The sequence below is a fragment of the Lysobacter koreensis genome (assembly GCF_042677045.1).
Lineage (GTDB): Bacteria > Pseudomonadota > Gammaproteobacteria > Xanthomonadales > Xanthomonadaceae > Lysobacter_K > Lysobacter_K koreensis.
This window is the reverse complement of the sequence record NZ_JBHTIH010000006.1, coordinates 1-113,122: the sequence shown is the minus strand read 5'-3', so window position 1 is coordinate 113,122 and position 113,122 is coordinate 1. Positions and strand designations below refer to the sequence as shown.

At 69.3% G+C, this 113,122-nt stretch carries 103 protein-coding genes, 4 tRNA genes and 2 pseudogenes (1 of these 109 cut by a window edge); 64 read left to right on the top strand and 45 right to left on the bottom strand.

Annotated features, from left to right (window positions below; all coding sequences use genetic code 11):
- The 3 genes from ACFQZQ_RS11950 to ACFQZQ_RS11940 all read left to right on the top strand — a co-directional run.
- On the top strand, positions 1–945 hold the 3' portion of the coding sequence (locus ACFQZQ_RS11950) for a response regulator (protein WP_386813057.1). The gene continues 1,479 nt to the left of window position 1, outside the view; the window shows 945 of its 2,424 coding nt (coding positions 1,480–2,424); its start codon lies off the left edge, out of view; its stop codon occupies positions 943–945.
- 6 nt (positions 946–951) lie between these two features.
- A complete protein-coding gene (locus tag ACFQZQ_RS11945; RefSeq protein ID WP_386813022.1) occupies positions 952–2,334 on the top strand; it encodes a chemotaxis protein CheB in 1,383 nt (460 codons plus the stop codon).
- A gap of 121 nt (positions 2,335–2,455) precedes the next feature.
- Positions 2,456–2,938, top strand: coding sequence for a chemotaxis protein CheW (locus ACFQZQ_RS11940; protein WP_386813056.1), 483 nt, complete (start codon positions 2,456–2,458; stop codon positions 2,936–2,938).
- 83 nt (positions 2,939–3,021) lie between these two features.
- Here the strand turns inward: ACFQZQ_RS11940 and ACFQZQ_RS11935 are convergent, their stop codons facing one another.
- Both ACFQZQ_RS11935 and bioA read right to left on the bottom strand, forming a co-directional pair.
- Positions 3,022–3,759: a 16S rRNA (uracil(1498)-N(3))-methyltransferase gene (locus tag ACFQZQ_RS11935; RefSeq protein WP_386813021.1), complete on the bottom strand. Its 738-nt coding sequence runs from the start codon at positions 3,757–3,759 to the stop codon at positions 3,022–3,024.
- Positions 3,750–5,165, bottom strand: coding sequence for an adenosylmethionine--8-amino-7-oxononanoate transaminase (gene bioA / locus ACFQZQ_RS11930; RefSeq protein WP_386813055.1), 1,416 nt, complete (start codon positions 5,163–5,165; stop codon positions 3,750–3,752). The genes ACFQZQ_RS11935 and bioA overlap by 10 nt, the downstream gene beginning before the upstream one ends.
- A 140-nt stretch (positions 5,166–5,305) precedes the next feature.
- Between bioA and nudE the strand changes: the two genes are divergently transcribed.
- The 4 genes from nudE (at position 5,306) to ACFQZQ_RS11910 (ending at position 7,976) form a co-directional block, all read left to right on the top strand.
- Complete coding sequence (nudE, locus tag ACFQZQ_RS11925; RefSeq protein ID WP_386813020.1) at positions 5,306–5,857, top strand: ADP compounds hydrolase NudE; 552 nt, start codon at positions 5,306–5,308, stop codon at positions 5,855–5,857.
- On the top strand, positions 5,854–6,699 hold the full coding sequence (gene cysQ / locus ACFQZQ_RS11920) for a 3'(2'),5'-bisphosphate nucleotidase CysQ (protein WP_386813019.1): 846 nt from the start codon (positions 5,854–5,856) through the stop codon (positions 6,697–6,699). The genes nudE and cysQ overlap by 4 nt, the downstream gene beginning before the upstream one ends.
- Before the next feature lie 159 nt (positions 6,700–6,858).
- Positions 6,859–7,677, top strand: a complete 819-nt coding sequence (mazG, locus tag ACFQZQ_RS11915; RefSeq protein ID WP_386813018.1) for a nucleoside triphosphate pyrophosphohydrolase — start codon at positions 6,859–6,861, stop codon at positions 7,675–7,677.
- Positions 7,674–7,976 carry an Mpo1-like protein gene (locus ACFQZQ_RS11910; RefSeq protein ID WP_386813017.1) on the top strand — a complete coding sequence of 101 codons (303 nt, stop codon included), beginning with the start codon at positions 7,674–7,676 and terminating at the stop codon, positions 7,974–7,976. Before mazG ends, ACFQZQ_RS11910 begins: the two co-directional genes overlap by 4 nt.
- Before the next feature lie 72 nt (positions 7,977–8,048).
- On the opposite strand, the gene ACFQZQ_RS11905 is transcribed toward ACFQZQ_RS11910, so the two are convergent.
- On the bottom strand, positions 8,049–8,387 hold the full coding sequence (locus ACFQZQ_RS11905) for a DMT family protein (RefSeq protein WP_386813016.1): 339 nt from the start codon (positions 8,385–8,387) through the stop codon (positions 8,049–8,051).
- 108 nt (positions 8,388–8,495) lie between these two features.
- Between ACFQZQ_RS11905 and ACFQZQ_RS11900 the strand changes: the two genes are divergently transcribed.
- The 7 genes from ACFQZQ_RS11900 (at position 8,496) to ACFQZQ_RS11870 (ending at position 18,818) form a co-directional block, all read left to right on the top strand.
- Complete coding sequence (locus ACFQZQ_RS11900; protein WP_386813015.1) at positions 8,496–9,209, top strand: response regulator transcription factor; 714 nt, start codon at positions 8,496–8,498, stop codon at positions 9,207–9,209.
- 15 nt (positions 9,210–9,224) lie between these two features.
- Positions 9,225–10,499 carry a sensor histidine kinase gene (locus ACFQZQ_RS11895; protein ID WP_386813014.1) on the top strand — a complete coding sequence of 425 codons (1,275 nt, stop codon included), beginning with the start codon at positions 9,225–9,227 and terminating at the stop codon, positions 10,497–10,499.
- A gap of 71 nt (positions 10,500–10,570) precedes the next feature.
- Entirely contained in the window at positions 10,571–10,720 is a 150-nt protein-coding gene (locus ACFQZQ_RS11890; RefSeq protein ID WP_386813013.1) for a hypothetical protein, read from the top strand.
- A gap of 157 nt (positions 10,721–10,877) precedes the next feature.
- The gene (locus ACFQZQ_RS11885; RefSeq protein WP_386813012.1) at positions 10,878–13,697 is read left to right on the top strand and encodes an RHS repeat protein; all 2,820 of its coding nucleotides are present in this window, start codon (positions 10,878–10,880) and stop codon (positions 13,695–13,697) included.
- Positions 13,698–13,782: 85 nt separating this feature from the next.
- Complete coding sequence (locus ACFQZQ_RS11880; RefSeq protein ID WP_386813011.1) at positions 13,783–16,797, top strand: RHS repeat-associated core domain-containing protein; 3,015 nt, start codon at positions 13,783–13,785, stop codon at positions 16,795–16,797.
- A complete protein-coding gene (locus tag ACFQZQ_RS11875) occupies positions 16,794–17,219 on the top strand; it encodes a hypothetical protein (RefSeq protein WP_386813010.1) in 426 nt (141 codons plus the stop codon). Before ACFQZQ_RS11880 ends, ACFQZQ_RS11875 begins: the two co-directional genes overlap by 4 nt.
- Before the next feature lie 558 nt (positions 17,220–17,777).
- Complete coding sequence (locus tag ACFQZQ_RS11870; protein WP_386813009.1) at positions 17,778–18,818, top strand: isoaspartyl peptidase/L-asparaginase family protein; 1,041 nt, start codon at positions 17,778–17,780, stop codon at positions 18,816–18,818.
- A gap of 80 nt (positions 18,819–18,898) precedes the next feature.
- Here ACFQZQ_RS11870 and ACFQZQ_RS11865 read toward each other — a convergent pair whose 3' ends face one another.
- Both ACFQZQ_RS11865 and ACFQZQ_RS11860 read right to left on the bottom strand, forming a co-directional pair.
- The gene (locus ACFQZQ_RS11865; protein ID WP_386813008.1) at positions 18,899–19,381 is read right to left on the bottom strand and encodes a VOC family protein; all 483 of its coding nucleotides are present in this window, start codon (positions 19,379–19,381) and stop codon (positions 18,899–18,901) included.
- 67 nt (positions 19,382–19,448) lie between these two features.
- Positions 19,449–19,751, bottom strand: coding sequence for a putative quinol monooxygenase (locus tag ACFQZQ_RS11860; protein ID WP_386813007.1), 303 nt, complete (start codon positions 19,749–19,751; stop codon positions 19,449–19,451).
- A 322-nt stretch (positions 19,752–20,073) separates the two neighbouring features.
- Here ACFQZQ_RS11860 and ACFQZQ_RS11855 point away from each other — a divergent pair, with 322 nt between their 5' ends.
- The 8 genes from ACFQZQ_RS11855 (at position 20,074) to ACFQZQ_RS11820 (ending at position 26,114) form a co-directional block, all read left to right on the top strand.
- A complete protein-coding gene (locus ACFQZQ_RS11855) occupies positions 20,074–20,454 on the top strand; it encodes a diacylglycerol kinase (RefSeq protein WP_386813006.1) in 381 nt (126 codons plus the stop codon).
- 40 nt (positions 20,455–20,494) lie between these two features.
- Positions 20,495–21,226 carry a TerC family protein gene (locus tag ACFQZQ_RS11850; protein WP_386813005.1) on the top strand — a complete coding sequence of 244 codons (732 nt, stop codon included), beginning with the start codon at positions 20,495–20,497 and terminating at the stop codon, positions 21,224–21,226.
- Positions 21,227–21,391: 165 nt separating this feature from the next.
- A complete protein-coding gene (locus ACFQZQ_RS11845; RefSeq protein ID WP_386813004.1) occupies positions 21,392–22,051 on the top strand; it encodes a LemA family protein in 660 nt (219 codons plus the stop codon).
- A gap of 66 nt (positions 22,052–22,117) precedes the next feature.
- Entirely contained in the window at positions 22,118–23,014 is an 897-nt protein-coding gene (locus ACFQZQ_RS11840; RefSeq protein WP_386813053.1) for a TPM domain-containing protein, read from the top strand.
- Entirely contained in the window at positions 23,014–23,502 is a 489-nt protein-coding gene (locus tag ACFQZQ_RS11835) for a TPM domain-containing protein (protein WP_386813003.1), read from the top strand. The genes ACFQZQ_RS11840 and ACFQZQ_RS11835 overlap by 1 nt, the downstream gene beginning before the upstream one ends.
- 88 nt (positions 23,503–23,590) lie before the next feature.
- Entirely contained in the window at positions 23,591–24,508 is a 918-nt protein-coding gene (gene lgt, locus ACFQZQ_RS11830; RefSeq protein ID WP_386813002.1) for a prolipoprotein diacylglyceryl transferase, read from the top strand.
- A 24-nt stretch (positions 24,509–24,532) separates the two neighbouring features.
- Positions 24,533–25,327 (top strand): thymidylate synthase, encoded by a 795-nt coding sequence (locus ACFQZQ_RS11825; protein WP_386813001.1) that lies wholly within the window; start codon positions 24,533–24,535, stop codon positions 25,325–25,327.
- A gap of 265 nt (positions 25,328–25,592) precedes the next feature.
- Positions 25,593–26,114, top strand: coding sequence for a dihydrofolate reductase (locus ACFQZQ_RS11820; protein WP_386813000.1), 522 nt, complete (start codon positions 25,593–25,595; stop codon positions 26,112–26,114).
- 42 nt (positions 26,115–26,156) lie between these two features.
- Here the strand turns inward: ACFQZQ_RS11820 and ACFQZQ_RS11815 are convergent, their stop codons facing one another.
- From ACFQZQ_RS11815 to ACFQZQ_RS11775, 9 genes are all read right to left on the bottom strand, one after another.
- Complete coding sequence (locus ACFQZQ_RS11815) at positions 26,157–27,059, bottom strand: symmetrical bis(5'-nucleosyl)-tetraphosphatase (RefSeq protein WP_386812999.1); 903 nt, start codon at positions 27,057–27,059, stop codon at positions 26,157–26,159.
- Positions 27,060–27,069: 10 nt separating this feature from the next.
- Entirely contained in the window at positions 27,070–27,453 is a 384-nt protein-coding gene (apaG, locus tag ACFQZQ_RS11810; RefSeq protein WP_386812998.1) for a Co2+/Mg2+ efflux protein ApaG, read from the bottom strand.
- 86 nt (positions 27,454–27,539) lie between these two features.
- The gene (rsmA, locus tag ACFQZQ_RS11805; RefSeq protein WP_386812997.1) at positions 27,540–28,349 is read right to left on the bottom strand and encodes a 16S rRNA (adenine(1518)-N(6)/adenine(1519)-N(6))-dimethyltransferase RsmA; all 810 of its coding nucleotides are present in this window, start codon (positions 28,347–28,349) and stop codon (positions 27,540–27,542) included.
- A complete protein-coding gene (pdxA, locus tag ACFQZQ_RS11800) occupies positions 28,346–29,329 on the bottom strand; it encodes a 4-hydroxythreonine-4-phosphate dehydrogenase PdxA (protein WP_386812996.1) in 984 nt (327 codons plus the stop codon). The genes rsmA and pdxA overlap by 4 nt, the downstream gene beginning before the upstream one ends.
- A 1-nt stretch (position 29,330) precedes the next feature.
- Positions 29,331–30,701 (bottom strand): peptidylprolyl isomerase, encoded by a 1,371-nt coding sequence (locus tag ACFQZQ_RS11795; protein WP_386812995.1) that lies wholly within the window; start codon positions 30,699–30,701, stop codon positions 29,331–29,333.
- A gap of 14 nt (positions 30,702–30,715) precedes the next feature.
- A complete protein-coding gene (lptD, locus tag ACFQZQ_RS11790; protein WP_386812994.1) occupies positions 30,716–33,178 on the bottom strand; it encodes an LPS assembly protein LptD in 2,463 nt (820 codons plus the stop codon).
- A 101-nt stretch (positions 33,179–33,279) separates the two neighbouring features.
- Positions 33,280–34,212, bottom strand: a complete 933-nt coding sequence (locus tag ACFQZQ_RS11785) for a histone deacetylase family protein (protein WP_386812993.1) — start codon at positions 34,210–34,212, stop codon at positions 33,280–33,282.
- A gap of 1 nt (position 34,213) precedes the next feature.
- Positions 34,214–34,768 carry a cob(I)yrinic acid a,c-diamide adenosyltransferase gene (locus tag ACFQZQ_RS11780; protein WP_386812992.1) on the bottom strand — a complete coding sequence of 185 codons (555 nt, stop codon included), beginning with the start codon at positions 34,766–34,768 and terminating at the stop codon, positions 34,214–34,216.
- A 21-nt stretch (positions 34,769–34,789) separates the two neighbouring features.
- Positions 34,790–35,410 carry a DUF6580 family putative transport protein gene (locus ACFQZQ_RS11775; protein ID WP_386812991.1) on the bottom strand — a complete coding sequence of 207 codons (621 nt, stop codon included), beginning with the start codon at positions 35,408–35,410 and terminating at the stop codon, positions 34,790–34,792.
- 43 nt (positions 35,411–35,453) lie between these two features.
- Between ACFQZQ_RS11775 and ubiH the strand changes: the two genes are divergently transcribed.
- Positions 35,454–36,758, top strand: a complete 1,305-nt coding sequence (gene ubiH / locus ACFQZQ_RS11770) for a 2-octaprenyl-6-methoxyphenyl hydroxylase (protein WP_386812990.1) — start codon at positions 35,454–35,456, stop codon at positions 36,756–36,758.
- The gene (locus tag ACFQZQ_RS11765) at positions 36,755–38,002 is read left to right on the top strand and encodes an FAD-dependent oxidoreductase (protein WP_386812989.1); all 1,248 of its coding nucleotides are present in this window, start codon (positions 36,755–36,757) and stop codon (positions 38,000–38,002) included. Before ubiH ends, ACFQZQ_RS11765 begins: the two co-directional genes overlap by 4 nt.
- 345 nt (positions 38,003–38,347) lie before the next feature.
- Here the strand turns inward: ACFQZQ_RS11765 and ACFQZQ_RS11760 are convergent, their stop codons facing one another.
- The 5 genes from ACFQZQ_RS11760 to ACFQZQ_RS11740 all read right to left on the bottom strand — a co-directional run bounded on the left by ACFQZQ_RS11760 (position 38,348) and on the right by ACFQZQ_RS11740 (position 43,271).
- Positions 38,348–39,103, bottom strand: coding sequence for an EF-hand domain-containing protein (locus ACFQZQ_RS11760; protein WP_386812988.1), 756 nt, complete (start codon positions 39,101–39,103; stop codon positions 38,348–38,350).
- A 97-nt stretch (positions 39,104–39,200) separates the two neighbouring features.
- On the bottom strand, positions 39,201–40,277 hold the full coding sequence (gene rlmM / locus ACFQZQ_RS11755; RefSeq protein ID WP_386812987.1) for a 23S rRNA (cytidine(2498)-2'-O)-methyltransferase RlmM: 1,077 nt from the start codon (positions 40,275–40,277) through the stop codon (positions 39,201–39,203).
- 116 nt (positions 40,278–40,393) lie between these two features.
- Positions 40,394–40,966 (bottom strand): nucleoside deaminase, encoded by a 573-nt coding sequence (locus ACFQZQ_RS11750; RefSeq protein ID WP_386812986.1) that lies wholly within the window; start codon positions 40,964–40,966, stop codon positions 40,394–40,396.
- Entirely contained in the window at positions 40,966–41,250 is a 285-nt protein-coding gene (locus ACFQZQ_RS11745) for a hypothetical protein (protein ID WP_386813051.1), read from the bottom strand. Before ACFQZQ_RS11745 ends, ACFQZQ_RS11750 begins: the two co-directional genes overlap by 1 nt.
- A 251-nt stretch (positions 41,251–41,501) precedes the next feature.
- Entirely contained in the window at positions 41,502–43,271 is a 1,770-nt protein-coding gene (locus ACFQZQ_RS11740) for a glutamine--tRNA ligase/YqeY domain fusion protein (protein ID WP_386812984.1), read from the bottom strand.
- A 251-nt stretch (positions 43,272–43,522) separates the two neighbouring features.
- Between ACFQZQ_RS11740 and ACFQZQ_RS11735 the strand changes: the two genes are divergently transcribed.
- The 3 genes from ACFQZQ_RS11735 (at position 43,523) to msrA (ending at position 45,321) form a co-directional block, all read left to right on the top strand.
- The gene (locus ACFQZQ_RS11735) at positions 43,523–43,789 is read left to right on the top strand and encodes a putative signal transducing protein (RefSeq protein WP_386812983.1); all 267 of its coding nucleotides are present in this window, start codon (positions 43,523–43,525) and stop codon (positions 43,787–43,789) included.
- Between the two features lie 91 nt (positions 43,790–43,880).
- Positions 43,881–44,540 carry a glutathione S-transferase family protein gene (locus ACFQZQ_RS11730; protein WP_386812982.1) on the top strand — a complete coding sequence of 220 codons (660 nt, stop codon included), beginning with the start codon at positions 43,881–43,883 and terminating at the stop codon, positions 44,538–44,540.
- A 127-nt stretch (positions 44,541–44,667) separates the two neighbouring features.
- Entirely contained in the window at positions 44,668–45,321 is a 654-nt protein-coding gene (gene msrA / locus ACFQZQ_RS11725) for a peptide-methionine (S)-S-oxide reductase MsrA (RefSeq protein WP_386812981.1), read from the top strand.
- 42 nt (positions 45,322–45,363) lie between these two features.
- Here msrA and ACFQZQ_RS11720 read toward each other — a convergent pair whose 3' ends face one another.
- From ACFQZQ_RS11720 to ACFQZQ_RS11710, 3 genes are all read right to left on the bottom strand, one after another.
- Complete coding sequence (locus tag ACFQZQ_RS11720) at positions 45,364–46,653, bottom strand: XAC2610-related protein (protein WP_386812980.1); 1,290 nt, start codon at positions 46,651–46,653, stop codon at positions 45,364–45,366.
- A 100-nt stretch (positions 46,654–46,753) separates the two neighbouring features.
- On the bottom strand, positions 46,754–47,422 hold the full coding sequence (locus ACFQZQ_RS11715) for a hypothetical protein (RefSeq protein WP_386812979.1): 669 nt from the start codon (positions 47,420–47,422) through the stop codon (positions 46,754–46,756).
- Positions 47,419–48,366 carry a LysR substrate-binding domain-containing protein gene (locus tag ACFQZQ_RS11710; RefSeq protein WP_386812978.1) on the bottom strand — a complete coding sequence of 316 codons (948 nt, stop codon included), beginning with the start codon at positions 48,364–48,366 and terminating at the stop codon, positions 47,419–47,421. Before ACFQZQ_RS11710 ends, ACFQZQ_RS11715 begins: the two co-directional genes overlap by 4 nt.
- 188 nt (positions 48,367–48,554) lie before the next feature.
- On the opposite strand from ACFQZQ_RS11710, the gene ACFQZQ_RS11705 reads away from it, so the two are divergent.
- Positions 48,555–49,094 (top strand): peroxiredoxin, encoded by a 540-nt coding sequence (locus tag ACFQZQ_RS11705; protein WP_386812977.1) that lies wholly within the window; start codon positions 48,555–48,557, stop codon positions 49,092–49,094.
- Positions 49,095–49,346: 252 nt separating this feature from the next.
- Positions 49,347–49,880: a carboxymuconolactone decarboxylase family protein gene (locus tag ACFQZQ_RS11700; RefSeq protein ID WP_386812976.1), complete on the top strand. Its 534-nt coding sequence runs from the start codon at positions 49,347–49,349 to the stop codon at positions 49,878–49,880.
- Positions 49,881–49,969: 89 nt separating this feature from the next.
- Here ACFQZQ_RS11700 and ACFQZQ_RS11695 read toward each other — a convergent pair whose 3' ends face one another.
- Positions 49,970–50,842 carry an alpha/beta hydrolase gene (locus tag ACFQZQ_RS11695; protein ID WP_386812975.1) on the bottom strand — a complete coding sequence of 291 codons (873 nt, stop codon included), beginning with the start codon at positions 50,840–50,842 and terminating at the stop codon, positions 49,970–49,972.
- Between the two features lie 102 nt (positions 50,843–50,944).
- On the opposite strand from ACFQZQ_RS11695, the gene prmC reads away from it, so the two are divergent.
- The gene (gene prmC, locus ACFQZQ_RS11690; RefSeq protein ID WP_386812974.1) at positions 50,945–51,781 is read left to right on the top strand and encodes a peptide chain release factor N(5)-glutamine methyltransferase; all 837 of its coding nucleotides are present in this window, start codon (positions 50,945–50,947) and stop codon (positions 51,779–51,781) included.
- 24 nt (positions 51,782–51,805) lie between these two features.
- Here the strand turns inward: prmC and ACFQZQ_RS11685 are convergent, their stop codons facing one another.
- Positions 51,806–52,906, bottom strand: a complete 1,101-nt coding sequence (locus ACFQZQ_RS11685) for a GGDEF domain-containing protein (protein ID WP_386812973.1) — start codon at positions 52,904–52,906, stop codon at positions 51,806–51,808.
- 127 nt (positions 52,907–53,033) lie between these two features.
- On the opposite strand from ACFQZQ_RS11685, the gene pip reads away from it, so the two are divergent.
- Positions 53,034–53,975, top strand: coding sequence for a prolyl aminopeptidase (gene pip / locus ACFQZQ_RS11680; protein ID WP_386812972.1), 942 nt, complete (start codon positions 53,034–53,036; stop codon positions 53,973–53,975).
- Between the two features lie 148 nt (positions 53,976–54,123).
- Here the strand turns inward: pip and ACFQZQ_RS11675 are convergent, their stop codons facing one another.
- From ACFQZQ_RS11675 to ACFQZQ_RS11665, 3 genes are all read right to left on the bottom strand, one after another.
- Entirely contained in the window at positions 54,124–54,672 is a 549-nt protein-coding gene (locus ACFQZQ_RS11675; protein ID WP_386812971.1) for an NUDIX hydrolase, read from the bottom strand.
- Positions 54,673–54,841: 169 nt separating this feature from the next.
- The gene (locus ACFQZQ_RS11670) at positions 54,842–55,774 is read right to left on the bottom strand and encodes a 5'-3' exonuclease (RefSeq protein WP_386812970.1); all 933 of its coding nucleotides are present in this window, start codon (positions 55,772–55,774) and stop codon (positions 54,842–54,844) included.
- Positions 55,762–56,286: a nitroreductase family protein gene (locus tag ACFQZQ_RS11665; RefSeq protein ID WP_386813049.1), complete on the bottom strand. Its 525-nt coding sequence runs from the start codon at positions 56,284–56,286 to the stop codon at positions 55,762–55,764. Before ACFQZQ_RS11665 ends, ACFQZQ_RS11670 begins: the two co-directional genes overlap by 13 nt.
- A 162-nt stretch (positions 56,287–56,448) precedes the next feature.
- Here ACFQZQ_RS11665 and ACFQZQ_RS11660 point away from each other — a divergent pair, with 162 nt between their 5' ends.
- From ACFQZQ_RS11660 to ACFQZQ_RS11645, 4 genes are all read left to right on the top strand, one after another.
- Positions 56,449–58,782 (top strand): DUF1631 family protein, encoded by a 2,334-nt coding sequence (locus tag ACFQZQ_RS11660; RefSeq protein WP_386812969.1) that lies wholly within the window; start codon positions 56,449–56,451, stop codon positions 58,780–58,782.
- Positions 58,783–58,882: 100 nt separating this feature from the next.
- Positions 58,883–60,043 carry an NAD(P) transhydrogenase subunit alpha gene (locus ACFQZQ_RS11655; RefSeq protein ID WP_386812968.1) on the top strand — a complete coding sequence of 387 codons (1,161 nt, stop codon included), beginning with the start codon at positions 58,883–58,885 and terminating at the stop codon, positions 60,041–60,043.
- A gap of 528 nt (positions 60,044–60,571) precedes the next feature.
- Complete coding sequence (locus ACFQZQ_RS11650; protein WP_386812967.1) at positions 60,572–61,096, top strand: hypothetical protein; 525 nt, start codon at positions 60,572–60,574, stop codon at positions 61,094–61,096.
- A 44-nt stretch (positions 61,097–61,140) separates the two neighbouring features.
- The gene (locus ACFQZQ_RS11645) at positions 61,141–61,602 is read left to right on the top strand and encodes a GNAT family N-acetyltransferase (RefSeq protein ID WP_386812966.1); all 462 of its coding nucleotides are present in this window, start codon (positions 61,141–61,143) and stop codon (positions 61,600–61,602) included.
- A gap of 58 nt (positions 61,603–61,660) precedes the next feature.
- Here ACFQZQ_RS11645 and ACFQZQ_RS11640 read toward each other — a convergent pair whose 3' ends face one another.
- The 4 genes from ACFQZQ_RS11640 to ACFQZQ_RS11625 are packed head-to-tail and all read right to left on the bottom strand — an operon-like array spanning position 61,661 to position 63,467.
- The gene (locus ACFQZQ_RS11640) at positions 61,661–62,110 is read right to left on the bottom strand and encodes a DUF3106 domain-containing protein (RefSeq protein ID WP_386812965.1); all 450 of its coding nucleotides are present in this window, start codon (positions 62,108–62,110) and stop codon (positions 61,661–61,663) included.
- 5 nt (positions 62,111–62,115) lie between these two features.
- Positions 62,116–62,499 carry a hypothetical protein gene (locus ACFQZQ_RS11635; protein ID WP_386812964.1) on the bottom strand — a complete coding sequence of 128 codons (384 nt, stop codon included), beginning with the start codon at positions 62,497–62,499 and terminating at the stop codon, positions 62,116–62,118.
- Positions 62,496–63,116, bottom strand: coding sequence for an RNA polymerase sigma factor (locus tag ACFQZQ_RS11630; RefSeq protein WP_386812962.1), 621 nt, complete (start codon positions 63,114–63,116; stop codon positions 62,496–62,498). Before ACFQZQ_RS11630 ends, ACFQZQ_RS11635 begins: the two co-directional genes overlap by 4 nt.
- A gap of 12 nt (positions 63,117–63,128) precedes the next feature.
- A complete protein-coding gene (locus ACFQZQ_RS11625) occupies positions 63,129–63,467 on the bottom strand; it encodes a hypothetical protein (RefSeq protein ID WP_386812961.1) in 339 nt (112 codons plus the stop codon).
- A 151-nt stretch (positions 63,468–63,618) separates the two neighbouring features.
- Between ACFQZQ_RS11625 and ACFQZQ_RS11620 the strand changes: the two genes are divergently transcribed.
- From ACFQZQ_RS11620 to ACFQZQ_RS11605, 4 genes are all read left to right on the top strand, one after another.
- Entirely contained in the window at positions 63,619–63,933 is a 315-nt protein-coding gene (locus ACFQZQ_RS11620) for an NAD(P) transhydrogenase subunit alpha (RefSeq protein WP_386812960.1), read from the top strand.
- Positions 63,930–65,342, top strand: a complete 1,413-nt coding sequence (locus ACFQZQ_RS11615) for an NAD(P)(+) transhydrogenase (Re/Si-specific) subunit beta (protein ID WP_386812959.1) — start codon at positions 63,930–63,932, stop codon at positions 65,340–65,342. The genes ACFQZQ_RS11620 and ACFQZQ_RS11615 overlap by 4 nt, the downstream gene beginning before the upstream one ends.
- 67 nt (positions 65,343–65,409) lie before the next feature.
- Positions 65,410–65,766, top strand: coding sequence for a hypothetical protein (locus ACFQZQ_RS11610; RefSeq protein WP_386812958.1), 357 nt, complete (start codon positions 65,410–65,412; stop codon positions 65,764–65,766).
- Positions 65,767–66,089: 323 nt separating this feature from the next.
- A complete protein-coding gene (locus ACFQZQ_RS11605) occupies positions 66,090–66,614 on the top strand; it encodes a hypothetical protein (protein WP_386812957.1) in 525 nt (174 codons plus the stop codon).
- Positions 66,615–66,698: 84 nt separating this feature from the next.
- Here ACFQZQ_RS11605 and ACFQZQ_RS11600 read toward each other — a convergent pair whose 3' ends face one another.
- The gene (locus ACFQZQ_RS11600; RefSeq protein WP_386812956.1) at positions 66,699–66,893 is read right to left on the bottom strand and encodes a helix-turn-helix domain-containing protein; all 195 of its coding nucleotides are present in this window, start codon (positions 66,891–66,893) and stop codon (positions 66,699–66,701) included.
- A gap of 808 nt (positions 66,894–67,701) precedes the next feature.
- Positions 67,702–68,121 (bottom strand): hypothetical protein, encoded by a 420-nt coding sequence (locus ACFQZQ_RS11595; protein WP_386812955.1) that lies wholly within the window; start codon positions 68,119–68,121, stop codon positions 67,702–67,704.
- A 118-nt stretch (positions 68,122–68,239) separates the two neighbouring features.
- Between ACFQZQ_RS11595 and sufT the strand changes: the two genes are divergently transcribed.
- The 10 genes and pseudogenes from sufT to ACFQZQ_RS11545 all read left to right on the top strand — a co-directional run bounded on the left by sufT (position 68,240) and on the right by ACFQZQ_RS11545 (position 83,668).
- A complete protein-coding gene (gene sufT, locus ACFQZQ_RS11590) occupies positions 68,240–68,797 on the top strand; it encodes a putative Fe-S cluster assembly protein SufT (protein ID WP_386812954.1) in 558 nt (185 codons plus the stop codon).
- A 288-nt stretch (positions 68,798–69,085) separates the two neighbouring features.
- On the top strand, positions 69,086–70,843 hold the full coding sequence (locus ACFQZQ_RS11585) for a S8 family serine peptidase (protein ID WP_386812953.1): 1,758 nt from the start codon (positions 69,086–69,088) through the stop codon (positions 70,841–70,843).
- 180 nt (positions 70,844–71,023) lie between these two features.
- Positions 71,024–71,473: a hypothetical protein gene (locus ACFQZQ_RS11580; RefSeq protein WP_386812952.1), complete on the top strand. Its 450-nt coding sequence runs from the start codon at positions 71,024–71,026 to the stop codon at positions 71,471–71,473.
- Positions 71,474–71,852: 379 nt separating this feature from the next.
- Positions 71,853–73,583 (top strand): annotated as a pseudogene (locus tag ACFQZQ_RS11575) (S8 family peptidase); the annotation flags it as partial.
- Between the two features lie 129 nt (positions 73,584–73,712).
- Positions 73,713–73,946 carry a proprotein convertase P-domain-containing protein gene (locus ACFQZQ_RS11570; RefSeq protein ID WP_386813047.1) on the top strand — a complete coding sequence of 78 codons (234 nt, stop codon included), beginning with the start codon at positions 73,713–73,715 and terminating at the stop codon, positions 73,944–73,946.
- A 130-nt stretch (positions 73,947–74,076) separates the two neighbouring features.
- A pseudogene (locus ACFQZQ_RS11565) lies at positions 74,077–75,339 on the top strand (M12 family metallo-peptidase); the annotation flags it as partial.
- On the top strand, positions 75,325–75,951 hold the full coding sequence (locus ACFQZQ_RS11560) for a proprotein convertase P-domain-containing protein (RefSeq protein ID WP_386813046.1): 627 nt from the start codon (positions 75,325–75,327) through the stop codon (positions 75,949–75,951). The pseudogene ACFQZQ_RS11565 and the gene ACFQZQ_RS11560, both read left to right, overlap by 15 nt.
- A gap of 535 nt (positions 75,952–76,486) precedes the next feature.
- Positions 76,487–78,979 carry a M4 family metallopeptidase gene (locus tag ACFQZQ_RS11555; RefSeq protein ID WP_386812951.1) on the top strand — a complete coding sequence of 831 codons (2,493 nt, stop codon included), beginning with the start codon at positions 76,487–76,489 and terminating at the stop codon, positions 78,977–78,979.
- Positions 78,980–79,160: 181 nt separating this feature from the next.
- Positions 79,161–81,374: a M20/M25/M40 family metallo-hydrolase gene (locus ACFQZQ_RS11550; RefSeq protein WP_386812950.1), complete on the top strand. Its 2,214-nt coding sequence runs from the start codon at positions 79,161–79,163 to the stop codon at positions 81,372–81,374.
- Between the two features lie 227 nt (positions 81,375–81,601).
- The gene (locus ACFQZQ_RS11545; RefSeq protein ID WP_386812949.1) at positions 81,602–83,668 is read left to right on the top strand and encodes a proprotein convertase P-domain-containing protein; all 2,067 of its coding nucleotides are present in this window, start codon (positions 81,602–81,604) and stop codon (positions 83,666–83,668) included.
- A 123-nt stretch (positions 83,669–83,791) separates the two neighbouring features.
- Here ACFQZQ_RS11545 and ACFQZQ_RS11540 read toward each other — a convergent pair whose 3' ends face one another.
- From ACFQZQ_RS11540 to wrbA, 3 genes are all read right to left on the bottom strand, one after another.
- Positions 83,792–84,280: an asparaginase domain-containing protein gene (locus ACFQZQ_RS11540; RefSeq protein WP_386812948.1), complete on the bottom strand. Its 489-nt coding sequence runs from the start codon at positions 84,278–84,280 to the stop codon at positions 83,792–83,794.
- A 342-nt stretch (positions 84,281–84,622) separates the two neighbouring features.
- Positions 84,623–85,009 carry a DUF2069 domain-containing protein gene (locus ACFQZQ_RS11535; protein WP_386812947.1) on the bottom strand — a complete coding sequence of 129 codons (387 nt, stop codon included), beginning with the start codon at positions 85,007–85,009 and terminating at the stop codon, positions 84,623–84,625.
- On the bottom strand, positions 85,006–85,599 hold the full coding sequence (gene wrbA / locus ACFQZQ_RS11530) for an NAD(P)H:quinone oxidoreductase (RefSeq protein WP_386812946.1): 594 nt from the start codon (positions 85,597–85,599) through the stop codon (positions 85,006–85,008). The genes ACFQZQ_RS11535 and wrbA overlap by 4 nt, the downstream gene beginning before the upstream one ends.
- 279 nt (positions 85,600–85,878) lie before the next feature.
- Between wrbA and ACFQZQ_RS11525 the strand changes: the two genes are divergently transcribed.
- The 3 genes from ACFQZQ_RS11525 to ACFQZQ_RS11515 are packed head-to-tail and all read left to right on the top strand — an operon-like array spanning position 85,879 to position 88,026.
- Complete coding sequence (locus ACFQZQ_RS11525; protein WP_386813045.1) at positions 85,879–87,162, top strand: YihY family inner membrane protein; 1,284 nt, start codon at positions 85,879–85,881, stop codon at positions 87,160–87,162.
- A 4-nt stretch (positions 87,163–87,166) separates the two neighbouring features.
- A complete protein-coding gene (locus ACFQZQ_RS11520) occupies positions 87,167–87,760 on the top strand; it encodes a TlpA family protein disulfide reductase (protein ID WP_386812945.1) in 594 nt (197 codons plus the stop codon).
- Positions 87,757–88,026, top strand: a complete 270-nt coding sequence (locus ACFQZQ_RS11515) for an acylphosphatase (protein ID WP_386812944.1) — start codon at positions 87,757–87,759, stop codon at positions 88,024–88,026. The genes ACFQZQ_RS11520 and ACFQZQ_RS11515 overlap by 4 nt, the downstream gene beginning before the upstream one ends.
- Before the next feature lie 166 nt (positions 88,027–88,192).
- On the opposite strand, the gene ACFQZQ_RS11510 is transcribed toward ACFQZQ_RS11515, so the two are convergent.
- The 9 genes from ACFQZQ_RS11510 to hemA all read right to left on the bottom strand — a co-directional run bounded on the left by ACFQZQ_RS11510 (position 88,193) and on the right by hemA (position 105,210).
- On the bottom strand, positions 88,193–88,966 hold the full coding sequence (locus tag ACFQZQ_RS11510) for an alpha/beta fold hydrolase (protein ID WP_386812943.1): 774 nt from the start codon (positions 88,964–88,966) through the stop codon (positions 88,193–88,195).
- Positions 88,967–89,529: 563 nt separating this feature from the next.
- Positions 89,530–98,349 carry a GH36-type glycosyl hydrolase domain-containing protein gene (locus ACFQZQ_RS11505; protein ID WP_386812942.1) on the bottom strand — a complete coding sequence of 2,940 codons (8,820 nt, stop codon included), beginning with the start codon at positions 98,347–98,349 and terminating at the stop codon, positions 89,530–89,532.
- Positions 98,350–98,504: 155 nt separating this feature from the next.
- On the bottom strand, positions 98,505–99,284 hold the full coding sequence (gene ppk2, locus ACFQZQ_RS11500; protein WP_386812941.1) for a polyphosphate kinase 2: 780 nt from the start codon (positions 99,282–99,284) through the stop codon (positions 98,505–98,507).
- Entirely contained in the window at positions 99,281–99,631 is a 351-nt protein-coding gene (locus ACFQZQ_RS11495) for a helix-turn-helix domain-containing protein (protein WP_386812940.1), read from the bottom strand. Before ACFQZQ_RS11495 ends, ppk2 begins: the two co-directional genes overlap by 4 nt.
- Positions 99,632–99,645: 14 nt before the next feature.
- Positions 99,646–100,164: a molybdenum cofactor biosynthesis protein B gene (moaB, locus tag ACFQZQ_RS11490; protein WP_386812939.1), complete on the bottom strand. Its 519-nt coding sequence runs from the start codon at positions 100,162–100,164 to the stop codon at positions 99,646–99,648.
- Between the two features lie 140 nt (positions 100,165–100,304).
- Positions 100,305–102,017, bottom strand: a complete 1,713-nt coding sequence (locus ACFQZQ_RS11485) for an O-linked N-acetylglucosamine transferase, SPINDLY family protein (protein ID WP_386812938.1) — start codon at positions 102,015–102,017, stop codon at positions 100,305–100,307.
- A 7-nt stretch (positions 102,018–102,024) separates the two neighbouring features.
- Positions 102,025–102,480, bottom strand: coding sequence for a GNAT family N-acetyltransferase (locus ACFQZQ_RS11480; protein ID WP_386812937.1), 456 nt, complete (start codon positions 102,478–102,480; stop codon positions 102,025–102,027).
- Between the two features lie 197 nt (positions 102,481–102,677).
- Positions 102,678–103,763, bottom strand: coding sequence for a peptide chain release factor 1 (gene prfA / locus ACFQZQ_RS11475; RefSeq protein ID WP_386812936.1), 1,086 nt, complete (start codon positions 103,761–103,763; stop codon positions 102,678–102,680).
- A gap of 178 nt (positions 103,764–103,941) precedes the next feature.
- Positions 103,942–105,210, bottom strand: a complete 1,269-nt coding sequence (gene hemA, locus ACFQZQ_RS11470; RefSeq protein WP_386812935.1) for a glutamyl-tRNA reductase — start codon at positions 105,208–105,210, stop codon at positions 103,942–103,944.
- Between the two features lie 121 nt (positions 105,211–105,331).
- Between hemA and ACFQZQ_RS11465 the strand changes: the two genes are divergently transcribed.
- The 12 genes from ACFQZQ_RS11465 to ACFQZQ_RS11410 all read left to right on the top strand — a co-directional run.
- Positions 105,332–107,035 carry a tetratricopeptide repeat protein gene (locus ACFQZQ_RS11465; RefSeq protein WP_386812934.1) on the top strand — a complete coding sequence of 568 codons (1,704 nt, stop codon included), beginning with the start codon at positions 105,332–105,334 and terminating at the stop codon, positions 107,033–107,035.
- Entirely contained in the window at positions 107,032–107,694 is a 663-nt protein-coding gene (gene lolB, locus ACFQZQ_RS11460) for a lipoprotein insertase outer membrane protein LolB (RefSeq protein ID WP_386812933.1), read from the top strand. Before ACFQZQ_RS11465 ends, lolB begins: the two co-directional genes overlap by 4 nt.
- A gap of 70 nt (positions 107,695–107,764) precedes the next feature.
- Positions 107,765–108,679, top strand: coding sequence for a 4-(cytidine 5'-diphospho)-2-C-methyl-D-erythritol kinase (gene ispE / locus ACFQZQ_RS11455; protein WP_386812932.1), 915 nt, complete (start codon positions 107,765–107,767; stop codon positions 108,677–108,679).
- Positions 108,642–108,718 (top strand) — tRNA-Gln (locus tag ACFQZQ_RS11450). Before ispE ends, ACFQZQ_RS11450 begins: the two co-directional genes overlap by 38 nt.
- A gap of 105 nt (positions 108,719–108,823) precedes the next feature.
- Positions 108,824–109,783: a ribose-phosphate diphosphokinase gene (locus ACFQZQ_RS11445; RefSeq protein ID WP_386812931.1), complete on the top strand. Its 960-nt coding sequence runs from the start codon at positions 108,824–108,826 to the stop codon at positions 109,781–109,783.
- A 115-nt stretch (positions 109,784–109,898) separates the two neighbouring features.
- Positions 109,899–110,561: a 50S ribosomal protein L25/general stress protein Ctc gene (locus tag ACFQZQ_RS11440; RefSeq protein WP_386812930.1), complete on the top strand. Its 663-nt coding sequence runs from the start codon at positions 109,899–109,901 to the stop codon at positions 110,559–110,561.
- Positions 110,562–110,630: 69 nt separating this feature from the next.
- Positions 110,631–111,212 carry an aminoacyl-tRNA hydrolase gene (pth, locus tag ACFQZQ_RS11435; RefSeq protein WP_386812929.1) on the top strand — a complete coding sequence of 194 codons (582 nt, stop codon included), beginning with the start codon at positions 110,631–110,633 and terminating at the stop codon, positions 111,210–111,212.
- An 84-nt stretch (positions 111,213–111,296) separates the two neighbouring features.
- Entirely contained in the window at positions 111,297–112,388 is a 1,092-nt protein-coding gene (gene ychF, locus ACFQZQ_RS11430; protein WP_386813044.1) for a redox-regulated ATPase YchF, read from the top strand.
- 150 nt (positions 112,389–112,538) lie between these two features.
- Positions 112,539–112,624, top strand: a tRNA-Tyr gene (locus ACFQZQ_RS11425).
- Between the two features lie 130 nt (positions 112,625–112,754).
- Positions 112,755–112,828, top strand: a tRNA-Gly gene (locus ACFQZQ_RS11420).
- Between the two features lie 37 nt (positions 112,829–112,865).
- Positions 112,866–112,941, top strand: a tRNA-Thr gene (locus ACFQZQ_RS11415).
- A 52-nt stretch (positions 112,942–112,993) separates the two neighbouring features.
- Positions 112,994–113,122: GTP-binding protein (locus ACFQZQ_RS11410; protein ID WP_240734204.1), on the top strand; the 129-nt coding region annotated here is incomplete at its 3' end.

The following is a 113,122-nucleotide window of genomic DNA, read 5'->3' as shown; positions in this document are numbered from 1 at the left end:
GCCAGCGAAGTCCGCCAGCTTGGCGGCACGCTCGACATCCATTCCAACCCGGGCCAGGGCGTCACCTTCACCCTGCGCCTGCCGCAGACGCTCGCGGTCACTCAGGCGGTGTTCGTGCGGGTCGGCGAGACCACCTTTGCCGTGCCGATCGCCTCGGTCCGCGGCGTCGGCCGCATCGGCCGCGACGAACTGGCCAAGGCGCACGAACTCGGCGCCGACGCGAACTACCGCTACGGCGGCGAGGACTACGCGGTCCACGACCTGGGCCTGCTGCTCGGCCATGCGCCGGCCAAGGCCGAAGGCCACCTGCAGATGCCGTTGCTGCTGATCCGCGCCGGTGAATTGCGCGCCGCGGTCAGCATTGACCAAGTCATCGGCAGCCGCGAGATCGTGGTCAAGCCGGTCGGCCCGCAGGTCGCCTCGGTCCCGGGCATCTTCGGCGCAACGATCATGGGCGACGGCCGCGTGGTCGTGATCCTCGACGTCGCCCCGCTGGTGCGCCGCCATGCCGCGCTGCCGCGCGACTTCGTCGCGGTTCCGACCCCTGTGGTCGAGCACCGCCCGGTGCCGCTGGTGATGGTGGTCGACGACTCGGTCACGATGCGCAAGGTCACCGGCCGCGTGCTGGAGCGCCACAACTTCGAGGTGCTGACCGCGAAGGACGGCCTCGACGCGCTCGAGCGCATGGTCGACGTGGTCCCCGACCTGATGCTGCTCGACATCGAGATGCCGCGCATGGACGGCTACGAGCTGGCCACCGCGATGAAAGCCGATCCGCGCCTGCGCGACGTGCCGATCGTGATGATCACCTCGCGCACCGGCGACAAGCACCGCCAGCGCGCGTTCGAGATCGGTGTCAACCGTTACCTCGGCAAGCCCTATCAGGAGCCCGAGCTGATGCGCAACGTGCACGAACTGCTGGGGACCGGCCGCGACCATGAGTGACCGCCCGTGAGCAGCGCCGCACTGACCGACACCGGCCGCCGCGTCGCCTTGCTGGCGCGTCCGGGCGTGGCCTGTGACCGGTTGCGTGCGGCGCTGAGCGAAGCCGGTGCGCAGCTGGTGCTGGAAGGGGATCCGGCGACGCTGGACCCGGCCGCGCTCGCCGATGCGGGCGCGCAGGTGCTGCTGGTCGCGCTCGACGCCCAGACCGAGGACGCGCTCGAGCGCTTCGACGCGACCCTGCAGGACCCGGCGATCGAAGTGATCTTCGACGAGGCCGAGCTGGCCGCGCGCCGCGAAGGCTGGGAAGCGGCGCGCTGGGTCCGCCATCTGGCCGCAAAGTTGCACCGGCACGGCGATGTGCTGCCGCCCGGCGGCGAGGACCATCACGAGCCGACGCCGTCGACGCATTCCGACGGCGCGGGGCCGGTCTACGGTGGCGCCTTCGACCCGGTCACGGCGGAAACCGCCGATATGGGCACGCCCGCGGGCGTGGTCCTGCCGTTTACGCTCGACCACGATTTCGAACTGACCCTGGACGACCTGCGCAGCGATCCATCCGCGGCGGGTCGTGAACACGTCGCCGAACTGTCCTTCGATCGCGACAGCCTGGACGATGCTCCCGGCGCACCGGCCGAACGCGACCTCACTGGGTTCGCGACCGAGCTGGACCTGCCGGCGACCGCTGCCAGCGATGCCGTCTCGGCCATGGAGCTTTCGCTCGACGACAGCGGCGAACCGGGCGCGACAGGCGCTAGTGCGAGCGGCACCCGCGCCAGCGACCACCGCTTCCGCCACGACCTGGACGAGCTGGACCGGCGCATCGCTTCCATGGAGCTGGTCGACGACCGCGTGGTCAAGGGCCCGGCCCAGGCCAATGGCGCGGTGCTGGTGGTGTCCGGCATCGGTGGCCCGGATGCGGTGCGGCAGCTGCTCGGCGGTTTGCCTGCGGACTTCGCGCGGCCGGTGCTGGTCCAGCAACGCCTCGACGGCGGCCGCTTCGACAAGCTGGTGGCGCAGATGCAGCGCGCGACCTCGCTGCGGGTCAAGCTGGCCGAGCCCGGCGGACTGGCGGTGGCGGGTGCGGTGTACATCGTGCCCCCCGATATCGGTGTCGCCCTAGCCAACGACGACCTGCAGTTCATCACCGGCGGCGACAACCTGTTGGCGGCGCTGCCGTCCGCGGACAGCGCGGTGTTGCTGCTCAGCGGCAGCGACCCGGCGCTGGTCGACGCGGTCATGAATCACTCCTGGGCGGGCGCATTGGTGGCCGGCCAGGCCCCGGACGGCTGCTACGACGCGACCGCGCCCAGTGCGCTGATCGCGCGTGGCGGCGCGGCCGGGCAACCGGCCGAACTGGCCCAGCGCCTGGCCGAACGCTGGCGCACCTGAGGAATAGCTCGTGTCGAAGAAGAATACGCGTCAGCAATCCAAGCACGTGGCCGTCCCGGCGAAGCCCGCTCCGCCGGCCGCAACATCGGTTGAAGTGCTGGCCGCAGCGGCTCCCGCAGCGGTGACGCCGGTCCAGGCGGGCGAGCAGGCGGACATCCGCGGCGTGCTGATCCAGCTCGCCGGCGCGCGCCTGCTGCTGCCCAACGCGACCATTGCCGAGGTGCTGGCCTACGCGCCGCCGGAGCCGATCGATTCGGCGCCCGACTGGCTGCTCGGCCGGATGCGCTGGCGCGGTTGGCAGCTGCCGCTGGTCGCGTTCGCGCAGCTGGCCGGACTGGCCGACGAACGCGCCGGCCTGGGCAGCAAGGTGGTGGTGCTCAAGGCGGTCGGCGGCAATCCCAAGACGCCGTACTTCGCGATGCTGACCCAGGGCTTCCCGCGCCTGGTGACAGTGTCGAACGAGGGCCTGGTGCTCGATCCCGAAGGCGGGGCGCTGCCGTTGGGCGTGCACGCGCGCGTGCTGCACAACGACAACAGCGCCTTCGTGCCGGACCTCGAGGCGATCGAGGGCATGATCCAGGTCGCGTTGGCGCAGGCCGCGTAACGCGCGTTCGAGCTGGTTCCGGGGCTGGCCCGCGGTCGGGCGTTCCGACGACACCAACACACTACGGCGGGTTGAAACCCGCCCTACGCCAGGTCGCCGAACCGCGCCTGCAGTGCCGCGATCGCGGCCAGCCCCGCGGTTTCCGTGCGCAGGATCCGCGGTCCCAGCCGCAGTCCACCGAACCCCGCCGCTTGCAACTGTTCGCGGTCTAGCGGCGACCAGCCGCCTTCCGGACCGACCGCCAACAGCACTGGCGTGCCGGGCAACACATCGAGCGTGCGCAGGCCGACCTCACCGTCCGGGTCGAGGATCAGGCGCAGCCCGCCGTCCGGCAACGCGCCCAGCACTGCGGCCAGGGACAGCGGCGCGTGCACGTCCGGCACCGTCGCGCGCCCGCTTTGTTCACAGGCCGCGGCGACGACCGCCCGCCAATGCGCGAGCCGCTTCTCCGCGCGCGCGTCGTCGAGCCGGACCTCGCTGCGTTGCGAGGACAACGGCCGCACCTGCGTGACGCCCAGTTCGGTCGCCTTCTGCAGGATCAGGTCCATCTTCTCGCCGCGGGCGATGCCCTGCAGCAGGGTGATCGCCAGCGGCGACTCGCGTCGCACCTGCGTGGCGTCGCCGACCGCCAGCCGCAATTCGCGCTTGCCGACCGCGACGATCCGCGCGGCGTAGTCGTGGCCGTCGCCGTTGAACAGCACGCAGGCATCGCCCAGGCCCAGCCGCAGCACCCGCGACAGGTGCGCGGCGCTGGCTTCGGGCAGGGCGATCTCGCTGCCGGCGCGCAGCGGCGCGGCGACATGGACGCGGGTCAGGCGCATGCGCCGGCATCCGCAGTGGCGGCATCGATCGCGGCCCGCGTGGCGCCGGCGAGCAGCACCAGCGCCTCGTCGTCGATGCAGTACGGCGGCATCCAGTACAGCACGTCGCCCAGCGGCCGCAGCAGCACGCCGCGCTCGAGCGCGGCACGGTAGGCGCGCAGGCCGACCCGCGCCGCGGGGTCGAACGGCGTGCGCTTGTCGCCGTTGCGGGTGAGCTCGAACGCCACCACCATGCCGGTCTGGCGCACGTCGGCGACGTGCGGGTGCAGCTTGAACGGCGCCGCCAGCGCGGCCATGCGCGCCGCGGTCGCGCGGTTGCGCGCGAGGACGTCGTCGCTGGCGAAGATCGCCAATGACGCCAGCGCCGCGGCGCAGGCCAGCGGGTTGCCGGTGTAGCTGTGCGAGTGCAGGAACGCCTTTTCGCGCGAGTCGTCGAGGAAGCCGTCGTAGAGTTCCTGGGTGGCCAGCACCGCCGCCAGCGGCAGCGCGCCACCGGTCAGGCCCTTGGACAGGCACAGCAGGTCGGGCATCACCCCGGCCTGCTCGCACGCGAACAGGCTGCCGCTGCGGCCGAAGCCAACCGCGATCTCGTCGGCGATCAGGAACACCCCGTGCACGTCGCACAATTCGCGCGCGCGCTTGAGGTACACCGGGTCGTGCATGCGCATGCCGCCGGCGCACTGCACCAACGGCTCGAGGATCAGCGCGCAGACCTCGCCGGCGTGGTCGTCGAGCAACCGCGCCAGCGCATCGGCGGCGTCCTCGGCGTGGCTGGCCGCGCTTTGGGCGGGGCGGGCGAGGTAGGCGTCGGGCGATGGCGCGAACAACGCTTGGGCGAGCAGGGGCGCATACACGCGGCGGTACAGCGGGATGTCGCCGACCGCGAGCGCGCCCAACGTTTCGCCGTGGTAGCCGCCCTCAAGCGCGACGAACTTGGTGCGGCGATCTTCACCACGGTTGCGGAACCAGTGGAACGCCATCTTCAACGCGACCTCGACCCCGGCCGAGCCGTTGTCGGCGTAGAACACCTTGGCCAGCGGCGCGCGCCCGGGCTGGCGCGGTGCCAGCGCCAGCAATTGCTCGGCCAGTTCGACCGCCGGCGCGTGCGAGCAGCCGGCCAGCAGCACGTGCTCCAGGGTGCGCGCCTGCTGGCCGATGGCCGCGGCGATGCGCGGTTCGGCGTGGCCGAACAGGTTGGTCCACCAGCTGCTGATCGCGTCGAGGTAGCGGCGGCCGTCGTAGCCGACCAGCCAGGCGCCCTCGCCGCGTTCGATCGGCAGCAACGGCAGCGTGTGCGGGTGCTCGCGCATCTGCGTGCAAGGGTGCCAGAGCACCGCCAAATCGCGTTCGCGCCAGCGTTGCGCGGCGTCCGCGCCGGCCGCGTCGACGGCGGCCTCTGCTAGCATCGTTGCATCGTGGATTGTCTTCTCGTGCATGCCGCCATTATCGCGCCTGACCGCGCCCCCGGCGCGCGCAAGGCGTTTTCGCGCGCTGCCTGGGTCAAGCCCATTCGTGCCACGCACCTCAACAGGCGAGGCGCGATGCCATGAGCCGGCGCCTGCCGATCATCCACGGCATCACCGCGCACGACGTCGGGCCGTACCACATGGAGCGGCTCGACCTGGAGTTCGCCAACGGCCAGCGCCGCCAGTACGAGCGCCTTCACGGGCGCGGCCATGGCGCGGTGGTGGTGGTGCCGATGCTCGACGCCGACACCGTGCTGCTGGTGCGCGAGTACGCCGCCGGCAAGCACCGCTACGAACTGGGGCTGGTCAAGGGCCGGATCGATGTGGGCGAATCGCCGCTGCAGGCCGCCAACCGCGAACTGCAGGAAGAGGCGGGCTACGGCGCGCGCTCGCTGGCGGTGTTGCGCGCGCTGACGCTGGCGCCGACCTACATGAGCCACGAAACCCACCTGGTGCTCGCGCGTGACCTCTACCCGGCGCGCCTGCAGGGCGACGAGCCCGAGGAGCTCGAAGTCATCCCGTGGCGGCTCGATGCGCTGCACCAGCTGATCCTGCGCGAGGATTTTTCCGAAGGCCGCAGCATCGCGGCCCTGTTCATTGCCCGCGAGTGGCTGAGGATGCAACCGACGTGACCGGCAACACCCCTGTTTCAGGACAATACGTGTCCGACGAACTGCGCGAAGGCGTGATCGCCCTGGCCCGCGACGCGGCCGCCGCGATCCTGCAGGTCTACGACAGCGAGTTTGCGGTCGAACACAAGGACGACGCCTCGCCGCTGACCGCCGCCGACCTGGCCGCGCACCACTGCATCGTCGACGGCCTGGCGCGGCTGACCCCGGACATCCCGGTGTTGTCCGAGGAGTCGGCGACCGTACCCACCGCGCAACGCCGCGCCTGGTCGCGGCTATGGCTGGTGGACCCGCTCGACGGCACCCGCGAGTTCGTCAAGCGCAACGGCGAGTTCACCGTCAACATCGCGTTGATCGAGGACGGGGTCGCGGTGTTCGGCGTGGTGCAGGCGCCGGTGACCGGGGCGTTGTGGCATGGCGGCGCGGCCCTCGGTGCCTTCCGCCGCGATGGCAGCGGTGCCGACAATGGCAGCGACCAGCCCCTGCAGGTGCGCAACCCCGCGCGCGCGCCGCTGCGGGTCGCCGCCAGCCGCTCGCACCGCGACGCCCGCACTACGGCGTTCATGGAGAAGATGGGCGAGGTCGAGGCGATCGGCCTGGGTTCGTCGCTGAAGTTCTGCACGCTCGCCGAGGGTGGCATGGACATCTACCCGCGCTTCGGCCCGACCAGCGAGTGGGACACCGCGGCCGGGCAATGCGTGCTCGAAGGCGCCGGCGGCGCGGTGCTCGACCCGCGCGGCCGGCCGCTGCGCTACAACCAGCGCGACACCTTGCTCAACGGCGATTTCATCGCGCTGGGCGACACCTCGTTGCCTTGGCGGGAGTGGGTGAGCGGGCGCGTCTAGCCGATGCCATGAATGGCATCGGCTGCGCCTGCGAACGCCCGGCCATGGATGGCCGGGCTGGGCGATCCGGAAGCGGCAGGAGCTGCGCCATGGATGGCATGCGCAGAACCGGCGGATCATCATGCCGTCGTAAAAACGCAGCACAAGGATTGAAATGACATGGCGACCTCGGCGATCGACACCTTGCTCGACATCATGGCGCGGCTGCGCGATCCCGACGGCGGTTGTCCCTGGGACGTGCAGCAGACCTTCGCGACGATCGCGCCTTACACGATCGAGGAAGCCTACGAGGTCGTCGATGCGATCGATCGAAACGACCTTCCGGCGTTGAAGGACGAGCTCGGCGACCTGCTGCTGCAGGTGGTGTTCCACGCGCGCATGGCGCAGGAGCAGGGTGCGTTCGCGTTCGCCGACGTGGTTGCGGCCATCCGCGACAAGATGGTCAGCCGCCACCCGCATGTGTTTGGCGAGGCCACGGTCGCGGATGCGCAGGCGCAGGCCGTGGCCTGGGACGAGCACAAGCGTCGCGAGCGCGAATCCGCCGGCAATGAGGACGCGTCCGCGCTGGCCGGCATCGCCCGCGGCCTGCCCGAGTGGCAGCGCGCGGTGAAACTGCAGAAGCGCGCCGCGACCGTCGGCTTCGACTGGCCCGACGTGACCCCGGTGATCGCGAAGTTGCACGAGGAGATCGAGGAAGTGCGGGTCGAGTTCGACGCACGCGCGGCCGACCCGGACGACGCGGCCGCGCACGACCGGCTCGAAGACGAAATCGGCGACGTGCTGTTCGTATGCGCCAACCTCGCCCGCCATGCCAAGGTCGATGTCGGCAGCGCGTTGCGACGTGCCAACGGCAAGTTCGAGCGCCGCTTCCGCGCGATGGAGGCGCTGGCCGCGGCCGATGGCGCCGCGCTGGCGGCGTTGTCGCTGCAGGCGCAGGAAAACTACTGGCAAAGGGCCAAGGCCGGGGAGGGCAGATGAAACGCTTCGCGAGCTTCCGCGAGTTCTACCCGTTCTACCTCGAAGAACACCGCAACCGCACCAGCCGCCGCCTGCATTTCATCGGCAGCTGCGGGGTGCTCGTGCTGCTGCTGGCGACGTTGGTGACCGGCAACGGCTGGTGGCTGCTGGCCGCGCTGGTCTGCGGGTATGGGTTTGCCTGGGTCGGGCATTTCTTCTTCGAGAAGAACCGCCCGGCGACATTCAAGCACCCGCTGTACTCGTTCATCGGCGACTGGGCGATGTTCCGCGACATCCTGCGCGGCCGGATCCCGTTCTGACCCATCCGCGTCGGAACGATCCCGTGCAGCGCCGGGCCACGCTGGATCAACGCGGTCGCCGCAGCGCGCCGCTCAGTCCAGGAAGATCAGCCACGTCGCTACCGCGATCAGGCCGAAGCCGGCCCAGTGGTTCCATTTCAGCGGTTGTCCGAGATACCAGGTCGAGAATCCCGCGAACACCAGCAGGGTCAGCACCTCCTGCATGCCCTTGAGCTGCGGTGCCGAGTACACCGCGCTGCCCAGGCGGTTGGCCGGCACCATCAGGCAATACTCGAAGAAGGCGATCCCCCAGCTGACCAGAATCACGGCCATCAGCGGCGTGGACTTGTACTTCAGGTGGCCGTACCAGGCAAAGGTCATGAAAACATTCGAGCCCAGCAGCAACGCAATGGGCAGCAGGCGCTCGTACACGGTGGCGGCTCGCTGGTAAGGGTGAGGGCACAGATTAGCGCCCCGCCTTCACGGCGCGTCTACCTCGACCACGGCAGCCTTCACAAAACTGAAGGTATGGAGAGACCTATGCAAGGCAGTACGCGTGATGGGGGGCTGGTACTGATCGTCGAGGACAACCGCAACATTTCCGAGATGGTCGGCGAGTACCTGGAAAGCCGCGGTTTCGAGGTCGACTACGCGTCCGATGGCCTCGACGGCTACCGGCTGGCCGCGGAGAACAGCTACGACGTGGTGGTGCTGGACCTGATGCTGCCGCGCCTGGACGGCATCGAGGTCTGCAAGCGCCTGCGCGAGGAAGCGCGCAAGTCCACGCCGGTGCTGATGCTGACCTCGCGCGACACGCTCGACGAGAAGCTCACCGGCCTGTCCGCCGGCGCCGACGACTACCTGACCAAGCCGTTCGCGATCCAGGAACTGGAAGCCCGCCTGCGCGCGCTCATCCGCCGCGAGCGCCGCCAGGTCGGTGGCGAGGTGCTCAAGGTCGCCGACCTGGTGCTCGACCCGGCATCGCTGCGCGTCACCCGCGGCGGCAGCGAACTGCAACTGTCGCCGATCGGCCTGCGCCTGCTGACCATCCTGATGCGCGAATCGCCGCGCGTGGTCAGCCGCCAGGAGATCGAGCGCGAGATCTGGGGCAATGGCCTGCCCGATTCGGACACCTTGCGCAGCCACCTGTACAACCTGCGCAAGACCATCGACAAGCCGTTCGATAAGCAACTTCTGCACACCGTGCAGAGCGCGGGCTACCGCGTGGCGGACATCTCGCAGCCACCCGACTGACCGCCGGCCGCCGGCATGCCACAGGGGCTTCCACGCAAGATCAAGCTGGCCTTCATTGGCCAAGCCTTGACCGCAACGCTGGTCATCGTGCTCGGCGTCGGCTTGGGTGGCCTGTTGGTGCGCCAATGGCTGATCAACGAACGCATGGACACCGAGGCGCAGGCGTTCTGGGACGGTTATCGCGCCGACCCGGCGCATCCGCTGCCGCAGGGCGCGATGATGGTCGGCTACCTGGAGCGGCCGGGAAGCAGCGCCCCGGCCTTGCCCGACGGCGTGCGCGAACTCCCCGCGGGCCTGAACTCCTTCGTTGCCGGCAACCGCGTGGTCTACGTCGACCGCCGGCCCGAAGGCACGCTCTACCTCCTGCTGCGGCCGCTGCTGCTGGATCGCGGGATCCTCTGGACCGCGCTCAGCGCGGCCCTGCTCTCGCTGTGGGTGGTCTACCTGACGACGTGGCTGACCTACCGCACCTCGAAACGGCTGGTCACCCCGGTGACCTGGCTGGCGCACGAGGTGTCGAAGTGGGACCCGCGCGCGCCCGATGCCCACACGCTGGCGCCGGCCAACCTGCCCGACGAGGCCGGCAGCGAGGTGCAGGCCCTGTCGCAGGCCTTGAGTGGGCTGGCCGCGCGCATCGGCCGGTTCGTGCAGCGCGAACGCGACTTCACCCGCGATGCCAGCCACGAGCTGCGCACGCCGCTGACGGTGATCCGCATGGCCACCGACCTGCTGCTCGCCGACCCGGAGATGAGCGCGCGCACGCAGCGTTCGCTGTCACGCATCCAGCTGGCGGGGCGCGACATGGAGATGGTGATCGACGCGTTCCTGATCCTGGCCCGTGAGGGCGATATCGAGCCGGTGCGCGAACCGTTCGAGGTCCGCGACATCGTCGACGGCGAAGTTGCGCGCGTGCAGCCGCTGCTGGCCGACAAGCAGGTCGAGTTGCGGGTGGTCGACGAAGGCGCACCGTGCCTGGTCGCGCCGCCGCAGGTGCTCAGGGTGATGCTCGGCAACCTGCTCAGCAACGCGGTGAATTTCACCCAGCGCGGCCAGATCGAGCTGCGCCTGCTGCCGGACCGCATCGAGGTGCACGACAGCGGCATCGGCATGTCGGCCGAGGCGATCGCCAAGGCGTTCGATCCGTTCTATCGCGCCGATTTCTCGCGGCCCGAGAGCAAGGGCGTGGGCCTGTCGATCGTGGGGCGCCTGGCTGAGCGGTTCAACTGGCCGGTGTCGCTGACCAGCGTGCCCGGCGAGGGCACCACCGCGGTGATTCGCTTCAATCCGTAGTGCGGCGCGCGGAACTGCCGCTGAGGTAGTGGCCACGCGGGCCCAGGACACGCGGCTCATCTCGCTGGTCGGTGGCGCGATCGGCATGGCGCTGGGCGTGGCGGGGGCGCTGCTGGTCGGCAAGTTCGGCGCGCTGCCTCGCGACCGGGCTGTTCTTCGGCTACTACCCGGCGCGCAAGGACTCGCAGCTGCACCCGATCGAGGCGTTGCGGCAGCAGTAGCGGCCGCACCGCCTGGTTCTAACGGGCGCTGGAGCAAGCCAAAACGTGACATACGACACGGTTGCCGGCATCGGGCCGCATCAGTCGTCGCGCGTTGTTGTCTGCACCCACAGGGAGCGGCTATAAGTCCTCTGCACAGTTCCGCGGGGATTGCGGAATGGGGACCAAGGACTTCGGCCCGCAATGGGCTGAAAGGGAAGGGGAAGCAACAATGAAGAAATGTGTTTGGGTCGCAGCCGTGCTGTGCCTTGCGTCCGCGTACGCGCATGCACAGGAAGCAAAGCAGCCGTGGGACGAGTACGACAAGCTCATCAAGAGCAGCGAGGCCGTGACTTCGCTCGGCCCCTCACTGCTCGGTGACAACGTCAACCTCTCCAATGGCGCGTTGTCGTTTGCCAACACCGACGTCAGCGTTCCCGGGAATAACGCCCTGCCAGTGGAGGTGCGGCGGAGCCTCTCGGTCGGCAACCGCAAGGGTTACCAGGCCAACGACCTGCCGTTCGCGGATTGGGATCTGGATGTTCCCCGGATCCACGGCGTATTCCAGCACGCCGGTGCAGGCGCGGGTTTCGGCACTGCCTGTGTAGCAACTGATCCCCTCCAAGCGCGTCCTCCTTCAATCTGGACCGGCACCGAATGGCTCCAGCCGGAGGACTATTGGCAGGGCAACCAGGCGTCCTTGCCGGGCGGCGGCGAGATGTTGCTGGTGAGGCCAGGCGTGACGGCGCCGACCACTGGCGGTCCCTACTACTGGCTGACGTCGGGCTTCACGCACTTTGCGTGCCTGGCAGAAATAAAGAATGGCTCAGGACAGGGCTTTCGCGCGCTCACCACGGACGGCACCCGGTATTGGTTTGACTGGGCCGCCTCGTATCGCGAGCCGGATATCAAAGGTGGCGGCAAGGGGGCAAGCACCATCGCCCGCAGGAAGGCGGTGTTGTATGCCACCCGGGTGGAAGACCGCTTCGGCAACTGGGTGACCTACGACTACGCGAATGCCTCCAACGCGCCCGGGCGTCTGACCCGCATCGCTTCCAGCGATGGCCGCGTCATTGGACTGGATTACAACGCGCAAGGGCATGTCTCGTTGGTGACCAGCGGAGATCGCCACTGGTCCTACGTGTACGACTACTCTGATCCCAGCGCCGCTTCGCTGACGGCGGTGACGCTTCCCGACCAGAGCCAATGGAAGATGGCGTTCGCGGCTTTCAACGCAGGCATTCGCTCCGAAAAACCGCGCTGCGCACCCACCGGGTCGACGAGCATGTGCGACGTGGTGCGTACCTGCGACAGCCCGGGATTAATCATCTCGCCCGATCCCTCACCCGGCCGCATCACCCATCCTTCAGGCGCGACGGGGGAATTCACCGTCCGTCCAGTGCGCCATGGCAGAAGCAATGTGCCCCGCGTCTGTACCGGGTACAACGAACCCAACAACGACCCGAACGATGACAGTGCCTACTACCCGTTGAACTACGACGCCTTCTCGCTCATCAGCAAGAAGGTGACGGGCCCGGGCTTGGCGCCCGCGGAGTGGTCGTACGGATACGGCGCCGAAATCAGTTGGGCGCCGGATACCGGCCCGGTGTGCACCACGGGCGACTGCGGAGCCCCGGTGTGTACTTCCGATTCCTGCGCCAAGACCGCGGTCACGACCGTCAACGGGCCGAGCGGGGACTGGTCGCGCTACACATTCGGCAACAGCTACCGCTACAACGAGGGCAAGCTGCTCAAGGTCGAGCTGGGCAACGGTCCCGGCAGCATTGCGAAGACCGAAACGACGGCGTACGAGTTGCGTACGTCGGGGCTGCCGTTTCCTACGCCGATCGGGACCAGCCCGCAGCCAAGAGGGGACGGCTTTACGTCCGAGTATCTCTCGCCTCAGCGGCAACACGCCATCGTCCAGGACGGCGCCAACTTCAATTCGCTCGTGAACCAGTTCGACAGCATGGCCCGCCCCATCAACGTGGGCAGCTGGAGTTCCCTAGGCAATCCAGGCCGAACGGAAGTTACCGAGTACCACGACCACCCCAGCAAGTGGGTCATGGGCCTGCCAAAGCGCCAGATCAACGCAGAAACCGGCCTGGTGATGTCGCAGACGGACTACTGGCCGGCTACCGCGTTGCCGCAGCGCACCTGGGCGTTCGGCAAGGCGCAGCAGTACTTCGAGTACAACGCCGACGGAACCTTGGCCAAGTTCGTCGACGGCAACAACAATGCGACTATGCCGTCCGAATGGAAGCGTGGCATCCCGCAGCGAATCACCCACGCGGACGGCACCTACGAGACCGCCGACGTCAACGACCACGGCTGGGTACGATCCATCACCGACGAGAACCGGTTCACGACCACCTACGGCCACGATCCCATGGGCCGGCTAGCCAGTGTGGTCTATCCAGCCGGTGATACGACTGGCTGGGCCAACAAGACGCTGGCGTTTGAACTGATCAACTTTGAAGAGTATGGCTTGGCGCCTGGCCATTGGCGTCAAGCTATCCGAACTGGTAACTACCGCAAGTTCGTTTTCTACGACGCTTTGTGGCGGCCTGTCGCAGAACAGGAAGATGACTTTTCACGCCAGGAGCAGACGTTGAAGTGGACTGCGAGGCGATACGACGCGAAAGGTAATGTAGTTTTTGAGTCATACGCTCGAAACCCCTTCATTTCTGGTTGGGTTCGCTTTGATGCTGCCCTCAGTGGCATCCACACGTCCTACGACGCGCTGGACCGGGTCACCCGCGTCGAGCAGGACTCCGAGCACGGTCGGTTGGCCACGATTACGGAGTACTTGACCGGCTTCCAGCGCCGGACGACGAATCCGCGTGGGCTGGTGACAACGGAAACCTTCCAGGCCTACGACCAGCCGACCTATGACCTTCCCTGGATCATCAACGCGCCCGAAAGCGTCAAGACGGTGATCGAGCGCGACCGCTTCGGCAAGCCGCTGGAGGTAACGCGTTCCGGGCCGGATGGCTGAGCGCGAGCGCTGACGCAACCGTATCGACGTCGCTCCGATCCACGACGGATCGGAGCCAAGACTGACAGCCTCAAGGAAGGATTACATGACGCGCAGACTGTTCCTGCCCGTTCTCGCGGCGCTACTGCTCTGGTCCAGCGTGGCCGGGGCGGTATCCGTGCAGATGACCTCGCCTGCCAACGGCGCGAGTTACACCGCACCGGCAAACGTGACCGTCTCCTCGCTCGTGGAGTTGTGGGAAGACGGCGAGCGCCTGGGCACTCACAAGATCTACCGCAACGGCGCCCAGATCGCCTCGGGAACGCGGACGCTGTCGACGACCGTCAATGGGCTCCCGGCCGGCACCCATACTTTCCACTCGTCTGCCACCAACACCTGGGGCGAGTACGTGCAATCCACTCCCGTCACCATCACCGTGGTGGTCCCGGGAGGCAACCCGCCGACGGTAACGGTTTCGGCCTCGGCGGGGTCGTACATCGCGCCCGCGTCGGTGCCGCTGTCTGCTAGCGCCGCCGATAGCGACGGCCACATCACCCGCGTCGAGTTCTACGCCAATGGCGGCCACGTGGGCACCGACACCGCGGCACCTTATGGCATGACCTGGGGCGGTGCGCCGGCGGGCAACCACAGCGTCACCGCCAAGGCGTTCGACAACAACGGCATCTCGACTACGTCCGTGGCGGTCGGGGTCACGATTGCGGCGACTACCGTGACCGGCCATATCGAAGGGGTCAACCTTGTAGGCGCCCAGTACTCGCTCGGTGGTTGGGCCTGTTCGACGGGGCGCAACCAATCCATTGACGTGCACCTGTATGTGGGAGGGCCCGCAGGCAGCGGCGCGATGGTAGCGGGGTACGCCGCCAACCTGGGCAGCGAGCCTGCGGTTGCGGCTGCGTGCCAGGCGCAGGGCACGGCATATCGGTTCGCGATTCCGATCACCGCCGCTACCCGCCAGAATCACGCGAACAAGAAGATCTACCTCCATGGAATCTCGCCGGATGGTCAGGCGAACTTGCTGATCGCAAACTCGGGGACGTTCTCGATCCCGCCGCCGCTTTCGCTATCGAGAAAATACGTCTACGACGCGCATCAGCAGCTGTGCAAGACGATCGAGCCGGAAACTGGCGCCACGGTTTCGGCGCTGGATGCGGCAGGGAATCTGCAGTGGTCGGCTGCCGGTCTTCAGGGCTACACCAGCACTACTGAGTGCAACTACAGCGAAGCCTATGCGTCCGGCAGGCGTGTCAATCGCGTTTATGACGCCCGTAACCGACTTACGGGCTTGTATTTTCCAGACGGTCAAGGCAATCAAAGTTGGGGTTACACGCCCGACGGCCTTCCTTCGCAGATCATCACCAACAACGACACTACGCAGGTCACGAATGCCTACGCGTACAACAAGCGGCGGATGCTGACAGGCGAAAGTGTGGGGCAGTCGGGCTGGTATACCTGGGGCATTGGCTACAACTACGACGCCAATGGCGCCCTGGCTGGGCAGCGATACCCGACCGGCCTGCATGTGGACTACGCGCCCAACGCTCTGGGCCAGCCCACCCGTGCGGGCGGCTGGGCGACCGGCGTCAGCTATTACCCCAACGGCGCGATCAAGCAGTTCACGTACGGCAACGGCGTCGTCCACACGATGGAACAGAACGCGCGGCAGTTGCCGTCGCGTGTGACGGATGCTGGAGCCGCGGACTTCACCTACGCATTCGACGCCAATGCCAACCCGGTCACCATCCGTGACGTCAACGCCGTGGCGGGTGCCTACAGTGGCAATCGCGACCTGCAATACGATGGGCTCGATCGTCTGACCTACGCACACCTGCACTACCAGATGATCAACAACTACCGCTATGACGCATTGGACAACCTGCGTCGCAAGGAGCACTACAACGGTTCGACCACTGCAGTGCAAACCTATGTGTATGACAGTGCTAATCGCCTGTCTTTCATCAATAACGAAGCCGGAGCCGCCACCACGGCGTTCGAGTTCGACGCGCAGGGCAACCTGCGAACGAAGAACAATCAGAGCTACAGCTTCGACTACGGCAACCGCCTGCGTGCCTCCTCGCAGGAGTGGTACCGCTACGACGGCCATGGACGCCGGGTGCTGAACTGGCGGGGCGGCGAGCCTGGCGTGCTGTCGCAGTACAGCCAGTCGGGACAACTGGTGTACGACGAGAACTACCGCGCATCGGGTCGCAAGGCCAGCGAGCACGTCTACCTGGGTGGCAGCCTGATCGCCACGCGGGAGCGCAACATCGACACCCAGGCGTGGGCGACCAAGTACCAGCACACCGACGCGCTGGGCAGCCCGGTGGCGGTTACCAACGAAGCGGGCCAGGTGGTCGACCGCACGCACTGGGAGCCGTACGGCGCGTCGATCAACAAGACCGTCGACGGCATCGGCTACACCGGCCACGTGATGGATTCGGCGAGCGGGCTGACGTATATGCAGCAGCGCTACTACGATCCGACGCTCGGGAGGTTCCTGAGCGCTGATCCGGTAACGGCAAACAGCAATACCGGAGCGAACTTCAACCGCTACTACTACGCCAACAACAACCCGTACAAGTTCACTGATCCGGATGGGCGGGCGCCAGATGCGATTCTCGATGCTGGATTCATCATCTATGACACGGGACGGTTCCTAGGCGCATCTGCTGCCGCTGCAGTTGGGGCAGTCACTGGCAACGATGCACTTCGATCCGCTGGCTTAGAAGGAATGCGTGAGACTGGGGCCGATTTAGGTGCTTCAGTTGCTTCAGCAGCAGTGCCAGGATTAATGGCGCCGATGGCGCGAGGAGTCATGGCTGAGGCGCGTGTCTTGAAGGACATCGGAGAAGTAAAAAACACAGCAAAGATAGACACGTCTCAAGGCCGCTCAATTCCTGACTTCCAGAACGCCAAGCAGGTGGGCGAAATCAAGGACACGCAGCGCGTATCGAACACTACGCAAGTCAGAGCCCAGCGGGAACATGCTCAAGCAACGGGGCGCGAGCATACGGTCGTGACAGGGACAAATACAAAGGTGAGCAGCACCGTGGAGCAACAATCTACAGTTGTTCGCCGCGACGACCTTGGGCCGCAGAAGTGACCGGCAAGAAGCAGGCAGAAGGATTGATGAATGAACTTCTCAGCTTTGCTGAGAAGATGCTCAACGAGCATGGCGAATTTCATCCGTTCGGAGGCTATTTGAGAGCTTCTGGTGCTGTAGTGCATGTCGGTGTGGAGTCAAGCCCGGATAACAGCAAGTCGCAGCAAAAAATTGATGCTCTGATCGAGTCATTCAAACAGTTAGCTACGCAGGGCAAAGCGATAGCGTTCGGAATCGCCGTGGATGTGAAGCTGCCCCGGGATGACGGCAGCAAGAGTGATGCGATAGAAGTTTTACTTGAGCACCAAGAAGGTTATTGCGCAGAGGTGTTCTTCCGTTACGAGATCGGTGCTGAGGGTGTAGAAGTCACCGATACGATCGCCCAGCAAGGTGAACGGATTTTCTTTACACCTGTGAATTGAGGCCCCGATCAGTAGGGCGGGTCTCGACCCGCCGCATGCAAAAAGCCCGCTCACTGAGCGGGCTTTTTGTTGTTGCATTGGATGGTCGGTTTGTCGCTTGCGTGCTGCGTGGTCTTCTTGGTCTTGCGTGCCTGCGTGCCTGCGTGCCTGCGTGGCGCTGGCCCTGCTAGTGCGCAGCCGGGATTGCTTGGCCTGGTGTTTGAGGATCAATCCTTCCAGCACGGCCTGCGCGGTCTGGCGCTGGTCGTCGTCGAACTGCTGGAGTGCTTCGAGCTGCAGCGCGCGTAAGGCGGGTTAACCGCGATATGTAGGGCGGGTCTTGACCCGTCGCACGCGACAAGGCCCGCATCGCACGTTCAACCGAATAAAAAGCACAAGTCCCCCCGAATGGCGGGCCTTGTCATTGTTGGGCGTGGTGATCGGCGCTTATTGATGGCCGGCGAGCACCGAGTCGGTCACGTCCAGTTCCGGGTACGTGGGTGATTCCCGGGTCGTGGTCGCCGTGGAGAGTTGCCGCCGCGGCGGTATGCTCCGGGGCAATGCCTACCGGAGCCTGCCATGCGTCGTTTGCTGATCCCGCTGCTCGCCGTGGTCGCCATGACCGCGCACGCTGACGAATCCAAGCCGATGGCGCCGAAGACCGCGCTGGTGATCCACGGCGGCGCCGGTTTCGTGCCCAAGGATGCATTGAGCCCGGCCGACGTGCGCGGCTACCACGCCGACCTCAACCGCGCGCTCGACGCCGGCAACAAGATCCTCGCCAACGGCGGCAGCGCGCTCGACGCGGTGTCGGCGGCGGTGGTGGTGCTGGAGGAGTCGCCGCGCTTCAACGCCGGCAAGGGCGCGGTGTTCAACGCCAAGGGCGGGCACGAACTCGACGCCTCGATCATGGAAGGCCACACCCGCCGCGCCGGCGCGGTGGCCGGTGTCACCACCGTGCGCAGCCCGATCACGCTGGCGCGCGCGGTGATGGAACACAGCCCGCACGTGATGCTGGCCGGTGCCGGCGCCGAGGCATTCGCCGATTCACGCCCCGAGATCGAACGCGTGCCGAACAGCTGGTTCGACACGCCGCCGCGCCGCCGCGCGCTGGAGAAGGCGCAGCGCGAGGAAGCGGAGCAGGCGAAGAAGGGTGGCGACGACTCCCAGGCACTGCGGCCGCTGGAGGACGATGCGCCGAAGTATTTCGGCACCGTCGGCGCGGTCGCGCTCGACCGCCACGGCCATATCGCCGCGGCCACCAGCACCGGCGGCATGACCAACAAGAAGTGGGGCCGGGTCGGCGACTCGCCGGTGATCGGCGCGGGCACCTGGGCCGACGCGCGTTGCGGCGTGTCGGGCACGGGCTGGGGCGAGTACTACATTCGCTACGCGGTCGCGCACGACATCTGCGCGCGCGTGGCCTACCGCGGCGACACGCTGGCCGCGGCGGCAAACGAGGTCGTCAACCAGCTGGTGCCGGCGGCCGGCGGCGACGGCGGCGCGATCGCGCTCGACGTCGACGGCAACATCGCGATGCCGTTCAACAGCGGCAGCATGTTCCGCGGCTGGATCAAGCCCGACGGCAGCCGCGGCACCGCGATCCACGAAGAGCCGTAGCGCGTCCGTGTAGCAGCGTCTTCAGCCGCGACGCGCCTGTCGCGTACAGCTCGCGGCTGAAGCCGCTCCTACAGCACCAATCAGCTGCTCTCCTGCTCCGCCCAAGCGGCCATGCGCTTTTGCATCTCCTCCGGCGACACGTCCTCGACGTGCGTCCCCAGGGTCCACTTGTGGCCGAACGGATCGACCACGGTGCCCATGCGGTCGCCCCAGAACTGGTCCTGGACCGGCCGGTCGACGCGCGCACCGGCCTTGACCGCGCGCTCGAACGCCGCGTCGGCGTCGTCGCCGTAGATCACGAAGCTGGCGGTCGCGCCGCCGCGCGCCTTGGGGCCGAGCGCCTGCATGTCCGGCCATTCGTCCGAGAGCATCAGGTTGCAGTCGCCGATGCGGATCTCGGCGTGGCCGACCTTGGCGACCCCGTCCTTGTCGGTCATCGGCAAGCGGTACAACTCCTGCGCGCCGAACGCGCGGGCGTAGAAGTCGATCGCCGCGTTGGCGTCGTCGACGATCAGGTACGGGGTGACGGCGTGGTAGCCGTCGGGAATGGATTTCACTGCCATGTCGCGGTCTCCGCTGGGGTTGGGCAAGCGTGCACCGGCCAGGCGGCGCACGTCTTTGCAGGAACGATCAAGTCGGGATCTTGCTGGCGAGCAGGGTGATCGCTTTGATTCGCACAGGCTGAGACAGCAGTTCGCCAGCCTGGGCCAGCAGTGCCGCGGCGATCGGGCCGTCGAGGTGGGCCTGGCGCTCGGCTTCGTGGTCGAAGGAATCGAAGATGCCGAAGCTCGACGGCCCGAACTGCAGCGCGAACCAGGTGCGGGTGCCGGGCTCGGCCTCGGCCAGCGACAGCGCGCCCTTCAGGAACTCGGCGACCTGCGCCTCCTTGCCGGGCCTGGCTTCGGGGCGGGCGAGCAGGGCGAACCGGGACATGGGCGTGCTCCGGGACACACGGGCCGCCAGTCTGGAATCGGCATCGCTAACGTTGCGCGAAGGCGCCGCGCCGTTGCGGGCCGGTCGGCCCGTACAGGTTCGCCCGGGGCAGCGCGGCAGCCCTTGTGGCAAAATCCACGGCCTGTCGCGGCCACGGGCCGCGCGCCCGTCCCGGCCCGCCCCACGCGTCCGCGACGCGACCCAGAGATACCCAAGCCCATGCCGATCCTCGAGCAACTCCCGTGCGGCCGTCGTGCCGCCGTCTCCCCGACCGCCGGCAGCGTCGTCGCGCCGACGTCGGCGGCCTGACGGCGCGCGCACGATGGCGGACGAATTCGGGCATCTGCCGCGCGGGCCGCGGCGCATCTTCAAGGCCGCCGGCTGGTCGATCCAGGGCCTGCGCGCAGCGTGGCTGCACGAGTCCTCGTTCCGGCTCGAGGTCTACCTGTTCGCGGTGCTCGCGCCGCTGGGCTGGTGGCTGGCGCAGACCCCGGTCGAGCGCGTGCTGCTGGTCGGCTCGATGCTGCTGGTGCTGAGCATCGAGCTGCTGAACTCGGCCGTGGAAGCGGTGATCGGCCGCTACGGCGACGAGCACCACGAACTGGCCGGCCGCGCCAAGGACATGGGCTCGGCCGCGGTGTTCGTGCTGATGATGAACGTGCTGCTGACCTGGGGCGCGATCCTCGGCCCGCGCTGGCTGTGAACCACTCCCTTTGCCGCAACCGTAGGAACTTCTGCTCGTGATGGAACTGCTGACCGATCCGCAAGTCTGGATCACCCTGATCACCCTGAGCGCGATCGAGATCGTGCTGGGCATCGACAACCTGGTGTTCATCTCGATCGCGGTGAGCAAGCTGCCCTACGAGCAGCGCGAAAAGGCGCGCAAGTTCGGCATCGCGGTGGCGTGCATCAGCCGCATCGCGCTGCTGCTGACGCTGGCGTGGCTGGCCGGACTGACCCAGGACCTGTTCCAGCTGTTCGGCCAGGGCATCTCGGTACGCGACCTGGTGCTGATCCTCGGCGGCGCGTTCCTGCTGGTGAAGGGGTCGATGGAGATCAAGGACCTGATCATCGGAGAGGACGAGTCCGAGGACATCCACACCAAGCCGGCGGCGTCGTTCATGGCGGTGATCGCGCAGATCGCGGTGATCGACATCGTGTTCTCGCTGGACTCGGTGATCGCCGCGGTGGGCATGGCCAACCAGACCATCGTCATGGTGATCGCGATCCTGATGGCGGTGGCGGTGATGTTGCTGGCCGCCAAGCCGCTGGGCCACTTCATCGACAACAACCCGACCATCAAGATGCTGGCGCTGGCGTTCATCGTGCTGGTCGGCGTGTACCTGATTGGCGACGGCTTCGAGCTGCACATCCCCAAGGGCTACATCTACGCGGCGATGGGCTTCTCGGCGCTGGTCGAGTGCCTCAACCTGTGGTCCAAACGCACCCAGCAGCGGCGCCTCACCGCGGATTGACGCGCGCAGGGCGTGACACGAGAAAGCCGGCTGCGTGCCGGCTTTCTCGTTTCTGCGGCTGCCTGCGGCCGCTGGCCAGGCGCGGGCGTCGTCACATGCCCGCGATTGCAACGGCCACCCCGCGGTGGTGGAATGCCGGCCATTGCCACGAACGGAGTTTGCTCCATGCGCAGCCTGGCCATTCGCAGTGTGTTCCTCGTGTTGCTGGCGACCCTGCTCAGCGGCTGCGGCTACAACACCATCCAGCAGAAGGACGAGGCGGTCACCGCCGCCTGGTCGCAGGTGCTCAACGTCTACAAGCGCCGCGCCGACCTGGTGCCGAACCTGGTCGCGACCGTGCGCGGTTACGCCGCCCACGAGGCGCAGGTGTTCACCCAGGTGACCGAGGCCCGCGCCAAGGTCGGCAGCATCAACGTCAACGCCAACGACCCGGCCTCGCTGGCGCAGTTCCAGCAGGCGCAGGGCGAGTTGCAGAGCGCGATCGGCCGCCTCTTGGTGGTCAGCGAGAACTACCCGCAGCTCAAGGCCGACCAGAACTTCCTGCAGCTGCAGGCGCAACTGGAAGGCACCGAGAACCGCATCACGGTCGAGCGCCAGCGCTACATCCAGACGGTGCAGGACTACAACACCTACATCCGCCAGTTCCCGGTCAACCTCACCGCGATGGTGTTCGGGCACAAGACCAAGCCGAACTTCACGGTCGACAACGAGGCGCAGATCCAGGAGGCGCCGAAGGTCGAGTTCGGCCAGCCGGCCGCGCCGCCGCAGGCCGTGCCGCAGCAGCAGCCGGCCCCGCAGCAGCAGCCCGTACCCGCCAATGGCTGATCGGACGCACGCCGCGTCCGACATCCACCCGTCCCGATCGCGCCTGCGATGAAGCTTGACGCGTCGATGTGGCGGCGCCTGCTGCTGTTGATCGCCCTGCTGCTGGCCTGCGCGGTCGCGCAAGCGCAGCAGCTGGCGGCGATCCCGGCGCTGGATTCACCGGTGGTCGACACCACCGGCACGCTCGACGGCATCGCCCGGCAGAACCTCGAGGCCCAGGCGCGCGCGCTGCAGCAACGCAAGGGTAGCCAGCTGCAGGTGCTGGTGGTGCCGACCACCCAGCCCGAGGACATCGCGCAATACGCGGTGCGCGCCTACGACCAATGGAAACTCGGCCGCAAGGGCGTCGACGACGGCGTGCTGCTGCTGGTCGCCAAGGACGACCGCCGCGTGCGCATCGAGGTCGGTTACGGCCTGGAAGGCGCGATCCCGGACGCGACCGCGATCCGGGTCATCTCCGAATACATGGTGCCGAAGTTCCGCGCCAACGATTACGCCGGCGGCATCAGCGACGCGACCGCGGTGCTGGTCAAGCTGATCGACGGCGAGCCGCTGCCGGCGCCGATGGTGGACCAGCGCCCGGCGTCGCAAGGCGACGGCGGCGGCAGCTGGCTGATGGCGCTGTTCGTGGCCTTCATCGTCGCCCAGGTCGCGCGCGGCATCTTCGGCAAGGCGCCGTCGCTGCTGCGCGGCGTGATCGGGGCGGGCGCGGCCGGCGGTATCGCCTGGTTGATCTCGTCGCTGCTGCTGGTCGGCGGGATCGGCGCGCTGATCGGCCTGTTCATGGGCCTTGCCAGCGCGCCGGCCGGCCGTTTCGCGCGCGACAGCGGCTGGGGCGGTTTCGGTGGCGGCGGCTGGGGCGGCGGCGGTGGCTTTGGTGGCGGTGGTGGACTCGGCGGGGGTGGCGGCTGGTCCGGTGGCGGCGGCATGAGCGGGGGCGGTGGCGCCTCCGGGAGCTGGTGATGCGACTGCTCAAGCACCTGTTCGCGCCGTCGGCCCGGCGCCTGTTCCCGACCGACACCCTGCACCGCATCGCCGATGCGATCGCGGCCAGCGAACGGCGCCACAGCGGCGAGATCTGCTTCGCGGTCGAGGCCAGTCTGGCCGCGGCCGCGGTGTGGGCCGGCCGCCAGGCGCGCGATCGCGCCACCGACGTGTTCACGCAGCTGCGGGTCTGGGACACGCGCGCCAACAACGGCGTGCTGCTGTACCTGCTGCTGGCCGACCACCGCATCGAGATCGTCGCCGACCGCGGCTTCGACGGCCTGGTCAGCGCCGAGCAGTGGCGCGGCGTGTGCGTGCTGATCGAGGAGCGGCTCAAGGCCGGCGAACCGGAGGCGGCGGTGCTGCGCGGGGTCGAGGCGCTGTCGGAGCTACTGGCCGAGCACTTCCCGCGCGACGCCGGTGGCGGCGATCGCAACGAACTGCCGGACCTGCCGCACCTGCTGTAGCTCGATTCCGCTCTTTTCCAAAGAGGCGAGAACACCGGCACGCGGACGCTCGGGCACAATACGGCCATCGCGATACGCACGAGGCCGCATGACCACCCTGCATCAGATCGACCCGATCGCCATCGGCCTCGGGCCGCTGCAAGTCCACTGGTACGGGATCATGTACCTGCTCGGCTTCGCCGTGTGCTGGTGGCTGGGCAACCGCCGCATCCGCGCCGGCCGCCTGCCCGGCGTCAGCGAGCAGGCATTCGGCGACCTGCTGTTCTACGGCATGCTCGGCGTGGTGCTAGGCGGCCGGATCGGCTACGTGCTGTTCTATTCGTTCGGCGAGTTGCTCAAGGACCCGCTGATGCTGTTCCGCATCTGGGAAGGCGGCATGAGCTTCCACGGCGGCCTGCTCGGGGTGATGGGCGCGGCGCTGTGGTGGGCGCGCAAGCACCGCCTGCATTTCTTCGACGTGATGGATTTCGTCGCACCGCTGGTGCCGCCGGGGCTCGGTTTCGGGCGGCTGGGGAACTACATCGGCGGCGAGCTGTGGGGCAAGTTCACCCAGGCTGGCTGGGGCGTGGTGTTCCCGCGCAGCGAGCTGGGGCCGTACACCGGCGCGCCGATCGAACGCTTGCAGGAACTGCACGCGTCCGGCGCGCTCGATGCGTACGCGCGCCACCCGTCGCAGCTGTACCAGGCCGGGCTCGAGGGGCTGGCGATGTTCGTGGTGCTGTGGTGGTTCTCGCGCAAGCCGCGGCCGCGCTACGCGGTGTCGGGCATGTTCGCGCTGCTGTACGGCTGCTTCCGCTTCCTGGTCGAGTTCGTGCGCGTGCCCGACGCGCAGATCGGCGAGAACGGCTACCTCGCGTTCGGCTGGCTGACGATGGGCCAGGTGCTGAGCACGCCGCTGATCCTGGTCGGCCTGTACTGGCTGTGGTTGTCGCGGCGCTCACCCACGCTGCAGCCAAGAACCCCGGCCGCGCCGGCGAACTCCGCGGCCGCCGCGCCTCGCGGCTGACACCGCCCCACCTCCGGCGATCCCATGCACCAATACCTCGACCTGCTGCGCCACGTGCTCGAACACGGCAGCGAGAAAGCCGACCGCACCGGCACCGGCACCCGCTCGGTGTTCGGCTGGCAGATGCGCTTCGACCTCAATGCCGGCTTCCCGCTGGTCACGACCAAGAAGCTGCACCTGCGCTCGATCGTGCACGAGCTGCTGTGGTTCCTCGCCGGCGACACCAACGTGCGCTACCTGCAGGAGCACAAGGTCGGGATCTGGGACGAGTGGGCCGGCGCCGACGGCGAACTGGGCCCCGTCTACGGCAAGCAGTGGCGGCGCTGGGACGGAGCCGATGGCATCGAGATCGACCAGATCCGCTGGGTGGTCGACGAGATCAAGCGCAATCCCGATTCACGCCGGCTGATCGTCTCGGCCTGGAACGTCGCCGACCTGCCGCACATGGCGCTGATGCCGTGCCACACGATGTTCCAGTTCTACGTCGCCGATGGAAAACTCAGCTGCCAGCTGTACCAGCGCAGCGGCGACATCTTCCTCGGCGTGCCGTTCAACATCGCCAGCTATGCGCTGCTCACGCACATGGTCGCGCAGGTCTGCGGGCTGGGCGTGGGCGACTTCGTGCACACGCTCGGCGACGCGCACCTGTACTCGAACCACTACGATCAGGCGCGCGAGCAGCTGGCGCGCACCCCGCGCGCACTGCCGACGCTGAAGCTCAACCCGGACGTGCGCGACATTTTCGGATTCCGCTACGACGACATCGCGATCGAGGGCTACGACCCGCTGCCCGCGATCAAGGCGCCGGTGGCGGTCTAGGGCCTGTTACCGCTATGGACACAGGTCGCGTTGCGTCTCAGGGGCTGCCAGGTGGTGTTGCGCAGCGCAGGGCAGACTGGCCGTCTGTTCAAGCTTCGCGGCGCCGGCTGGCAGCCCCTGAGACGCAACCCCCGGGGCCGGGCCTGAGCACACCCGCGGCAGCGTCATCACTCAGGCGTGTATCGACATACACTTCTTCGTTCTTCCTTGCCGCGCGTGCGCTCAGGCCCGGCGCGGCCTATGTCCATAGCGGTAACAGGCCCTGATGGAGCTGGTGCTGCTCGCCGCGCTCGACCGCGCGTTCGCGATCGGCCGCGGCAACGCGCTGCCGTGGCACCTGCCGGCCGACCTCAAGCGCTTCAAGGCGTTGACCCTGGGAAAACCCATCCTGATGGGACGCAAGACCGCCGACTCGCTCGGGCGCGCGCTGCCGGGGCGGCGCAACCTGGTGCTGACGCGTTCGGGCCAGGTGCCATTCGCGGGCATGCAGGCGGTGGTGTCGCTCGACCAGGCACGATCCATCGCAGCCACCGACGGCGCCGACGAGCTGTGCGTGATCGGTGGCGCACAGGTTTACGCGCTGTGCCTGCCGCTGGCGACGCGGATGTACCTGACCCACGTCGACACCGTGGTCGCCGATGCCGACGCGTTCTTTCCGGCGTTCGACCACGAACGCTGGCAGGTGCTCGCGCGCGAAGCGCATCCGGCGGACACCCAGCACCCGCATGCGTTCGAGTTCGTCGAGTACGCCGCGAAGCAAGTCCCCTTCGGGAACGCTGCGAAGTAGCGCCTACCAGACGCGCGGAAGCAGGTCCTTCTGGCACAGCGACTACTTCGCCGCCGGCGCGCCGCGCGAATCGGGCTGGCGACGCTGCGACGGGCGCGGCTTCGGAAGCGGCCGCGAGCCGGGCGGCACGTCGCGCCCCGGCACCTGCACGACGCGCAGCTCGTCGGTGTCCAGCTGCAGCGCGGTGAGCTTGCCGCCCCACACCGCACCGGTGTCGATCGCGTGCACGCCGTGGCCGATGAACAGCCCCAGCGTCGACCAGTGGCCGCAGACGATCTTGAGGTCGCGCTCGACCCGCCCGGGCACCGCGTACCACGGGTACAGGCCGGCCGGCTGGGTGCCGGGGCTACCCTTGTCCTCGAACGCGATGCGGCCGCGCGGCGAGCAATAGCGCAGCCGGGTGAAGACGTTGATGATCGCGCGGTGGCGGTCGGCGCCGGCCAGTTGCGGGTTCCACGCCGGGCGATCGCCGTACATGTTCTTGAAAAGACGCCGGTACTGGTCGCCGTGCAGGCTCTTCTCGACCTCGCGCGCGTAGCGTTCGGCCAGCTGCGTGGTCCACTTCGGCGCGAGCCCGGCGTGCACCATCATCCAGCCCAGTTCGCGGTCGGCGTGCACCAGCTTCTGCATGCGCAACCAGCCCAGCAGTTCGTCGCGGTCGGGTGCCAGCACCACGCGTTGCAGGTCGGGATTGACCTTGCGCTGCTCCTCCTCGCGACGCTCGCCGATCGCCAGCAGCGACAGGTCATGGTTGCCCAGAACCACGACCGAGTTGTCGCGCAGCGAATGCACCAGCCGCAAGGTCTCCAGCGACTGGCCGCCGCGGTTGACCAGGTCGCCGCAGAACCACAGCGTGTCGCGCGCCGGATCGAACGCGATGCGCTCGAGCAGCCGCTGGGTAGCGTCGTAGCAGCCCTGCAGGTCGCCGATGGCCCAGACCGTCATGCGCGTGCCCTCAGTGCAGCGTGCGCGGCACGGTGAGCGTGAAGGCCGGGATCGGCGCGTCGAAGCGGGTGCCGTCGTCGGCCAGCACCGCGTAGCTGCCGCACATGGTGCCCAGGCTGGTTTCCAGCACTGCGCCGGAGGTGTACTGGAAGTCCTCGCCCGGGCGCAGCCACGGCTGCTGCCCGACCACGCCTTCGCCCTCGACCTCCTGCACCTTGCCGTTGGCGTCGGTGATCACCCAGTGGCGCGCGAGCAGGCGCGCGGGCACGCGGCCGCCGTTGCGGATGTGGATCGTGTACGCGAACACATAGCGGTCCTGCTCGGGTTCGGACTGGTCGTCGAGGTAGCGCGTGGCGACGTCGATCTCGAAGTTGTAGTCGTTGCGGTGTTCCATGCGCGACAGTGTAAGCAATGCGCCGTGAGCGTGGGCTCTCGACGGTCATGCGAGTGCGCGCGTCGCCGGGCGCGAACGCGCCGGCCTCAGTCGCGCAGGCTGTTGGCCAGGCGCACGAAATCGGCGACCGGCAACTGCTCGGCGCGCGCGTCCGGGCGCACGCCGGCGGCTTCGATCGCGGCCGAATCGCAGACCTTCGACAAGGCGTTGCGTAGGGTCTTGCGGCGCTGGCCGAACGCATCGCGCACGACCTGGGCGAATTTCTCGGGGTCATCGATCCCGATCGCCTCGGGTGCGTGCGGCACCAGCCGCACCACCGCCGAATCGACCTTCGGCGGCGGCCGGAACGCACCCGGTGGCACGTCGAACAACGGCGTGACCGAGCAGTACGCCTGCAGCATCACGCTGAGCCGGCCGTAGACCTTGCTGCCCGGGTCGGCGCCCATGCGGTCGACGACTTCCTTCTGCAGCATGAACACCATGTCGCTGATCGCGGCGGCGTGGTCGAGCGCGTGGAACAGGATCGGCGTGGACAGGTTGTAGGGCAGGTTGCCGACCAGCCGCAGGCGCGCGCGGGGGCCGGCATTGGCGGCCAGCGTGCTGAAGTCGACCTGCAGCACGTCGCGGTGGATCACCTCGAGCGTGCCGTGCGCATGCGCGGCCTGGGTCAACGGGAAGATCAGGTCGCGGTCGAACTCGATCACGGTCAGCTCGCCGTGCTTGTCGAGCAGCGGGAACGTGATCGCGCCCTGGCCCGGGCCGATCTCGACCAGCCGGTCGCCGGGCTGCGGGTTCACCGCGCGCACGATGTTGTCGATGATCCCGCGGTCGTGCAGGAAGTGCTGGCCGAGGCTCTTCTTCGGCGGTTCGCTAAACGCGGAGTGTCGGGTGCTCATGCGCGCATTGTGCGGCGTAGCCGGGCGATGCGCGCGCAGGTATCGGCCGCGGCGAACAGGCTCGACGGATCGGCGATGCCGCGGCCGGCCAGGTCGAGCGCGGTGCCGTGGTCGACCGCGACGCGCGGGTAGGGCAGGCCGAGGGTCAGGTTGACCGCGCGTTCGAAGCCGCTGAACTTCAGCACCGGCAGGCCCTGGTCGTGGTACATCGCCAGCACCGCGTCGAAGCCGCGCAGCTTAGCCGGCAGGAACGCGGTATCGGCCGGCAACGGTCCGGCCAGTTGCATGCCTTCGCCGCGCAGCGTGGCCAGCACCGGTTCGATGACCTCGATCTCCTCCATGCCCAGGTGCCCGGCCTCGCCCGCGTGCGGGTTGAGCCCGAGCACCGCAATCACTGGATTCTCGATGCCGAAATCGCCGCGCAACGCGGCGTGGGTGGTGCGCAGCACGCGGGTGAGCGATTCGGCACCAATCGCATCGGCAACCGCTCGCAAAGGCAGGTGGGTGGTCGCCAGCGCGACGCGCAGCACGTCGTTGGCGAGCATCATCACCACCTCGCAGCCGGCCTGCTGCGCGAGCAGCTCGGTGGTGCCGGTATAGGCGATGCCGCCGGCGTTGATCGCGGCCTTGTGCACCGGGCCGGTGACCAGGCCGTCGAAGTCGCCGCGCAGGCAGCCGGCGGCGGCTTCGTGCAGCGCGCCGATCACGGCGCCGGCGTTGGCCGGGTCGGGGGTGCCGAAGGCGGGCAGGTGGGGATTGCGGATTTCGACCAGGGCCAACTCGCCGGGCGTGGTCGTGGCGTGGTCGCCGTCGCGCAGCCGCAACGGCAGCTGCAGGGCCTCGGCGGCAGCCTGCAGGCTGCGCGCGTCGGCGAATACGGTCAGGGTGTAATCGCGCGGCTGCTGGGCGAGCCGCACGCACAGCTCCGGGCCCACGCCGGCCGGTTCACCCGGGACCAGCGCGAGCCTGAGCGGGGCCATCTCAGCCGCCGTTGCCCGGTGCCGGGGTGGTGGCCGGCGGGGTCGCCGGGGTGGCGGCGTCGGTGGCGGCCTTGCCGACCCGCAGGTCGACGTAGGCTTCGCCGCGCAGCTCGCGCAGGAAGCGGCTCCAGTCGTCCTCAAGCTTGCGCCGGCCGATCGTCTCGCCGATCTGGGCGCGGCGGGTCTGGTCGGTGGCGTTGGTCTGGCGGCTGCCAAGACGCTGCACGATGTGCCAGCCGGCGTCGGTGCGGAACGGCGCCGAGACCTGGTTGTCCTGCAGGCCCGCGACCTGGCCGCCGAAGTCCGGGCCGTACGCGTCCTGGGTGAACCACCCCAGGTCGCCGCCCTTGCCCTGCGTGGTCGGGTCCTGCGATTCCTCGCGCGCGATCTGGGCGAAGTCGGCGCCGCCGGCGATGCGCGCGGCCAGCGTGTCGGCCTTGGCCTTGGCCTGCGCGTCGGTGGCGGTCTCGTTGACGCGGATCAGGATGTGGCGCGCCTGCAGCTCGGTGACCATGCGCGCCTCGCCTGCGGCAGCCGCGTCGCGGGTCTCGACCAGCTTGAGCAACTGGAAGCCGCTGGGGCCGCGGATCGGCGCACTGACCTGGCCGGCCTGCATGTTGACGATCAGCTCGGCGAACGCGCGCGGGATCTCGTCTTGGCTGCGCCAGCCCAGGTCGCCGCCTTCCAGCGCGTTGGGACTGTCGGAGTAGCGCACCGCGGCGGCCGCGAAGTCGAGCTCGCCCCTGTCGAGCAGGCCCTTCACGCCGTCGATCTTCTTCTGCGCGGTGGCGATCTGCTCGGGGGTGGCGCCCTCGGGCAGCGCGACCAGGATGTGGGCGAGGTGGAACTGCGCGCCGGCGCTCTGCTGCGCGGCCAGGGCAGCGTCGATCTCCGCCTCACTGACCGAGATCCGGCCCTGCGCGAAGCGCTGGCGCAGGCGCTGGGTCAGCAGCTCGTCGCGGATCGAGACGCGGAACTCGGCGTAGGAACCGCCGTCGCGCGCGAGCTGCTCACGCAGCTGCTCGACGCTGACCTTGTTCTGCGCGGCGATGCCGGCGATGGCCTGGTCGACTTCCTGGTCGGTCACGCGCACGCCGGTGCCCTGGGCGCGCGCCACCTGCAGCTTGACCAGCACCAACCGCTCGAGCACCTGCCTCTCGAGCACGTCACGCGGCGGCAACTGGTTCTCGCGGCCGGCGTACTGGGCGGTGATGTTGGCCACGGCGCGGTCGAGCTCGCTGCGCAGGATCACGTCCTCGTCGACCACCGCGGCGATGCGGTCGATCGGCTGCAGTGCCTGGGCCTGCGCGGGCTGCATCGCCGGGCTGGCCAGGGCGGACACGGCCAGCAGGCACGCGAATAGCGTCTTCATCGTGAGAGGAGTCTTCATAGGATCGGGTCGGGGACGTTGTCGGCCTGATCGCCGACGTTGTTGGTGCGTTGTACCGAGGATGGCGGCACCAGGTAGAGGTCGTCGCGGTCGTAACCGAGGATAGCACGGCGCAAAACGCGCTCCGTGTTCTGCCCGGCCGAGCCCAGGCCCTTGAGCTCGAACTCGACCTGCAGCGAGTCGTTGAGGTCACCGGTGCGGTTGCGCAGGTAGCGACGGCTGACCACGCGCACCGCCAGGCAGCAGCTTTCCCACTGCAGGCCGGCGATGGTCTCCAGTTCCTTGCGGTCCAGGATCGAGTAGTAGTAACGGCCGACCACGCTCCAGTTGGCGCTGATCGGGTACAGGAACGAGAAGTCGGCCTGTTCGAGCAGGTCGCGGCGGTAGCGATAGCCCAGGTTGACGATGCCGGCGTCGCCGATCAGGTAGCGCGCGCGCAGGCTGGCCAGGTCCTCGCGGCGGAACTTCGGGTCCCACTGGTAGGCGGCGTTGATGGTCCAGCGGTCGCTGGGGGCGACGGTCATGTCGGCCACCCAGGCCGACTTGCCGCGCTCGACCGCGACGTCGTCGGCGACCGACAGGTTGACGCGGCTGTCGTCGAAGTAGCGGATCTGGCCGAAGCTGGCCGACAGCCGTTCGCGGCCGTCGTCCTCGCTGATCAGGCGGGTGGTCAGCGCGAGCGTGAGCTGGTTGGCGTCGGTCTGGCGGTCGGCGCCGGTGAAGCGATTGTCGCGGAACAGCTGGCCCCAGCTGAAGGTCATCGGTGCGGTGTCGAACAACGGCAGGCCGCCCTGATCGCGGTACGGCGCGCGCAGGTAGTACAGCCGCGGCTCAAGGGTGTGCAGGTAGCGCTCGCCGCGCACGCTGGTGTCGCGGTCGAAGTACAGGCCGGCGTCGACCGAGGTGATCGGCAGGCTGCGGGTCGGGGCGGTGTCGCGGAACTGCGCGAGCTGCGCCGGGCTCGGATCTACGTCGGGGGGCAGGCCGAACGCATCCCGCGCGCGATCCCGCGCGACCGAATCCGCCAGGCCGCGGTCGAGCTGGTAACCGGTGTAGCGCCACGCCAGCTTTGGCCGCACGAACCAGGCGCCGCCTTCCAGCGGCATGCTGACGTAGGGCTTGAGGTCGAGGCGGCTGCCGCCATCGAACACCTCGTGGTCGAAGCGCACCGCTTCGGCGTCGATGCCGGCTTCCAGCCAGTTGCCGACGATCGGCTGCGCCCAACGTGCATACAGCCGCGGCAAGCGGTCGAACGGCAGGTTGCGCTCGGTCAGCGTGTAGTCGGTGAGCTGGTATTTGTCGGCCATCAACCCGGCATCCCAGTAACGGCCGCGGCCGAACAGGCCCATTTCGCTGCGCAGGTTGTACGAGGACTGGCCGAACAGGCTGTTGCTGAAGTCCTCGAGGTAATGGGTATCGCTGATCCAGCCCAGGTTGGCGCGGGCGTGCCACTGCGGGCCGAAGTTGTGCAGCGCGCTGAGCGTGACCTGGCCGCGGTTGTCGGTGGGCAGGCTTGGGGTGGGGACGATGGGCTGGTTGGTGACCGGGTTGTTGAGGTAACGGAACGACTCGTCCTCGGGCAGCTTGTCGGTCGGCATCCAGGTGCCGGAGACCTGGCCCTGGCCCTGCTCGTACAGCCAGCGGAACTCGCCGCCGAGCAGCGCGCCGCGCTTGCTCATGATGCGCGGGGTGATGGTGGCGTCGTAGTTGGGCGCCAGGTTGAGGTAGATCGGCTGCTTCCAGTCGAAGCCGTTGCGCCCCGACAGCGAGATCGCCGGGTACAGCAGGCCGGTGCGGCGGCGGTCGTCGATCGGGAACATGAACCACGGCACGTACAGCACCGGCACCTTGCCGATCCGCAGGGTAGCGTTGCGCGCCACGCCCATGCCTTCCTCGGTGTCGATGTCGATGCGCTTGGCGCGCAGCTCCCACGCGCGCTGCGATGGATCGCACGTCGAGTAGGTCGAGCCGATCAGCGCGCCCTGTTCGCCGTGCAGCTCGATGCGATCGGCGCCGCCGTTGCCGCGGCGCTCGGTGAGCTGGTACTGCAGGTCGGAGATGCGGTGGCTGTCCTGCTCCTGGTTGCCCTCGGCGCGCTGGGCGACGATGCGCATGCCCGAGTCCTGGTAACGCACGCTGCCCTCGGCGACGTACTGGCCGGTCTCGCTGTTGTAGGTCAGCTTGTCGGTGCCGAGGAACTGATCGCCGCGCCTGAGCTGGACGTTGCCCTGCACCAGGGTGTCGCTGGCTTCCTGGCCCTCGAGCTGGTCGCCTTCGATGTCGGTGGGCTGTTCGATGCGCTGCTCGGCGGTGCCGGTGGGCGCAGGGGCATCGCCGAATGCGGGGATCGCATCACCGATCGGGCACAGGTCCCAGTTCTGGGAATCTTCCGCGGCCACCGCGGGCAGCGCGAACGCTATGCACAACGACAGCGGCAGCAGGCGGAAAGGTTTGCGCACGCGGGCATCCGTGGACGGGGATGTCGTCTTAACATCGGGCCGCTAGCTTGCCGCATCCCTCCGATGCCGGCAACGCGCGCGCCGCCGAGGCATTCATCTAGCTAGGGCGCGTGGCCGGCGGTCTGCGCGAGCAACGCGCCGACGTGGGCCACCGCACACTCGCGCAGCGCATCGAGGTCGTAGCCGCCCTCGAGCATCGACACGATCCGCCCCTGGGCGTGGCGGTGGGCGATCGCGAGCAGCTCGACGGTGAGCCAGCGGTAGTCATCGGCTTCGAGTTCGAGCTGGGCGAGCGGGTCGAGCCGGTGCGCGTCGAAACCGGCCGAGACCAACAGCAGTTGCGGCCGGAAGCCGTCCAGCGCCGGCAGCAGTTGCTGGCGCCAGGCGTCGCGGAAGCCGTCGCTGCCGGTGCCCGGGGGCAGCGGCGCGTTGACGATGTTGCCGACCCCGCGCTCGTCGCGGAACCCGCTGTCGGGGTACAGCGGCAGCTGGTGCGAGCTGAGGTACATCACCCGCGGGTCGGTCTCGAAGATCGCCTGGGTGCCGTTGCCGTGGTGCACGTCGAAATCGATCACCGCCACCCGCGCCAGGCCGTGCCGGTCGCAGGCGTGCGCGGCGGCGACCGCGATCGAGTTGAACAGGCAGAAGCCCATCGCGACCGAGCCGGTGGCGTGGTGGCCGGGCGGTCGCACCGCGCAGAACACCCGCCGCGCGCGGCCGGCAAGGACGTCGTCGACCGCGGCCACGCCGGCGCCGGCGGCGCGCAACGCCGCCTCGGCCGAGCCGGGGCCGAGCACGGTGTCGGGATCCAGCGGCATCGGTCCGTCGACCGCGGTGTCGAGCACCAGCGCCAGCAGCGCGTCGTCGTGCACGCGCAGCAGTTGGCCGCGGCTCGCGCGGGGGGCCTCCAGCCATGGCAGTCCGGGGAACGCCGCCTGCAGGGCCTGGGTCACCGCCTGCAAGCGCTGTGGCCGCTCGGCATGGGTGGCGCCGGGCTCGTGGCCGAGGCAGGCGGGGTGGCTGTAGATGCGCACGTCAGGCGTTGCGGCGGTCGTGGTTCCACAGCACTTCGCCGTGGCCGCTGGCGCGGGCCAGCACCCGGGCGAGCACGAACAGCAGGTCGGAGAGGCGGTTGAGGTAGCGGATCGCCTCGGGGCGTATGGCCTCCACGCGCGCCAGGCTGACCGTCTCGCGCTCGGCGCGACGCACCACCGTGCGCGCGACATGGCAGCGCGCCGCCGCGTCGCCACCGCCGGGCAGGATGAAGTCCTTCAGCGGTGGCAGCGCGTCGTTGAACGCGTCGAGGTGTTGCTCGAGCGCCGCGATGTCGGCATCGAAGATCGCCGCGTGGCCGGGAATGCACAGTTCGCCACCGAGGTCGAACAGCTGGTGCTGGACCGCGGTCAGCAGCGCCTGCACGTTGACCGGCAATTCGCAGGCCAGCACCAGGCCGATCGTCGAGTTGGCCTCGTCGACGGTGCCGTAGGCGTTGACCCGGGCCGAGTCCTTGGCGACGCGGTTGCCATCGCCCAGCCCCGTCGTGCCGTCGTCGCCGGTCTTGGTGTAGATCTTGGAGAGGCGGTTACCCACGACCGCGGCCGCGCTCGGCGATCAGACCGTCTGCGCGCGCAGCACCGGCAAGCGGTGGCGCAGCAGTGCGAAGCCGCCGAACAGAATCGCGGCGTAGAACAGCGTGCCCAACACGGTCCACTGGAAGAACGGCACGCCGGCCGCGTACGCCGCGAGCAGCCCGGCCAGGGTCTTCGGGTACATCGGGTCGCTGAGCCAGGCGCCGAAGTTGGTGACCACGAAGAACAGCACCGAGCCGAGCAGCGAGTAGCCCAGCACGCGTGCGCCGCTGACCTTGCCGCGCAGGCCGAAGCCCAGCACGCTGGTCAACGCGATGCACAGGTAGACCAGCCAGATGCCGGCGCTGCCGAACCAGCTCGCGTAGAGGCCGCCGTTGAGGCGCGCGAGCACCAGGTCGGAAATCAACAACCCCACCAGCGGTACCAGCACCGCCCAGCGCTTCGAGGCGAAGTAGGCGCCGCCGAACAGCGCGATCGCCTCGACCGGCGAGAAGTTCGGCGGGTGCGGCAGCACGCGGGTCAGCGCGGCGATCACGATCAGCGCGACCAGCACCAGCGGCCCGGCGGCGAATGAGGTGGTCGAAGCAGGCGAACCCGACACCGGCGAACGGGAGGCGGACGACGCGGAAGTTGGACGATTCATCGGATGCACGGTGCGTGTAGACGGGAGCCGGTAGCATAACGCAATGGCTGAAACCCCCCTTGCATATGCCGCTTCCGCGTCCTTGGATGCGCCTGCACAGCCCCGCCTGCACGATGTGCTGATCGTCGGCGGCGGCCTGGTCGGCGCCAGCCTCGCGATTGCGCTGGAACGCGCCGGCATTGACGTGGCACTGCTCGAGGCCACGCCCGCCGGCGCCCTGCCGGCGGTGTTCGACGAGCGCAACCTCAGTTTCGCCGAGGCCACGGTCAATGCGCTGACCGCGCTCGGCGTGCTGCAGAAACTGCGCGCGCCGACCGGGGCGATCGAGCGGATCCATGTCAGCCGGCGTGGCGATTTCGGCCGGGTCGCGCTGGAGGCTTCCGCCCACGGGCGTCGCGAATTCGGGAAGGTGGTGGTTGCGCGGGATTTCGGCGAGGCGCTGGAGGCGCGGCTGGCGGAGTTGCCCGGCCTGACCCGCTACCGGCCGGCGCGGTTCGTCGGCGTCGAGCCGGCCGACGCCGGGCACCGCGGCGTGCGCATCGTCGATGGGGCTGTCGATGGCGCCCCGGAGCGCGTGCTGTGCGCGCGCCTGCTGGTCGGCGCCGATGGCAGCCGCAGCGCGGTGCGTGCCGCGCTGGGAATCGCGGCCGACGAGCACGACTACGCGCAGACCCTGTTCGTGACCCGCCTACGCGCGCAGCGCTCCCCCGACGGTGGCGCCTACGAGCGCCTCGGCGACGGCGGCCCGACCGCGTTGCTGCCGCGCGGCGATCGCCACTACGGCCTGATCCATGGCGTGGCCAGCGGCGACGCCGAGGCGGTGGCCGCGCTCGACGAAGCGGGGTTCCTGGCGCGGGCGCAGCACGCGTTCGGCTGGCGGGTCGGGCGCTTCCTGGCGTGTGGCGCGCGCAGCGCCTACCCGGCGTTCCGGCTGCTCGCCCAGCGCACCACCGCGGCGCGCGCGGTGCTGGTCGGCAATGCCGCGCAAACGATCCATCCGCTCGGCGCCCAGGGCTTCAACCTGGGCCTGCGCGATGCGTTGACGCTGGCCGAACTGATCGAGGCGGCGCACGACCGCGATGCCGGTAGCGATTGCGGCGCGCCCGCCCTGCTGTCCGCGTACGAGCAACGCCGCCGCGACGACCGCGCGCGCACGGTGGCGTTTTCCGACGGCCTTGCCCGGTTGGCGTCGAACCCGTCGTCGCTGCTGCGCCCGCTGCGCATCCTGGGCCTGTTCGCGTTCGACCGGCTGCCGTCGGCGCAGGCCATGCTGGTGGGCGGCGCGATGGGATATCGCGGCGACGTGCCGGCGTTGTGCCGCGCGCCGCCCGACGGAGGCCGCGCGTGAGCCGCCGCGAGCTGCTCGACGTGGTCGTGGTCGGCGCCGGCGTGGTCGGTGCGGCCGCGGCGCTGGCGTTCGCGCGCGACGGGCTGCAGGTGGCGCTGGTCGAGGCGCGCGAACCGCCGCGCTGGCACGCCGCGCCGCCCGACAGCGCCGACATCGACCTGCGCGTGTACGCGTTCGCGCCCGACAACGCCGCCTTGCTCGACGACCTGGGCGTATGGCGCGGCGTGTGCGAGGCGCGCGCGCAGCCGTACCGCGCGATGCGGGTGTGGGACGCGGCCGGCGGTGGCGAGCTGGTGTTCGACGCCGACGCGTTCGCGCGCCGCGAGCTGGGCTGGATCGTCGAGCACGCGTTGCTGGTCGACCGGCTGTGGGCGGCGCTGCCGGGCGCAGGCGTGCAGCTGCATTGCCCCGCGCAGGTGGTGGGTCTGGAACAGGACCAGGATGCAGCGACGTTGCTGCTCAGCGACACCGGCAACACCGACGACGGTCCGCAGCGGCGGCTGCGTGCGCGGCTGGTGGTGGCCGCCGACGGTGCCGGCTCGAAGCTGCGCGCGCTGGCGGGCATCGATACCGCCGCGCACGACTACCACCAACGCGGCCTGGTCGCGTTCGTGCAGAGCGCGCAACCGCACCAGGCGACCTGCTGGCAGCGTTTCCTGCCGACCGGGCCGCTGGCGTTCCTGCCGTTTGCCGATGCGGTGCCGGGCGACGCACGCGGGCACTGCAGCTCGATCGTCTGGACGTTGCCCGAGGTCGAGGCGACACGGCTGCTGGCCAGCGACGAGGCGGCGTTCCGCGGCGAACTGGAATCGGCGTTCGCCGGCACGCTCGGCGCGGTGCAGTGGGTGTCGCGGCGCGCGGCGTTTCCGTTGCAGCGGCTACTCGCGCGCCGCCATGTCGCCGGACGGGTGGCGGTGGTCGGCGATGCCGCGCACGTCGTGCATCCGCTGGCCGGGCAGGGCGTCAACCTGGGGCTGCGCGACGTCGCCGCCTTGCGTGCGGCGTTGCGGTCGGCGCGTGCAGACGAGCGCGGCGGCGACATCGCCGCGCCGCAGCGGCTGGCGCGCTGGGCACGCAGCCGGCGCAGCGAGAACGCATTGGCCGCGCACGCGTTCGACGGGCTCAACCGCCTGTTCTCCAACGATGCGCTGGCCGCGACCGTGCTGCGCGGGCCGTTGCTCGGGCTGGCCGGCAAGCTGTCGCCGCTCACCCATGCGTTGTGGCGCCGCGCTGCGGGGCTTTGACACCGCGTTCCGGGCGACGATTGTTTGCATGCCTCTGTAGTGCCGAGCCTGCTCGGCACGCCGTTCCGGGCCGGTACTGCCGCCGCGCCCAGCCGACGCAGATTGGATACGGGTGGTGCCGAGGAGGCTCGGCACTACAACGACCAGTCCCACTTCGTAGCTCGCAGTGGTCGTAGCGCCGAGCTTGCTGGCGGCTTCGGTCGATTGGGCTGCGCGATGCGAAGCGGCCTCGGTCCTACGTCGGGCAACAAAACGCCCCGCACGAGGCGGGGCGTCGGGTCACATTGGATGAGGTTGCTTCAGCAGCCGACTGACGACTGCTTCCGTTCCGTCACCCGCCAGCGCTTACATCCAGCCCTTGAGCTCGGTCTGGCTGAGCTTGCCGTTGCCGTCGTTGTCGACCGCACGGAACTCGCCGGTCAGGGTCGCGTTCGACTTGACCTCGGCGCGGGTCAGGTTGCCGTCGCCGTTCTTGTCGAGTGCGGCGAAGTCGATCTTGTACTCGCCGACGATCGAGTCCGGCGCGCTCGAGGTGACCTTGACGTCGGCCTGCGCGGTCGCGGCCGGCATCGGCGCGGTCGGGGCCATGGCCGGGGTCGCCGGCTCCGGCGCCATGGTGGTGGCCTCGGCCGTCGCCTCGGCGGCGTTCTGGGCGCGGGCGGTGGCGTCGCTGGCGGCGGCGCTCGCGTCGAGCGCGGCGTCGGCGGCCTGGCGGGCCTCGACCGCGGCGGCGACCGGGTTGGCACCGTCCTCGGCGGCGGCCTGCGCGCCCTGGGCGGCGTGCGCGGCCTGCACTGCCTCGTTCGACGCGGCCTCCGCGGCGATCGACGACTGCGTGGCCGAGTGCGCGGTCACGGCGGCGGTGGCGGCGCCGGTGGCAGTCGCGGCGCCGGCATCGCGGGTGTCCGCGGCGGTTTCAGCCGCGGCTTGCGCGGCGGCTGCGTCTTCGCGCGCATTCTTCGCGGCGTTGGTGGCGGCTTCGGCCTCCACCGCGGCCTTCGCGGCGGCTTCGGTTTCGGACTGCGACTGGGCCATCGCGGTGCCGGTCAGGCCGAGCGTGGCGAGCAGCGCCAGGGTCAGTACATGGGTCTTGGTCTTCATGGTCAGCGCCCTCGCGGGTTTGGGGAGATCGGCCGACCGTAAACCCGGGCAAGTCAACCGCGTGTAAACGCGCGAAACGGCAGCTGAATGGGCGACGTTAACGTTTCGTTGCGGTCGCGAAGACGGTGATCTCCTCGCGGTCGTGGTACAGCTGCCGCGCGCGGATCGTCATCGGCCTGTGGGCCTGGTGCTCGAACGCCTCCAGGCAGATGCGGGTTTCTTCCCAGCGCTTCTTCATCGGCAGCTTGAGGTTGAAGATCGCCTGCCGGCACCAGTTCTGCTCGAACCACACCGCCATGCGGTCGGCGACCTTGCGCGGGCTCTCGACCATGTCGCAGACCATCCAGTCGAGGGTGCGCTTGGGCTGCCACTGGAAGCCGTCGACGCGCAGGTGGTCGACGCGGCCGCTGTCGAGCAGGTTCTGCGCGAGCGGGCCGTTGTCGACCGACGTCACCTTCATGCCGTTGCGCACCAGCACCCAGGTCCAGCCGCCGGGCGCGGCGCCCAGGTCGGCGGCCTGCATATTGTCGCGCACCAGCGCGCCGCGCTCCTCGTCGTCGAGCAGGGTCAGCAGCGCCTCCTCGAGCTTGAGCGCCGAGCGGCTGGGCGCGTCGGCGTGCATGCGCAGGCGCGGGATGCCCAGCGGCCACGGCGAGCTGTCGCGCGGGTGGCTGGTGGCCAGCACCGCGTGGTCGCCGTCGAGGAACACCACGTGCAGCCGCTGCCGGGTCGGGTCGTCGACGCGGGTCAGCCAGTTGGCCTTGCGCAGCGCCGGCCGCAGCGCGTTGCCGAACGCGCGCGCGAGCCCGGCCAGCGGCTTGCCGGCGTCGGAATCGGGGTACTCCAGCCACAGCTCGCCGAACGCCGACGGCGCGCGCGCGGTCGCGGCGAGGCCGTCGAGCGCGGCAAGGATCGGGGTGATCCGGTCGCGCGGGTCGAGCCCGGGCAGGTCGGCCAGGCGCAGCAATTTTTGCCTGGCGAAGATCAGGTTCGCGAACGGCAGCGCGCGCGACAGCGCCGCGGCGTCCTCGCAATGGAACTCGACGTAGCCGCTGCCGCGCTCGGTGCGGGCGTAGCCGGGGTGGCCGGCGAGGGCGGCGCGCTCGCTCAGTTCGGCTGCCAGTTCGGGCTCGAAGCCGGCGCGGCACCAGCAAAACAGGGCTTGGGTAGTCATCGGTGTCGGCTTCTGCAGGAGCGACGTCAGTCGCGACCAATTGAGTGAAGGTAGCGTGGGTCGCGACTGACGTCGCTCGTACGCCCGCAGGAAGTCCCCCGGGCGACAACAATGCGTCAGTAATGCGGGCCGCTCTGGCCGTACTCGCGCAGCACCGCGCAGGCGTCGTCGCGGTGCAGGTCGCGCACCACGGCGATGCCGCGGCGCTCGAGTTCGCCGAGCCAGTCCGCCGGCAGCGGGCCTTCGTCGAACTGCGTCAGCGCTTCGACATCCTCGCTGCGCGCGCCGATCAGCAGGCGGTCGATGCCGGCCCAGATCGTGGCGCCGTAGCACTGGCAGCACGGCTGCGCCGAGGTCGCCAGGGTGATCGGCCCGCTGCGTACGCCGGGTTCGGACTCGTTGAGCCGCGCGCGCTGGGTGCGTTGCTGGGCGAGCATGTAGGCCATGGTCTCGGCGTGCGCGAGCGAGCAGGCCTGCGGCAGCACCCGGTTGACGCCGACCGCGACGATGCGGTCGTCGGCATCGAACACCGCCGCGCCGAACGGACCGCCGGACTGGGCCTGGATGTTCTGCCGCGACAGGCCGATGGCGAGCGCCACCTTGGCCTCATCGCCGGGGTAGGCGCGCGTGGTGTCGACCCAGTCGTGCACCCACGCCGGTAACGTCAGGTGCACCTGGGCGTACAGCATTACTGCGCCACCGCGCCGCTGCCGGCCTGGCACTGGCCCTGCACGCACTGGCAGCCGCTGATTTCCTGGAAGCCGCAGACCGAGGCCATGCCGCTCTTCGCGCATTGCGCCTGCACGCCCTTGGGATCGGTCGGGCTGTTGACGTTGACGCAGGCGGGGAAATAGCCGCAGCAGTTGCCGACATCCTTCACGGTGCAGTCGGCGTCGCTCCTGCAGCTGCTGTCGACCTTGCCCGGCCTGGCGACGGACTCGGGCACGCGCTGCGCCGGCAACGGGTCGCTCATCAGCGGTGCCGGCTTGCTGCGCGGGGGTTGTTGCGCGGACGGGGCTGGCTCGGACGCGATGGGTGCGGGCGCGTTGCGCGCGGGAGCGGTCGGGGCCGCGGCTTCCTGCGCGGGTTGCGGCGCCGCCTGCGGTGCGATCGCGTCGTTGCCCGGCGTGGGCGCGGCGCACGCGGCCAGCGCGGCGACGAACATCAACAGCAACATCGACAGGATCAATGGACGACGCATGGCGCTGCTCCTTCTGAGGGAAATCAAGCCTTGGCGGCCCAAGTGTCGCGCAGGGTCACGCTGCGGTTGAACACGGGCGCATCACGGCGGTGGTCGCGGCGGTCGGCGACGAAATAGCCCAGCCGCTCGAACTGCAGCGCCTGTTCGGGCGCGACGTCGGCCGCGGACGGCTCGAGATAACCGGTCACGGTGCGGCGCGAGTCGGGATTGAGGTGGTCCTGGTAGGTCTTGCCGTCGGTGTCGTCGTCCGGGTCGGGCACCGAGAACAGGCGGTCGTACAGGCGAATTTCGGCCGCGATCGCGTCGCGCGCGCTGACCCAGTGGATCGTGCCCTTGATCTTGCGGTCGGCGCCGGCCATGCCGGGACGCGATTCGGGATCGAGCGTGCCGCGGATCTCGACCACGCGCTCGCAGTCCTTGACCACCTCGTCGCAGCGGAAGATGCCGGCGCCGCGCAGGCGCACTTCGCCGCCCGGGACCAGGCGCTTGAAGCCCTTCGGCGGCACTTCCTCGAAGTCCTCGCGCTCGATCCACAACGCGTTCGAGAACGGCACGCGGCGGCTGCCGAACGATTCGTCCTTCGGGTGGTTGGCGAACGTCAGCGTCTCGGCGTGGTCGTCGGCCAGGTTGGTGATGGTGAGCTTGAGCGGGTCGATCACCGCCATCCGCCGCGGCGCCGCGGCATCGAGGTCCTCGCGCAGGCAGCCTTCGAGCACCGAGAAATCGATCAGCGAGTTCTGCTTGCTGATGCCGATGCGGTCGGCGAACAGGCGCAGCGACGCGGGCGTGTAGCCGCGGCGGCGGATGCCCTGCAGGGTCGGCATGCGCGGGTCGTCCCAGCCGTCGACCAGGCCGGACTGCACCATCGCCATCAGCTTGCGCTTGCTCATCACCGTGTAGTTGATGTTGGCGCGCGAGAACTCGATCTGGCGTGGCTTGCTGGCCTCGTTCGGCAGGCCTTTCGCGAGCAGCGGGGCGAGCAGCTCCGGCGTGTGCGCGAGGTCGACCTTGTCCACGCACCAGTCGTACAGCGGGCGGTGGTCCTCGAACTCGAGCGTGCACAGCGAGTGGGTGATGCCCTCGACAGCGTCGGACAGCGAGTGCGCGTAGTCGTACATCGGGTAGATCGGCCAGGCGTCGCCGGTGTTCTGGTGCTCGACCTTCTTGATCCGGTACAGCGCCGGGTCGCGCAGGTTGATGTTGCCGCTGCTCATGTCGATCTTCGCGCGCAGCGTGCGCGCACCGTCGTCGAACTCGCCGACGCGCATGCGCCGGAACAGGTCGAGGTTCTCGTCGACACCGCGCTCGCGGTACGGCGAGTTGCGGCCCGGCGAAGTCAGGGTGCCGCGGTACTCGCGCACCTGCTCGGCGCTCAGGTCGCAGACGAAGGCGTCGCCCTGGCGGATCAGCTTCTCGGCGGCCAGGTAGAACACCTCGAAGTAGTCCGAAGCGTGGCGCAGCTCGTGCCACTCGAAGCCGAGCCAGCGCACGTCGTCCTGGATCGCGACCACGTACTCGGGGTCTTCCTTGGCCGGGTTGGTGTCGTCCAGGCGCAGGTTGCAGCTGCCGCCGAATTCACGGGCGATGCCGAAGTCCAGGCAGATCGCCTTGGCGTGACCGATGTGCAGGTAGCCGTTGGGCTCGGGCGGGAAGCGGGTCTTGATCGCGCCGTGCTTGCCGCTGGCAACGTCCTCGCGAACGATCTGGCGGATAAAATCCTGTTTCGCCGATGGCAAGCCATCGGCGGCGTTTTTCTCGGCCGGGACGGCGGCGGGAGCGGGGGAGTCGGGCATTGCGGACATGCGGCGCGGCACTGGCGTGGGAGACCGGGGAGTTTAGCCGCTGGCCGCGGCGGCCGCCGTCATCGAGCGGCCAAGCAAATCTCCCCCGGCCCCTTTTTTCCAAAGAGGGGAGACCAGCCGGGAGTGCTGTGGGAGCGGACATCGCCGTGCTCCCGCCTTTGCAAAGGCAGGGCTGGGGAGGATTTGCTTTGGCCGTTCACCCCAGGCGTATGCTGGCTCCAGGCCTGCCCTGGAGTGCGCCGATGAAAGTCGTCTACGAAGCCGCCAACCTGATCGACGCGCACCTGGTCCGGCATGCGCTGGAGGAGACCGGGGTGCCGGTGTTCCTGCGCGGCGAGGCCCTGCTCGGCGGGATGGGCGAGCTGCCGCTGTTCGGGCTGGTGGCGGTGTGCGTGCCCGAGAGCGCCTGGCCCGAGGCGCGCGCCCTGGTCGAGACGCTGCCGATCGCGATGCCGGCGCTGGGCGCGCAGGACGAGGACGACCCGGGGCCGTTGCCGCAGCCGGCGTGATCTCGCTGGGCCGACCGCCACGCGCTTGCCGGCGGACCCGGCGAACGCGAGCATGGCCGCCTGCCTATCCTGGCTGGTCGCGGAAACCGCCATGCCCCTGCTGATCATCGGCAACAAGAACTACTCCTCGTGGTCGCTGCGGCCGTGGCTGCTGCTGCGGCATTTCGGCATCGCGTTCGACGAGCACCTGCTCCCGCTCGACACGGCCGCGTTCCACGAGCAGATCGGGCGCTGGTCGCCGAGCCGGCGCGTCCCGGCGCTGCACGACGACGGGCTGGTGCTCTGGGATTCGCTGGCGATCTGTGAGTACGCCAACGAACGCTGGCTCGCCGGCCGCGGCTGGCCGGCCGCCCTGCCGGCGCGCGCCCAGGCCCGCGCGGCGGCGGCGGAAATGCATTCGGGGTTCGCGGCATTGCGCGGGCAGCTGCCGATGAACTGCCGCCGCCAGCCCGACGCCTACCGCTGGGACGCCGCGGCCGACGCCGACATCGCCCGCGTGCAGCAGCTGTGGGCGTGGTTGCGCGAGGCCCATGGCGACGGCGGCGACTTCCTGTGCGGTGGCTTCGGCATCGTCGACGCGATGTTCGCGCCGGTCGCGATGCGCTTCATCGGCTATGGCGTGGCGATGGACGACAACGCCGCGCGCTACGTCGACGCGCTGTGCGCGCTGCCGGCGATGCGCGAATGGCGCGCCGCGGCCGAAGCCGAATCCGCCCGGGTGGTCGATACCGACGCGTTCGTCCAGGCCTGAACCGCGCTCGGCGCGCTGGCCCGCGCCGCGGCTTCGGTGGCACTGCCGTCCATCGCCCTTGCATCCGCGCGCCGCGGTCCCACTTCTTCTCAGGTCAACTGTTCTTCAGGTCTTGAGGAGTCGCTTCATGCTCGGCATCGGTGCCCACAAACAACGCCTGCCGCGTCCCGAGGACGCGCTCCCCGGCCGCGCGACGGAAATGCCGCTGCGCTCGAATGCCCACCACGTCCACGGCCGGCCGCTGCGCGATGCATTCGCCGGGCTGGCGCGGGTGCAGTTCGGGATGGGTTGCTTCTGGGGCGCGGAACGCAAGTTCTGGTCGCTGCCCGGCGTGGTCACCACGGCCGTGGGTTACGCCGGCGGCTACACGCCCAACCCGACCTACCGCGAGGTCTGCAGCGGCGAGACCGGGCATACCGAAGCGGTGCTGGTGGTCTTCGATCCTTCATTGGTGTCGTTCGAAGCGCTGCTCAAGGTGTTCTGGGAAAGCCACGACCCGACCCAGGGCATGCGCCAGGGCAACGACGCCGGCAGCCAGTACCGCTCGGCGATCTACTGCGAAGACGACGCGCAGTACCAGGCTGCGCTGGCCAGCCGCGATGCCTTCCAGCTGCGCCTGAGCGCAGCCGGCTTCGGCGCGATCACCACCGAGATCGTGCATCCGGCGCCGACCTTCTACTACGCCGAGGACGACCACCAGCAGTACCTGGCGAAGAACCCGGCCGGCTACTGCGGCCTGGGCGGCACCGGCGTGAGCTGCGCGATCGGGGTCGATGCGTAGGGTGGATGCAACAATCAGTTGGGAATGAACGCGTGATCGCGATTAAGGCCTTTCCGTACTGCACAGGTCACCGTTGCGTGTGCCCATGAGCTGGTGTCCTATGCGGGCGGTGTCCAAATCAAAATAGGGAACGATTGGACACCAGCGCATCCCTTGCGCGGTCGACACCTGCTGCCAATCGACGCCATGGCTGTGCGTGAGGTGGGGTCCAGCGCCGGTTTGCGACCCTTGCCAGACTTCAACCCGCGTACGCGGGTCTAGGTACTCCAGTTCGTCATCGAATTCCTCTGGGGCGTCGCCCGGCTCAAGACGTAGGCGCCCCTCACGCAATGTCAGCATTGGTGCAGACGAGATCCGTCCATCGCGATATTCAGGCATCACGTAGACGGTGCTGAAACGACCGCCCTTGCGGACTGGCATCACGTAGCTCTCCCGCCGATCGACCTGGATTAGTTCGCCGTCCTTCCAGCGGTAGGTGTCGATGCCGTGGGAGCCAGCTCCAGCACGCCAGAAGCTATGCACGATCTTGTGCTCAGGGTCGAGCTGGGGAGAAGGAATTTCCTGCAAGCTTTGCGGCGCGTCGAAGAAGCGCCTCCGTTTCGGGTCGAACAGCCAGGACTGCTGCGGGACATTGGGTCCGGCGGGCAGGGACAGCGCAATGCTGATGTCCAGCCAACCGTCGAAGTTCATGTCGACGATCTCCGGCGTAAAAAGGCTGCAAGTGCCTTCTGAGTTGGTATCAAGCTGTTGGATCAACTTTCGATCCTGGTATATGCGGATCGCCGTTACCCGTGGCGGTTTATCGCAGTCACCCTCGGATTTCGGTAGGGCATCGGCCACGACAGCCAACTCGTAAGGGAACGCGTTTCCGGCGCCCATCGACGCTTGCAATGTCACCTTCAGCGTGCGCTTGTCTTCCGGACTGCGCCAGAAACCGTGCGCACCGTTGGCGTGGAACCGCAGGTGCCAGCGACCGGTAACGCGACCATCGTTGACCTCATGGGATTCTGCCAGTTCCGCGGCACCGTCCCGCAAGCGGCCATGCAATTGCAGTACGGCACCGCCAGATTTGCATGTGTCGTAGCAGTAGGTGCCCGACATATGGTCGCCTTGGCGTTGCAGATAATTCACCTGCACGGGATGGGTGCCAATCGTGCCCGTGTAGCGGCGCGTCCAAACTGCGAATTCGACCGCGGCCGGGGTTGGCAAGAGGTCGGGGGCATGGTCAGGTGGAGCAAGCGCCGGCCCAGCTACTAGCAAGGTCAGCGCACCGATCAGCATCCAGCTCACAAGATTGATTCCATTCGAATGTTGGTTCGATCCGCTGGTCATGTCACTGGTCCGCGTCGGCTGATGACAGCTGGCGGGCTGCGACAACGCGCTGCGGCTCAGGAGTCACGCCAGCCTAAGGTCTCGCCCTCAAGAATCGCGGTTACTCAACCCGCGTGATCGCGCAGACGTAGACGATTTCGCAGCCGCCGGCGCCGGTGTCCTCGCGCGAGGTCGAGCTGCGCCAGCGCCAGCCATCGGCGGACTGCGCGTCGACCAGCCAGCCGTCGATGCGCACGCGCTGGCCTTCGTCCACCGCGTCGAGCGCGCGCGCGATCACCTTGTCGGCGGGGATCAGGTGCATGTTGGCGCTGGAGCGGGTGATCTCCGGTGGCGGGATCGGGGCGTCGTCGCCGCGCCAGCGGTAGTGGTACCAGCGGCCGGCCTGGTTGATCTCCAGTTGTGCCAGCACCGCGTCGTCGCGCATGCGGCCCCAGCCCAGCGCGAGGTCGGTCGGCGCCAGCCGGCCCTCGCGGCCGTGGGCGTAATCCCGGCGCGATAGCACGCGGGCGTCGATGCTGAAGCCGGCCAGCGGCGCCAAGGTGGCGTCGCCGGCGCGGAACGGCGCGAGCGTGGACGGCGGCGCCGACTGCCGCGGCGCGTCGCCGGGGGCGACCCGCGGCGGCAGCGCGCAGGCGGCGTGGGTGATGGTGGATGCTGCACCGGCCGCGGGAGCGCGCGGCGGACGCAGCCACAGCCACCACGCGGCCCACGCCAACGCCGCCAACGCCGCCAGCGCCAACGCCCCGAGCGCGGCGCGGCCAACCCTCATGCGCGCGGCGCGCGCGGTCTGGGCGCCTTGGCGGCCACCACGGGCGCTGCGAGCAAGGCCGGCGGCAGCTTGCGGAACTCCGCCGCCAGCTGCTGCAGGAACCCGCCCATCGCCGAGCTGCGCCGCCACAGCATCGCGATGCGGCGGTGCGGTGCCTCGCCGCGGAACGGCAGCAACGCGATGTCCGGCGACACCGGCACCGGCGGCTGCACCGCGAGCATCGGCAGCAGAGTGATGCCCACGCCGGAGGCGACCATCTGCCGCAGCGTCTCCAGGCTGGTCGCGCGGAAGCCGTCGCGCTCGTCGGCGCCGGCCATGCGGCACACGTCCAGCGCCTGGTCGCGCAGGCAGTGGCCTTCCTCGAGCAGCAGCAGGTGCTGGTCGTCGAGGTCGTGCAGGTCGAGCGAGGCGCGCCGCGCCATCGCGTGGCGTTGCGGCACCGCCAGCAGGAACGGCTCATCGAACAGCGGCTCGACGTGCAACTGCTCGTCGTGGATCGGCAGCGCCAGCAGGCCGGCGTCGAGGCGACCGTCGCGCAGGCGGGCGAGGATCTGGTCGGTCTTCTCCTCGACCAGCAGCAGTTCCAGCCGCGGGAAGCGCGCGCGCAGGCCGGGCAGCACGTGCGGCAGCAGGTAGGGGGCAAGGGTCGGGAACAGCCCCAGCCGCACCGTGCCCGCCTCGGGGTCCTGGCTGCGGCGGGCGATCTCGGCCATCTGCTCGACGTCGGCGATCACCTTGCGTGCGCGCTGGGCGATGTCGTGGCCGATCGGGGTCAGCATCACCCGGCGCGGCGCGCGTTCGACCAGCGACACGCCCAGCTCGTCCTCGAGTTTCTTGATCTGGGTCGACAGGGTCGGCTGGCTGACGAAGCTGGCGGTCGCGGCGCGGCCGAAATGCTTGTGGTCGGCGAGGGCGACCAGATACTTGAGATCGCGCAGGTTCACGGGTGGGGTCCGGCAAGCCATTGGGATTGGCTATCGCCATCATAGGAACAATTCATTTCCGCAATCAATCGCGCTCGTCCAAGATGCCTGCCATCGCGGCCGCATGACACGGCGGCAACAGCGCCCGACGCACACTGCGCGGTCCGCGGCCCACCCGTTCTTCAACCCACCATCGACAGGAGTCGAACATGCTTTCCATCGGCGACAAGTTCCCCCAGTTCAAGGTCAAGGCCACCGTCGGCATCGACAGCCTCGATAGCGCGTTCGCGGACATCGACAACGACACCTACAAGGGCAAGTGGACCCTGGTGTTCTTCTACCCGAAGGACTTCACCTTCGTCTGCCCGACCGAGATCAAGGGCTTCGGCGACCTCAACCAGCAGTTCCTCGACCGCGACTGCCAGGTGCTGGCCGCCAGCACCGACAGCGAGTTCGTGCACCTGGCTTGGCGCAAGGACCACAAGGACCTGCGCGACCTGCCCTTCCCGATGCTGGCCGACATCAAGAAGGACCTGACCAGCGCGCTGGGCATCCTGACGGAGGACGGCGTGGCGCAGCGCGCGACGTTCCTGGTCGACCCGGACGGCATCATCCGCTTCGTCTACGTCACCGACGGTTCGGTCGGCCGCAACCCGCAGGAAGTGCTGCGCGTGCTCGACGCGCTGCAGACCGACGAGCTGTGCCCGTGCAACTGGCACCAGGGCGAGAGCGTGCTCAAGGTCGCCTGACCTCGCGCACGCGCCGCTACACGGGGCCGGCCACGACTGCCGGCTTGCGTTCCCCATTCCGCACGCCGCCGGCTCCCCCCCGGCGCTCCCTCCCCCCAGCGTGCGGGGTGCTGCAGCCGGGGCTCGCCCCCGGCTGCTTTTTCCGAATCTTATGCGCCACGCCGCCCGCAGCCCGCGACGGTGGTGGCGACCGCGTGCCGCCAGGCGCGCGCCCTCCGCGTCGCCGCATGACGCCACCCAGGAGCTTTCCCGATGAGCCTTTCCGATCTTCGCAATTCGCTGCCCGACTACGCCAAGGACCTCAAGCTCAACCTCGACAGCGTGCTCGGCGAGTCCGGTTCGCCGGGCCTCGACGGCAAGCAGATCCGCGTGATCGCGCTGGCCTCGGCGATCGCCGGCCGTTACGCACCACTGGTCGCCGCGATCGAGGCGTTCGCGGCCGAGCAACTGTCGCCCGAGGAAATCAACGGCGCCAAGGCGGCGGCCGCGATCATGGCGATGAACAACGTCTACTACCGCGCCACCCACCTGATCCACAACGACGAGTACGGCAAGCTGCGCACCGGCCTGCGCATGAACGTGATGGCCAACCCCGGCGTCGACAAGATCACCTTCGAGCTGGCCTCGCTGGCGGTGTCGGCAATCAATGGCTGCGGCGCGTGCATGGACTCGCACGAGCGCGTGATCCGCCAGCACGAGGTCAAGGCCGAGGGCGTGCAGAGCGCGCTCAAGATCGGCGCGGTCGTGCACGCGGTCGCGGTGACGCTGGAGCAGTCGGCCGGCTGACCGTCGCTGCGTCGCGCGTCGCATCTATCGCGTGTCATCCCCCGCGAGAAATCAGTTCGATCGCGGCGCTGCAACTCGCAGGCCGCGGTTCAAGGCGCGGCCGCGACCGGTTCGCGCCGGCCGTCGACAAACGCCACGATCGCCGGCAGCACCGCCGGCGATCGCTGTGGGTCGTACAGCCCCGCCAGCGGCGCGCTGTGGCCGCCGCCGGGCAGGATCAGCAGGCGCGCATCGATTCCCGCCGCGCGCAGCTTCGCGTCCATCTCGACGCTGTCGCGCGATTCGACCACGCGGTCGCGGTCGCCATGGATCAGCAGGAACGGCGGTTCGTTGCCATCGACGAAATTGATCGCCTGCGCCTGCGGCCACTGCGCGGGCGGGCCGAACACCTTGGTGTACTGGCCATTGATCACGAAGTCGTACGGACCGGACAGGCCGATCACGCCGGCCAGGTCGCGCGGCTGCAGGCCATGGCGGCTGAGGTAGCGCGGGTCGGTGCCCAGCAACGCCGCGATCTGTGCGCCGGCCGAATGCCCGGCGATGTACAGGCGCCGCGGGTCGCCGCGGTAGTCCGCGGCGTGTTGCCGCGCCCACGCCACTGCACGCGCGGCGTCGTCGACGAACGCGGGAAAGCCCGCATGCGGAAAGGTGCGGTAGTCGGCGACAATCGCCAGCACGCCCTGCTGCGCGAGCCGGCGCCCGACGAAGCGGTACTGCTCGCGTTCGCCGCGCTGCCAGCCGCCGCCGTAGAAGAACAGCACCGTGGGCACCGTCCCCGTGCTGCCGCCCTGCGGCCGGTAGACGTCGAGCGACAGGCCCAGCTCCGGCGCGAACGCGACGGTCGACTCCGGCGGCGGCAGGCCGCGATTGGCGAAACCGAAGATCGCCCGCTCGCATCCGGCAGTGAGCAGCGCGGTCAGGGTCAGGGCAGCGGCGGAGAGGGTGGGGCGCAGTCGGGGCATGCGTCGAGCGTTCCTGAGCAAGGGTGAGCGTGGCGTCGGCGCCGCGTACGATGCGCGCTCAGGCGGAACCTGCTTTTTGCCGACACCGAGGAATACGCCCGCATGGCCCGGATAGATGCATTGCTGCGCGCGGCGCGTTCACAAATCGGCGGCCACCTCGAATCCGGCGAAGCCGAGTGGCTGCTTGCGCACCTGCTCGGCCAGTCGCGCGGCTGGCTGTACGCACATGGCGACCACGAACTCGATGCAGAAGTGGCAGCCAGCTTCGACGCCCTGCTCGCGCGCCGGGTTGCCGGCGAGCCAGTCGCCTACCTGACCGGCCATCGCGGCTTCTGGCACTTCGACCTGCAGGTCACGCCTGCGACGCTGATCCCACGCCCGGAGACCGAGTTGCTGGTCGAACTCGCGCTCGCGCGCCTGCCGGCCGGGCGCGTGCTGCGCGTCGCCGACCTGGGCACCGGCAGTGGCGCGATCGCGCTGGCGATCGCCCACGAACGTCCGCTCGCGCAGGTGGTCGCCACCGATGCCAGCGCCGCTGCGCTCGACGTCGCGCGCGCCAACGCGCAGGCGCTGGGGCTGGGCAACATCGCGTTCCGCGAAGGCGACTGGTGCGCGCCGCTGGTCGACGAGGTGTTCGACCTGATTGCCAGCAACCCGCCGTACCTCGCCGATGACGACGACCACCTCGGGCGCGGCGATCTGCGCTTCGAGCCGCGCAGCGCGCTCGCGTCCGGTCCGGACGGGCTGGAAGCGTTCCGCGCGATTGCCCGCGATGCGCCCCGGCACCTGCACCCGGGTGGCTGGCTGCTGTTCGAACACGGCTGGGACCAGGGCGACGCGGTGCGCGCGGTGCTGGACGCGGCGGGATTCATCGATGTGCAGACCGCACCCGACCTGGCGCAACGCGATCGCATCAGTTTCGGGCGCCGGGCCGCGTAGCGGGTCCAATGGCAACCGGCCGGGCTAGGACGCGACGGCCGACTCGATCCGGTTGCGGCCGTTGCGCTTGGCGCGCAGAAGGGCGGCATCGGCGCGGTCCATCAGGCCAGCCAGAGACTCACCGGGAGAGCGCTCGGCGACGCCGACGCACAAGGTCCCCGGCACCGGGCCGCTGTCGGATTCGAAGTTGCGGCGGATGCGCCCGGCCACCTCGTGGGCCCGTAGCGCGCCGGCGCCGGTCAACAGCACGGCGAACTCCTCGCCGCCCAGGCGCGCGACCAGGTCGTGTTCGCGGACCTCGTTGCGGATCAGCTGCGCGGCGCGCTCGATCACCGCGTCGCCGGCCGCGTGGCCGTGGCGGTCGTTGATCGACTTGAAGTGATCAAGGTCGAGGAACAGCAGCGACACCGGTAGATCCTTGGCGTCGGCGGCCGCCAGCGTCGCGGTCGCCTGGGTGTTCCAGCCGGCGCGGTTGAGCACGCCGGTCAGCGCGTCCTCGACCGCGCGACGTTCCAGTTCCGCGCGCAGTAGCGCCGACGCATTGGCGGCGTGCATGCGCTGGCGCCACAACGCAAACGCGGACAGCACCGAGGCGCCCAGGTACACCGTGTAGTGATACCAGGCGACGGCGTCCACCTGCGCGATCGCCAGAGCGATGGCCAAGGGCACCAGGCTGCCCAGCATGCCGCCCACGAAGTAGCGCAGGCTGGACCAGGCCGGCCCCGAGACCATGATCACCAGCATCATGGTGTTGATCGGAGCCATCAGTCGGGTCTGGTCGAAGTACAGATTCAGGCTGGTGCCGGTCGAAGCCAGCAGCAGCTGCACATAGACCCACATCGCCAGCTGGCCCGAGGTGCGAGCGTTGCGCGCCAGCAGCCAGGGCAAGAACATCATCGCGATCAAGCCGCAGCGCAGCAGCAGCACCAGTCGGGTATGCCGCTCGAGGATGAAGAAATCGCCGATGGCCAGCACCGCGAACAGGCCCAGGCCAGTCAGCATCAGGCGCCGGATCGTGGCGACCCGCCGTGGCGACAGCGGGTCGCGGTCTGGCGTCGGCAATCGGGAGTTGGGCAAGGCATCGTCCTCGGCGTCGCCCGGAGCCTGCCGGCCTTGGGGTGTCATTGCCGCCGTTATCGGCGCGCTCGGCGAAGACTGTAGCCCGCGCTGCGGCCCAGGCCGGTGAAGTAGCCCTTGGTCTGCCGCCGACCCGGAATCGCTAGACTGGCTGCAGTCCCCTGCGAGGTGTCCGATGCGCGCGCTCTATCCCGAGATCGAACCGTTCGACACCGGCACCCTCCAGGTCGACGACCGCCACACGCTGTATTACGAGCAGTGCGGCAACCCGGACGGCAAGCCGGTGGTGCTGCTGCACGGCGGCCCGGGCGCGGGCTGCAGCCCGAAGATGCGGCGCTTCCACGACCCGGCCAGGTACCGCATCGTGCTGTTCGACCAGCGCGGCAGCGGCCGCTCGACCCCGCACGCCGACCTCGTCGACAACAGCACCTGGCACCTGGTCGCCGACATCGAGACCTTGCGTGCCAAGCTCGGCATCGAGGCCTGGCAGGTGTTCGGCGGCTCGTGGGGCTCGACCCTGGCACTGGCCTACGCCCAGAAGCACCCGCAGCGCGTCACCGAACTGGTGCTGCGCGGGATCTTCATGCTGCGGCGCTGGGAGCTGGAATGGTTCTACCAGGAAGGCGCCTCGCGCCTGTTCCCGGATGCGTGGGAGCACTACCTCGCGGCGATCCCGCCGGAAGAGCATGGCAACCTGATCGGCGCGTTCCACCGCCGCCTGACCTCCGACGACGAGGTCGTCCGGCTGGCCGCGGCGCGCGCGTGGAGCGTCTGGGAAGGCGCGACCAGCTTCCTGCACATCGACCAAGACTTCGCCAACAGCCACGAAGACCCGCAGTTCGCGCTCGCGTTCGCGCGCATCGAGAACCACTACTTCGTCAACGCCGGCTTCTTCGACGCCGACGACCAGCTGCTGCGCGACGCGCACAAGATCGCGCACATCCCCGGCGTGATCGTGCACGGCCGCTACGACGTGGTCTGCCCGGTCGCCAACGCCTGGGACCTGCACCAGGCCTGGCCCAAGGCGCAGCTGACGATCACCCCGGCCTCGGGGCACTCGGCGTTCGAGGCGGAGAACGTCGACGCGCTGGTGCAGGCTACTGACCGGTTCGCGTAGGGCGGGCTTCAGCCCGCCGTCGTCATGCCCGGTGTACGGTGCATAACGGATCGCGATCCGGTGTTGCGGTTCCTCGCGAGCTTGTGGCGGCGGGATGGCGGGTTAAAACCCGCCCTACGGTAGGGGCAGGCCCGCCGGCCGTCTGCCCTCAGGCCGGACTGCCATCCGGGTTGCGATCGATCATCCACAGCCCGGCCCACAGCTTGAGGTCGAGTTCGAAGCCTTCGGCCTGCTTGCGCACCAGCCAGGCCGGCGCGTCGGCGCGCGGCACCTGGTGCACGATGATGTCCTCGCCCTCGACGCCGCCGCCGGCGCCGACCTGGCGCAGGTCGCGCGCGCGCACGAACGCGATGCGCTCGCTGCTCATGCCCGAGGACGTCGGCCCGGTCAGCAGCACCTCGACCCGGCCCGGCTCCCAGCCGGTTTCCTCGACCAGTTCGCGGCGCGCGGCATCGGCCAGGGTGTCGTGGGCATGGTCGTCGCCGACCAGGCCGGCCGGCATCTCGATGGTGCGGCTGTTCAACGGCACCCGGAACTGCTCGACGAACAGCACGTGGTCGTCGGGGGTGACGGCGATGATGATCACCGCCATGCCGTTGCCGTGGGTGCGTTCGGCGAACTCCCAGCGACCGCGGCGGCGCATCCGCAGCCACTGGCCTTCGTAGAGGGTCTCGAGCGTCGGGTCGGGGTTGTCCATGCGGCCGATGCTAACCGCGGCCGCTGGCGGAAGCACGGCCGCGCCATCGTGCCTGCTGTAGGAGCGGCTTCAGCCGCGAGCTCTTGAATTTGATCTGACGGCCGCGCTTCGGGCGCCAACCTTGGCGGTGGTGGAAAAGCTCGCGGCTGAAGCCGCTCCTACGACGGCTTCACGCCGCCGGCGCGAACTCCAGCCCCGCGGCCGCGTACAGCCGGCGCCGGGTCATCGGCCCGAAGCGCATGACGTCGCACAGCGCGCGCAGTTCGCCGGCGTCGGCGTTGCCGCGCACGAAGTGGCCGGCGGCGCCGTCCAGCGGCGCGTCCAGCGCGATCGTCGACAGCTGCCGGCACAGCAGCGCCTGCTCGCGGTGCGCGCGCAACTTCGCGGCGGCGCTCGCGGCGCCGCGCAGGCGCAGGAACGGCACCTCTTCGACCCGGGCCAGCAACGCATCGAGGGTGTCGAAGTGCGCGAGCAGCGCCGCTGCGGTCTTGGCGCCGATGCCCGGCACGCCGGGGATGTTGTCGACCGCATCGCCGCACAGCGCCAGGTAGTCGGCGATCTGCCCCGCGTGCACGCCGTGGCGCGCATGCACGCCGTCGGCGCCCCAGCGCTGGTTGCGGGCGTAGTCCCATTGCTCGTCGAACTCGCCGAGGAGTTGCGACAGGTCCTTGTCGGCCGACACGATCACCGCGCGGAAGCCGTGCGCGCGCGCCGCATGCACGGCGCTGCCGATCAGATCGTCGGCCTCGTACTCGCGGTGGCCGAGCACGCTCAGCCCCAGCGTGGCGCACAGCGCCTTGCAGTGCGCGAACTGGCGGCGCAGTTCCTCCGGCGCGGGCTCGCGGTTGGCCTTGTAGGCCGGGTACAGCGCGTTGCGGAAGCACGAGTCGAGCGCCTCGTCGAACGCGACCGCGATGTGCTGCGGGCGCGCGCGCTCGATCAGTTCCAGCAGGAAGCGCGCGAAGCCGTGCACGGCGTTGGTCGGCCAGCCGTCGGCGTCGTGGAACTCGTTGGGCATCGAATGCCAGGCGCGGAACACGTACAGGCTGGCATCGACCAGGTACAGCGGCGGGCGCGCACCCACGGCGCTCATGGCGCCCATTCGCTGAGCAGGTCGCGCGGGTCGGGGCGCTCGCGCTCGGGTACGGCGAGCGTCGGCGTGCCCAGGTGGATGAAGCCGACGATGTGCTCGTGCGCATCGAGCCCGAACCAGCGCGCGATCTCGGGATCGTAGGCGGCCCACCCGGTCAGCCAGCAGCCACGGTAGCCGAGGGCCTGCGCAGCCTGCAACAGCGCGAAGCACACGCAGCCGGCGCTGAGCAGGCGCTCCTGCTCGGGGATCTTCGGGTCCGGACCGAGCCGGGCGACCACCACCACGATCAGCGGCGCGTGCGAGAAGCGGCCGCGGTCCTTCTCGATCAGCGCCTCGCCGGCGTCGGGGTCGCGCTCGCGGTGGCGCGCGGCCAGGCGTTCGCCCAGCGCGTGGCGCGCGTCGCCGCGGATCGACAGGAACCGCCACGGCACGCGCTTGCCGTGGTCGGGCACGCGCACCGCCGACTGCAGCAGGCGCAGCAGCGTGGCCTGGTCGGGACCGGGCTCGGCCAGGTGCAGCATCGGCACCGAACGGCGGGCGTCGAGGCTCGCCAGCGCGGCGTCGTGGCGCGGGTCAGGCGCGGGCACCGGGGGCGGGCCGAAGTTTATTTGGGACATGAATCACAGATCTGGAATGTGGGGCAGGAAGTGACGCAGCTTGCCACTATCCTGCGGTCGTAGTCGGTGTTGCGCGCAGTCGCGGCGCTTCCGCGGTGCTTTATTGGGGATCTCACAGTGTCAGGCCAACCGCTCGGCGTGCACGCCACGCGTACCGATCCTGTACGCGTTTTGGAAGAGATGAAACGCCTCGCCGTCGAACAGCTCGGCGCAATCCCCGGTGCCCTGTACCGGCCGGTGGAGCAGGCCCTGCAGTCGCCCAGCGCCAGCGCCGAGTCGTTCCACGACCAGGCGGCGTTGCTGGTGCTGCGCCAGCATAGCGCGAGCCACGTGATGCGCTTCCGCCAGCAGATCGCGCAGGGCTTCGACGAGTTCCGCACGCCGCGGATCCGCGACGTCGCGCTGATGGGGCTGATCGACGAGCACCTGATCGACTTCCACCTCGCCGGGCAACGCCTGGCCGAGATCCTCGACCAGCGCTACCAGCAGCCGCTGGACGCGATGAAGCACCGCCTGATCGGCCTGGCCGCGGCGCTGCGGCTGGAGTCGGCCGGCAACCCGATCTCGCCGGCGCGGCTGGCCGATGCGTTCGTCGAGACCTTCGGCGATGCCGGCCTGCCCGAGGCGCTGGCCGGGCTGATGTTCCGCCAGTACCAGCAGGAACTCGCGCGGGTGCTCGACGACCTCTACGAGCGCATCAACACGCTGCTGGCGGACGCCGGCTACGACGCTGTCGGGCATTACGCGGCCGCGAATCGTGCGGCGCCGGCGGCGCCGGTCCGGTCGCCGTCATCGCTCGACGAGCAGGTGGCGCCGCGCTACCCGCAACCGCCTGCCTTCAATTCCGCTAACGTCCCGGCCGAGTACGCTGCGCACCCCGCGCACCCCGCGCACCCCGCCTATTCGCACGCCGCGCCGGCATCGGCGCCGATGCCCGCCGCCACCCAGCATGTCTCGGCCGAGCTGGCCGGCCTGCGCGCGCAGCTGCGGGCCTGGCGCACCACTGACGCACCGCACGCGCCGCACGCGGCTCCGGCCCCGTACGGCTACCACCCGCATCGCCCGCCGCCGCCGCGGCGCGAGCTGCGCGTGCAGGAAGTGGTCAGCATCGCCTCGCTGCTGCAGCCCGAGCCGCCGGACGCGTACGCGCGCGCGCTGACCGTGTCCGGCCGCCTCGCCGAGGCGATCCGTGCGCACCTCACCGAGGGCGCGCGCCGGCTGGGCCTGAACCCGGAGCAGACCCGCTTCAGCGTCGACGAAGAAGACGCGATCGACCTGGTCGCGCTGCTGTTCGAATCGCTGTTCCGCACCCATGCGCTGCAGGACCGCGCGCGCCGGCTGTACGCGCGGCTGGTGCTGCCCTACGTCAAGGTGGCGCTGGTCAACGACGCGATGTTCGTGCAACCCGAGCACCCCGCGCGCCGCCTGCTCGACGCGATCACCGAGGCCTGCGAGGACAACTCCGCGGCCACCCCGCAGGACCGCGAGCTGCTTGAGCGCGCCGCCGCGGTGTCGCAACGCGTGGTCGCCGAATACAACGAGGACCTGGCGGTGTTCGAGCTGGCGCACGCCGAGCTCGAAGACCTGCTGGTGCAGCAGCGCCGCCGCACCGAGCTGCAGGAAACCCGCGCGGCCAAGGCCACCCACGGCCGCGAGCGCCTCAACGAGGCGCGTTCGCAGGCCGACACCGTGCTGCAACGCCGGCTGACCGCGCCGCCGCTGACGTCGGCGGTGGCCAACTTCCTGGTCACCCCTTGGCGCCACCACCTGGTGCAGACCCTGCTGCGCGACGGCGCCGAAAGCGTGCGCCTGGCCGATGCGGTGCAGCTGGGCAACGCGCTGGTCGAGGCCGACCGCTTGGCCGAGGCCGGTCGCGGCCGCGAGCTGGCCGACCGCCTGCTCGCGCTGCAGCCGGCGATCGTGGAATGCCTGGCCAGTTCCGGTCTCGACGACGGCGCCGCGCGCCACGGCATGGCCGGGCTGGTGCGTGAGCTGGCCAACCCGGACACGCCGCGCGCGCTGCATGCCGCGCCGCCGTCGGACGTGTCCGACGAGCCTGCCGAAGAGGGTTCCCGCCTGTGGCTCGCCGGTGGCACCGACACCATTGCCCATGATCCCGGCGTCGCCGCGCTGATGCGCCGGCTGCAGCCGGGCGAGTGGCTGCGCCTGACCGATGCGCACGGCGAGGCGGTCTCGGTGCGCGTCGCCTGGATCAGCCCGCTGACCTCGCGCCTGCTGCTGGTCAACCGCCGCGGCCTGCGCGTGCTGGTGGCCGCGCCGGAGGAACTGGCGGTGCTGGTCGGCGCCGGGCGGCTGCTGGTCGGCGCCGAACGCACGCCGTTCAACGAGGCGATGCGCCAGCTCAAGGACCGCCTCGACTACGCGGTCGGGCAGCGCTGAGCCCACAGGTCATGCGCGACCGGCGACGTTCGCCGGCGCGTGTTCGCTAGACAGCGTGCGCACACGCTACGATGCCGGCGACCTTCGCGGAGCGCATGGCATGGTGAACACGGCAGTCCCCGATGCGACGACCGACGTTGCGGCAAGCAACGTCGTCACGAGTCCCAAAGCGGCGATCATCGTCGCCATTGCCCGCGAAACCGCCCTCGGCGAGCGCCGCGTCGCGGCCACCCCGGAAACCTGCAAGAAGCTGATCGCGCTCGGCGCGCACGTGCGCGTGCAGCGCGGTGCGGGCCTGGGCGCGAGTTTTACCGACGACTCCTACGCCCAGACCGGCGCGCAGCTGGTCGACGACACCGGCGCGGCGCTGGACGGCGCCGACCTGGTGTTGTGCGTGCAGCCGCCGGACGCGGCCACGATCGGCCGCCTGAAGAACGGCGCGACCCTGGTCGGCTCGCTCGCCCCGCAGGCCGACGCCGCGCGCGGCGACGCGCTGCAGGCACGCGGCATCCTCGCGTTCCCGCTCGAACGGCTGCCGCGCACCACCCGCGCGCAGGCGATGGACGTGCTCAGTTCGCAGGCCGGCATGGCCGGCTACAAGGCGGTGCTGATCGCGGCCACGCTCGCGCCGCGCTTCTTCCCGATGCTGACCACCGCCGCCGGCACGATCCGGCCTTCCAAGGTGCTGATCGTCGGCGCCGGTGTCGCCGGCCTGCAGGCGGTCGCCACCGCCAAGCGCCTGGGCGCGCAGGTCGAAGGCTTCGACGTGCGCCCGGAAACCCGCGAACAGATCGAATCGCTCGGCGGCAAGTTCCTCGACCTGGGCGTCAGCGCCGCGGGCGAGGGCGGCTACGCGCGCGCGCTCACCGACGCAGAACGCGCCGAGCAGCAGCGCCGGCTCGGCGAGCACCTCAAGAACATCGACGTCGTGGTCTGCACCGCCGCGGTGCCCGGCCGTCCCGCGCCGAAGATCATCACCGCGGCGATGATCGCCGGCATGAAGCCCGGCAGCGTGCTGGTTGACCTGGCCGCCGAGACCGGCGGCAACTGCGAACTCACCCATCCCGGCCAGACCATCGACAGCAACGGCGTCACCATCGCCGGCCCGCTCAACCTCGCCAGCCAGGGCGCGGTGCACGCCAGCGAGATGTACGCGCGCAACGTGCTCAACTTCGTCAGCCTGTTCGTCAAGGACGGCGCGCTGGCGTTCGACTGGAACGACGAGCTGCTGACGAAGACAGTGTGGCCGGAGCGGGGGTAGGCGGGAGCTCAGCGATCTGGTCGCGCTCGGCCCAGCGGATGCCGATCGTGGTCGGCAGCAACTACTCGTTACAAGTTAGGTACCCATGATGGTTCTTGCCCGCTGGTTCTTGGCTCTACTTTTGACTGCACAACCCATCGCGCCTGTACTTAGCGCGCGACCATCTGACTCCGTGTTTGTGACCGCTGATGCCGGTGTCGTCGTCTCGATTCGGGCTACAGCAGGAGAAGTGCCGCTTCTCAGCCCGGAGCGCTCGCTCGCGCTCGAGACACGCTTGTCTGCTGGGTCATACCTTGTTTCAATTTTCTGCGCCTTTGTCACAAAAGACGGGCAGCTGGTTTCGTTCACCACGTCCGACCGAGACATTCCCCAGCAGGTGAACTTCAGGGCAGGGCATCGCTATCACCTGTCCTGCGTCCCGAACCGCGCCGGCGTGCTGCGGGTTAAGGAATCGCTTGCGGCACCGAAAGATTCCTCGCAGCCACCCCCGCTTCGCGGCTCATCTTAATTTCAGGCATTAGCCCTGCCATGTTCTATATCGCCATTCCGATCATGCTTGCATTGGCTACTGCCGGGCCGCGGCCGCCTAGGGGCGTGGAAGTCGATGACGTCCGGATGGTATCGGCCCTCTCGCAGACTCCGCAGGATTGCCTTTCCTACACACGGGATGGCGCTTCAATTCTGTTCGAAGGTCGCAGGATCTCCAACGCGGCTCAGCAGACCAGAAAAATGTGGAGTAGCGAAGCCGAACGGACGGCAAATCTATTTGCGTTTCGTGCGCGGCAGTTGGTGCAAGCTGCATCCAGATCTCCAGACCGCTTCGGTTGCCGGGCAGTGAATGCTTCCGTCGATATTAACGCCTTGTTCGTGCTGCTGGAGGAAATAGAGGCAGGCAGGGCCGCGGTGGTATCAGAGGACGGACAGTTTCAGCCCAAACTGGCAATTCACTATGTAGGCAGCCCTTGCGGAAATCTCTGCGGCATAGGAACCATTAGCGTGTCGTTACCCGACAGTGGGACGTCGCTACTCAGTCTCCTCTGGTGGCAGGTCTAGCAATTGTTAGGAGCTTTGCGTCACCGGAGCTAAGACAAATCCGCATGAACGTCGAGATACTTGATCCGCTCGAGGCAGCGGCGCAGGCACTGATTGCCAGGCTCGATGAGCATTTGGCCGCTCTGTACGACTTTGCGATCAACCATGCCGCGAGCGTCCAGTCGATGGAGTTGCCCAGCGTCCGCTTCCTGGGGGCATACGTTGACGGCGAACTGATCGGGTGTGGCGCGGTCAGGACCGTCGAGGGCGACTGCACCTACGGCGAGATCAAGAAGGTGTTCGTCACGGAGGAACACCGTGGCCATGGCCACTCCAAGGCCATCGTGCGTGAGCTGGAGGCGCACCTTAGGCGCACCGGAGTGAGGGTAGCGAGGCTCGCGACCGGCATCAGGCAGCCGGAGGCGATTTCGCTGTACGCCAGCCTCGGCTATGTCCGTCGTCCGCCATTCGCTGCTCAAACGGCGGACTCATCGACGGTGTACATGGAGAAGCAGCTGGACGCCTGACTATCGATGCGAGCCGAGGCCGCTGCGCGGCGCGACCTGCTTCAGCTGCCAGGCCGCGTCAACGCTGCGGCGCGTTCTCCTGCTGCCACGCCTTACGCTGCTCCGGTGTCATCGCGCGCCACTTCGCCTTCAACGCGGCGCGCTGCTCGGGCGGCAGGGAGCGCATCTTGCCGTACAGCGCGCGCATCTGGGCGCGCTGCTCCGGGTCCATGTGTTCCCAGCGCTTCATGCCGCGGTGCGCGCGCTGGCGCTCGTCGGGGGTCATGCGCTGCCAGCGCTGGGCGTGGTTGAGCATGCGCGGGCGCTGCGCGGGTTCGGCGTTCCAGCGCTCGCGCAGCGGCGCGATCAGCTGCTCTCGCTGCGCGGGACTGAGCTGTTCCCAGGCCGGCAACGGCGCGGCCGGGTCGGCGGCCAGCGCGGGCGCGGCGATGGCCAGCAGCGCACACAGCGCGAGCGCGCGCAGGCCCGGCACGCGGCGCGCGACGGCAGGAAAGGCAGACATCGACATGGTGGTCACTCCAGCGCAGGCATCGGCTCGTCGTTCGCGGCGAGCCACAGGTAAAGGTCGGGATTCTCGTCGAGCACGGCGACCGAATCGTCAAAGGCCGAGGCGGTGGTGTCCGCCAGTGCCAGCGGTTGCTCGGTGGCTGGCGACGTCGCCGGCGTCGGGCCGCGCAGCTGCAGGCCGATCGCGAGCGCGAACACCGCCGCGCAGCCGGTCGCCAGTACCCAACCGAATGCTGGTCGGGCTGGCGCGCGGCTGGCTTCGGTCGTACGACGCGCGGGGCGCAAGCGCAGCCGCGTGTTCGGGCTGATCCGCTCCAGCGACTGCGCGTGCAGCGCGCGCATCGCGTCGTCGAACGCGTGGTCGTCGTGGTTGGGTGGTGGGTGTTTCATCGCCATGCCTCCAGTTGCCGCTGCAGCGCTTCGCGCGCGCGCGACAGGTGGGTTTTGACTGAGCCTTCGCTGCAGCCCATCGCCTGCGCGGTCGCGGCGACGTCGAGTTCTTCCAGGATGCGCAAGGTGAACGCCTCGCGCTGCCGGCGCGGCAGCGCGCGCAGCGCATCGGCGAGCTTGCCGTAAGCCTCGCGGCCGTCGTGCTGGCGCGAGGGGTCCGGGCCATCGTCGGCCCATTCGACCGCGCTGCCGTCGTCGTTATGCGGTGCCGGCATCAGCCAGCGCAGGCGGAACGTGCGCCGCCGCTGGATGTCGACGATGCGGCTGCGCAGGATCGACCAGAACAGGGGCGTCCATTCCGCCGCCGGGCGCTCGCGGTAAGCGAGCATCTTCATCATCGCGTCCTGCACCGCGTCCAGCGCGTCGTCGCGCTGGCGCAGGCCGAGTTCGGCGAAGCGGAACGCGCGGCTGCCCAGGCCGGCGAGGAACTCCTCCAGCGTCGCCGGCTCGCGCGGCGCCGGCGCGGCGCCGGCGCCGCGTGGGTCGCGACCGACCGCGTCCGCGGACGCGGCGGTCTGGAGGGCGTCGTCGGCATCGGCAGTCACGCGTTGCAGCATACGGTCGCCGGCTTAATGGCGGCGGTCCCAGCGCCGGTCGAAGCGCTGGCCGCGCCGCTCCCAGCGCGCGGCGAGGCGGTCGCCACGCCGGTCGAGGCGCTGCTCGGTGCGTTCGCCGCGGCGGTCGACCCGCGCGGCGGCGCGCTCGCGGCCGTGGTCGTACAGCCAGTCGGCGCGGCGGTCGCTGCGCGCCTCGATGCGGTCGCCGCGGCGGTCCAGGCGGTGGTCGATGCGCTCGCCGTGGCGGTCCATGCGGCGTTCGACGCGATCGCCGAAGTCGCCGGCGGTCGCGCTGCCGGCGGCGCCGGCGGTCAACAGCAACAGCACGGCCAAGGTCTTGGGTAGTTTCATGGTCTGCTCCTCGTCGCGGTGGGTGGTGTCTTGCCCCTGCGAGGAGGACAACGCCCGGCCCCAATGCCGGTTGACAGGTCCCGCGCCACCCAGCGACGGGTGTCGTTCACTCATGGTTATGATGGCCGCGACTGGGCATGGGGCAGGGACGATGGGCAACGGATTCGTGGCGCTGTACATCTTCATGCTGGCGGCGATCGCCGGCCACGTGATCATTTCGCGGGTGCCGGTGATCCTGCACACGCCGCTGATGTCGGGGTCGAACTTCATCCACGGCATCGTCCTGATCGGCGCGATGGTAGTGCTCGGCCACGCCGACACCACGCTGGAGAAGGCGATCGGCTTCGTCGCGGTGCTGCTCGGCGCGGGCAACGCCGCCGGCGGCTACGTGGTGACCGAGCGGATGCTGGAGATGTTCAAGTCCAGCAAGAAGCCGGGCACCGACCTCAAAGGCGGCAAGGCATGAGTACCCTGGCCTGGATCGCCTCGGCCAGCTATTTCGTTGCCGCGACCCTGTTCCTGCTCGGCCTGCAGCGCATGGCCTCGCCGGTGACCGCGCGCAGCGGCATCCGCTGGGCCGGCATGGGCATGGTCATCGCGACCGCGGCCACCTTCCTGCTGCCCGACCTGCACAACATGGGACTGATCGTCACCGCGCTGGTGATCGGCACCGCGCTGGCATGGATCTCGGGCAAGAAGGTCGCGATCACCGACATGCCGCAGATGGTCGCGCTGTACAACGGCATGGGCGGCGGCTCGGCGGCGGCGATCGGCGCGGTCGAACTGCTCAAGTACGCGCAGCGGACTGGTACCGATGGAGCGGCCGCACTCGCGCCGCCGTCGACGGTGACCCTGGTGCTGGCGGTGCTCGGTGCGCTGATCGGCGCGGTCTCGCTGTCGGGCTCGATCATCGCCTGGGCCAAGCTCGACGGGCGCATGGACAAGCGCTACACGTTCCCCGGCCAGCAGTGGTTCAACGCCGCGGTCGCGGTCGCGGCGGTGGTGCTTGGCGGCATCGTGATTTATTCGCTCGGGGTGCCGGCGATCATCGCGTTCTTCCTGGTCGCGCTCGCGCTGGGCGTGCTGATGACGCTGCCGATCGGCGGTGCCGACATGCCGGTGGTGATCTCGCTGTACAACGCGCTGACCGGGCTGGCGGTGGCGTTCGAGGGCTACGTGCTCGGCAACGAGGCCCTGATCATCGCCGGCATGATGGTCGGCGCGGCCGGCATGCTGCTCACGCGGCTGATGGCCAAGGCGATGAACCGACCGATCAGCGGCGTGCTGTTCTCCAACTTCGGCGGCGGCGGGCAGATGCAGGAGATCGGCGGCGCGCAAAAGCCGATCGAGGCCGGCGACGTCGCCGCGATGATGGCCTACGCCGAACGCGTGGTGATCGTGCCCGGCTACGGCCTGGCCGTGGCGCAGGCGCAGCACAAGGTGTGGGAGCTGACCCAGAAGCTGATCGAGCGCGGGGTCAAGGTGAAGTTCGCGATCCACCCCGTCGCCGGGCGCATGCCCGGGCACATGAACGTGCTGCTGGCCGAGGCCGGCGTGCCGTACGACCTGATCGCCGACATGGACGACATCAACCCCGAGTTCCCCAACACCGACGTGGCGCTGGTGATCGGCGCCAACGACGTGGTCAACCCGGTCGCCAAGACCGACCCGGCCAGCCCGATCTACGGCATGCCGATCCTCGACGTGGTCAACGCGAAGAACTCGGTGGTGATCAAGCGCGGCAAGGGCACCGGTTTCGCGGGCATTGAGAACGCGCTGTTCTACGCCGACAACACCCGGATGCTGTACGGCGACGGCGCCGAGATGGTCAGCGCATTGGTGTCGGAGTTGAAGGCGCTCGACGGCGGGCACTGAGCCAGCTAATGGCGGCATCGTGCGGGCGTGATGTCCGCGCGTTAGGACTTACAAGGAGATTTCACAGATGTTGAAACATGTAGCGGTTGCGCTGATTTCCTCAGCTCTCGCGGTCGCCTCCGCCAGCGTCCCCGCGCAACGGGGGTTGGTGCGAATTGATGCAACAAGTAGCGAGTCTGCCGAGGCCTCGTACAAGGCCATGATGCGAGACCGATCTGCCGCCGAGCAGCAGAAGTTGGCTTTGGCGGTACTGGTACTCAACATGGAAGGGGTCGAGAGCGCCCGAGAGGCGATGGACAACCCGGAGCTCCAGTCTCCTTCGATAGGCCGAATTAAAGACAAGGTCGCGGGGATGACCGCAAAGCAGATCATTGAGACGGCAGCGCGAAACCCGTCAGTGCGTATTGAAGTCTCTGGCCAGTAAGGGCGAGCAATTCGTTCAAGCCGAACCCGCTTCGCTGCTTCGTTGAAATGTATCGTCGGCATTGCTGCACGACCTCACGATCAGCCGGTAGCGGACCGGATTAGTTCAGACGATCACGCCGCGTCGGCGATGGGCGCTCTCACGGGGCGCGCAGTGCGCAGCAGCGCATGCCGCGCGCACCAGGCGATCGGTAGCCCGCCGGCCCCGTGTGCGCCCATAGCCGTTCGCTTGGGGCGCGCCAAGCGCGCAAACGTGCACTGCAGGCGTAGGGTGCAACAGGCAAAGTCACTGCCTGTCCCTGAGCGCCATTGCGGAGAAGCGAAATGAAGCGCGCCGTGTTGCTTACGCTACTGCTCGCTGCGGGTTGCTCGGGCCCCGTGCTGAAAACCGGGCACGTCCCGGGATGGCAAACGGTAACGGCAGCCGGGGGCTTCATGCTCGCGCTACCTCGTGGACTCAAGGCGATGCCGGTCCAGGGAATCGATTCTGCCGTGTCGCATTTCCAGGGAAGCGACTTGACCCTATCCACCGACCACGGCGAGCACGGCGGCATTCCCGATGAGCAGGGCTGGACGCGGAAAGAGATTCTGGTGGATGGACGGCGCGGAATCCTGACCCGTGGACGCGTTGCGAATGGGAGCGACATGCCGTTTGCGGCAGTTGCGCACTTTCCGCAGCCGGCAGCGCCGACTGCTCACGGGAAGACGCCTAGCCCTTACGGAATCTGGAATCAGTCGCTGTCGCTGACAGTGACGGCGAGGTGCGGGACGCAGGCAAGCTGCGACCTCGGCGAACGCGCCATGCACAGCCTGGAGTTTCCCGAGTCGTTCCCGCGTTCAAGGGAGTAACCGAATCACCTCCACCCGTGCGAGGTGCTTCCCGGGTGGCGTGGACTCGGAACTCATCTGCGATCGAAGTATGCGGACGGCCCCTCAAGCCGCGTTGCACGCCGGCGCCGCGGCATGCCGACGCGCCTGCGTGGTGGTGACCCCGAACGCGTGCTTGAACGCGCGGCAGAACGCGCTCTGGCTTTCGAAGCCGAGCACCTCGGTGATCCCGCCCACCGGCATCCCGGTGTCGCGCACCAACTGCCAGGCGCGCTCGGAGTCGCCCGGACGCGGTGCCACCCGCGCCAGCCGGCACCAGCGCGCGGCGCACCCCGCGTGGCGTGGCGCCTTCCCAAGGGAACAGTTCGGGCGCTAATCCGGCGCCGTCGTGGTGGACCGATGCACCCAGGTGCCGGGTGCAGGTCGTCGCCCGGCACGCTGGCCAGGCCCAGCGGCGTGGGCAAGCGGCGTGGGCAAGCGGATCGCGTGGTAGTCCAGTCCCATGGCGGGGCCCGGCGGGCGGCGTGGCCGATAGGGCGCCGCCGGCTCCGCGGCAGCGCCAATCCGCGCGCGTTCGAGGGAGCCAATCGCCGCATCCCGTGGTCGCGGACCGGCTCGCGCCGAGGGTTCCTTGGAACGCGACAACGCGGTGGTCGCACCGCTTCCAAGCGGTTCCCGGGCCCTCGAGAGCGGTCATCCCGCGGCTCCAGAGCGGTTGCGTGAGCCTCGAGAGCGGTCATTGCACCGCTCCAAAGCGTCTCTCCGAGGCCCGAGAGCGCCTATTGCACCGCTTTAATGCGGTTCGCGGACCCTCGAGAGCGGTCATTGCACCGCTTCCAAGCGGTTCCGCGAGCCTCGAGAGCGGTCATTGCACCGCTTCAAAGCGGTTCCCGGAGCCTCGAGAGCGGCTATTGCACCGCTTCAGAGCGGTTCCGGGAGCATCCACGACGGGGTCTCACAGCGTGAAAGCCGGTTCCGGACGGCCCCGGCGGGCCTGGAGGGGGCAGGCGGTCGCACGATCGAAGGTGGCACCGGCCAGGCGGGGCTGTGCCAGGCCTGCCTGCAAGAAGCTGAGCGGCGCTGTGCAGCGCGGCGAAGGGGCACGACCTCAGCGCGAGGCGAACGCTGCCACCACCAGCGCCAGCGCGACCCACAGCGCGTCGCCGACGCCGTTGGCCAGCTGCAGCAGCGTGAGCGCGTGCTGGCTGCCCAGCCGCAGCGCCGAATCCCAGGGCGTGATGCCCAGGTCGTAGCCCATCTGCGCGGCGGCGATGCCCCAGTTGGCGATCGCCACGATCGCCGCGGTGGCCAGCACCCCGGCCACCACCCGCCCCGGCCCGCGCGGCCAGCCGCCCAGGCGCAGCATCAGCGCGACGTCGAGCGCGCCCAGCACCGCCATCCAGCTGTGCTGGCGGTCGGTATTGAGGCCCAGCATCACCCACAGCGCGGCGAAGCCGCCGATGCCGAGCAGCAGCAGCGCCCACGACCACCAAGTAATGCGATGCGAGGGCAGGGCGGGGTTGGTCATCGGCAGTTCGGTCGCGGCGCGGACAAGCCGCACAGCATAGCGGCCCGGCTTCCACGCCGTAGCAACCGCTAGAATGGTGGGCCTTGCGTGGCGTTCCGCGCAGCCTCATCTCCCTGGCATGTATTCCCGCAGCAGCGAACCCGTCCGTTTCGAGCGCGATTGCGCCGCCGTCCTCGTGCCGCAAGGTGAGGTGGTCAGCCTGCCCGCGGGCAGCGTCGGCTACATCACCCAGGCGCTGGGTGGCAGCTACACCGTGTTCGTCGAGGGCAACCTGTTCCGGATCGCCGGCAACGACGCCGACGCGATCGGCAAGGACCCGCCCGAGCCGCTGCAGCTGGCTCCCGGCGCCGACGACGAGGCGGTCGAGCAGCTGGTGTGGAAGCAGCTGCGCACCTGCTTCGACCCGGAGATCCCGATCAACGTGGTTGACCTGGGCTTGGTCTACGAGGCGGTGGTCAAGCCGCACGACGAGCAGCCGGGCCAGCGCCTCGTTGAAGTGCGCATGACCCTGACCGCGCCGGCCTGCGGCATGGGCGACATCCTGGTCGACGACGTGCGCAACAAGCTCGAGATGATCCCGACCGTGGTCGAGGCCGACGTCGAACTGGTGTTCGACCCGCCGTGGAACCGCAACATGATGTCCGAGGCCGCGCGCCTCGAGACCGGAATGTTCTGACCCTGACAGGGGTGGAACCGCCGGCAGATGCCGGGGCCGACGCTCCCCGCGACAGGCCCAATTCGTCAAGTTGTGACGTCGCCAGCCATTCAGGCGTGAATTAATGCTGCACCTGCAGCGTGAACTTGTCCGCTTGCCGGGCTAGCTTGCGTTATCGGGCGGCTTCGGGTGCCCGATTTGCCAGTCCGACGGACGAGGGCGCTGAGCCGCCCACAGAAACACGCTCCGCCAAGGACTCACTGCCGCCTCGCGCGGTCCTTCAATAAGCACTCAGCTTCGGGGAAGTTCATGTCGGTAATTTCGCAACGTCGCGTGCGCCTGCACGCGCTGGCGGCCGCTACCGCGGTCGCATTGTCCTCGTTCGTCGCTGCACCCGCGCTCGCCGGCAAGGCCGAGCTCAGTGGCCTGGAATCCGCAGGCACCCATGACCGCTTCATCGTCAAGTACCGCGACGGCAGCGCCGAGCGCGCCGACGTCGCCAAGGCCAGCGCCGGCCTCGGCCGCGCCGCCGCGGGTGCCCGCACCGGCATGAAGATGGCGCACCTGCGCCGCATGTCCTCGGGCGCCGACGTGGTCAAGGCCGACCGCAAGCTCGATCGCGCCGAGGCGCAGTCGCTGATGCTGCAGCTGGCCGCCGACCCGAACGTCGAGTACGTCGAGGTCGACCAGTTGATGAAGGCGGTGATGACGCCGAACGACACCTTCTACAGCAGCGAGCAGTGGCATTACTTCAACGCGACCGGCGGCATGAAGGCCAACGAGGCGTGGGACGTCACCAGCGGCGTCGGCTCCGTGGTCGCGGTGATCGACACCGGCATCACCAACCACACCGACCTCAACGCCAACATCCTGCCGGGCTACGACTTCATCAACGACGCGGCGATGGCGCGTGACGGCAACGGCCGCGATTCCAACCCGAACGACGAAGGCGACTGGTATGCCGCCAACGAATGCGGCGCGGGCGTGCCGGCATCCAACTCCAGCTGGCACGGCACCCACGTCGCCGGCACGGTCGCCGCGGTCACCAACAACGCCAGCGGTGTTGCCGGCGTCGCGTTCGGCGCCAAGGTCGTGCCGGTGCGCGTGCTCGGCAAGTGCGGCGGCTACACCTCCGACATCGCCGACGCGATCACCTGGGCGTCGGGCGGCACGGTCAGCGGCGTGCCGGCCAATGCCAACCCGGCCGAAGTCATCAACATGAGCCTGGGCGGCTCCGGCACCTGTTCGGCCACCTACCAGAACGCGATCAACGGCGCGGTCGGCCGTGGCACGACCGTCGTCGTCGCCGCCGGCAACAGCAACGTCAACGTGTCCGGCGCGGTGCCGGCCAACTGCGCGAACGTGATCGCGGTGGCCTCCACCACGATCACCGGCCAGCGTTCGAGCTTCTCCAACTACGGCACCGGCATCGACATCGCCGCGCCGGGTTCGGACATCCACTCGACGCTCAACGCCGGCACGACGGTCCCGGGCGCGCAGAGCTACGCGTCCTACAACGGCACCTCGATGGCGACCCCGCACGTCGCCGGCGTCGTGGCGCTGGTGCAGGCGCATGCGACCACGCCGAAGACCCCGGCGCAGATGGAGGCGTTGATCAAGAGCACGGCGCGCGCGTTCCCGGTCACCCCGACCCAGACCATCGGCCCGGGCATCCTCAATGCCAAGGCCGCGGTCGATGCCGCCAACGGCGGCGGTGGCGGTGGCACCACCACCTACAGCAACGGCACCGACTTCACGATCAGCGACAACGTGACCGTGGATAGCCCGATCGCGGTCTCCGGCCGCACCGGCAACGCGCCGAGCAACGCCTCGGTCACGGTTGCGATCGTGCACACCTACCAGGGCGACCTGAAGGTGGACCTGGTGGCACCGGACGGTTCGCTCTACAACATCCACAACCGCACCGGCGGCAGCGCCGACAACGTCAACAAGACGGTCACCCTGAACCTGTCGACCGAAGTGCTCAACGGCACCTGGAAACTGCGCGTCAACGACAACGCCGCCGGCGACGTCGGCTACATCAACAGCTGGAGCGTCACGTTCTGATCCACGGCGCGAGATAGGCCGCGATCGGCTGCAACGGATCGTGGGCAGCAACCAGACCCCGGCTTCGGCCGGGGTCTTTTGTTGTTCAGCGCCGGCGGCGTAGCGTGCGTCGGGCAATCCCGCGTTGCATTCCGAGAGAAAGTCCAATGTCCATGCGACTTCGCCGGCAGCATGCCGGGCATGCGCGGTCGCCGCAACGCCTGGCACCGCGGCTCGGCCCTGCTGTTCCCGGCCTGGAAGAGCGCCGCCATGGCCGCCGCTGATCCCGCTGCCGCCCAGCTGGGCGAGTTGGCGGGCGACGGGCCGTTCCAGCAATTCATCGTCAAGTACCGCGACGGCAGCGAGCCGCAGCTCGACGAGGCGGCGGTGCAGCCACGCCTGGACGCCACCGCCGCGGGCAGCAGCCTGGGCGGGGTCGAAGCGGGCAGGGCGCTCGCGCTGCGCTGGCAGCGACGCCTGGCGGTGGCGGCCGATGTGGTCCGGGCCGAGCGGCCCCTGGACCGCGCCGAAGCGGCGCGCCTGATGCAGCAGTTCGCCGTCGATCCGGCGGTCGAGTACGTCGAGGTCGACGGGATCGTCAGCCACCAGCAGGGCGGCATCGGCCTGCAGCCGATGGGGTCGGCCGACTAGGCCCTGACGATCAGTACGGACGCCGTCGACGGCGGCGACCCGGAAGGTCGGTTGTGGTCCCGTGCGGTTACCTATCGGCGGATTTTCCTATTGCGCCGCAGCAATTTTGCAGCTAGGCAGGCCGGGCCCACTCCCGGGGTCGATCCGCCATGTGCTTGTTGCTGCTGGCTTTTATGACCGGTTACTGAACGAGCTCGCGCGCCGCCCGCTTCCATACGGCGGCCCCGGTTTGTTTCAAGCTTGCAACCTCCCGTAGGTTCGTCGAGCGGACACAGTCGGCAAAGTGCTCCGTCTTGACGCGCTCTGGCCCGGGCAATCGATCGCCGCCAGACGCCCTTCGCCGCGCTGCGGCACATTCCTGTTCGGGGGTTCCAACACGATGTCTGACCGTACCCTGCGGGGTCTTCGCACCCACGCACTCGCCGCTGCGACCGCGGCCGTCCTCACCGCTTCCGTGTTCGCCGCGCCGGCGTTCGCCGCCGGCCAGGGCCGGGTCCACACCGGCGGCCTGCAGTCCGCCACCAGCCACGACCGCTTCATCGTCAAGTACCGCGACGGCAGCGCCGAGCGCGCCGACATCAGCCAGGCCCGCTCCGGCCTCAACCGCGCGACCGCCGCCGGTGGCAAGGCCGTGCAGCTGGGCCACGTGCGCCGCATGACCCAGGGCGCCGACGTCGTCAAGGCCAACCGCAAGCTCGACCGCGCGGAAGCCGAGTCGCTGATGCGCGAGCTCGCCGCGAACCCGAACGTCGAGTACGTCGAGGTCGACCGGCTCAACAAGCCGCTGCTGACCCCGAACGACACCAACTTCAGCCAGCAGTTCGGCTTCGGCACCGGTGCCGGAGGCACCTACGCCACCCAGGCGTGGGACGTCACCAGCGGCGCGGGCACGGTCGTGGCGGTGCTCGACACCGGCATCACCAACCATTCCGACCTCAACGCCAACGTCCTGCCCGGCTACGACTTCATCATCGACACCGCGGTGTCGAACGACGGCAACGGCCGCGACAGCGACGCCAGCGACCCGGGCGACTACTACGCCGCCAACCAGTGCGGCGCGGGCGTCCCGGCGTCCAACTCCAGCTGGCACGGCACCCACGTCGCCGGCACCATCGCCGCGGTGACCAACAACGCCAAGGGCGTCGCCGGCATGGCGTACAACGCCAAGATCGTGCCGGTGCGCGTGCTCGGCACCTGCGGCGGCTACGACTCCGACATCGCCGACGCAATCATCTGGGCCTCCGGCGGTACCGTCAGCGGCGTGCCCGCCAACGCCAACCCGGCCGAGGTGATCAACCTCAGCCTCGGCGGCAGCGGCGCGTGCGGCGCGACCACCCAGTCGGCGATCAACGGCGCGGTGTCGCGCGGCACCACCCTGGTCATTGCCGCCGGCAACGACAACGGCCCGGTGTCCAATGCGTCCCCGGCCAACTGCGCCAATGTGGTCGCGGTCGGCTCCACCACCAGCACCGGTGCGCGTTCGAGCTTCTCGAACTACGGTGCGGGCGTGGATGTCGCCGGCCCGGGCTCCGCGATCATGTCGACCCTCAACGCCGGTGCCACCACCCCGGGCGCCGAAAGCTACGCGTCCTACAGCGGCACCTCGATGGCGACCCCGCACGTGGCCGGCGTCGTCGCGCTGATGCAGTCCGTGGCGACCACGCCGAAGACCCCCGCGGAGATCGAGGCGCTGCTCAAGAGCACCGCGCGCGCGTTCCCGGTCGCGCAGACGCAGCCCAACGGCGCCGGCATCGTCCAGGCCCGGGCCGCGGTCGACGCCGTCAACGGCACGCCGCCGCCGCCGACCGGCGTGCTCAGCAACGGCACGGCCGTCACCGGCCTGTCGGGTGCGGCCGGCGCCGAGTTGCGCTACACCCTGGTCGTTCCGGCGGGCGCCACCAACCTGCGGTTCGTCACCTCCGGTGGCACCGGCGATGCCGACCTGTATGCCAAGTTCGGCAGCGCGCCGAGCACCACGCTCAACGACTGCAAGTCCGAAGGCGGCACCAACGCCGAGACCTGCACGATCGCGACCGCGCAGGCGGGCACTTACCACGTGCTGGTCAAGGGCTACTCGGCGTTCTCCGGCCTGAGCCTGACCGGCAGCTACACCACCGGCGGTGGCGGCGGCGCGCAGACCTACAGCAACACCAGCGACTACACGATCGGCGACAACGTCACGGTCGACAGCCCGATCACGGTCTCCGGCCGCACCGGCAACGCGCCGAGCAACGCCTCGGTGACGGTCGCGATCGTGCACACCTACCAGGGCGACCTGAAGGTGGACCTGGTGGCCCCGGACGGTTCGCTCTACAACATCCACAACCGCACCGGCGGCAGCGCCGACAACGTCAACAAGACGGTCACCCTGAACCTGTCGACCGAAGTGCTCAACGGCACCTGGAAACTGCGCGTCAACGACAACGCCGCCGGCGACACCGGCTACATCAACAGCTGGAGCGTCACGTTCTAAAGCGGTAATCGCAAAGCCCCCGGCCTGCCGCCGGGGGCTTTTGCTTTTCTGCGGTGTGGTTCGCGCGCGCCACACGATGTCCGCACGTCGCGCATGTCAGGCCCATCAACTTACATGGAGTAACAAAGGCATGAATCGCACGCGTTCCCTCGCACGATGCTTTCTGCTGTCTGCCGGCATCCTGGTGAGTGCTTCGGCATTCGCCGGCCAGCCGCTGTTCCTTGGCGAAGCCCGGCCCGAGGCCGCCGCCCAGGGCACGGCCAACCGCCTGGCCGCCAAACGCGACACGGCCGCGCTGCGCGTGCTACGCGCCAATCCCGCCGTGGTCTCGGCCGGCACCCCGGAAATCGAAGTCGACCTGGGCGGCCGCCGCGTCAACCTGGTGCTGGAAAACGCCCGCAACGTGTCGGGCGGCAGCCTGGTCTGGACCGGTCATGTCCGCGAGACTGCCAAGCCCGCGGCGGTCACCTCGCGCGAGGTGCGCCACGACGCCAACAATTCCGCCATCCTCGTCCGCCGTGGCCAGGGCATCACCGGCAACGTGCGCATGAACGGCAAGCTGTTCCGCATCCGCCCGCTCGGCGACGGCAACCACGCCGTGATCGAGGTCAACGACGCGCTGATGCCGCCGGAACACCCGGCTGCGTTCGCGCACGTGCCCAGCATCCGCATGGCGGCCGCGCAGGCGCAGCGCACGACCACCAGCATGGTCGGTGCCGCGGCCATCGATCCGGGCCCGACCGCGACGATCCGGGTCATGGTGGTGGCCACCAACGACGCCGTCACCGCGTACGGCGGCGACATGCAGGCGTTGGTGCAGCTGGCGGTGGCCGAGTCCAACCAGGGCTACGTCAACTCCAACATCGGCATCAACATGGAGTTGGCCCGTTACGAGACCACCAGCTATGCCACCGCCGGCATGAGCACCGACCTGTCGCGTTTCCGCGGCACCAGCGACGGCTCGATGGATAGCGTGCACGCCACCCGCGACGCCAACGCCGCCGACGTGATGGTGCTGGTGGACAACGATTCGTCGGCCTGCGGCCTGGCCTCGGGCATCGGTTCGAGTGCGTCGACCGCGTTCGCCGTCGCCTACTGGGACTGCATCACCGGCTACTACAGCTTCGCCCACGAAGTCGGCCACCTGCAGTCGGCGCGCCACGACCCGGCCGCCGATCCCACCACCACCCCGTACGCCTACGGCCACGGCTATCGCGCCCCGAACAACGCCTGGCGCACGGTGATGGCCTACAACTGCAGCCCGAGCTGCCCGCGCATCAACTACTGGTCCAACCCGGACGTGACCTACCAGGGCCAGGCGATGGGCACGACCAATACCCACCACAACCAGCGCGTGCTGGTGAATACCAAGGCAACGATGGCGGGTTTCCGCGGTGCGCCGCCGGCCAATGTCGCGCCGACCGCCAACTTCGGTTTCACCACCAGCGCGCTGACCGCGAACTTCACCGACAGCTCGACCGACCCGGACGGCACCATCGTCGCGCGCAGCTGGAACTTCGGCGACGGCACCACGTCCACCGCGACCAACCCGAGCAAGACCTACGCCGCCGCGGGCACCTACACCGTCACCCTGACCGTCACCGACGACGATGGCGCGACCAACAGCAAGTCGTCTTCGGTCACGGTCAGCACCACCAGCGGCCCGCAGACCTACAGCAACACCAGCGACTACACGATCAGCGACAACACCACCGTCGACAGCCCGATCACGGTCTCCGGCCGCACCGGCAACGCGCCGAGCAACGCCTCGATCACCGTGGCCATCGTGCACACCTACAAGGGCGACCTGAAGGTCGACCTGGTGGCGCCGGACGGCACGCTCTACAACATCCACAACCGCACCGGCGGCAGCGCCGACAACGTCACCGGCACGTTCACCAAGAACCTGTCGAGCGAGGCGTTGAACGGCACCTGGAAGCTGCGGGTCAACGACAACGCCGGCGGCGACGTCGGCAGGATCGACAGCTGGAGCGTGACGTTCTGATCCACGCGTGACGCCGAAACGGTGGCACGCGAGCCGCCGTGAAGAAGACCCGGCTCCGGCCGGGTTTTCTTTTTTTGCGGCGGTCACCCTGGCGACGACGGGCCAGGCGCCCGACCGCGTCCGCACCGGCGCGCGCGTTACACAGTAACGGTGGCACGCTGGAGCGCCCGCGCTAACCGTTGCTGCGGTGCGGAATTACTGACGTGCCACGTCATGTCCAACGTGTCGCTGGCACGCCGAGCGTCGCTGGCCGATGCGCTGAAAGCACGCAGTGGCGGGGGTTGCTGCCGCGATGGCAAGGACCTTGCGTAATCCGCACCCGAGAAATTCTCTTGGGCGGTTGACGCTGGGCGTCACCACGCCTTCAACTCCCCGGGCCACCGAGCGCCGCAGGCCTCGCATGGCAATCCGAAGGGACACTCGGCTACGTCGGCAGACGAAACGCAAGGACGCGAGTGACAGGGCGGATGCACCAACGGTAGTGAACGGGTCGCCAGCGCGGCCTCTTTTCCATATCTGTTCGGGAGTATCTAGAGTGAATCGCACTGCACGCACCACGGCGCTTGCCGCCGCCACCACGCTGGCGCTTGTCGCCGGCGGTGTCTCCGCCGCCGACCGGGTCGACCTGGGCCGCCTCGATGTCAACGCGCTGAAACAGCAGTACAGCGCCGGCATCGCCAGCACCGGCGCGCCGACCATGGACCACGCGCGCCACGCCGCCCTGATCGGCCTGGACGCCGAATCGCGCCTGCTGCTGAAGAAGCGCCACGCCGACCTGGGCGTGCGCAACCACCGCTACCAGCAGACCTTCCGCGGCGTGCCGATCTTCGGCGAAGGCGTGATCGTCAGCGAGGACAGCCAAGGCAACACCCAGGCCCTGTTCGGGCGCATGGCCACCGGCCTGGCCAGCGAGCTGCCCTCGGTCAACGCCCGCCTCGACAAGGCGCAGGCGCTGGCCATCGGCAAGCGCGCCGGCCTGGGCGACCGCCTCGCCGCGATGCACGTCGAGAACGAGAAGTCCGAGAAGGTCATTTTCATCGACGACAGCGGCCGCGCGCACCTGGCCTATGCCGTGTCGTACTACGCCGATTCCTTCGCCGGCGGCGCACCGACGCGACCGTTCGTGATCGTGGACGCCAACAGCGGCCGGGTGCTGAAGCAGTGGGAAAACCTGCAGCACGCCCTGATCGGCACCGGTCCCGGTGGCAACACCAAGACCGGTCAGTACGAATACGGCACCGACTTCGGCTTCAACGACGTGGCACAGAGCGGCAGCACCTGCACGATGAACAACGCCAACGTCAAGACCGTGAACCTCAACCACGGCACCTCCGGCTCGACGGCGTATTCCTACAGCTGCCCGCGCAACACGGTGAAGAGCATCAACGGCGCGTTCTCGCCGCTCAACGACGCCCACTACTTCGGCAACGTCGTGTTCAACATGTACCAGGACTACATGGGCGCGCCGCCATTGACCTTCCAGTTGATGATGCGCGTGCACTACAGCAACAACTACGAGAACGCGACCTGGAACGGCTCGGCGATGACGTTCGGCGACGGCGCCACCACGTTCCATCCGCTGGTCAGCCTGGACGTGTCCGCGCACGAGGTCTCGCACGGCTACACCGAGCAGAACTCGGGCTTGGTCTACTCCGGCCAGTCCGGCGGCATGAACGAAGCGTATTCCGACATCGCCGGCGAAGCGGCGGAGTTCTTCAAGGACGGCAGCAACGACTTCCTGGTCGGTGCGCAGATCTTCAAGGCCACCGGCGCGCTGCGCTACATGGCCAATCCGCCGCAGGACGGCCGCTCCATCGGCCATGCCTCCAACTACACCAGCGGCATGGACGTGCATTACTCGTCCGGCGTCTACAACAAGGCGTTCTACCTGCTGGCCACCACCAGCGGCTGGAACACCAAGAGCGCGTTCCAGGCGTTCGCGCGCGCCAACCGCGACTACTGGACGGCCAGCAGCACCTTCAACCAGGGCGCATGCGGCGTGCAGAAGGCCGCGACCGACATGGGCAAACCGGTTGCGGATGTCATCGCCGCGTTCTCGGCCGTCGGCGTCACCGCGTCGGGCACCAACTGCGGCGGCGGTGGCGGCAACGCCAACCCGGTGGCCAACTTCAGCTCGAGCATCAGCGGCCTGACGGTAGCGTTCACCGACACGTCGACCGATTCGGACGGGACCATCGCGTCGCGCAGCTGGACCTTCGGCGACGGCACCAGTTCGACCGCGACCAACCCGAGCAAGACCTACGCCGCCGCCGGCACCTACTCGGTGGCTTTGACGGTGACCGACAACGGCGGCGCCACCAACACCAAGACCGGTTCGGTCACGGTCGGTGGCGGCGGTGGCGACACCGTGCTCAGCAACGGCGTGGCCAAGACCGGCCTGGCCGGGGCGACCGGCACCGAGCTGCGCTACACGATGGTGGTTCCGGCCGGTGCGACCGGGCTGAAGTTCGTCACCGCCGGCGGCACCGGCGATGCCGACCTGTACGCCAGGTTCGGCAGCGCACCGACCACCACGGTCAACGACTGCAGGTCCGAAGGCGCGACGAACGCCGAGACCTGCACGATCGCGACCGCGCAGGCCGGTACCTACCACGTGCTGGTCAAGGCCTACTCGGCGATCTCCGGCGTCAACCTGACCGGCAGCTACACCACCGGCGGCGGTAGTACGCAGACCTACAGCAATACCGCCGACTACCCGATCGCCGACAACGCCACGGTCGACAGCCCGATCACGGTCTCCAGTCGCACCGGCAACGCGCCGAGCAACGCCTCGGTGACGGTCGCGATCGTGCACACCTACCAAGGCGATCTGAAGGTCGACCTGGTGGCACCGGACGGTTCGCTCTACAACCTCCACAACCGCACCGGCGGCAGCGCCGACAACGTCAACAAGACGGTCACCCTGAACCTGTCGACCGAGGCGTTGAACGGCACCTGGAAGTTGCGGGTGAACGACAACGCGGCGCAGGACACCGGCCGGATCGACAGCTGGAGCATCACGTTCTGATCCATCCGGCTCCGGCCCGTGCGGGCCGGAGCCTGGTTGGCTGTTCTCTCCAGGCAAGCGAGCTACGGGCGAGGGAGGGCCTCGCCCGATTTTTTCGGGTCGATCCGCATCGATCCGCAATTCCTCCTGGCGCGACCACGACCGAGTCGACGGGGCGTGCCCGCATACAAGGAAAGTACCGATGAAACTGCATCCCCTCCACCTCGCGCTGGCCTCGCTGGCGTTGTTCGCGGGCGCCGCCCAGGCTCAATCGCAAGCCAAGCACCACCACGCGATCGATGCCGCCACCGCACAGCAGCTCGAGCGCGACCCGTTCGCGCCCGTCTACATCGTGACCTCGCGCGACACCTACCAGGCGTCATTGCAGGGCTTTGCGACCAATGCCAGCGGACGCCGCGACAGCGTCGGCAGCGAACTCGTGCTGGCCCAAGTACTGGCCCACCAGCTCACCGACATCAGCCATCGGGTGCACGAAGACCGCAAGCAGTGCGGCGGCTACTTTGCCTTCGCCAGCCGCGCTCAGGCCGATGCGTTCATCCGCTCCGAACGCGCCGCGCAGGCGGTGGCGTCCACCACCACGCTGGCCTACACCATCGACAACCAGGCGACGGTCAGCCCGTGGCTGCCGCAGGTCAGCGCCAGCAACATCTTCACCACGATCGACCACCTGCAGGGCTACCAGAACCGCTACTACGCCAGCACCACCGGCCAGCAGGCCGCCGAATGGATCCGCAGCACCTGGCAGAACCTTGGCGCCGGCCGCAGCGACGTGAGCAGCGAGCTGTTCACCGCCTGCAGCAACTGTTCGACCCAGCCGTCGGTGATCCTCACCATCCAGGGTGCCGAATTGCCCAACGAGATCGTGGTGCTCGGCGGCCACCTGGATTCGATCAACTCCAGCGGCGGCGGCAGCAGCACCCAGCGTGCGCCGGGTGCCGATGACGATGCCTCGGGCATCGCCACGCTGACCGAAGTGCTGCGGGTCGCGCTCGCCAGCGGCTGGCAGCCCAAGCGCACGGTCAAGTTCATGGCCTACGCCGCCGAGGAAGTCGGCCTGCGTGGCTCGAATGCCATTGCGCAATCGTTCAAGAACAGCGGCAAGAACGTGGTGGGCGTGCTGCAGCTGGACATGACCAACTACCGCACCGGTTCGTCGGTCGACATGCGCATCACCACCGATTACACCAACACCGGCCTCAACGCGTTCATGGGCAACGTATTCGACACCTACCTGGCGCCGCTGGGCCTGGTGCGCGGAACCACGAGCTGCGGCTACGCCTGCTCCGACCACGCGTCGTGGACCAGCGCCGGCTATCCGGCCGGCTTCATGTTCGAGGCCACCACCTTCAACCAGATCCACAGCACCGGTGACACCCTGGCGAACATGGGCAACAACACCAACCCCAGCGCCAACATCGGCAAGTTCGCGCTGGCCTTCCTCGGCGAACTGGCCAAGACCGCCGGCACCACCGGCAACACGCCACCGGTGGCGAACTTCAGCAGCAGCGTCAACGGCCTCACGGTGGCGTTCACCGACACCTCGAGCGACGCGGACGGCAGCATCGCGTCGCGCAGCTGGACCTTCGGTGATGGCACCCAATCGACGGCGGCCACCCCCAGCAAGACCTACGCCGCCGCGGGCACCTACTCGGTGGCGCTGACGGTTACCGACAACGGCGGTGCCAGCAACACCCGGACCAGCTCGGTGACGGTCGGCAGTGGCGGCGGCAGCGTGTTGAGCAACGGCGTGGCCAAGACCGGCCAGTCCGGCGCGGCGGGGGCGGAACTGCGCTACACCCTGCCGGTGCCGACCGACACCGCGATCAGCAACCTGAAGTTCGTCACCGCCGGCGGCAGCGGCGACGCCGACCTGTACGTCAAGTACGGCAGCGCGCCGACCACCACGCTCAACGACTGCAAGTCCGAAGGCAGCAGCAACGCGGAGACCTGCACCATCGGCACCGTCCAGGCCGGCACCTACCACGTGCTGGTGAAGGGCTACAGCGCGTTCTCGGGCCTGAGCATCACCGGCAGCTACAGCACCGGACCGGGCGTCATCACCTACAGCAACCCCGCCGACGTCACGATCAGCGACAACGTCACGGTCGACAGCCCGATCACGGTCTCCGGCCGCAGCGGCAACGCGCCGACAAATGCGTCGATCACCGTCGCCATCGTGCACACCTACAAGGGCGACCTGAAGGTCGACCTGGTGGCGCCGGACGGCTCGCTCTACAACCTTCACAACCGCACCGGCGGCAGCGCCGACAACGTCACCGGCACGTTCACCAAGAACCTGTCGAGCGAGGCGTTGAACGGCACCTGGAAGCTGCGGGTCAACGACAACGCCAGCGGCGACGTCGGCAGGATCGATTCGTGGAGCATCACGTTCTGATCCACACGCTCGACACGCGGCGGGTGCCTGCCGCCCGCCGCGTCCCAGCCTCGGCTTGCCGGGGTGATGGTTTGGATCGCCAGCCGGCTTCGTGATCCACAGGGGATTGGATTGAGTTGGGATGGTTTGCCGCAAGCCCGCATCGGCGACGGCCATCCATGGAACCTTGATTGCCGGGAATGGATACGCGTACCGCGACCCTCAATTCCGTACATGGAGCGAGTTCAATGAAACGACCCAGTGGTTCCCCCAAGCGGTTCGGCCTGTCGGGCATGTTGCTGGCGGGCATGCTTTCGGTAGGCATGCTGTCGATAGGCGTGTTGTCGATCGGCACGGCCCACGCCGCAACGGGCGCTCGCCCGGCGGCCTTCGACCATCGCGTCGGGCGCCTCGACAACGTCGAGATGCGGCTCATGCCCGCCGTCGACGTTGCACGCCTGCGCAGCGAGGACGTGCAACGCGAGGCTCGCGACTTGGCCCCGCGCTTCGCGCAGTCGCTCGCGGTCGACCTCACCCCGCAGAACGCGGGCCAGTGGGAGGACCTCGACGCCAACCACCTGGTCTGGCGCCTGCGCGTGCGGTCGCGCGGGGCGTTGTCGCTCAACTTCGGTTTCAGCCAGTACGCGATGCCGGCCGGCGGACGCCTGCTGGTGTACCCGGCGGCGCTCGCACCGAGCGACGACCAGAGTCTCGTCCGCAGCTTCACCGCGGCCGACAACGAGGCCCACGGCCAGCTGTGGACGCCGATCGTGCCCGGCGACGAGGCCGTGATCGAAGTGGTGGTGCCGCGCGCGCTGGCGGGGCAGCTGAGGCTGCGCTTGGCGAAGGTCGGCCACGACTACCGCGGCTTCAGCCGCATGGCCCGGCAGATGGAGCTGATCCAGCCGCAGGGCACATCCGGCAGCTGCAACATCGACGTGGTCTGCCCGGCCGGTGACGCCCATCGCCCGCAGATCCGCTCGGTGGCGGCGATCTCCACCGGCGGCAGCCTGTTCTGCAGCGGCAGCCTGCTCAACAACACCGGCAACGACCGCAAGATGTTCTTCCTCACCGCCGCGCACTGCGGCATCACCGCGAGCAATGCCGCCTCGCTGGTGACCTACTGGAACTACCAGAACTCGACCTGCCGCGCGCCGGGCAGCCCGTCCAGCGGCCAGGACGGCGACGGCACCCTCGACCAGTTCCTGACCGGTGCGTTCTTCCGCGCCGCCAGCAGCGCGTCGGACTTCACCCTGGCCGAGCTCGACGATGCCGCGCCGGCGGCGTTCAACCTGTTCTGGAGCGGTTGGGACCGTCGCAGCGGCGACTTCGCCGGCGCCACCGGCATTCACCATCCCAGCGTCGCCGAGAAGCGCATCAGCCATTCCGACACGGCCACCCGCACCACCAGCTACAGCGGCACCGCGTCGCCGGGCAATGGCAGCCACATCTGGGTGTTCTGGCAGCCGACCGGCGGCATCACCGAAGGCGGTTCCTCGGGCTCGCCGTTGTTCAGCCCGGAAAAGCGCGTGATCGGCCAGCTGCACGGTGGGCCGTCGTCATGCAGCGCCACCGGCCAGAGCCGCAGCGACTACTACGGCCGGGTGTCGGTGTCGTGGACCGGCGGCGGCAGCAACGCCACGCGCCTGAGCAACTGGCTGGATGCCGGCGGCACCGGTGCGCAGTTCATCGACGGCATCGACTCGAGCGGCGGTGGCAACGCCCCGCCCGTGGCGAACTTCAGCTCGAGCGTGAGCGGGCTCACCGCGACCTTCACCGACAGCTCCACCGACTCCGATGGCACCATCGCCTCGCGCAGCTGGAACTTCGGTGACGGCGGCACGTCGACCGCGACCAACCCGAGCAGGACCTACGCCGCGGCCGGCACCTACACGGTCACGTTGACGGTCACCGACGACGACGGCGCCACCAACACCAGGACCTCCTCGGTCACGGTGGGCGGCGGGGGCGGGCCGCAGACGTACACCAACGCCAGCGACTACCCGATTGCCGACAACGCCACCGTCGACAGCCCGATCACGGTCTCCGGCCGCACCGGCAATGCGCCCAGCGCGGTCAACATCGCGGTCAACATCGTGCACACCTACAAGGGCGACCTGAAGGTCGACCTGGTCGCGCCCGACGGCACGCTCTACAACCTGCACAACCGCACTGGCGGCAGCGCCGACAACATCAACACCACCTACAGCCGCAACCTGTCCAGCGAGGCGCTCAACGGCACCTGGAAACTGCGGGTGAACGACAACGCCAACGCCGACACCGGCTACATCAACAGCTGGAGCGTCACCTTCTGATCGAGTCGCGATAGCACGCAAGAAAAAAGCCCCGGCTTCGGCCGGGGCTTTTCGTTGGGGAGGCGAGGAAAATCCGCGGCAAGGTCGCATGGCGAAGACGTGGCTACTGGAACGCCGCGTATCTCAACCCAGCGCCTCGAAGCGGTTCGCGTCGACGTTTTTGCGCACCTTCTCCGGGTCCCAGATGCGGCCGTTCATGGCGATGTACACGCCCGGCGGCAGGCACTGCACCGCGCCGACCGCGGTGCCGATGTTGAACTCCGCGTCCGAGCCGCGGAAGCGCGCCGGGCTCAGCGCGCCGGTAAGCACGATGGTCTTGTCGGCCAGGCTGGCCAGCACCCTGGCGGTCTCGACCATGGTGTCGGTGCCGTGTGTGACCAGCACGTGCCGCGCCGGCTGCGCGGCGATCGTGGCGCGCAGCAGTTCGCGGTCCTCGGCGCTGATGTGCAGCGAGTCCTTGCGGATGATCGGGATCACGGTGAACTGGAACGTCACCCCGAGCTCGCGCAGGATGCCGCCGATCTGCGGCTCGCCGATCTGGTAGTCCGACTTGTCGTCGAAGTAGATCTTGTCGATCGTGCCGCCGGTTGTGACGATGCAGAGCTGGTCCATCGTGGGCAATCGCGTGCGAAGAAGAGGCTGCGATTATAAGCCCCCCGAACTTTGCTCCCTCCCTTGCGAAGCAGGGGGCGAAGCGGGGCGCTTGCGAGCCATTGGCTCGCGCCCCGATAAGCGCCGACGGGCTATGCCCGTCGGCCGGACGGTTAGGGGAGGGGTGCTTTTCGCACCGCGCGGAAAACCCAAAGCACCCCCTCCCAACCGTCCGGCCCGCAGGCAAAGCCTGCGGTCATTCGTCAGCCCGCAAGCCAGTGGCTTGCAAGCGGGCCTCCTCATCCCCCTTCGCTGCGCGAAAGGGGAGGAGCAAAACAGTCCTCGCGCTCTAAATTCGCTCAACTACTTCGTGCGCGCGGCCTTCTTCTGCGCCAATCGCGCGCGCATGCCCGGGCCACTGGCGGCGAAGATGATCACCAGCGCCAGCGCGACCTCGGCCAGCGCGTAGCCGCGCTCGCCCGGGCGCGAGTAGGCGACCATCACCCCGTGGCTGAACCAGAACAGCGCGAACACCGAGGCCCAGTAGCCGGCGGTGCGGCGCCCGCGCCAGCGGCCGAGCGCGAGCAGCGCCGGCGGCAGCGCGAACACCACCAGCGCGACCCACGGCGACGGCGTCGGCGCGAACCAGACCACGAACAACACCGCGAGCAGCGCCAGCGCCGCTACCAGCACGCGCGCGGCGCGGGTGGTCGGCGGCACGCCGTTGCCGGAATTCGTGGAAGCGCTCATGCGCCCAGCTTCGCGGCGGTCATCGCCAGCCGCCGGCCAAGCGCGCGCGCGAGCTGCGCCTCGTCGTCGCTGAGCTGCGGATCGTCGCCGGTGCCCGCGACGTGGCTGGCGCCGTACGGCGTGCCGCCGCTGTGCGTGGTGCTCAACCGCGGCTCGGTATAGGGAATGCCGAGCAGCACGCAGCCGTGGTGCAGCAGCGGCACCATCATCGTCAGCAGGGTCGACTCCTGGCCGCCGTGCATGCTCGCGGTGGAGGTGAACACCGCCGCCGGCTTGCCGACCAGGGTGCCGCTAGCCCATTCGCTGCCCAGGCCGTCGAGCCAGTGCTTGAGCGGCGCGGCCATGTTGCCGAAGCGGGTCGGGCTGCCGAGCGCGAGGCCAGCGCATTCGACCAGGTCGTGCGCCTGCACGTAGGGCGCGCCGTCGTCGGGCACCGGCGGCGCGGCGGTCTGGGTGACCGCGGCCACCGGTGGCACCGTGCGCACGCGCGCCGCCATGCCCTCGACTTCGCCGATGCCACGCGCGACCTGCCGCGCCAAGCCCGCGACCGAACCGCCGCGGCTGTAGTAGAGCACCAGGATCTCAGGCATGCGTTCCTCCATCAAAGCCGATCAAGCCTAACGCTTTTGCTCCCTCCCTAGCGCAAAGCACAGCGGAGGCTTCTGCTCCCTCCCTTGCGCAACGCGCAGGGGAGGGTTGGGGAGGGGTGCTGTTGCTGTTGCCTCCATTTCGTATCAACAAGCAACGAGTGCCTTGGCAAAAAGAAAAGCAAGAGCACCCCCTCCCAGCCTCCCCCTGCGCTTCGCGCAAGGGGAGGAGAAAAAGAACGGCCAATGCGATGCACACCACGCATCGGTTACCCTCGCGCGATGGAACCGCTGGATTCATTGAACCGCTGGAGCGACCGCCTGCGCGACCGCGCGCGCGCGGACACGTTCTTCCGCTTCCTCGCCAAACGCTCGCTCGACGACAACCTGTTCCAGGCCGCCGGCTCGCTGGCATTCACCACCGTGTTCGCGCTGGTGCCCCTGTCGATGGTGGTGTTCGGGGTGTTGGCCGGCTTCCCGGTGTTCAGTCAGTGGAGCGACCAGCTCAGCGACTACGTGTTCTCCAACTTCGTGCCGTCCGCGGCGCGTTCGGTCGAGGATTACCTCAAGCAGTTCTCCGCCAACGCCGGCAAGCTGACCACCGCCGGTATCGTCGCCCTGCTGGTGTCGCTGCTGATTACCCTGACCAGCGTCGAGTCGACCTTCAACCGCATCTGGCGGGTCAAGTCGGCGCGGCCGAAGTTCAGCCGGTTCCTGGTCTATTGGACGGTGCTCACCCTGGGCGCGCTGCTGGCGGTGGCGAGCATGGCGATCTCGGCGCGCTTCTTCGCGCTGTCGGTGTTCGAGACCCAGGTCGGCAACCTGCTCGAGCGTTTCATGCTGCAGCTGGCGCCGATGATGATCGAGCTGTTCGCGATCGCGACCATCTACCGGGTGGTGCCGCACCGCACGGTCAAGTGGCGGCACGCCGTCGCCGGCGCGGTGCTGGCGACATTCCTGTTCGAGGCGATCAAGTGGGCCATCGGCCTGTACCTGGGCAGCTTCGGGGCGGGCGCGTACGCGAAGATCTACGGCACGCTCGCGTTCGTGCCGATCTTCCTGCTGTGGATCTACCTGGGCTGGGTCGCGGTGCTGCTGGGCGCGTCGCTGGCCTCGTCGATCTCCGCGTTCCGCTACCAGCCGGCGAACATGCGCCTGCCGCATGGCTACGAGATGTACGGCCTGCTGCGCCTGGTCGCGCGCTTCAACGAGGCGCGTAAGCAGGGCAGCGGCTTGCACAGCGACCAGATCCAGCAGCTCGAGCCGATGCTTACCGACGAGTTGGTGCAGCAAATGCTTGCGCAGTTGTGCCAGATCAACCTGGTGCGGCGCGCCGAAGACGGCGAGTGGCTGCTGTCGCGGGATCTCGACGACCTGACTCTCGCCGAGCTCTACGAGGCCTGCCAGCTGCGCATCCCGATCGCCGAGGCGCACTTGCCGTGCCGCGAGGATTCGCTCGGCCACGCCGCCACCGCCGCGATCGACGAACTGCGCATTCCGCTGCGCGACCTGCTCAAGCGCCGCGTGGGCAGCATCCACGCGGACCCGGCCAAACACCAGGACTGACCCGATGCCGTCTTCCGCCTCACCCGTGCTGTTGTTGTCGATCGCGCTGCTGCTGGCGGCCTGCAAGCCGGCGCCGCCGGGCGAGCAAAAGCCCGCCGCCGGGCCGGCGCCCACGACCGCCGCGCCGGCCACCCGGCCAACGAAAACCTCGCCAACCCCGTCGCCGGACGCCGCACGCGCCACGCCGGTGATCCCCGCGCTGCGCATCGCCACCCTCGACGGCACGCCGTACGAGCTGTCCGCGCACCGCGGCAAGTGGGTGGTGCTCAACTTCTGGGCGACCTGGTGCGCGCCGTGCCTGAAGGAGATGCCGGAGCTGTCCGCGCTCGATGCGATGCGCGAGAACATCGAGGTCGTCGGTCTGGCCTACGAGGACATCGAGCCGGCCGACATGCGCGCGTTCCTGAAGAAACACCCGGTGGTGTACCCGATCGCGATCGTCGACACCTACGACCCGCCGAAGGACTTCGACACGCCGCGCGGCCTGCCGACCACCTACCTGATCGCGCCCGATGGCACGGTCGCGAAGAAGTTCCTCGGCCCGGTGACCGCGCGCGAGATCGAGGCGGCGATCGCGGCCGGGAAGGTGGCGCCGTGAGCGCGGCACGGTTCCTGGTCGGCGGCAAGGTGCAGGGCGTGTGGTTTCGCGCCTCGGCCCGCGACCAGGCGCAGGCGCTGGGCCTGCGCGGCCATGCCCGCAACCTCGCCGACGGCCGCGTGGAAGTGCTCGCGGTCGGCGATGACGCCGCGATCGACGAGCTGGCCGCCTGGCTGCGCATCGGCCCGCCGCTGGCGCGCGTGGAGGAGCTGGAGCGATTCGAAGCCGATGCCGGCGAGGCCCACGTCGGCTTCAGCATCGATTGAAGGCGGTACCTTGGTTCGAAAGGGATCAGTCCGGAGTGGGCAAGTTCCAGGCAGAAAAAACGAACCTGACCCCTGTTTCTCTTTCTTGCGTTTGCGCCCGCCGGGCCGGCCGGCCCACTCTGCGGCGGATTCAAACGGTATTGTTCTCTGACCCCATACAGGACCGTCATCGCGTCGCGGCAAGAATGACGGCGACCGTCTCCTCCGGCATATCCCACATGGGAAAGTGCCCGCTGGCTTCGAACCAATGCAGGACCGCGGAAGGAAAAGCCAACTGGGCCCGCGCCGCCTGTCTTGGAAGGCACAGACGGTCATTCCGGCCCCATCCAATCACGATTCGCCGAGCGGGGTCGGCGGCAGGACCGGCCTGCTCCGGTCCGGTGGCAAGATCGCGGACCAGGGCATCGAATGTCGATGTGGTGCTCAGGCCCGTCAACTCGGTCGCGACCACCTTAGGGTCGAGCGCCCAGGGGTGCGAGGAGAGCTGCGCCAGCAATACGGTGCGCGTCGCCGCGTTCCGGCTCAGCATTGGCAGTCCGGGCCGGATTGCCCGCAGCAGTCGCCCTGAAATCCCGATGGTGGTCCGGAAAAACGTTCGCTCCCACCCCCGCCAGAAGCCGCCCGGATCAAGTGCGACAACATTTCCCACGTTGCCGCGTCGAGCGAGTTCAAGCACGATTCGCGCGCCCATCGAACTGCCGACGAGATCGATCCCCACCAAATCATTGTCTGCGATGTAGCGCTCGACACTTCCCACCAGACCGAAAAACGCTCCGCTGTCATGCTCAACCGGCGAGGCACCATGTCCGGGCAGGTCAATCGCGATGACGGTTCGGTCGATGCTCAACGCATCCAGGATGGTGCTCCATGACCGCCAACTTCCGCCCAGACCGTGGACGAGCAGAAGCTTGCGGCCGGTGCCACGTTGGATATGGTGCATTTCTGGATTCCTTCGCTTCGACACTTAACGCTGATGATCCGCCGGCGGCGCCAGCGAAGCAGGCCTCGGCATGGTTTATGTTCGGCCGTGATTTGCGCGTGCACGCGGAGTGCTTTTCACCACCAGAAACCGAAACGGGGTCAACCGAAACGGGGTCAGGTTCGACTTTCTCCTGACCCTAAAGCTCGATGGCTGCTGGAGCGCGAGTGATTCCGGCTCGACGTTGAGTGAATTTCACTCGCGCGTAAGTGATTCCGGCTCGGCGTTGCGTGAATTTCACTCGCCCGCAAGTGATTCGGGCTCGGCGTTGAGTGAACTTCACTCGCGCGCAAGTGATTCCGGCTTGGCGGCGAGTGAATTTTCCTCGCTCGCGAGTGATTTCGGGCTCGGCCGCGAGTGAATTTCACTCGCGCGCGAGTGATTTCGGCTCGGCGGCGAGTGAGTTCCGCTCGAACGCCAGTGGACGTGGGTCGGATTTCACGCATGCGCCGGCCTCGCCTCCAACTGCCCGGCATGGCGCTGCACATCGGGTTGGCACTTCGCGTCGCACGCAGATTGCGCCGCTATCCGGCGCGCGGCGCCACCCACGCCTCGACCACATGCTCGGCGTAGTCGTCCTGCAGCGGGATCACCAAGCCGTCCTGCTCGATGCCGTCGACCGTGAGCCGCGACTGCCCGCCCGGCGGCAGCTGCCGCACGCGGATCCGGTACACGCTGTCGCGGTAGCGGTAGCGCAGCGAGTACTCGGGCCAGTCGTGCGGGATGCACGGCGCCAGGCGCAGGCGGTCGCCTTCGCGCTGCAGGCCCAATAGCGACTCGACCACCAGCCGGTACATCCAGCCGGCCGAGCCGGTGTACCAGGTCCAGCCGCCGCGGCCGACGTGCGGCGGCACCGCGTACACGTCGGCGGCGACCACGTAGGGTTCGACCTTGTAGGTCGCCACGGCCTCGGGGCTGTCGCCGTGGTGCACCGGGTTGATCATGCGCAGCAGTTCCCACGCGCGCGCGCTGTCGCCCAGGTGCGCGAACGCCATCGTCGCCCAGATCGCCGCATGCGTGTATTGGCCGCCGTTCTCGCGCACGCCGGGCACGTAGCCTCGGATGTAGCCCGGGTCCTGCGCGGTCTGGTCGAACGGCGGGTCGAGCAACTGCACCAGGCCGGCGTCGCGGCGGACCAGATAGCGGTCAAGCGAGGCCATCGCCTGGCGCGTGCGCTCGGGGTCGCCGGCGCCGGACAGCACCGACCAGCTCTGCGCGATCGAATCGATCCGGCATTCGTCGCTGGCGGTGGATCCCAACGGCGCGCCGTTGTCGAACCACGCACGCCGGTACCAGGCGCCGTCCCAGGCGTGCAGTTCGAGGTTGCCGCGCAGTGTCTCCGCCGCGTCCAGGCAGTGGTCGGCGAAGCCGGCGTCGCCGCGCGCGCGGGCGACGCCGCTGAAGCGGTTGAGCACGTCGAACAGGAAGAAGCCCAGCCACACGCTCTCGCCGCGGCCGCGCTCGCCGACGCGGTTCATGCCGTCGTTCCAGTCGCCGGTCGCGATCAGCGGCAGGCCACGTTCGCCGACCAGTTCCAGCCCGCGCTGCAACGAGCGCACGCAGTGCGCGTACAGGTTCTCGCGCAGCAGCGAGCGCAGCGGCAGGTCGTAGTACGACTCTTCGTCGGCGTTGACAGGGCGGCCCTCGATGTACGGGACGACCTCGTCGAGTACGCCGGCGTCGCCGGTCGCGCCGATGTAGCGGCAGGCCGCCAGCGGCAGCCACAGGTAGTCGTCGGAGCAGCGCGTGCGCACGCCGCGGTCCAGTGGCGGGTGCCACCAGTGCAGCACGTCGCCCTGCGGGAACTGGTGCGCGGCGCTGAGCAGCAGGTGCGCGCGTGCGCGCTGCGGCTCGGCGTGGACCATCGCCATGGTGTCCTGCAACTGGTCGCGGAAGCCATAGGCGCCGCTGGACTGGTAGTAGCCGCTGCGCGCGAGGAAGCGGCAGCCGATCGTCTGGTACAGCAGCCAGCCGTTGGCGAGCACGTCGACGCTGGGATCGGGCGTCTGCACCTGGATCGTGCCCAGGGTGCGCAGCCAGTAGATGCGCACGGCGTCGAGCGCGTCGTAGGCGGCATCCACACCACGCGTGCGCCGCGCCAGCGCGACCGCATCGGCCCAGTCACGCCCGAGGCCGAGGCGGAACACGGTCTCGCTGGCCTCCACGGCATCGAGCTGCAGCGGCACCTGGATCGCCGCGCACGGGTCCAGCCCCGGGCCGAGCTTGCCCGACAGCCGCTCGCGCCCCATAGCGGCGGGCCGCTGCGGGTGGCCGTTGCGGCCGAGGAATTCGGCCCGGTCGCCGGTGACGCTGCGCGCCGGCGCGCCGGGCGCGACCGGGTCGGTGTCGAAGAACGCGACCCGGCCCTCGAATTCGGTGTTGTAGGCGTTGCGCGCGGTGAGCACGCCGCTGTCGCCGTCGATCTCGGTGACCACGTGCATCTGGGTCTTGGCGTGCAGGTCGCCAAGGATCCACTCGACGTAGCCGGTCGCGCTCAGCCGCCGCGGCCGCCCGCTGCGGTTGTGCAGCTTGAGCACGCTGAACTTCACCGCGTCCTCGAGCGCGACGTACACCCACAGCTCGCTGGCGATGCCGTCCTCGACGTGCTCGTAGACGCTGTAGCCGAAGCCGTGGCGGGTGCGGTACGGGCCTTCGCCGCGGCACGGCAGCGGCATCGGCGACCAGACCCGGCCGCTGTCCTCGTCGCGCAGGTAGAACGCCTCCCCGCACGCGTCGCCGACCGGGTCGTTGTGCCACGGCGTGAGCCGGAACTCGTGCGCGTTCTCGCCCCAGGTATAGCCCGGCGCGCTCTCGCTGACGACGCAGCCGAACTGCGCGTTGGCCAGCACGTTCGACCACGGCGCCGGCGTGGTCTGGCCGTCGGCGAGGTCGATCACGTACTCGCGGCCGTCGGGCGAGAAGCCGCCGAGGCCGTTGCCGAGGAGGCGGGTGTCGGCGACCGCATCGAACGGCCACGGGTCGAGCACAGCCGCCGCCGGTGCGCCGCGCGCGTGCGCGTCCGCAGCGGTCGTGTCGGGCGCCGGCGCCTCGTCGAGCAGGTCGGGCTGCACCGGCGCCGGCAGCAGCAGCGACATCGCTGGCACGACGGGCGGGCGTCTACCGACCTGCTCGGCCAGACTGCCGCGCGCATCGCTGAGGATCACCCGCGCCACCGACTGGATTAGGATCCGATCCTCCTGCGAGATCTGCTGGGTCGGGCGCACGAAGATGCCGCCGGGGCGGTCGATCACGTGCGCCTCCACGCCCGCCGCGATCAGGCCCATGATCTGGTCCTGCAGCTGCTGGCGGTAGCCGGCCTGGTCCTCGTTCCAGATCACCAGGTCGACTGCCAGGCCCTTGAGCCGCCAGTACGCGTGCGCCTGCACCAGCTGCCGCACCAGCTCGATGTTGTCCGCGTCGGCGATCTGCACCAGCACCACCGGCAGGTCGCCGGAGATCGCCTGGCCCCACAGCCCCGACTGGCCGCGGCGGTTCTGCAGCAGCACCGCCGGTTCGGCGCGCAGCACCGGGTTCGCGTACAGCACCAGCCCGGCCAGGCGCTCGTACAACTGCGCATCGGCCTGGCTGGCGTTGATCTGGCGGCGCACGACCTGACTGTGGGTCCAGGCCAGGTCGAACACGCGGTCGGCCAGGCGCCGGTCGCGGTACTTCTCGATCAGGCCGGCGCAGGCGTCGCGCGTGCCGCCGACGCCGGTGACCATGTCGACGGTCGCGGTCTGGCCCGGCGCCAGGGTGATGCGGCTGCGGATCGCGACGATCGGATCGAGCACCGAGCCGTCGGTGTTGGACAACGCATCGGTGCCGGTCAGCGCGCGCGGTCGCTGCAGGCTGTGGCCGCGGCCGACGAAGCGCGCGCGATCGGTTTCGTACGAGATCGCGTCGATGTCGGCGCCGTGCACCGCCACCAGGTGGAACATCCACGGCGGGCTCTCGTCGTGGCCGCGCGCGCGCCGGGTGCAGACGATCGCCTGCTTCATCGGCACCAGTTCGGTCTGCACGAACAGGTTGCTGAAGGCCGGGTGCAGCTCGTCGGAGATCGCCGGCGCCAGCACCACCTCGGCGTAGCTGGTGATCTCGATCGCGCGCGGCTCGCGCGTGCGGTTGGTGATGCGCAGCCGGCGCAGCTCGATGTCGTCCTCGGGCGACACCGCGATCTCGGTGTGGGTATCGAAGCCCAGGTGGCGGCCGCGGAACTCGGCCTTGGCGTCGGAGAAGATCGCCTCGTAGCCTTCGACCGCGACCGTGCACGGCTGGTGGGTGGTCGACCAGAACTGGCCGCTGTCGACGTCGCGCAGGTAGCAGAAGCTGCCCCAGTGGTCGCGCGTGCCGTCCTCGCGCCAGCGCGTGACCGCCATGTCGTGCACGCGGCTGTAGCCGCCGCCGGCGCTGCTGACCATGAGGTGGTAGCGGCCGTTGGAGAGGATCTGCACCGCCGGGCGCGCCATGTCGGTGCCGCGGAACACGCGCAGCCGGGTCTCGGCGACTTCCGACAGCGGACTGGCGCCGGCGACCTCGGCCGCGTGCGGGTGGAACACGCCGGTGCGCGGGATGCGCTCCTGCAGCAGCAGCAAGGTCGCCTGGAACTCGGGGTCGGCGACGAAGCGCTTCTGCATCGGCTGGTCGCACAGCAGGTAGGCCAGCGACAGCAGGCCCATGCCCTGGTGGTGGACCATGAACGAGCGGATCACCGCGTGGCTCTGCCCGCGCGGCAAGCGCGCGGCGGTGTAGTCGATCGCCTCGAACAGGCCGAAGCGGCCGGCGAAGCCCTCGGCGGTGAGTCGCTGCAGGTTCTCGCACGCGGCCTCGGGCGCGACCATCAGCGCCATCATGCTCGCGTACGGCGCGATCACCAGATCCTGCGCCAGGCCACGCTTCAGGCCCAGCCCCGGCACGCCGAACGCGCGGTACTGGTAGTTCATGCGGGTGTCGACCAGGTTGTAGCCGGACTCTGAAATGCCCCAGGGCACGTCGCGCTGGCGGCCGTATTCGATCTGGCGGTCGACGCAGTTGCGCGCGGTCTGGTCGAGCAGGGTGCCCTCGAAGCTGGGCATCACCAGTTGCGGCATCAGGTACTCGAACATCGAGCCCGACCACGACAGCAGCGTGGCGTCGCCGTCGATCTCGGTCAGCAGCCGGCCCAGCGCGAACCAGGTCTCCTGCGGCAGCTGGCCCTGGGCGATGGTGACGAAGCTGCACAGCCTCGCCTCGGAGGCGAGCAGGTCGTAGTAGCCCGGGTCGCGGCGCTGCTCATCGACGTTGTAGCCGATCGCGAGCAGGTGCCGCGCCGAATCGTAGAGGAAGCCGTACTGATGCTGCGCGCACTGGCTGGCGACGTGCGCGAGGCGCTCGAGTTCGGCGATCCGCGCCTGCGCGCGCGTGGCGGCGACGGCGACGGCGTGCGCGCGTTCGTCGTCGGGGTCGTGCGGCCCGGACGCGGACGCGGCGACGCCGCGCGCGAGTTCGCGCAGGGTCGGGATCGGTTGCACGGAAGCGGGCACGCCGTCGCCATCGCTGGGCGCATCCAGCCACGACGCCAGCCACGGCACGAGCCACAGCAGGTCGTCGTGCACGCTTTCGCATTGGCGCAGCAGCGCGCGTTGCCAGAACCGCGCTTCGTCGTCGGTCGCCGCGGGGTCGGCATCGGGCGCGGGTTGCTGCAGGTCGCGGGCGAGGCTGCGCAGCCTCGCCAGCAGCTGGGCCGCATCGCGCAGGCTGGTCGGCGCGGCAGTGCCGGCGTCGTCGAGGGCGTCCTGGAACTGCGCCACCGCGGCGTGCGCTGCCTGGCCGCCGCCGCTCGCGTCGCCGTGCGCTTCGACCAGCACCGCCAGAGTGTCGGCCAACCCGGCCCAGGTCGCCGGCGACAGCAGCGGCGCATCGGGCAAGGCCAGCAGCCCCTGCCGCAGCGTCAGCAGGTGGCCGGCGAGGTTGCCGCTGTCGACCGTGGACACGTAGCGCGGCGGCAGCGGCTGCAGGGTTTCGGTGTCGTACCAGTTGTAGAAGTGGCCGCGGTGGCGCGGCAAGGACTCCAGCGTGTGCAGGGTGTTGCGGCAGCGGGTCATCAGCTCGCCGACCGGGACGTAGCCGAAGTCGTACGCGGCCAGGTCGGCGAGCAGCGCCAGGCCGATGTTGGTCGGCGAGGTGCGGCGCGCGACCACCAGCGTCGGGTGCTCCTGCACGTTGTCCGGCGGCAGCCAGTGGTCGGCGGCGGTGACGTGGGTGTCGAAGAACGCCCAGGTGCGGCGCGCGAGGCGGCGCAGGAACTTGGTCTGCGTCAGGGACAGCGGCACCCCGGCGCGCTGGCGCGGGCGCCCGAGCCACCACATCAGCCACGGCGACAGCGCCCACAACGCCAGCACCGGCGCGGCGACCGGCAGCGCGGCGGGCTGCACGAAGGCGATCGCCGCGGCGCTGGCCAGCGCGAACGCCGGCCCGAACCACATCGTCCGCAACGCCGCCAGCGCGCCGTCGCCGAGCGTGCGCTCGACCTCGCTGGACGGGCTCCACTGCAGCAGGCGCCGGCGCGACACGCCCATCCGCCACAACGTGCGCGCAATCGCATCCAGGCTGAAGTACGCCTCGTACGGCAGGCACGCGAGCGCCAGTGGCACGCGCGCGAAGTTGCGCAGCACCGCGGCCATCGCCTGGTGCAGGTGCGCACGCAGCGGCAGGTCGGGCGGGCGGCTGGCCAGGTCGATCATCGAGGCCAGCAGCGGCGGCACCACCGCGATCGCCAGCACCCACGCCGTCCACGCCAGCGGCGCCGGCGCGAACAACCAGCCCAGCACCAGCAACGCGGTGATCGCCGCCGGTACCAGCGAGCGGCGCAGGTTGTCGACCAGCTTGCCGCGCGACAGCAGCGACAACGGGTTGCGTTCGCCGCGCACGTCGGTGCGCCGCACCCACGGCCAGATCCACGGCAGCAGCTGCCAGTCGCCGCGGATCCAGCGGTGCCGGCGCTTGACGTCGACCGCGTAGCGCGACGGGTAGTCCTCGTACAGCTGCACGTCGCTGACGAGTCCGGCGCGCGCGTAGCAGCCCTCGAGCAGGTCGTGGCTGAGGATGCTGTCGGCCGGCATGCGGCCCTCGAGCGCGCACTCGAACGCCTCGACGTCGTAGATGCCCTTGCCGACGAACGAGCCTTCGCTGAACAGGTCCTGGTAGACGTCCGACACCGCACGCGTGTACGGATCGATGCCCGGCTCGCTGCCGTACAGGCGCGCGTACCACGAGCGCGCCTGGCCGCTCATCGCGATGCCCACGCGCGGCTGCAGGATGCCGTAGCCGCGGGTGACCACGCCCCGCACCGGGTCGAACTGGGCGCGGTTGAGCGGGTGGGCGAGGGTGCCGACCAGCTGCCGGGCGGCATCGCGCGGCAGCTGGGTGTCGGTGTCCAGGGTGATGACGTAGCGCACCCCGGCCAGCGCGTCGGTGTCGCCGACGATTAGCGAGAACGCGTCGCGCGCACCCGTGCGGAGCAGCGCGTTGAGCGCGGCCAGCTTGCCGCGCTTGCGTTCGTGACCCATCCAGGTGCCTTCGCGCGGGTTCCACAGCCGCGGCCGCTGGAACAGGAAGAAGATGTCGCCGCTGCCATTGGCATGGCGCAGGTTCAGTGCCTCGATCTCGCGGCGCGCCGCGACCAGCAGCGCCGCATCGCCGGGCAGTTCGGCCGCGTCGGCATCGAAGAAGTCGGTGAGCAGTGCGAAGCGCAGGTTGCGGTCGCGGTTGGCCAGGAAGCGCACCTCCAGCGCTTCGACCAGGTCGCGCAACGCCGCTTCGCTGCCGAACATCGTCGGCACCACCACCAGCGTGCGCGCTGAAGCCGGGATGCCTTCGGAGTAATCCAGCCGCGGCAGTGCGCGCGGCGTGGCCAGAAGGGTCGTGGCCCAGTTGACCGCCGCCACGCCCAGCTCGCTGAACGCGATCACGCACAGCACGCCGACCAGCCACGGCCAGGCCGGGCCAAGCCAGGCCGGCGCCGCGGCGACCACCAGCCCGTGGGTGAAGATCGCGACGATCAGCGCGATCGGCAGCGTGTACGCCAGCAGCGGCACCCGCCGCGCGGTCTTGCGCACCGCGGCGTTGACGCCGTGGCGCGGCGCCAGCGCCACTTCGAGCTCGCGCCGGCCGTCGTCGACCAGGTAGTAGCCCACGTGCGCGGCGACGTCGTTGGGGTCGCCCTGGGCCGCGCGCTGGCGGGCCAGCTCCAGCGCCTTGTGCGCGACATCCACTTCGAGCAGCCCGCCGCGCCGCGCGATCTGTTCGGCGACGTGGCGGTAGCGGTCGCGGGTGGCGAAGTCCATCAGCCCGTAGGTGCCGTTGGGGTCTTCGCGCAGCGCGTGCTCGACCACGCTCATCGTCTCGACGAACTCGCGCCAGTCCATCATCGCCAGGAAGCGCAGGCTGCCGATCGAGTTGCTGACCGAGACCTGGTCGGCGGCCTGCTGCTGGTTCTCGGTCTGCACCATCTGCTCGATGGTCTGGTCGCTGTCGGCCAGCCACTGCTCGACCCAGGTCAGTGGCAGCGACAACGCCGAGCTCTGGCCCTGCAGGCGGCGCGCCAGTTCGGCCACGAACGAGCTGGCCACCGGCGGCTGCGAGCGCGCCATGTCGGCCACCGCCAGCACCAGGTTCTTGGGGTCGGACTCGGCCACTTCGGTCAGGCGGTCGGCCCACAGGTCGGCGAGGTTGCGGTCGGTGCGGTCGGCGAGGATCCGCGCGCTGACCCGGCGCAGGTTCTCGATCAGCGCCAGCCGCAGCATGATCGGGATCGCCCACAGTTCGCCGAGCTTGAGCGGGGTCACGCTCTGGTAGGCCGCGACGAAGCGCGCCAGGCTGTCCGCATCCACCCGGCCATCGCCGTGCGAGATCGCGTTGAGAGCGATGTCGTAGACCCGCGGCAGGTCGCGCGACGCGCCATGGGTCAGGCGGGGCAATTCGCGGCTGTAGCCCTTGGGCAGATGCCGGCGCGCGATCGAGATCTGCTCCTCGATCAGGTAGATGTTGTCGAGCAGCCACTCGCCGGCCGGGGTCAGCCGACGGTTGGCATGGGCGGCCTCGTTGAGCAGGCTGCAGACGTCGTCGAGCACCTGCTGGTTCTCACCCAGACGCTGCAGCAGCAGGTCCGGCGCCGGCGCGGTGCTGACCCGGTGCGCGCGCGCGAGCGCCTTGCCGTGGCGCTCCATCTGCTCGGCGCTGAACAGCTGCGCGCGCAACGGCGGCTCACTGGCGAGGGCACCACGCCGGGCCACGCGGCGGGCGGAGCGGCGGGTGGTCGAACGGGTGGCGCGGAGCCACGCGCGCAGCAGGGTCTTGCGGGTCGCCATCCAGCAGAGGCCGAGTCGATCGGGCGGGGGTGCCTGGATCGAGCATCGCATCGGGCTCATACGGGTTTTGTGAATCGGTGCCGCGGTGCCCGTGCGGCGGGCCTGGTGGCACGGGCGGCTGCTTGCCGCCGCGGCCGCCGCGACCCTTGGCGGCACTACTCGCCGTCGTAGGCCGGGATCGGCTGGAGCACGCCGTAGCGTTCGCGGCGCGGCTTGCCCGGCAGCGGCGCGAACTCGAGCGGCACCAGCGGCACGTGGGTGTCGGGCAGGCGGTCGAGCAGGTCGCGGATCAGGGTCAGGCGCCCGCGCTTCTGGTCGTTGAAGTCGACCAGCGTCCACGGCGCGTGCGGGGTGTGGGTGGCCTTGAGCATCGCTTCGCGTGCACTGGTGTACTGCGCATATTTCTTGCGCGCCTCGAGATCGATCGGCGACAGCTTCCAGCGCTTGAGCGGGTCGGCCAGGCGTTCGGCGAAGCGCGCCTCCTGCTCGGCCTGGTCGCAGCACAGCCAGTACTTGAACAGCACGATGCCGTCGTCGACCAGCAGCTGCTCGAACGTCGGCGCCTGCTTGAGGAACGCCTTGACCTGCGCGGCGTCGGCGAAGCCCATCACCTGCTCGACGCCGGCGCGGTTGTACCAGCTGCGGTCGAACAGGGCGATCTCGCCGGCGGCCGGCAGGTGCGGCACGTAACGCTGGAAGTACCACTGCGCCGCTTCGCGCTCGCTGGGCTTGGGCAGCGCAACGACGTGGCATTGGCGCGGGTTGAGGTGCGCGGCGATCGCCTCGATCGCGCCGCCCTTGCCCGCGGTGTCGCGCCCTTCGAGCAGCACCACCGCGCGCTTGCCGGTGTGCTTGAGCCAGCGCGCCATCGCCGCCAGTTCCAGCTGCAGCGGTTCGAGCAGCGCTTCGTACTCCTTGCGCTTGAGCTTGCTCATGGCTTGGCCTTGCGTGCCGGCGTGCGCTTGGTGCCGGCCATGCCCGAGGCGACTTCGAGCAGCGCCCCCTGCTGCTTGGCATTGAGCGCGCGATAGGCGGCCAGCAGGTCGTGCTCGCCCTGGCTGCGCGCCGGGTCGAAGGTGCTGGCCAGTTCGGCGAGCAACGCCCCGGCGGGCACGCCGAAGGTGCGCGCGAGCGCGTCGAGCTGGTCCTTGCCCGGCAGCTTCTCGCCCTGCAGCCAGGCGCTGACGGTGGCGACGCCGGCGCGGGGAATTGCGGTGGCGATGTCGGCGGTGCTCATGCCGCGGGCCTTGGCGAGCAGGCGCAGGGTGGTGGCAAGCGGCATGTCGAGCACTCCGGTCATTCCTTCAGGCGGGGACGCAACGTGGCCAGGTTGCACGGCCGCGTGCGGGCATCGAGCTGGGCGTGGATGATCTTCTCCCACGCGGTGCGGCAGGCCGAGGTCGAGCCCGGCAGCGCGAACACGAACGTGCCATTGGCCAGCCCGGCGAACGCGCGCGATTGCAGGGTCGAGGTGCCGATCTCGTCGAAGCTGAGCGCGCGGAACAGTTCGCCGAAGCCGGGCATCAGCTTGTCGAGCAGCGGCTGCAAGGCTTCGGGCGTGGAGTCGCGGCCGGTGAAGCCGGTGCCGCCGGTGACCAGCACGCCGTCGATCGCGGGATCGGCAATCCAGCGCGACACGATCGCGCGCAGCTGGTAGCGGTCGTCGGGCAGCAACGCGCGTTCGGCCAGCGCATGGCCGGCTTCGACCAGCGCGGCGGCGAGGTAGTCGCCGGAGCTGTCATCGGCCAGCGTGCGCGAATCCGACACGGTGAGCACGCACAGGTTCAAAGGAATGAAATCGCGGTCGGCGGTCATGCCGGCAGTGTAGGGCGGGTTTCAACCCGCCGTCGCCATGCAAGGTTTCCCGGAATATGGGATGTCGATCCGGGGCGGCGATTCCTCGCTATCTGGTGGGGCGGGATGGCGGGTTGAAAACCGCCTACAACGGCCGCGCCCTACAACAGCCGCGCCATGCGTTGCACCACACCGGCGAAATCCGCGGCGAACCCGTCCATGTCGAACAGCCCGCTGTCCTCGCGGCGCTGCGCCAGCTCCGCGCGAACGGCGGCCAGTGCGTGCGGGTCGCGCCCCAGTGCGACCGCGCGCGCGACGAACGCGGCATCGTCGTCGACGTTCATCGCGCCCATGCCGAGGTGGTGGTTGAGGCTGCCGGCGACGCGCGCGGCAAACGTATCGCCCGGCCGCGTCAGCACCGGGCAGCCGGCCCACAACGCATCGGAGGCGGTGGTGTGGGCGTTGTACGGCTGCGTGTCGAGGAACAGGTCGGCCAGCTGCAGGCGGGCGAGGTAGTGCAGGTGCGGTTGCTTGGCCATGAACACCAGCCGCTGCGGGTCGACGGCCTGCGCCTGCGCGAACGCGCGCAACCGCGCATCGGCCTGACCCGGCCCCGACAGCAACCACAGCACGCTGCCGGGCACTTCGCGCAGCACCGCCAGTGCGCGGGACATGCTGTGCGGGTTGAGCTTGTAGCTGTTGTTGAAGCAGCAATACACCACACCGGCGCCCTCGGCGGTGCGCTCGGGCAGGGCGCACTCCGCGCGGGTGGGTGTCGGCGCAATCGCGCGGCTGGTGTCCGACGGCTGGAAGCAGCGCGGCAGCCAGGCCACGGTCTCGCTGAAGTGCGCAGCCAAGGATTCGGGCAGCACGAAGCGGTCGGCCAGCACGTAGTCGATCCACGGCGCGCCCGAGGTGCCCGGATACGCGAGCCAGTTGACCTGCACCGGCGCCGGGCGCAGCGCCAGCACTTCCGGCGCGCCGCCCCCGCCCCAGCCGCGCAGGTCGAACAGCACGTCGATGCCGGCGTCGCGGATGCGCGCGGCGACCTGGGCGTGGGGCTGCGCGGCGACGTCGTGGAGGGCGTGCGCCGCCGCGTGCAGGCGCTGGCGGATCGGGCTGCCGTCGTCGCGGTTGAGCGCGAACAGGTGGACTTCGATATCCGCTTGCGTGCGCAACGCCTCGAACAACGCCACGGTCAGCAAGCCGGTCGGGTGCGCGCCAAAACCGTTGGACAGGAATCCGACCCGCAGCGGGTGCTCCCCCCGTTGCAAAAGGCGGGCTGGGGGGGATTGGCCCTGCTGCACCGCGCGCGCCACTTCCGCCGCACGCAACCGCGCGCATTGCAGTTGTTCGGCCGCGCTCGCGTCCTCGCTGAGGAACGCGAACGGCTCGACCGCGGCGCGGCCGTCGCGCACCGCGCCGCGCACCTGCGCGGCCAGCGCATCGAGGTCGCGCCAGTCGCACAGCTTGCGCCGCCACGCCAGCAGGTACGCGGCCAGTTGCGGTTCCTGCGGCGCCAGCGCGTAGGCGCGCGCGTAGGCCTCGGCGGCGGCTTCGGCCTCGCCGCTGTCCTCGAGCGCGTGCCCGAGCCAGACCGCGATGCCCGGGTGGTCGGGCGCGTTCGCGGCCGCGCCGCGCAGGCTCGCGACCGCGTCCTCGCGGCGGCCGAGCATCCATTGCGCGCGCCCGAGGCGGGCCAACGCTTCCGGATGGCCGGGGCGCAGCACCAGCGCTTGCCGCGCCGCGGCTTCGCCGGCGCGTGCGTCGCCGGCATCGAGTTCGTGTTCGGCCAGCACGATCCACGCCAGTGCGTTGCCGGGCTCGCGTTCGACCGCGAGCCGGGCTGGGTGGCGGGTGTTGGACTGGTGCACCACCGCGTCAGCCGGCGGCTAGCGGCAGCAGGTAGCGCAGCGTGTCGTCGTAGCGCTGCCAGCCGCGGGATTCGTACAACGCCTGTGCGGCGTGGTTGTCGGGATTGGTTTCCAGCACCAGCCGGAGTGCGCCGTCGCCGCGCGCGAATTCCGCCGCCGCCGCGAGCAGCGCCTGCGCCACCCCGCGCCGCCGCGCCGAATCGTCGACGTACAGGTCGTTCAACACCCACACCCGCGCGGCGCGCACCGACGAGAACGACGGATACAACTGGGTGAACCCCGCCGCCGCGCCATCGAGCTGCGCCAGCAGCACCACCGATTCGTCGCGCTGCAGCCGTTGCGCGATGAACGCGTGCGAAGCGGCGCTGTCGCCGTGCTGGCCGTAGAACTGGCGGTAGCGGTCGAACAGCGGGGCGAGCGTGTCGAGGTCGGCGGCGGTGGCGCGGCGGATGGAAAGGGTCATGGCGGCAAGCTTACTGATCTTGGCCCCATGGTTTGTGCGCAACCGCGAAGGCGGTGATGTCATGGTCTCTGTAGATCCGAGCCTGCTCGGATCGCTCCTAAAACCTCCAAGAAGCGCTCCGAGCGGGCTCGGATCTACAAGAGCGGGTGTCCGACGAGCAGATCGCTCCCGCGCGGCAGGCCCGCACGCGATCCTGCTCAAGCGCCCTGCGTCAACCGCGCCAGCTCGTCGGCCTGGTGCTCCTGCTGCAGTCGCGCGACCAGGTCGTCGAGCGCGCCGGTCAGCACGTTCGGCAGGTCGTACAAGGTCAGCCCCTCGACGCGGTGGTCGGTGATCCGGCCCTGTGGGAAGTTGTAGGTGCGGATGCGCTGGCTGCGGTCGCCGCTGCCGACCTGCAGCTTGCGGGTCTCGGCCTGGGCCGCGGCGGCCTTGGTGACCTGAGCGTCGAGCAGCATCGCCTTGAGCCGCTTCATCGCCTTGTCGCGGTTGGCGTGCTGGCTGCGCTCGGTCTGGCTTTCGACCACCACGCCGCTGGGCAGGTGGGTGATGCGGATCGCCGAGTCGGTCTTGTTGACGTGCTGGCCGCCGGCGCCGGAGGAACGGAACGTGTCGACGCGCAGGTCGGCGGCGTTGATCTCTATGGGCTCTCCCTCGGCTTCGACCGGGATGATCGCCACGGTTGCCGCCGAGGTGTGGATGCGGCCCTGCGACTCGGTCTCCGGCACGCGCTGGACGCGGTGGGTGCCCGATTCGAACTTCAGCTGCGAGTACGCGCCGCGGCCCTCGATCCGGGCGATGACTTCCTTGAAGCCGCCGTGCTCGCCCTGGCTGGCCGACTCGATCTCGACCTTCCAGCCCTGGCGCTCGGCGTAGCGCGAGTACATCCGGAACAGGTCGCCGGCGAAGATCGCCGCCTCGTCGCCGCCGGTGCCGGCGCGCACTTCCAGGTAGATGTCGCCGTCGTCGCGCGCGTCCTTCGGGATCAGGTGCGCGAGCAGTTCGACGTCAAGCTGGGCCAGGCGCGCGGTGGCCGCGGCGATCTCCTCGTCGGCCAGTTCGCGCAGCTCCGGGTCGCCGCGCATCGCCTCGGCGGCGGCAAGGTCGGCCTTGGCGGCGGCTTCGTCGGCCAGCGCGGTGGCGACCGGTTCGAGCTGGGCGAATTCGCGCGACAGCTTGCGGAACTGGTCGTTGTCGGCGATCACCGTCGGGTCGCCGAGCAGGCGCTCGAGTTCCTCGCGGCGTTCGGCGAGGGCTTCGAGCTTGCGGCGCAGGGTAGGGGTCATGGGGGACGTCGAAACTAGAGGTTTGGGGAATTCGGGGGGGGGTTGCTGCGTCGATTCGCCCGAACGCAGTCATCCCGAGCGTAGCGAGGGACCTGCTTTTTTTTGACGGAGGAACCGAGAGCAAAACATGTCCCTTGCTGAGTTCGGGACACCAAGCACGCCAGCGTCGCTAGCCGTGCTAAGTGGTGTCGTCGGCGGCCGGGTCAGTGGCAGGAAACAGCTTGTCGGCCGCCCGCGCCAGTTCGCCGTTGCCGGTCAGCGCCGCCTCGCGCAACGCGACCGTCGGCGCGTGCAGCAAGCGGTTGGTCAGAGTGTGGGCGAGGAAATCCAGCACCGCGTCGGGCTGCTCGCCCGCGGCCAGTTGCAGCTTCGCCTTCGCCAGCACCTCGGCGCGCGCCGCCTCGCCGTGCGCGCGCAGGCGCTTGAGCGGCTCGGTGCGGGTGCTCGCGGCCAGCGTCTCGACGAAGCGCGCCACCTGCAGCTCGACGATCGCCTCGGCCTCGGTCGCGGCCTCGCGCCGGCTGCGGCGGTTGTCTTCGATCGTGCGCTCGAGGTCGTCGACGGTGTACAGAAACACGTCGCGCAGCTGTGCCACGTCCGCGGCGACATCGCGCGGCACGGCGAGGTCGAGCAGCAGCATCGGCCGGTGCTTGCGCGTGGCCAGCGCCGCGGCGACGTGCTGCTTGAGCACCACCGGTTCGCGGCTGGCGGTGGCGCAGATCACGATGTCGGCCTCGCCCAGGTGGCGGTCGAGTTCGGTCAGCGGCAGCGCGACCCCGCCGTGGCGGCTGGCCAGGTCCTGCGCGTGCGCGAGAGTGCGGTTGGCGACCAGCAGCCGCTTGGTGCGGGCCTGCACCAGATGCCGCGCGGCCAGCTCGATGGTCTCGCCAGCGCCGACCAGCAGCACGGTCGAATCCTCGAGCCGCGCAAAGGACTCTTGCGCCAGGCGTACCGCCGCCGACGCCACCGACACCGGGTTGGCACCGATCCGGGTGTCGGTGCGCGCGCGCTTGGCGGTGCTGAAGGCGTGCTGGAACAGGCGGTCGAGCTGGCTGCCGAGGCTGCCGGCGGCGCGCGCCGAGGCCCAGGCGTCCTTTACCTGGCCGAGGATCTGCGGCTCGCCGAGCACCAGCGAATCCAGCCCGGTGGCGACCCGGAACAGGTGCCGCACCGCGTCGGCGTCGGTGTGCCGGTATAGATACGCGTGCAGGTCGCCAAGGTCATCGGGATGCGTGGCCAGCCAGTCGCCCAGCGCGCGGCCGTCGTCGTCGGCGACCGCGTACAGCTCGGTGCGGTTGCAGGTCGACAGCAGTGCGACCTCGCGCACCGGCGGCAACGCGCGCAGCGCGGCCAGCGCGGCCGGCACCGCCTGCGCCGAGAACGCCACGCGCTCGCGCAGGCTGACCGGCGCGGTCTGGTGATTGATGCCGAGGACGAACAGGCTCACGGGTGGGGCAATTTCCGTTCAGGCGCTTGCGATAAGCTGCTGGCTGCCGAGGGCCGACATTCTACCGGCCCCGGCTTCGAGGCAATAAATGCCTGCGTTGCTGACTAGGTTCCCCGACTCGATGCCACCAGCTGTCCACCACCTCCTGCGCATGTTCCTCGCCGCCGCGTTGCTGCTAGCGCTGCTGGCTACGCCCGCGGAGGCTGCGAATCCGCCGCCCGCGGACGACCCCACCGGCCGCTCGCTGGAGCCGCTGCTGGCCGGCGAATTCGCGCTGCAGGCCGGCAAGCTGGACGAGGCGGCCAAGGCCTATCTCGACGCCGCCCGCGCCGCCAACGATGCCGCGCTGGCCGAGCGCGCGACCCGGATCGCGCTGCTGGCCAAGGACGACGTCCGCGCCCGCGCCGCGCTCGACCTGTGGCGCTCGCTGGCCAAGACCCGCCCCGGCGCCGACGCGCAATCGCTGCTCGCCGCCGAGGCCACCCTGGCCCTGCGCCGCGGCGACGACCGCGCCGCCCGCACGCACCTGGCCGCGCTGCTGCGCGCGCCCGGCGACGACGGCTGGCGCCAGGCGCTGGGCGTGATCGGCGCCGGCGCGCGCGACCCGCAGCAGGCCGCGCGCCTGCTCGAGCACCTGGTCGACCGCAACCTCATTCCGACCCGGCTGCAGGCCTGGCTGGCCTTTGGCGGCCTGGCCCAGCGGCTCGACCAGCCGGTGCTGGCCGAGCGCATCGTCAGCGAAGTCGTGCGCCGTTTTCCCGGCGAGCCGCGCGTGGCGCTGCTTCGCGCCAGCCAGCTGCGCGAGGCCGACAAGCCCGATGAGGCGCGCGCGGTGCTAGCCAGCGTTGCCGCGCAGGCCGACGGCAACGCCGAATTGCGGCTGGCGATCGCCAGCGAGTACGACCAGCTCGGCGACCTCGCCAGCGCCGCGGCCACGCTCGCGCGCGGCCCGCAGGACGAGCAGAGCTACGCGCTGCGCGCCTCGTTGCTGGCGCGCGCCAAGGACAATGCCGCGCTGGCCAAGCTCTACGAGGAACTCGGCCGCACCGCCGCCAAGCCCGATCCGCAGCGACGCCTGCTGCTGGGCCAGGTCGCCGAGTTCCTGGAACGCAACGAGGAGGCGCTGGCGTGGTACCGCGGCGTCCCCGGCGGCCCGCAGCGCTGGCCGGCGCTGCTGCGCGGCGCCAACGTGCTGCACGAACTCGGCCGCGGCGCGGAAGCCTACAAGTCGCTGACCGACCTGCAGGCCGACGCCGCCGTGCACGAGGACGCGCGCCGCGACGCCTACCTGCTCGAGGCGGCGTTGCGCGAGAAGGACAAGAATCCCGCCGGCGAGCTCGACGCGTTCGCCCGCGGCCTGGCCGCGTTTCCCGACGAGCCCGAGATCCTTTACGCGCGCGCCCTGAGCTATGAGCGCCGCGACGACATCCCGCGCGCCGAGGCCGACCTGCGCCGGATCCTGGTCGCCGAGCCCGACAGTGTCGCCGCATTGAACGCACTGGGCTACACGCTCGCCGACCGCACCACCCGCTACCAGGAAGCGCTGGAGCTGATCGACCGGGCGCGTACCGCCGAGCCCGACAACGCCGCGATCATCGACAGCCACGGCTGGGTGCTCTACCGCCTGGGCCGCAACGAGGAAGCGCTGGTCGAACTGCGCCGCGCCTTCACCCTGCAGAAGGACGCCGAGATCGCCGCGCACTTGGGCGAGGTGCTATGGGCGCTGCGCCGGACCGACGAGGCGCGCAAGTACTTCGAGGAAGCGCGCAAGCTCGACCCCGAAAGCCGCGCCCTCAAGCGCGCGCTGGCGAAGACCGGCGCATGACGCGGCGCATCGCGGCGGCGTCGCGCGCGTTGCTGGTCGCGGCCACGGTCGCGCTGCTCGCCACCTGCGCGACCACCCAGCCGATCCGAACCAGCCTGCCGGCGGCCGAGGTCGCCGCCGCGCAGGCGCGCCAGCTGGCGCGCGAAGCCGCGCTGCGTGGCGAGCCCGACTGGTCGCTCGCGGGCCGGATCGCGGTGTCGAACGGGCGCAACGGCGGCAGCGGCCGCATCGACTGGCAGCAGGTGGGCCCGCGTTATGAGGTTTCGCTGAGTGCGCCTGTCACCCGCCAGAGCTGGCGCCTGGCCGGCGATGCGGCCGGCGCGCGGCTGGAAGGCATCGACGGCGGCCCGCGCGAGGGCGCCGATGCCGGCGAGCTGCTGCGCGCGGCGACCGGCTGGGACATTCCGGTGGCGGCGCTGGCCGAGTGGGTTCGTGGCGTGCGCGCCGACGGGCTGGGCCCGGCCGTGGTCAGCTACGGCGCCGACGGCCGCCTCGCCCGCCTCGCCCAGGGCGGCTGGGAAATCGACTACCGCTGGCCGGACGCAGCCGCGGGCGCGGCCAGCGCCGACGCGCAGGCGCTGCCCGCGCGCCTGGACGCGCGCCGCGGCGACGCCCGGGTGCGCCTGATCGTCGATGCATGGAATCCGGGCGAGCCCTAGCGCGCGATTGCGTTCATCGCCCTCCCGCGGCTGCTGCCGCGAGCACCCGCCGAGCTCGGCCCCCACTGGTATGACCGATCCCAACCCCCTCAAGGAATGGACCCGCTGGCCCGCCCCGGCCAAGCTGAACCTGTTCCTGCGCATCACCGGCCGCCGGCCCGACGGTTACCACCAGTTGCAGACCGTGTTCCGGCTGCTCGACTGGGGCGACAGCGTCCGCCTGCGGCTGCGCGACGACGGCCGGATCGTCCGCCACGGCGCCTCGGCGCCGGGCGTGGCCGAGGCCGACGACCTGACGGTTCGCGCGGCGTATTTGTTGCAATCAGCAGCTAAATGCGCGAAAGGTGTCGATATCGTCGTCGAAAAGTCGATCCCGCTTGGTGGAGGCTTTGGTGGCGGCTCGTCCGATGCGGCCACCGTGCTGGTGGCGCTCAATGCCTTGTGGGAGGCCGGACTCGATGTGGATCGGCTCGCGGAGTTGGGGCTGCAGCTCGGCGCCGACGTGCCGGTCTTCGTCCGCGGCCGCAACGCCTGGGCCGAAGGGGTCGGCGAGCGCCTCGCGCCGGTCGACCTGCCGCCCGCCTGGTACGTGCTGGGCGACCCCGGCGTGCCGGCCCCGACCGCGGTTTTGTTCCAGTCCCCTGAATTGACGCGCGATGCCGCGCCCGCGACAATGGCCGACTTCGTTTCGGGTAAACCGCTCGGGAATGCTTTCGAGCCGGTATTGCGCGCGCGCGAACCCGCCGTCGAGGCGGCGTTGGCGGTGTTGTCGCGGATCGGTTCGGCGCGCCTGACCGGGTCCGGCAGCGGCTGTTTCGTCGAGTTCGCGAGCCGCGAATCGGCCGAAGCGGCGCTGGCGGAGTTGCCCCCGGGCTTCACCGCCTGGGTCGCGGCCGGCGTCGCGCGGTCACCGCTGCACGACGCGCTCGAAACACAGGTTGTTCCGCAGGGGCGTCGCCAAGAGGCCCAAGGCACCAGGTTTTGATCCTGGCATTCGTAGGTTCGAATCCTACCGCCCCTGCCAAAAATCGGTTGTCGTGTTCCTGTGTGATGCAAGGCTTGGTCGGGCTTCGTGGGCCGGATCGGGTACGAACTTCCGCCACGGTCAGAGCGAAGCGGAGATAGGCAAGTGAAGAACGATCGCAGCCTGCTGGTGTTCAGCGGCAATGCCAACCGCCCGCTCGCGCAGGCGGTGTGCAAGGAGCTCGGCATCCGCCTGGGCAAGGCGCTGGTCGGCACCTTCTCCGACGGCGAGGTGCAGGTCGAGATCGAGGAGAACGTGCGCCGGCAGGAAGTGTTCGTGATCCAGTCGACCTGCGCGCCGAGTGCCGAGAACCTGGTGGAGCTGCTGGTGCTGGTGGACGCGCTCAAGCGCGCCTCGGTCAGCAGCGTGACCGCGGTGGTGCCGTACTTCGGCTACGCCCGCCAGGATCGCCGCCCGCGTTCCTCGCGGGTGCCGATCACGGCCAAGGTCGCGGCCAAGATGTTCAGCGCGGTCGGCACCGACCGGGTGTTGACGGTCGACCTGCACGCCGACCAGATCCAAGGCTTTTTCGACATGCCGGTCGATAACGTCTATGCCTCGCCGCTGCTGCTGGCCGACATCTGGCGCGCGCATGGCACCGACAACCTGATCGTGGTTTCGCCCGACGTGGGCGGCGTGGTGCGCGCCCGGGCGATCGCCAAGCGCCTCGACGACGCCGACCTGGCGATCATCGACAAGCGCCGCCCGCGCGCCAACGTGTCGACGGTGATGAACATCATCGGCGACGTCGAGGGCAAGATCTGCGTGCTGGTCGACGACATTGTCGACACCGCCGGCACCCTGTGCGCCGCTGCCGCTGCCCTCAAGGCGCGCGGCGCGCTCAAGGTCGTCGCCTACTGCACCCACCCGGTGCTGTCGGGCGCGGCGATCGACAACGTCAGCAAGTCCTCGCTCGACGAGCTGGTGGTGACCGACACAATCCCGCTGACCGAGGCGGCGCGGGCGTGCGGCAAGATCCGTCAGCTCTCGGTCGCCGAGTTGCTGGCCGAGACCATCCGCCGCATCGCCTTCGGCGAATCGGTCAGCTCGCTCTACGTCGACTGAGCGCACCCAAACCCGCGTCGCCGGATCCGTCCGGCGACGCAACCCGCTCATCTGGTCGCGGATGAGCGTTTCCACCGCCGCGAGGCGGATCCTGCAAGCAAAGTGAGTACACGAAATGTCCGAACACACCATCAAGGCCACTGGCCGCAATGTCGAGGGGAAGGGTGCGAGCCGCCGCCTGCGCCATGCCGCCAGCATCCCGGCCATCGTCTACGGCGGCAGCGCCGCGCCGAAGCCGATCCAGCTCGACCACGAGAAGATCTGGCTGGCCAGCCAGAACGAGTGGTTCTACTCGTCGATCCTCAGCCTCGACGTCGACGGCAAGGTCGAGAGCGTGCTGCTGCGTGACATGCAGCGCCACCCGTACAAGCAGATCATCATGCACCTGGACTTCCTGCGCGTGGACGCCAACCAGGCGCTGCGGGCCAAGGTGCCGCTGCACTTCCTGAACCAGGACAGCTCGCCGGCCGGCAAGGCCGCCGACGTGGTCGTGCTGCACGAGCTCAACGAGGTCAGTGTCAGCTGCCTGCCGGCCGACCTGCCGGAGTTCATCGAGATCGACCTGGCCACGCTGGCGGTCGGCGACATCGTCCACCTGTCGGACCTGAAGCTGCCCAAGGGTGTCGAGCTGCCCGAGCTGAAGCTGGGCAAGGAACACGACGTGGCCGTGGTCATCGCCAAGCACGGCCGCGTCGAGGCCGAGGAAACCACCGAAGCCGCTGCCGAAACGGCCGAAGTGCCGGCCGCCAAGGCCGCCAAGAAGGACGACGCCAAGTAATCGCGTCGGGTCGGGATGCCTGCCCGTGCAGGCGTCCCGGCACGTCCGCGCCGCTTGGCACTGTCATCGATGGCGGGTTTGCGCCTTATCGTCGGGCTGGGGAATCCCGGTCCCGAGCACGCCCGGACCCGGCACAACGCCGGGTTCTGGTTTGTGGACGCCCTCGCGGAAAAGCTGGGCGGGCGTTTCGGCCTGGAATCCAAGCTGTTCGGCGAGACCGCCAAGGTCGAGATCGCAGGCACCCCGGTCTGGCTGCTGAAGCCGGCCACGTTCATGAACCTGTCGGGCAAGTCGGTCACCGCCGCGATGCGCTACTGGAAGATCGAGCCGGACGAGGCGCTGCTGGCGCACGACGAGCTCGACCTGCCGCCAGGCACCGCGCGGCTCAAGTTCGACGGCGGCCATGGCGGCCAGAACGGCCTGCGCGACAGCATGCGCCTGCTCGGGCATGGGCAATTCCATAGGCTGCGGGTGGGTATTGGCCACCCGGGCCACAAGGACAAGGTCACCCCGTGGGTGCTGGGCCGTCCGGGCCGCGACGACGAGGCGGCGATCCTGCGCGCCATCGACGACGCGCTCGACGTGCTGCCGCTGGCGGTCACGGGTGACATCAACGAGGCGATGAAGCGGCTGCACACGCCGCGCGCCTGACGCCTATCGATTCCCTCCGGTCGAAGGCACACATTTCCACGACGCCGGCAGCTGCCGGTGTCGCACCACAGCGAGTACAGCGTCATGGGCATCAAATGCGGCATCGTCGGCCTGCCCAACGTCGGCAAGTCGACCCTCTTCAATGCCCTGACCAAGGCCGGCATCGCCGCGGCCAACTTCCCGTTCTGCACGATCGAGCCCAACGTCGGCGTGGTGCCGGTGCCGGACCCGCGCCTGAACGCGCTGGCCGGGATCGTCAACCCGCAGAAGCTGATCCCGACCGCGGTCGAGTTCGTCGACATCGCCGGCCTGGTGGCCGGCGCCGCCAGCGGCGAGGGCCTGGGCAACAAGTTCCTGTCGCACATCCGCGAGGTCGACGCGATCACCCACGTGGTGCGCTGCTTCGAGAACCCCGACGTCATCCACGTCAACAACAAGGTCGACCCGATCGCCGATATCGAGACCATCGATACCGAGCTGGCGCTGGCCGACCTGGACTCGGTCGAGCGCGCCCTGCAGCGGGCCGAGCGCTCGGCCAAGACCGGCGACAAGGACGCCAAGGTCCGCGCCGAGGTGCTCGGCCGGGTCCGCGCCGGGCTGGATTCGGGCAAGCCGGCGCGCGCGCTGGGCCTGTCCGAGGACGACCGGCTGGCGGTCCGCGACCTGTTCCTGCTGACCCTGAAGCCGGTGATGTACGTCGCCAACGTGCTGGAGGACGGCTTCGAGAACAACCCGCACCTGGACGCCGTGCGTGCCCGCGCGGCGGGCGAGGGTGCCGAGGTCGTGCCGGTCTCGGCCGCGATCGAGGAAGAGCTCAGCCAGCTCGAGGATGCCGACCGCGACGCCTTCCTGGCCGACCTGGGGCTCGACGAACCCGGCCTGAACCGGGTGATCCGCGCCGCCTACAAGCTGCTGGGCCTGCAGACCTACTTCACTGCCGGCGTTAAGGAAGTACGAGCCTGGACGGTGAAGGCCGGCTCGACCGCGCCGCAGGCGGCCGGGGTGATCCACACCGATTTCGAGAAGGGCTTCATCCGCGCCGAGACCGTCGGCTACGACGATTTCATCCAGTACAAGGGCGAGGCGGGCGCGCGCGACGCCGGCCGCCTGCGCAAGGAAGGCAAGGACTACCTGGTCAAGGAAGGCGACATCCTGCACTTCCTGTTCAACGTGTAGGGCGGGTTTCAACCTGCCATCGCCATTCCGGGAGGCGGGTCGAAGCCCGCCCGGCGAAGCATCGCCGCGGTCGTAGCGCAACAAAGTACGAATCCGGGTTCAGAATGCGTTGACATCCATCCACGGGGCCGCCAAAATTGCGGGCTCTTTGGAGGGATACCCAAGCGGCCAACGGGGGCAGACTGTAAATCTGCTGGCTTACGCCTTCGGTGGTTCGAATCCACCTCCCTCCACCAGTTGAGAAGCGAAATCTTCTACACTGGTCGATCAAGCAAGCTGGTCAGGTAAGTTGATCAGGCAAGTGCGTCACGCAGTACCGGCGGCCCTACCAGCCACCGGCGCAAGGCCCAGCACGGTGGTTTCGGCGCGGGAGTAGTTCAATGGTAGAACATCAGTTTTCCAAACTGATTACGCGGGTTCGATTCCCGCCTTCCGCTCCATTGAATCGCCGCTGCTGAAACCTGTTGGGAACAATCCGCTCACGTAGCTCAGTCGGTAGAGCACCTCCTTGGTAAGGAGGAGGTCGAAGGTTCGATTCCTTTCGTGAGCACCACATTCGCAAGTCATCGCCACCACCATCCGTCCAAAAACGAGAAGCGACAGTCATGGCCAAGGGTAAATTCGAGCGCACCAAGCCGCACGTGAACGTGGGCACCATCGGCCACGTCGACCACGGCAAGACCACGCTGACGGCAGCGCTGACGAAGGTGGGCGCCGAGCGTTTCGGTGGCGAG

Coding starts and splice junctions, on each gene's coding strand:
- ACFQZQ_RS11815 (WP_386812999.1), bottom strand. CDS start 27,059: ATGACGGTCTGGGCCATCGGCGACCTGCAGGGCTGCTACGACGCTACC.
- msrA (WP_386812981.1), top strand. CDS start 44,668: ATGCTCGGCATCGGTGCCCACAAACAACGCCTGCCGCGTCCCGAGGAC.
- ACFQZQ_RS11535 (WP_386812947.1), bottom strand. CDS start 85,009: ATGAGCGCTTCCACGAATTCCGGCAACGGCGTGCCGCCGACCACCCGC.
- wrbA (WP_386812946.1), bottom strand. CDS start 85,599: ATGCCTGAGATCCTGGTGCTCTACTACAGCCGCGGCGGTTCGGTCGCG.
- ACFQZQ_RS11620 (WP_386812960.1), top strand. CDS start 63,619: ATGGGCAACGGATTCGTGGCGCTGTACATCTTCATGCTGGCGGCGATC.
- rsmA (WP_386812997.1), bottom strand. CDS start 28,349: ATGAGCACCCGACACTCCGCGTTTAGCGAACCGCCGAAGAAGAGCCTC.
- ACFQZQ_RS11820 (WP_386813000.1), top strand. CDS start 25,593: ATGGAGCTGGTGCTGCTCGCCGCGCTCGACCGCGCGTTCGCGATCGGC.
- rlmM (WP_386812987.1), bottom strand. CDS start 40,277: ATGACTACCCAAGCCCTGTTTTGCTGGTGCCGCGCCGGCTTCGAGCCC.
- ACFQZQ_RS11840 (WP_386813053.1), top strand. CDS start 22,118: ATGTGGCGGCGCCTGCTGCTGTTGATCGCCCTGCTGCTGGCCTGCGCG.
- ACFQZQ_RS11750 (WP_386812986.1), bottom strand. CDS start 40,966: ATGCTGTACGCCCAGGTGCACCTGACGTTACCGGCGTGGGTGCACGAC.
- ACFQZQ_RS11835 (WP_386813003.1), top strand. CDS start 23,014: ATGCGACTGCTCAAGCACCTGTTCGCGCCGTCGGCCCGGCGCCTGTTC.
- ACFQZQ_RS11900 (WP_386813015.1), top strand. CDS start 8,496: ATGCAAGGCAGTACGCGTGATGGGGGGCTGGTACTGATCGTCGAGGAC.
- moaB (WP_386812939.1), bottom strand. CDS start 100,164: ATGACCGCCGACCGCGATTTCATTCCTTTGAACCTGTGCGTGCTCACC.
- ACFQZQ_RS11715 (WP_386812979.1), bottom strand. CDS start 47,422: ATGAGGGTTGGCCGCGCCGCGCTCGGGGCGTTGGCGCTGGCGGCGTTG.
- bioA (WP_386813055.1), bottom strand. CDS start 5,165: ATGCTAGCAGAGGCCGCCGTCGACGCGGCCGGCGCGGACGCCGCGCAA.
- ACFQZQ_RS11760 (WP_386812988.1), bottom strand. CDS start 39,103: ATGAAGACCAAGACCCATGTACTGACCCTGGCGCTGCTCGCCACGCTC.
- ACFQZQ_RS11845 (WP_386813004.1), top strand. CDS start 21,392: ATGCGCAGCCTGGCCATTCGCAGTGTGTTCCTCGTGTTGCTGGCGACC.
- sufT (WP_386812954.1), top strand. CDS start 68,240: ATGTATTCCCGCAGCAGCGAACCCGTCCGTTTCGAGCGCGATTGCGCC.
- ACFQZQ_RS11895 (WP_386813014.1), top strand. CDS start 9,225: ATGCCACAGGGGCTTCCACGCAAGATCAAGCTGGCCTTCATTGGCCAA.
- ACFQZQ_RS11745 (WP_386813051.1), bottom strand. CDS start 41,250: ATGAGCGACCCGTTGCCGGCGCAGCGCGTGCCCGAGTCCGTCGCCAGG.
- ACFQZQ_RS11645 (WP_386812966.1), top strand. CDS start 61,141: ATGAACGTCGAGATACTTGATCCGCTCGAGGCAGCGGCGCAGGCACTG.
- ACFQZQ_RS11465 (WP_386812934.1), top strand. CDS start 105,332: ATGCCACCAGCTGTCCACCACCTCCTGCGCATGTTCCTCGCCGCCGCG.
- prmC (WP_386812974.1), top strand. CDS start 50,945: ATGGCCCGGATAGATGCATTGCTGCGCGCGGCGCGTTCACAAATCGGC.
- ACFQZQ_RS11655 (WP_386812968.1), top strand. CDS start 58,883: ATGGTGAACACGGCAGTCCCCGATGCGACGACCGACGTTGCGGCAAGC.
- ACFQZQ_RS11605 (WP_386812957.1), top strand. CDS start 66,090: ATGAAGCGCGCCGTGTTGCTTACGCTACTGCTCGCTGCGGGTTGCTCG.
- nudE (WP_386813020.1), top strand. CDS start 5,306: ATGAGCCGGCGCCTGCCGATCATCCACGGCATCACCGCGCACGACGTC.
- prfA (WP_386812936.1), bottom strand. CDS start 103,763: ATGACCCCTACCCTGCGCCGCAAGCTCGAAGCCCTCGCCGAACGCCGC.
- ACFQZQ_RS11935 (WP_386813021.1), bottom strand. CDS start 3,759: ATGCGCCTGACCCGCGTCCATGTCGCCGCGCCGCTGCGCGCCGGCAGC.
- ispE (WP_386812932.1), top strand. CDS start 107,765: ATGACCGATCCCAACCCCCTCAAGGAATGGACCCGCTGGCCCGCCCCG.
- ACFQZQ_RS11795 (WP_386812995.1), bottom strand. CDS start 30,701: ATGAAGACGCTATTCGCGTGCCTGCTGGCCGTGTCCGCCCTGGCCAGC.
- ACFQZQ_RS11635 (WP_386812964.1), bottom strand. CDS start 62,499: ATGAAACACCCACCACCCAACCACGACGACCACGCGTTCGACGACGCG.
- pip (WP_386812972.1), top strand. CDS start 53,034: ATGCGCGCGCTCTATCCCGAGATCGAACCGTTCGACACCGGCACCCTC.
- ACFQZQ_RS11870 (WP_386813009.1), top strand. CDS start 17,778: ATGCGTCGTTTGCTGATCCCGCTGCTCGCCGTGGTCGCCATGACCGCG.
- ACFQZQ_RS11650 (WP_386812967.1), top strand. CDS start 60,572: ATGTTCTATATCGCCATTCCGATCATGCTTGCATTGGCTACTGCCGGG.
- ACFQZQ_RS11825 (WP_386813001.1), top strand. CDS start 24,533: ATGCACCAATACCTCGACCTGCTGCGCCACGTGCTCGAACACGGCAGC.
- ACFQZQ_RS11480 (WP_386812937.1), bottom strand. CDS start 102,480: ATGACCCTTTCCATCCGCCGCGCCACCGCCGCCGACCTCGACACGCTC.
- ACFQZQ_RS11550 (WP_386812950.1), top strand. CDS start 79,161: ATGAAACTGCATCCCCTCCACCTCGCGCTGGCCTCGCTGGCGTTGTTC.
- pth (WP_386812929.1), top strand. CDS start 110,631: ATGGCGGGTTTGCGCCTTATCGTCGGGCTGGGGAATCCCGGTCCCGAG.
- ACFQZQ_RS11545 (WP_386812949.1), top strand. CDS start 81,602: ATGAAACGACCCAGTGGTTCCCCCAAGCGGTTCGGCCTGTCGGGCATG.
- ACFQZQ_RS11880 (WP_386813011.1), top strand. CDS start 13,783: ATGACGCGCAGACTGTTCCTGCCCGTTCTCGCGGCGCTACTGCTCTGG.
- mazG (WP_386813018.1), top strand. CDS start 6,859: ATGGCGACCTCGGCGATCGACACCTTGCTCGACATCATGGCGCGGCTG.
- ACFQZQ_RS11595 (WP_386812955.1), bottom strand. CDS start 68,121: ATGACCAACCCCGCCCTGCCCTCGCATCGCATTACTTGGTGGTCGTGG.
- ACFQZQ_RS11885 (WP_386813012.1), top strand. CDS start 10,878: ATGGGGACCAAGGACTTCGGCCCGCAATGGGCTGAAAGGGAAGGGGAA.
- ACFQZQ_RS11625 (WP_386812961.1), bottom strand. CDS start 63,467: ATGAAACTACCCAAGACCTTGGCCGTGCTGTTGCTGTTGACCGCCGGC.
- ACFQZQ_RS11580 (WP_386812952.1), top strand. CDS start 71,024: ATGCGCGGTCGCCGCAACGCCTGGCACCGCGGCTCGGCCCTGCTGTTC.
- ACFQZQ_RS11700 (WP_386812976.1), top strand. CDS start 49,347: ATGAGCCTTTCCGATCTTCGCAATTCGCTGCCCGACTACGCCAAGGAC.
- ACFQZQ_RS11560 (WP_386813046.1), top strand. CDS start 75,325: ATGGCGGGTTTCCGCGGTGCGCCGCCGGCCAATGTCGCGCCGACCGCC.
- ACFQZQ_RS11495 (WP_386812940.1), bottom strand. CDS start 99,631: ATGCCGCTTGCCACCACCCTGCGCCTGCTCGCCAAGGCCCGCGGCATG.
- ACFQZQ_RS11610 (WP_386812958.1), top strand. CDS start 65,410: ATGTTGAAACATGTAGCGGTTGCGCTGATTTCCTCAGCTCTCGCGGTC.
- lolB (WP_386812933.1), top strand. CDS start 107,032: ATGACGCGGCGCATCGCGGCGGCGTCGCGCGCGTTGCTGGTCGCGGCC.
- ACFQZQ_RS11615 (WP_386812959.1), top strand. CDS start 63,930: ATGAGTACCCTGGCCTGGATCGCCTCGGCCAGCTATTTCGTTGCCGCG.
- ACFQZQ_RS11865 (WP_386813008.1), bottom strand. CDS start 19,381: ATGGCAGTGAAATCCATTCCCGACGGCTACCACGCCGTCACCCCGTAC.
- ACFQZQ_RS11510 (WP_386812943.1), bottom strand. CDS start 88,966: ATGCACCATATCCAACGTGGCACCGGCCGCAAGCTTCTGCTCGTCCAC.
- ACFQZQ_RS11505 (WP_386812942.1), bottom strand. CDS start 98,349: ATGGCGACCCGCAAGACCCTGCTGCGCGCGTGGCTCCGCGCCACCCGT.
- ACFQZQ_RS11705 (WP_386812977.1), top strand. CDS start 48,555: ATGCTTTCCATCGGCGACAAGTTCCCCCAGTTCAAGGTCAAGGCCACC.
- ACFQZQ_RS11695 (WP_386812975.1), bottom strand. CDS start 50,842: ATGCCCCGACTGCGCCCCACCCTCTCCGCCGCTGCCCTGACCCTGACC.
- ACFQZQ_RS11910 (WP_386813017.1), top strand. CDS start 7,674: ATGAAACGCTTCGCGAGCTTCCGCGAGTTCTACCCGTTCTACCTCGAA.
- ACFQZQ_RS11630 (WP_386812962.1), bottom strand. CDS start 63,116: ATGCTGCAACGCGTGACTGCCGATGCCGACGACGCCCTCCAGACCGCC.
- ACFQZQ_RS11855 (WP_386813006.1), top strand. CDS start 20,074: ATGGCGGACGAATTCGGGCATCTGCCGCGCGGGCCGCGGCGCATCTTC.
- ACFQZQ_RS11730 (WP_386812982.1), top strand. CDS start 43,881: ATGCCCCTGCTGATCATCGGCAACAAGAACTACTCCTCGTGGTCGCTG.
- ubiH (WP_386812990.1), top strand. CDS start 35,454: ATGGCTGAAACCCCCCTTGCATATGCCGCTTCCGCGTCCTTGGATGCG.
- ACFQZQ_RS11775 (WP_386812991.1), bottom strand. CDS start 35,410: ATGAATCGTCCAACTTCCGCGTCGTCCGCCTCCCGTTCGCCGGTGTCG.
- ACFQZQ_RS11850 (WP_386813005.1), top strand. CDS start 20,495: ATGGAACTGCTGACCGATCCGCAAGTCTGGATCACCCTGATCACCCTG.
- pdxA (WP_386812996.1), bottom strand. CDS start 29,329: ATGGCCCCGCTCAGGCTCGCGCTGGTCCCGGGTGAACCGGCCGGCGTG.
- ppk2 (WP_386812941.1), bottom strand. CDS start 99,284: ATGAGCAAGCTCAAGCGCAAGGAGTACGAAGCGCTGCTCGAACCGCTG.
- ACFQZQ_RS11860 (WP_386813007.1), bottom strand. CDS start 19,751: ATGTCCCGGTTCGCCCTGCTCGCCCGCCCCGAAGCCAGGCCCGGCAAG.
- apaG (WP_386812998.1), bottom strand. CDS start 27,453: ATGGAACACCGCAACGACTACAACTTCGAGATCGACGTCGCCACGCGC.
- ACFQZQ_RS11665 (WP_386813049.1), bottom strand. CDS start 56,286: ATGCTGCACCTGGCCGAGCCCGGTCCCGACCAGGCCACGCTGCTGCGC.
- ACFQZQ_RS11585 (WP_386812953.1), top strand. CDS start 69,086: ATGTCGGTAATTTCGCAACGTCGCGTGCGCCTGCACGCGCTGGCGGCC.
- ACFQZQ_RS11640 (WP_386812965.1), bottom strand. CDS start 62,110: ATGTCGATGTCTGCCTTTCCTGCCGTCGCGCGCCGCGTGCCGGGCCTG.
- ACFQZQ_RS11440 (WP_386812930.1), top strand. CDS start 109,899: ATGTCCGAACACACCATCAAGGCCACTGGCCGCAATGTCGAGGGGAAG.
- ychF (WP_386813044.1), top strand. CDS start 111,297: ATGGGCATCAAATGCGGCATCGTCGGCCTGCCCAACGTCGGCAAGTCG.
- ACFQZQ_RS11540 (WP_386812948.1), bottom strand. CDS start 84,280: ATGGACCAGCTCTGCATCGTCACAACCGGCGGCACGATCGACAAGATC.
- ACFQZQ_RS11685 (WP_386812973.1), bottom strand. CDS start 52,906: ATGACACCCCAAGGCCGGCAGGCTCCGGGCGACGCCGAGGACGATGCC.
- ACFQZQ_RS11520 (WP_386812945.1), top strand. CDS start 87,167: ATGCCGTCTTCCGCCTCACCCGTGCTGTTGTTGTCGATCGCGCTGCTG.
- ACFQZQ_RS11735 (WP_386812983.1), top strand. CDS start 43,523: ATGAAAGTCGTCTACGAAGCCGCCAACCTGATCGACGCGCACCTGGTC.
- ACFQZQ_RS11740 (WP_386812984.1), bottom strand. CDS start 43,271: ATGCCCGACTCCCCCGCTCCCGCCGCCGTCCCGGCCGAGAAAAACGCC.
- lgt (WP_386813002.1), top strand. CDS start 23,591: ATGACCACCCTGCATCAGATCGACCCGATCGCCATCGGCCTCGGGCCG.
- ACFQZQ_RS11525 (WP_386813045.1), top strand. CDS start 85,879: ATGGAACCGCTGGATTCATTGAACCGCTGGAGCGACCGCCTGCGCGAC.
- ACFQZQ_RS11675 (WP_386812971.1), bottom strand. CDS start 54,672: ATGGACAACCCCGACCCGACGCTCGAGACCCTCTACGAAGGCCAGTGG.
- ACFQZQ_RS11720 (WP_386812980.1), bottom strand. CDS start 46,653: ATGACCAGCGGATCGAACCAACATTCGAATGGAATCAATCTTGTGAGC.
- ACFQZQ_RS11670 (WP_386812970.1), bottom strand. CDS start 55,774: ATGGGCGCCATGAGCGCCGTGGGTGCGCGCCCGCCGCTGTACCTGGTC.